This window comes from Mesorhizobium sp. B2-5-13 (genome assembly GCF_006440535.1).
Classification (GTDB): Bacteria; Pseudomonadota; Alphaproteobacteria; order Rhizobiales; family Rhizobiaceae; genus Mesorhizobium; species Mesorhizobium salmacidum.
The window spans coordinates 1-110,257 of the sequence record NZ_VFUI01000001.1 but is presented as its reverse complement, the minus strand read 5'-3'; the positions used below and the strand labels follow the sequence as shown (position 1 = coordinate 110,257).

The window sequence follows — 110,257 nt, the reverse complement described above, 5'->3', positions numbered from 1 at the left end:
CTATCCTGATGCCGTCCAATATGATTTCGGCCTCTCCGAGGAAGCTGCCGTCACCGCGATCCAGAACGGGGAAGCCGACTGGATGTTCGACGCGCTGCCCAGCGATCGCCTCGGCGAACTCGGCAGCAAGGCCATGGACCAGTTGCACATCTCGCCGCTTTCGGCCTGGTGGTATGCGCCGCTCAACAACCGGCTGGCGCCGTTCGACAATGAAAAGGCCCGTCAGGCCGTTGCCTACGCGATCGACCGCAATACGCTGGTCAAGCTGTTTGGCGGCAAGGTGCTGGCCTCGCCGGTCTGCCAGGTCCTGCCTCCGGATTTCCCCGGCCACGAGGACTATTGCCCCTTCACCAAGAACCCCGGCGCCAAATGGTCGGCGCCTGACCTCGACAAGGCGAAGCAGCTCGTCGAGGAATCGGGCACCAAGGGCCAGAAGGTGACCATCATCGTCGAGGACACGGCCATTTCACGGTCCATCGGCGTCTATCTGCAGAGCGTGCTGACCACCATCGGCTATGTCGCCGACGTCAAGCCGATCTCGTCCAACATACAGTTCACCTACATTCAGAACACCAACAACAAAGTGCAGATGTCCGTCACCCAATGGTACAAGGACTATCCCGCGGCTTCGGACTTCCTGAACATCCTGTTCAGCTGCGCCTCCTTCCGCGAAGGTTCGGACGCTTCGATCAACATCGCCGGCTTCTGCGACAAGGATATCGACGCCAAGATGCAGAAGGCATTGGACCTCGGCGTGACCGACCAGAAAGCCGCCGACAAATTGTGGGCCGAGATCGACAGGCAAGTCACGGACAAGGCGCCGGCTGTCGGCCTCTTCACGCCGAAGCGGCTTGACTTCGTCAGCAAGCGCGTGGGCAATTTCAAGTTCAACCGGCAGTTCAACTGGATGATCACCCAGTCCTGGGTGCAGTAACGAACCGCGGAGGGGCACGTCCGTGTCGAACGAAGCTGTCGCCATGCCGCGCAAGACGCGAGGGCCCTGGGCCGTCGCGTTTGCGAGGCTGGCAACGGACAGGGCCGCCATGGCATCCCTGGCCGTGTTCCTCCTCATCGTCTTCGCCTGCCTTAGTGCGCCTTTCTACGCGAAATGGGCTGCCGTGGACCCATTCGCCTCGACGCTCGACGCCGTCATCCAGATCGACGGCGTCGACGTTCCGGTGATGGAACAATCGACAGAGGGGCTCGGGCTTGGCTACACGCCGCTCGGGCCGACCTGGCGGCTCGGCATTTATTTCCTTGGCGCCGACAGCCAGGGGCGCGATGTCATGGCCCGGATGCTCTATGGCGGGCTGATCTCGCTGCTGATCTCCGGGGCAGCCACCATCTTCACCCTGATTCTGGGCACGGCGGCGGGATTGATCGCGGGATATTTCGGCGGCGTCACCGACACGGTGCTGTCGCGCTTGCTGGATGTCCTGTGGGCGTTTCCAATCTATCTCTTGGCGATTTCGCTTTCGATCGTCACCATCGCGCAAGGCATTTCGATCGGGCCGATCGAGATCGAGTCCGGCAGTCTGTGGCTGCCGGTCATCATCATCGGCATCGTCTACATACCCTATGTGGCGCGTCCGATACGCGGGCAGGTTCTGTCGCTGCGCCATAGCGAGTTCGTGCTCGCCGCGATCAATCTGGGGTGCCGGGGCCGCGGATCCTGTGGCGCGACATCCTGCCCAACATCACCACAACGCTGATCGTCTTCGTGCCGCTGATGATGGCGCTGAACATGCTGACGGAATCGGCACTCTCCTTCCTGTCGATCGGCGTGCAGCCGCCCGCCGCGAGTTGGGGCACCATCATCCAGGACGGCCAGGCGCTGCTTTACACCAGGCCATTGGTGGCGCTGGTGCCGGGCCTGGCGATCGCGGTTTCCGTGATGGCGCTTAATGTCTTCGGCGACGGCCTGCGCGATGCGCTCGACCCGCGCTCCAAGATTCGACTGGGGCGCGACTGATGATTTACGCGATCCTGCGCCGTTTCGGTCAGATGCTGTTCGTGATGTTCGGCATCTCGGTTATCGTGTTTTTGATCTTCTTTGCCACGCCAGGGGCCGACCCGGCGGCGCGCATCGCCGGCCGCAATGCATCGCCCGAGGTGCTGGAGGCGGTACGCCACAGCTTCGGCTTCGACCGGCCGCTCTATGTGCAATATGTGAAGATGATGGAGAAGATCTTCGTCACGGGCGATCTGACCTCGTTCGTCAATCGTGGTTGGAAGGTGGTGCCGGCGGTCATGGATTCGATCCCCGTCACACTCTCGCTGGTGTTCGGAGCGGCGATCCTGTGGGTCGTTGTCTCGATCGTGATCGGCATCGTGGCCGCCGCTACCCGCGACAGCTGGCTGGACAAGCTGCTGATGGCGTTGGGGCTGCTCGGCATTTCCATGCCGGTCTACTGGCTGGGCGAGGTGATGAACCTGATCACCCAGAGCCGCTATCACGAGAGCTGGGCATTCTCCTGGGTGCCGCCGCTCGGCTACAAAAATTTTTCCGACGATCCGAAAGGCTGGTTCCTGACGCTGGTCATACCGTGGATCACGCTGGCCATTCTCTACATCGGCATTTACGGGCGGGTCTTGCGCGCCGCCATCATCGAATCCCTGCAGGAAGACTATATCCGCACGGCCCGGGCCAAGGGCCTGTCGGAGACGCGCATCCTGCTGCGCCACGCCTTGCGCACGTCGCTCATCGCCTTCGTCACTCTGTTCGGCCTCGATTTCGGCGCGCTGGTGGGCGGCTCGGCCCTGCTGACCGAAGTCGTATTCGGCCTGCACGGCATCGGCAAGCTAACCTATGACGCGCTGCAGAATCTCGATCTGCCGATGATCATGGCGACGGTGATGTATGCGTCCATGTTCGTGGTGGTCGCCAACGCGGTTGTCGATTTCGTCTATATCCTTCTCGATCCGCGGCTGAGGACATCATGATACTGTCGGTGCGTGATCTCCGGGTATCCTTCCGGACCGATGACGGCCCCGTGAGGGCCATCGATGGCGTTTCCTTCGATCTCGCGGAAAGCGAAATTCTCGGTGTCGTCGGCGAGTCCGGCTCCGGCAAGACCGTGTCGCTGCTGGCGGTGATGGGGCTCATCACCGACCCCAACGCCATCATCGAAGGCTCGATCCGCTACAAGGGCCGCGAGTTGGTCGGACTGCCGCCGCGCGAACTCAGGCGCCTGCGGGGCAACGAGATCGCAATGATCTTCCAGGATCCGATGACGGCGCTGACGCCGGTCTACACCATCGGCTGGCAGATCGCCGAACAGATCCGCGCCCATCGCAACATCAGCAAATCCAAGGCCATGGAGCGAGTGGAAGAACTTCTGGCCGAGGTGAACTTCCCCAACCCGCACGAGGCGATGTCGCGCTACCCGCACCAGCTCTCCGGCGGCATGCGCCAACGGGCGGTGATCGCGATGGCGTTGTCCTGCAACCCGGCGCTGCTGGTGGCGGACGAGCCGACCACGGCGCTCGACGTCACCGTGCAGGCCGGAATTCTCGATCTCGTGCGCAAGCTGCGCGCCACGCACAAATCGGCGGTCGTCTTCATCACGCATGACATGGGCGTGGTCTCCGAACTCGCCGATCGGGTCATGGTCATGTATGCGGGCCGCATCGTGGAACGCGGCAGTCGCACGGAGCTGTTTTCTGACCCGCGACACCCCTATACGCGTGCATTGCTTGGTTCGATCCCACCGCTGACCGGTGCGAAACCGCGCCGCCTGCCTGCCATTCCCGGGTCACCGCCATCGCTGCTGCGATTGCCGCAAGGCTGTGCCTTCGGTCCGCGTTGCCGGGTCCGCTACGAGCCGTGTCTAACCGGCAAGCCCGAGCTTGGCGCCGCCACGCACGCGGCGGCCTGCTTTCGAGTGGCGCAGACATGAGCGGACCGATGATCGACAACGACCGTCCAATCCTCGAAACGCGCTCGCTCGGCAAGCGTTTCTCGATCGGCACCCGTTTTTCCGCCGAAGGCAGGCGAACCGTCCACGCGGTCGACAATGTCTCCCTGACCGTGCGGCGCGGCGAAACCGTAGGGTTGGTCGGCGAGTCCGGATGTGGCAAGTCCACGCTGGCGCGCTGTCTGGTCAGGCTCTACGACATTTCAGACGGTGAGCTGCTGTTCGAAGGCGACGACATCACGTCGAAGTCGCTGTCTGAACTGAGGCCGCTGCGGCGGCGCCTGCAAATGGTGTTCCAGGACCCGTCGGCCTCGCTCAATCCGCGCCGGCGTGTCGGCGACCTCGTGGCGGAACCGCTGCGCATCCATGGCAAGCTTTCATCGCGCGAGATCACCAACCGCGTCGCGGAGCTCTTCGAGCTCGTCGGACTGTTACCGGACCATGTCATGCGCTTCCCCCATGAATTCTCGGGCGGGCAGCGCCAGCGTGTCGGCATAGCACGCGCCATAGCCCTCAATCCCGATCTCGTCGTTCTCGACGAACCGGTCTCAGCGCTCGACGTGTCCGTACAGGCGCAGATCGTCAACCTGCTTGCCGACCTTCAGGAGAAGCTGGACCTCACCTATGTCTTCATCGCCCACGACCTGTCCGTGGTGCGTCAGGTCTCGACCCGCATCGCGGTCATGTATCTCGGCTCGATCGTCGAGGAAGGACCAGCGGAAGAGGTGTTTTCAGCCCCGGCTCATCCTTACAGCCAGGCGCTGATCTCGGCCGTTCCCGTCGTGGAGACGACACCCAGCGGGACGCGAAGGCGCATTATCCTTACGGGCGATGTGCCGAGCCCGCTCAATCCGCCATCCGGGTGTCGGTTCCACCCCCGATGCCCGATAGCGGTTGGGCGCTGCCGTTCGGAGCGGCCGGAACTGAGGGAGTACCGACCCAGCCGCAAAGCGGCCTGCCACTTCCCGACGACATAGCCGATATCGCTCATCATCCGACCGCCAGATTTTTCAAAATTCTGTGTTCCGCGTGGAACCAACCACCGGACGGCGCGTTTCATGGGGTTCGATCGAGCGCATCTCGATCGACCGGAGGAAACAATGGACTACCTGCATTTCTTTTCGCCCGTGCGGATATCGCGCGGGCAGGGACACCCTGTAGAAGAAGTGGATAGTGTCGCCGAGGCGATGGTTTTCTTGCGTAAATGGCCGAAGGGACGGCGTGGGCCTGTGTATCAGTGTGCACTGAATTGCTGCTCGGCCGCCCTGTCGGGACAGATGTCGGCGGAGGAAGCAAGAAAGGCGTTCACCGGCTTTGCCCGGATCACGCGGCTTCTGGACGATGACATGGCTCTGCCGATAGGCAACGACAGCAAGGCGAGCATACACGCGCTGCGGCGGTAGCGTCCACGGCCTTTACTGCTGGCGGATCGCGCCCGTTGCGGGCGCGATGTCGCTGTTTGCGCTTCGGGGCAAACCGTCCCACCATCCGGTCACCAATCGACACCGCATCGATCGATCACCCAGAGCCATGATCCATCCGTTTGCCGGCGGGCGACCTAGCTTGTCACATCACCGTCCGGAAAGCGGGTCGACGTCAGCGCCGGATCACCGCTGACCAGCGCCGCACGCTGCTCGCCGACGGCAAACTTACGACCGAAGGCGGTGACGTCGGCATAGTAGCTGCGAATGGCTTCGTAGCCGCGCGGAAACCGTCCACCGCCACAGTCGATCACCGCATCCGGTTCGAACAGCGAGGCCCGATCTCGCTGAATCTGCAGGAATTGGAGTCGCTGATTGCACGGCAACATGCGGGCGACGCGTCGACCGGAGTCCCGTCTCCCTAAGCAGGTATCAGGATGGCGATGCGATGTATGCCGACCACCTTGCTTGTGCTTTCCTCCCATATGTTGGTCGCACAACAATGTGAGCGACAGCTAATATTACCCTTTCCCGTATGATTTAAATGACCGTGATGGCGCCATGGCATTTCTGCCGCCTCATGATCGACCAATGCAGCTTGTGCGGGCAGGGGGCGTGTGCACTATCTGTGCACAGAAAAGACTGATGCCTCACGTCACAGTGAGCACAGTCGCAGAAGATGGTTTTTGGAACGGCTGCGGGACCAAGTTCCGCAGTTCTTCTCCTTGGGTATTGGACGGACTGAGATCGAAAAAGCTAATGAAATGAATAGTATATATCACAAAACTTGCCATTGCGCCCATGATGGACCGAACAAAATCAGATGGTTATGAGAGCACGTGTGCAAAAATCGCACACGAAACTTCTGCTTCTCTTCTTTTTTCGTTCCCACGACGGAGCCGCCGACGTTCCTTTTTTGACGCTCTTCTGCCGAGGATATTGACCGCTTCATGCGGATGTTCGCTGCGATATCCGTGGGCCTCGTTGTCCTCTGCGGCGTCCAGTTTGCCTGGGGACTTTCGGACCCGAGTGCGCTGAGAAACGCGGAAATTGTGGTCGTCATGATTTTCTCCAAGGCAAGCAGCGACGAGGGCTGCAACATTGCCGCGATAACCTTTGCGGCGTTGTGGTTTCTGGGTCTTGGGAAAGATTGCTGTGTTGCCGCTATCGATGCCGATCATCGTCCCACACCGCGTCCTTGATGCAGCGGATTCATTCCCTAGTTAATTCCGTGGGCACCGTATTCGCGAGTTTCTGCCTTGGGGCAGCGGCGGTTTAGACGTTCTGACCGCATGCCGCGCAAGGACGGCTGGGCTGAGGCACATTTGGAGACTGCCGTGCGTCGATCCCTTGGATTCAGCTTGGCTTATTTTGCATTCGCGTGCTCGATCGCGGCAGCTTGCGCTGGAACTGCAGCCGCCGGCCCGCACGGCGGAGGGCATGACGGTGGCGGCCATCAGGGTGATAACGGGGGTCATGGCAGCCATGACAACGGCGGCAACGGCAAAGGCAAGGGCAAAGGACCTGCCGGCGATCCCGGCGATCCTGTGGGCAACAGCGGCAGTCCGCCGTCGACCAATGACGGGATCAGCACCACTCCAACGGCCTCAATACCGTCAACTCCAGCTGACATTGTCGACCGGTCCACAGACGGCGGACATTCGCTCGACCTCCCGCCCGCCCTGCAGCCTCTCGAAGACAACACTGTTCTATCAGCGGTCCACCCGATCGAAGCGCTGCCCGGTGTCCCGGATAAGGTCGTTCGCGCCTGTCAGGACGCAATCGAGCAGGCCGCCGCCAAGTTTGGCGCGGCCAGTGTGCGCGTCAGCAGCGCAGGTTCCATACGTCGGCTGAGCCAACGTAAGATCTCGGCCCCTGTTCAGGTCAGCATCGACTATATGCATCAGGGACGGGTGGAGACGCGTCAGGCGCCGGTCGGGTGCGAATTGAACGCGAAAGGCAGCGTGATCGGTCTGACATAGCGCAGAGCGCGGAACTCCTTGCGAATTCATTCCGCTTTTCCCGGCCTCCGTGTGTTGCGAATGGTGCAGGCCAATGAATGGACCCTTCATCGTCGTCGCAATCGTTTGGAATTCAATCCGACGTCGGGTGTATTGGCCGGAGGGCAAAGGGAAGCGCGACAGTACGCACGCGGATCACCCGCGAGGAGTTGCGAAGCTTGCTGCGCGTAGTCGTCTTCTGGCTGACAGCTTTCACCTGACCGGTGCCGTCCGATGCGCGGCCAGAGCGCGGCTGCAGCGGCGGCTCAATTTGCGCGCTGCGGCGCTCAGCCCTGAGCTTGTCATTGTCCGCGCGTTTGGCAGCCAGGTCGCGGGCCAGAGAAACAGTGGCTTCGCGTTGGTTGTCCAGAGCTTCGTTCAGCCTGGTGACCTGTCCTGAAAGTGTTGGAGACGTGCCGCGCTCCAGGCGGGCTTTATTAAGGTCCTCACGGGTCGATACTGCGGCAGCGCGTTCTCGTGTCAGAGCCTGCGCGGTCTCGGCTGCGGTCTGCTCGGCACGCTCTCTTGCTGACACAGCCTTGGCTCGTTCCTGCTCAGCCGCATCGCGCTCGAGGCGGGCTTTATCGAGATCCTCATGGGCCGATGCTGCGGAAGCGCGTTCTCGTGTCAGAGCCTGCGTCGCTTCGGCTGCAGTCTGCTCCGCACGCTCTCTTGCTGAGACAGCCCTGGCTCGTTCCTGTTCAGCCGCGTCGCGCTCGAGGCGGGCTTTATCGAGGTCTTCCTTGGTCGATGCTACGGAAGCGCGCGCCAGGGCGAGAGCTTGCGCCGTCACGGCTGCGGTCTGCTCCGCACGCTCTTTTGCTGAGACAGCCTTGACTCGTTCCTGTTCAGCCGCGTCGCGCTCGAGGCGGGCTTTATCGAGGTCCTCACGGATCGATGCTGCGGAAGCGCGTTCTCGTGTCAGAGCCTGCGCCGTCTGGGCTGCGGTCTGCTCCGCACGCTCTTTTGCTGAGACAGCCTTGGCTCGTTCCTGTTCAGCCGCGTCGCGCTCGAGGCGGGCTTTGTCGAGATCCTCACGAGTCGATGCTGCGGAAGCGCGTTCCCGGGCGAGGGCCTGCGCAGTCTGGGTTGCGGTCTGCTCCACCCGTCCTCTCGCTGTGGCTGCACCGGTTCGTTCCCGCTCAGCCGTATCCGCGATCGCGGCCTTGGACAGTTCCATTGCCGCGAGGTCGCCACGAAGGTCCTTCGACTTCCGGCGCTCGTCGTCAAGCACTCCGTTCACTTGCGCAAGCGAGGCCTTGGCACTGGCGCGGTCCTCGGCGGCCGTGGCCTCAAGCTGGGAAATTTGCGCCCGCGCTTGGGATAGGTCGCGCGCCATCAGTTCGGTTCGCTGACGCTCCAGATGAGCAGCCGGCATCTGCGTAACGACATAGTTGATGCTCTCGCCCAGCAGCCTGCGAGCGTCTCCCGCAATGCGCTGCAATGCGCCATACGTGCGGGCTGCCGCGAGTTCGTTGCGCAGACGCTCCCCGTATGCGTTGTCGGCTGCTGCCATGCTTGTCCTCAGGACGTCGACCTGCTTGCGCGATTCCAAGAGCTCACTCTGCAGAGAGGCGCTTCTGGCGCGCTCTTCTTCCACAGCTCGGTGCTCCTGGCCGGCCTGATCCCTCGCAGCGGATGCCTGAGCACGAGCAGCCTCGACTTCAGCGTTGGCAGCCGCGAGATCCGGGCCAGGCGCTTCAGTATTCGTACGCCCGCCGCCCTGGGCTGGTCCCTCCATATCCAATGCAGCACTCGCCGGAACCGCGAAGGATCGCGAAAGATCGGGCGGGGAGGGATTCTGGGCTTGCGAAATGGCGGGGGCGCTTTCGACCCAATTTGGTCTCGTCATCGTATAGCCAAGCGGCACGGCCAGGCAGACTGTGGCGATGCCCAGGCGTGATACAAGACCGATAGGCCAGCGAACACGAGGAGGAGGGGGCGTAGCGATGTTGGTCGGGGAAGCGAAAGCATCGGGCAGGTCGCCTGGCGAACTCTCATAAGCTTCGGAGATCATCTCGAAATGCTCGATTCGCACCCCCAACTGACGGTAGTTTGCATCCTGAGGCCGGGCATCCGCATCTGAGGGCACGACAGCCTGAGAAGAACCAGATCCGGTTGCAAGATCAATCGGGCGTTCCCAGACCCAAGAAACCTCATCGAGAGGGACAGGCTTGCATTCTTTCAGGTAGGCATTTGGATTCGGGCGACCCCGCAGCAATGCGATAAGGGCATGCCGGAGCACAAGAAAGGCGCCCGCCAATACGAGCATCGCGATCCCGCCCAGGATGGCGAGATCTGTGTCACTTGTGTAAATTCCACCAAGATGATTTGGCATCGCCGTGCCCGTGTGGTTTTTGGGTGCAATTTTAAGCTCGCGAAGCGGTTTTCGGGTCCTCTCCCTGGTGCTGGCTAAAGCCTCTGCCTGCTCTCGAAGCTGTCACTGCTTCGGGTCCTCCAGTGCCGTGCGAATACAATTGTTGCGTTGCGGAGCGCCGGTCGTGCGCTGGCAGAAGATCCCGGCGCAGAAGATTTGCGCTCGAACCGAAACTCGAAGATGCCATGGCCGCCGGTTGTCGCCCGCCGCCAGCGCCCCGAAAAGCCGACTCGCACCTCTCCATCGTCAATATCCCAAAAGTTCTCCCACGGTGCGTTCCAATCCGCATTTTCGGGGTCCGGACGGTCCATCCTGAACTCTAGCTAGGCCACAGACCTCCACGGTCAACCATCTCGGCCAGTACTTTGGCCATGCAGAACGGCCATTGTGGTGCCTGCTCTTCGCGGGTCTGAGTCTCCAGCAGCGATCATGGACGCCGTAGCGAACCCAATTTCGGTGACGCCGATGGCGAATGGCACTACAAGATTTACCGGAGCCGGCGCAGTCGTGGTCCTTAACCCCCTTGGCCAAGTCGTTACCCTCTGGCCGAAATGACGAACCAATGGCAAACGATGATGAGTATTAAATCAATGGGAGCGGCAATCCGCACAATCCTACTATCGGATTGGGACCCGTTACTGGTCAGAGATGTGTCGGTGGCGCAAGACGGCCTTGGAGCGGCGAGGGGACTTGCCTACATCGCACATGTCGTCGATATGAAGGTCTATCAGTTCGCCGAAGGTCTTCAGGCGCGCTATACGGGACTTTGTCGGCGTCTCGCCACGATCGACTTGCCGTTCGGCATCAGTTGCCCAACGTCGTGCGTCGTCTCGGCGCAGGAAGGTTTCGCTGACGTAGCGTCCTTTGCGACGGACTTGGACACGCCAGGAACCGGACGGGAGCTTTGTGTAGGTGGCCATTTTTTCGTGTGCGCTTCGTGTGCACTGAGAGATCGAAACGTGGCGAAAAGGGTCGTATTCTGGCGTAAATTCGGGTTGGGCCGCTAGGACCTAAGAATTTGATGTTAAAGGAAAAATGCTGAAAAATCAAGATCATAGGCTGGCCATTGCACCCATGATGGATTGGACGGATCGGCATTGCCGGTTCTTCCATCGCCGGCTGACGATACATGCGATGCTGTACACCGAAATGGTTGTCGCCGACGCAGTGATCCATGGCGCACGCGAGCGGCTGCTTGGCTTCGATGAGGTGGAACATCCCGTCGCCCTGCAACTTGGCGGCTCGGATCCCGCAAAACTTGCCGAAGCGGCGCGTATTGGCGAGGCCTTCGGTTATGATGAGATCAATCTCAATGTCGGCTGCCCGTCCGACCGCGTCCAGTCGGGCACCTTCGGCGCTTGCCTGATGAAAGTGCCCGACCTTGTCGCCGACTGCATCGCCGCGATGAAAGCGGCAGTGACGGTGCCGGTCACGGTCAAATGCCGCATCGGCGTCGACGAACAGGATCCGGAGCCGGCGCTCGATGCGCTGGCGAATGGGGTTTTCGATGCCGGCGCCGATACCTTGTGGGTGCATGCTCGCAAGGCGTGGCTGGAAGGGCTGAGCCCCAAGGAAAACCGCGACATCCCGCCGCTTGACTATGACAGGGTCTATCGGCTGAAGGAAAAAAAGACGAACAAATTCATTGGCATCAATGGCGGTATTCAGTCGCTTGAAGAGGCTCGGACGCATCTCGATCATGTCGATGGCGCCATGCTCGGCCGCGCCGCCTACCACACACCAGGCATTCTGGCCGGTGTTGACGCCGCCTTCTACGGAGCGCTGCCGGAAGCGTTCGATTTCGCGGCGCTGGTCGATGCGATGGCGGATTATGCGGCGCGCCATATCGAACAAGGCGGACGGCTCGGCCATGTCACCCGCCATATGGTCGGGCTGTTTCACGGGCTGCCCGGCGCGCGCCGCTACCGCCAGATCCTATCCACCGACGCGACCCGGCCCGGAGCCGGACCGGACGTGCTGAAGACGGCTTTCGCGGCTGTCGAATTTGGTGGAGCGGCCGCCGAAGCGGCCTGAACTTACAGCATGTCGCGGCGAATAGGATTCGCCTGACCGGCTGTAAGCTTCTGATTTTATGCATGTCGTTGTCCCGGAACCGAGGGCACTTCCGGGCGACATGCATTAGTCCCTGAGGATCATACGGTCGCCGCGCACGTCGAAGCCCGAGAGCGAACCGATGAAGTTCATGCCGAGCAGGCTTTGGCTCAGCATGCCGGGAGCGGCGATCATTACCGACATATCCTTGCGTACGATGCCGCCGATCGCCAGCTCGTGGGTCTTGACCGCTGCGGCGCGTGCCATGCCGTTGGCTGTCGAAACCTGTATTGTGTAGTTGAGCGCCGCCGGATTGAAGCCGGCGGCTTGCGCGTCTTCCGAAGTCAGGACCGTGCTGGTCGCGCCGGTGTCGACGACCGTGCGAACCGGGTTGCCGTTGACCAGGATGCGCGCTTCGAAATGACCATTGTCGGCCTTGTCCAGGGTCACGGTGGCGTGGCCGTCTTCGACGCCGAGCGCCAGCGGACTGCCGGGAACGAGGCCCGCGGTCACGCGGCTGGCGACGTCCTGCAGCTCGTAACGATATTGGTAGCCGGCGATCAGCGCGAGCACGATAGCGGCCCAGGCGCCGAGATTGCGGGCCATCACTCCGAGCGGAGCCGACCGCAGCAAGCCGGCACCGATAAGGGCGCCGAAAGCTCCAAGCCAGATCAGCCGTCCAAAATCGTAATTCTCGACGCCGAGCGTGCTGCCGGCGGAATCGTTGAGCATGAGAAGCGCTGCCCCCACGCCGATCACCGCCATCACAGTCCAGAACAGCCGGCTGCTCATCCGTCCCTCGCTAGAGTGCGTCGCGTTCGCGCGCCATGCGGGTGCGGCGTGTTTCCCGGCGCGGCCGGCGCTCGACGGTTGCCAGCCGGGCCGGCAGTTCGGCCATCACGCTGCGGCGCGCCTCGGGCGTCATCGCCATCCAGGCGCCGATCTCGTCGCGCGTGCGGCCGCAACCGAAGCAGAAGCCGGTTTTCATATCGATCGAACAGACCAGGATGCAGGGAGTTTCGATGGCCGTCATGACTTTCTCTCGAGGGACCGGGTCCGGAATCCGCTCTTCCATCTCCACATGGTGCAACGGCAAAGCCAATGCAAGCCCTCGCGATAGCGCCTTCCGTGACCGCCTTTGCGGCAAACCAGCAAGGACGATCGAGGAGGTTGTGCCGATCACGCAAGGCAGCTATGCCGCTCCCTGGATCCAGGAACGATTGTTCGCGACATGACCAGTGCACTGCCTTTCGATGATTTCCGCAACCTGCTCGACAATTTGCCGGCAGCCGACCTCAAAGCCGAAGCGCGCGTGCGCACGCTGTTTGCCAAGGCCGACAAGCCGGTGAATTCGCTTGGCCGCGTCGAGGACATCGCCGCGTGGCTCGCGGCCTGGAGCGGTCGCGCTCCGCCCGCCGTGACCAGGCCCTTGATGGCTGTCTTTGCCGGTAATCACGGCGTTGTCAGGCATGGCATTTCGACGAGGCCCGTGGCGGCGACCGCCAACGCGGTCGAGCTTTGCGCGGCCGGCGGTGCGGCGATCAACCAGATCTGCATTGCCAACGACCTCGGTCTGAAGGTGTTCGATCTTGCCCTGCACATCCCGACCGGCGACATCGCCGAGGATGCCGCGCTCGATGAACGCGGTTGCGCGGCCACCATGGCCTTCGGAATGGAGGCGATTGCCGGCGGCACCGACCTGCTTTGCCTGGGCGATCTCGGCGTCGGTAACTCCACCGTCGCCGCCGCCCTGTTGGCCGCGTTGCTGGGGGGCAGGGGTGCCGACTGGATTGGTCCGGGATCCGGCGCCGATGCGGCGATGCAGGCCCGCAAGGCGGAGGTGATCAATGCGGCGCTGGCCTTTCACGGGAACCATCTGGAAGACCCGCTGGAGGCGCTGCGCCGGGTCGGCGGCCGCGAGTTCGCGGCGATAGCGGGCGCAATCCTTGCCGCACGGATGCAGCAGATACCGGTACTGCTCGATGGCTTCGCGGCAACGGCAGCCGCGGCGGTGTTGCATGCGGCGAACCCCGCAGCGCTTGATCATTGTCTTCTCGCCAGCCTGTCGCCGGAGCCCGCGCATGCAAGGGCCGCCGAGCACCTCGGGCTGCGTCCGCTGCTCGATCTGGGCATCGGTCATGGCGAAGGGGCAGGAGCAGCCCTGGCGGCCGGGCTGGTCAAGGCAGCGGCATTGACAAGTTCAGGCATGGCGGCGGCTGTGCGGGGCTAACGTCCCCGGTCCTCGCGCGTCAACGCCGGCTATTGGGAATGCGATAGACGACCGAGGTATATTTGGAATTCGAGCGTGTCTCGACTATTGAACCGCCAAGGCCTTCCGCGATCCTTCTGCTCGCCACGTTCTCTTCTGCGGCTGGATACTCGAAGCAATCCGGATTGAATGCGTCGGACGCCCAAGCCGCCACGGCGGCAACGGCCTCACGGCCGATGCCGTTTCCATGTACGTCCTCCCTTAGCCAAATTCCGATCTCGGGACAGGCAGTCCTGCCGCATGAAGGCCGACAAGCCCCAGGCAGCGACCGCCCCCCAACGAACGCACGACGAAATGCAAATCCGATCCGTCAAGGATCGGGGCCAGCCAGGATCGCCATACCTCGCCAAAAGCCGCTGGTGATCGAGGTGGTTCCCACTGCATGAAGCGGGTGATCGCGGGAGTGATGACGGCAAAGACTTCTGCGGCATCGTCGGCCGCAAACAGCTTCAGGCGAAGCCGCTGCGATTTGATTTCGATGCTGCTGGCATCCCACTCCGCCGTCATTATGGTCCGTTCCTTTTCTCGGCTGTGTCGACGCAGGCGCCCAAGGCGCTACCGCCGTCGCGCGGCGACCGCGGCGGTCGGCAGCGCCGGCAGTTCTTCCATCACCCTGCTCAGCGGGAAGATGGCGATCGCCTCGGTGCCCTCGCGCAGCTTGGAATGAAGCTCGAACTCGCCGCCATGCATGGCGAGCAGCCCTTGCACGATCGGCAGGCCAAGCCCGGTGCCTTGCTCGGCGCTCTTGATGGCGATCGACCCCTGGCCGAAGGCTGAAAGCACGATCGGGATCTCGTCCTCGGGAATGCCGGGGCCGTTGTCCTTGATCGAAATGTACTGTCCTCCACCCGCCGTCCAGCCGACCCGGACGCGGATTTCGCCGCCGGTGGCGGTGAATTTGATGGCGTTGGACAGAAGGTTGAGCGCGATCTGGCGCACGGCGCGCTCGTCGGCGAACAGCCGCGGCAATGTCTGTTCGAAATCCTGAACGACGCGGATATCCTTATTGCGTGCCTTCAGCTCCATCATGTGGCAGCAATCCTCGACGATGTTGAGCAGCATCACCGGCTCCTCGTTGAGCTGGTATCGGCCGGCCTCGATGCGCGACAGGTCGAGGATCTCGTTGATCAGGTCGAGCAGGTGCTGGCCTGAATCATGCACGTCATGGGCATAGTCGCGATAGGTGGGATTGCTCATCGGCCCCAGCACCTCGTTCGCCATCACCTCGGAAAAGCCGAGAATGGCGTTGAGCGGGGTGCGCAATTCATGACTCATCGAGGCGAGGAAACGCGATTTTGCAAGGTTGGCGTCCTCGGCCCGCCGCCGCGCCTCGTCCGACATCGATTTCGCCGTCTCCACTTCGGCGATCAGCGCATCCTTTTCGGAGCGGAACGACAAGAGCAGCAGGGAGAAGCGATTGAGGTGACTGGCGATATAGACGAAGAAAGGCAGCGACAGGACGAGCAGCCCGGCCATGATCGCCTCGACCGGCATCCACGACCTGGTCGCGGCATAGGCGTAGAGCGCCACTGGAAACGCGAAGGTCGCCAGCAGGGCGCCGCTCAGGGACGAGGCCATGAGCGCGGTCCCTGCCATGGCGAACAGGAGCACCACCGCCTTGATCACCTGGAACTGGTCGATCTCGCAGGCGCCGCAGCCCAGCCAGACGAACCAGGCCCAGCCTAGGCCGCAAAGGAAATGCCCGACCAGGAATTCCCTTCGCGTTTGCAATGAGTTGAGTTCAGAAGCTTCCGTGCGCTCGATGCGCCGCGCCATGAAGACGACTGTTGTATAGCAGGTGAGCGTAAACAAAGCCCAGAGCCCGATCTCATTGCCGACACCGGCCAAACGGCCGGCCGCGGCGATCACCAGGACGAGCAGCGGGATGACGACGGCACCGCTTGTCATGGTCCGGGCGTGGAGCTTCAGCAGTTCGCGATCGAAATCGGGATTGCCGGCCTGCTGCGAAAGACGGTCGCGCGTCTTGCGCACCGCGCGCGCGACATCGCTGTTGCGATGCCGTTTCCTGCGGTCCACAATGAACTTGTCCGCTGTGTTCGAGCGTTGCAAGGGCATCAAAAGCTTCAATTTATGCGCGCAGCGATTTCAAGGTGTTAAGCTACGTTCGAATGATTAACCAACCGTTTGCCATATGAGCCGTTCCTGGTCGCCAAGGTCGCGCCCGCGGTACGCGGCACCTCGCCGCAGAAGCCTGTGGCGCAAGCTGCTGGACTACGGGCTGACCGTCATCATTCTGGGGCTGTTGATCCTGCTTGCGGTGCGTCTTGACCGCGTGGAGACACGCAAGACGCAAGGTACGGCCATCATCAATGACGGCGATTCGATCACGCTCGGCGCCGAGCGCATCCGTATGCGCGGCATCGACGCTCCGGAGTATACCCAGACCTGCCGCAAGAGCGGCGCCGACTATGCCTGTGGTACTCAGGCGCGCCAATCGCTGGTGCGGCTGATCGCCGGCAGGCCGGTCACTTGCAGCGGCTGGCAGCGCGATCGCTATGGCCGGTTGCTTGGCGACTGCAAGGCCGGCGGCACCGACCTCAACCGCGCCCAGGTCGAGGCGGGCTGGGCCGTCGCCTATGGCGACTTCGAAGGCGAGGAAGCCACCGCGCGCGCCGCAAGGATTGGCATCTGGGCGGGCACGTTCGACCAGCCGCAGGATTGGCGCGCCAGCCACCACGGCGATGTCGTGGAGCGAAAACATGGCATGCTGGCGTCGATCGGCGATGCCGTGCGCGAGATATTTCGGTTCAGGTGAAGCATGTCTGGCGAAAGGAAAAGGAGGATCGAAATGAAGCTGTTCGACGGCGGTCGTGCGCCCAACCCACGGCGGGTTCGCGTTTTCCTCGCTGAAAAGGCGATCACGGTTCCGTTGGTGCCCATCGACATGGGCGCACTGGAACACAAGCAGCAGCCGGTCAGCTCGCGCAATCCGCTGCGGCGCCTGCCGGTTCTGGAGCTCGATGACGGCACCATCCTCACCGAATCCGTCGCTATCTGCCGCTATTTCGAGGAGCTTTATCCCGAGCCGGCATTGTTCGGGCGCGGCGCACTTGGCAAGGCGCAGGTCGAGATGTGGCAGAGGCGGATGGAGTTCAACCTGCTCAGCAGCGTCACGCAAGCTTTCCGCCACATCCATCCGGCCATGAAGGAATGGGAAATCCCGCAGAATCCCGAATGGGGCGAGGCCAACAAGCCGAAGGCGGTGGATTTTCTCAGGCTGCTGGACGCTGAACTGGGCAGCCGCGAATTCGCCGCCGGCGACAACTATTCGGTTGCCGACATCACCGGCCTGATCGCGATCGACTTCATGAAGCCGGCACGCATCAAGGTGCCGGAGGAATGCACCAATGTGCTACGTTGGCATCAGGCCGTCTCCAGCCGCCCGAGTGCCGCCGCTTGAGCGTCCAACTGGACAGGCTCGCCGCGACGGTCCGCGCCTGCCGCATCTGCGTCGACACCCCCGTCGGCAAGCCGCTGCCCCACAAGCCGCGTCCGGTGCTGCGACCTTCGTCCAGCGCCCGCATCCTGATCGCCAGCCAGGCCCCGGGAACCAAGGTGCATCTGTCGGGCATGCCATTCACCGACGCTTCCGGCGACCGCCTGCGCAACTGGCTCGGTGTGACCAGCGACGAATTCTATGACATCGAGAAATTCGCCATTGTGCCGATGGGCTTCTGCTTTCCCGGACAGGACGCCAAGGGCGGCGACCTGCCGCCGAGGCGTGAGTGCGCCCCGGCCTGGCGCGCGCCCTTGATGGCGTCGATGCCGCGGATCGACCTGGTGCTGGCGATCGGCATCTATGCGCAGACCTGGCACATGGGCGCGGCGCGCCGCCCCTCGCTGACGGAAACGGTGATGAACTGGCGCGCCATCTGGGACAGTTCCGTCGGCCCCAAAGTGCTGCCACTGCCACATCCATCCTGGCGCAACACTGGCTGGTTGAAGCAGAATCCTTGGTTTGAAATGGATTTGCTGCCTTTCCTGCGGTCGGAAATCCGCTATCGCCTCGGTTAGGCATTCAGCAAGAAATCACTCGCTTTCGGCGCAGGCAGCAGAATTTCTTTCTTGTGAACGGCCCAAATAAAAGGGAATATAGCGAAACTATTCCACCAGGAGCCTCCGATGGATCGCCTTGACCGAAAAATTCTCCGCCTCCTGCAGGAGGACGCGACGCTCGCGGTCGCCGACGTTGCCAAGAAAGTCGGCCTGTCGACCACGCCGTGCTGGCGGCGCATCCAGAAGCTCGAAGAGGAGGGCGTCATCAAGCGGCGCGTCGCCATTCTCGACCACGAAAAGGTCAATGTGCGGGTCACCGTCTTCGTGTCGATCCGCACCAATTCGCACAGCCATGAATGGCTGCGCCGGTTCTCCGAGGTCATCCAGGAATTTCCCGAGGTGGTCGAATTCTATCGCATGAGCGGCGACGTCGATTACCTGTTGCGTGTCGTGGTGCCCGATATCGCCGCCTATGACGCCTTCTACAAGCGGCTGATCGCCAAGATCGAGATCCGGGACGTGTCGTCGTCCTTCGCCATGGAGCAGATCAAGTACACGACCGAAATCCCGCTCGACTACATGGTGCTGGACAAGGAGTCGGGCGCCAACGCGGCCTGATCCCGCAACTCAATTCTTCTTCTTGTTGAGGAAACTCCAGGGCGAGTTCACCGGCAATACGATGGAATCCGGCACCGTGTCGACGGCCATGACATCTGCCTTGCGCACGGCGTAACCGGATTGGATGACGCTGACGCCGTCGAGAATGAACAATTGGCTTTTCTCCATCTCCGGCTTCAGGGCACCAGTAACGGCGACCGGCTGGTAGGCTTTCGACATCTTGTAGGGACGGGCAGGCGTGACCAGCATGATCTGATTGGGCGGCGGCGTCGGCATGTGGCTGCACGCGCCGGTCCAAGGCACCAGCAGGAACTGATAGACGAGATCGCCGTCGCGATCGACCGGCAATGCATAGCCGGCTAATTGTATCGTTTTGCCCTGCAGGGCAACCGACAGCGTCTCGCCGTGATCCGGCAGTTTCGCCGCGATCATCGGCAGGCCGGCGTCTTCGGCAACCGCCTGGGTTACCGGGCGCAAATCCTTCCAAAAGATGTGCGTGGTTTCGGCCGAAGCGCCGGCGGTGGAGAGAGCAAGCGCGGCAGCAAGCGCCAGGATTGATTTGAAATGGGTCATGGCCGCATCCTTTGCGGGCGAGTAAAGACGCCGCCGTCGGTGGCGTCAATGCTCGAGCCGCATCATATGTCGGGCGAGAACCGGCCGCAGCACTCCTCAACCTGTCAGGTCTTTCTGGCGGCGAGGCGCTCGATTGTCCTGGCATCCGATAGTTCCTTCACAGCATCCTTGCCGATCCAGCGCGCGGTCTTGTCGGTCGATTGCGCGAGCCTTTCGGCGACAGCAAGGGCAGCACCGTGCATAACCATGGACCGTTTGCCGAGCGAACGAAGGGCCCAATTCACACCCTTCTTCACGAAATTGCGGGCGTCGGTGGCCTGCACTTCGATGATGGGCAAGAAGGCGAGAAAGGTCGCCTCCGGCTCTTTCTTCCGGTGGACGACAGACCAGGCCATCATGGCAAAAGCCGTGCGTCGAACAAATTCCCGTTCATCGGCCGCAAATTCTCTGATCAGTTCTATCCAGGCATCCGTGTCGACGAACAGATCAGAGACGCCATCGACGATATCCCAGGAGTCGAAGCTCGACGCCCATTGCCTTGCATCCGCGGCGGAAAACCGCTTTGGGTCGGCCGTGACGGAAGCGATGAATTGCGCCTCCACGATACCTGTCTGCCACAGCGCGAACGCGCGCTCGTGGTTGCGCTTGATTTTCTTGGCAATCTGCCGCTGCACACCGTGCGAGATGCCGAGCGCACGTTCGATCTTGATGCCGTAGCGCAGCATGCCAAGACGATTTTCCGCCGAGGCGATCGAGCGCAGATACGCGACGATTTCTTCTGCACTGGATTGGGGCGAAAGCTCGGCCATCGCGATCCTATTTTTCCAGCCGGGCCAGCAACGAGGATGTATCCCAGCGTTTGCCGCCCATCGCCTGCACGTCCTTGTAGAACTGATCGACAAGCGCGGTCACCGGCAGCCGGGCGCCGTTGCGGTCGGCTTCCGCCAGGCAGATGCCGAGGTCCTTGCGCATCCAGTCGACGGCGAAACCGAAATCATATTTGCCGGCGTTCATGGTCTTATGTCGGTTTTCCATCTGCCACGAACCGGCCGCACCCTTGGAAATCACCTCAATGACTTTTTCGATGTCGAGGCCGGCCTTCTTGCCGAAGTGGATGCCTTCCGACAGTCCCTGCACCAATCCGGCGATGCAGATCTGGTTGATCATCTTGGTGAGCTGGCCGGCGCCCGCCGACCCCATCAGTCCAACCATGCGGGCAAAGGCGTCGATGACGGGCCTGGCCCTGTCGAACGCCGCCTCCTCGCCACCGACCATGACGGTCAGCACGCCGTTCTCGGCGCCGGCCTGACCGCCGGAGACCGGTGCGTCGAGAAATGAGAATCCGCCCGATTGCGCGGATTGCGCCAGTTCGCGCGCGACTTCAGCCGACGCCGTGGTGTTGTCGATGAAGACCGAGCCTTTCTCCATCGCCTTGAAGGCGCCTTCCGACCCCGTGGTCACCGAGCGCAAATCATCGTCGTTGCCGACGCAGGAAAAGACGAAATCCTTGCCCTCGGCGGCCTGGGCCGGCGTCGCGGCAAGGCTGCCGCCATGTTGGGCGATCCATTGTTCGGCTTTGGCTTGGGTGCGGTTGTAGACGGTGACGTCGTGGCCGCCCTTGTTCTTCAGGTGTCCGGCCATGGGATAGCCCATGACGCCAAGACCGAGAAATGCCACCGATGCCATGCCTTGTCCTTCCGGCGAAACAGAGATTTCAGCTGCGGAAGCTCTAGGCCATGCGACGAATTCGTCAAGGCGCGCACCGCCGCATCGACTGGCACAGGCCGATCAGGAACGGTTCAGCGCTTTAGGTGGATCGTGATCCGGCGCTCGATCCATTCGACGCCGTGGCGCAGGATTTCGACCATCACAAGATAGACGATGGCGACCCAGACATAGGCCTGGAAATCGAAGGATTTGGCGTAGGCGAGCTTCGCGTTGCCCATCAGGTCGTAGACGGTGATGATGGCGACGATCGCCGAAGCCTTGATCATCAGAACCAGCTCGTTGCCGTAGGGCCGCAATGCCACGATAAACGCCTGCGGCAGGACAACCTTGCGCAGCGTCTGCAGCTTGTGAAGGCCGAGCGAGGCGGCTCCTTCCCATTGGCCCCTGGGCACGCTTTCGATGGCGCCGCGCAGGATCTCGGCCTGATAAGCCGCGGTGTTGAGCGCAAAGGCGAAGACGCCGCAGTTGAAGGCCTCGCGGAAGAACCACCACAGCCCGATGGATTCGAGCTGCAGCCGGAAAGAACCCAAGCCATAGTAGACGAGGTAGACCTGGACCAGCAGTGGCGTGCCGCGGAAGAAATAGACATAGCAATAGGCAAGGCCGGACAGGAAACGGCTCTTCGACATGCGGCCATAGGTGACGGGCAGCGAAAAGATCGCGCCGACCACCATCGAGATCGCAACGAGCGACAGCGTGGTCCACAGCCCCTGCAGATACGCAGGCGCATATCTGGCAAAGAACTCGCCATTCCAGGCATAGATGAGATAGGCGAGGATACCGAGGCCGAAGAGAATCCAGAGGCCGACGAGCGCGTACCCGACGATACGGGTGCGTGGCCAGCCGCGTGCCTGCGGCGGCGGCCGGTCAACGGAGATAGCTTGGCTGACGCTCATCGTGCCTCCCTCCGTCCCAGCGAACGCAAGATGAACCCGGTCGCGATCGATGACAGGATCGTCAGGACGAGGAAAACCAGGGCCGCGACGCTGTAGAACAGGAACGCGTGTTTCGTGACACGCGCCGCCACCCCCGCGTTGCGCAGGGTTTCGGCGAGGTTGACGACCGAGACCAGGGCGGTGTCCTTGAGCAGGCTGAGCCAGCAATTCTCGAGGCCGGGGAAGGCGATGCGCAGCAGCTGAGGCAGGATCACCTTGCGCATGGTCAGCCATGTCGACAGGCCGATCGCGTAGCCGCCCTCATACTGGCCCTTGGGAATGGCGCGAAAGGCGGAGAGGAATACCTCGCTGGCGTAGGAGGAAAAGATCAGCGACAGCACAATCATGCCGGCGATGAAGCTGTCGACGTCGACCGTCGCCTCGGGCTTGAACAGGCGGATGACATATTGGAGCAGGATGGGCATGCCGAAGAAGAACAGGAACAGCGTCACCAGTTCCGGCAGGCCGCGAAATACGGTGGTGTAGATGTTGGCGGCCACCCGCAGCGACGGTTCTTCGGACTGCTTGGCCCAGGCGACGAAAAAGCCGATCGTCAGGCCGATCGGCAGCGTTGCAAGGGCAAGCGCGATGGTGACCAGCGCGCCATACGCAATATCGTCACTCCAGCCCTCGGGTCCCCAACTCAGCAGTGTCCATATGCTTTGGGCTGGCATTGACTGGTCTTATCCCCACGGCGCTCCTGAGATGAAAGGCGGCAGGGGTTCCCTGCCGCCTTGGCAATGATGATCAGGACTCGGCGCCGTAGACGTCGAACTTGAAGTACTTGTCGTTGATTTCCTTATATTTTCCGTTGGCACGGATGGCGTCGATGGCGGAATTCAGCTTGTTGACCAGGTCGGTCTCGCCTTTGCGAACGGCTATGCCGGCGCCAGGACCGAAAATTTCGACAGGTTGCGGCGAGGGCTGGCCGAGGATCTTGCAGCAGGCGCCGTCAGGCGAATCAAGCCACTGCTGCAGCACGACGATATCGTCCTCGATAGCGTCGAGACGGCCATTGGCAAGATCTGCCTGCTCCTCGGGACTGCTCGGATAACCTTTGACGGTGCTGTCGGTGTAGGTCTTCGAGGCATAGTTGAAATGGGTGGTCGTGGTGGCGACACCGATGCTCTTGCCGGCGAGGTCTTCCTTGGTCACGCCCTTCAGCGGCGAATCCTTCGGCACGGCGAGCGCCGACGGCGTGTTGTAGTATTTGTGCGAGAAGTCGACCTTCTCCTTCCTCTCCGGCGTGATCGACATCGAGGCGACGATGGCATCGAACTTGCCGGCCTGAAGTGCGGGAATGATGCCGTCCCAATCCTGGGCGACGAAGGTGCACTTGACCTTCATCTCATCGCAAAGCGCCTTGGCGATGTCGATGTCGAAGCCGACAAGCTGGCCATCGGCGGTGAGGTTGTTGAATGGGGGGTAGGCGCCTTCGGTGCCGATCCGCAGGGTCTTTTCCTGGGCCTGGGCTACGCCGAGCGTCAGCAGCGCAGCCGATGCGGCGAGCGCGATACGCAATGCAATACGCATGATAGTCCTCTCTTTATGGTCCCGGCCGTCGTTCCGAAACGGCTCTGTGGGGCGGTGCTTTTTGACCGCCCGCTGGGCCGATACTCCCACTCTTTCCAAGAAAAAAGCAACTGCAAAACCGCCAAAATCGGTAAAGGGAATCTGCCCTTACGTTACATCTCAAGCAACGAGGCCGGTCGTGCGCTCGATGAAGTCGGCTATGGATTCTACGTCGTCGAGGTCGAACACTGGCAGGCTCTTGTCGGTGATGGCGAAATCCGCGGCGACGGCGACAATATTGGGATCACCCGCCGCAAGCGGCGTCCGGTCCCTCGCTTCCAGCCGCCTCGTTTCGATCTTGCGGTGGGATTCGCGCTTGTAGCCTTCGACCAGCACGATGTCGCACGGGGCGAGCCGCGAGAGGATCGCGTCCAACGGCGGCTCTTGCTCGCCACGCAACTCGTGCATCAGCGCCCAGCGATTGCCCGACACGATCGCAACCTCGGTTGCGCCGGCCTGCCGATGGCGGAAGCTGTCCGCGCCTGGCTTGTCGATGTCGAAATCATGATGGGCGTGTTTGACCGTCGAGACCTTCCAGCCGCGCCGCACAAGCTCGGCGACCAGCTTCTCGGTGAGTGTGGTCTTGCCGGAGTTTTTCCAGCCGGTAATGCCGAAGATGCGTCTGTTCATGGCGTCATGCTCTGCAACAGGTGTTCGGCCAGGGCAAGATCGTCCGGCACGTTGATGTTGAAGAAAGGATCGATTGGTTGTCCGGCGGATTGCAGGAATGGGAATTCCACTTCGACATAGTCGTGCCGCTCGATGAAGGCCGAAACCCGCTTGTTGTCCTCGTCGACCAGGAAATGCCGCAAGGCTTCGCGGCATCCGGTCGGCCATAGCGCGAAGGTTGGATGCCGCCTGCCTGACGAGAAAGCGACGGCGATCGAACCGGGACGCTCATCGACTGCCGCCGCCAGACGATCGACGAGATCCAGCGGCAGGAAAGGCGCGTCGCCGGCAGCAGTGACGACCGCCTTGCAAGGCCTGCCGGCAGCGGCCCATTCCAGGCCGGTGAGGATACCGGCAAGGGGCCCGGCAAAGCCTTCGATGGTATCGGCCAGCACCGGCAGCCCGAAACGGGCAAACCGTGCCGGGTCGCCGTTGGCACTAAGCGCCAGGGTCTCGAACTGCGGGCCAAACCGCGACAGGACCTGGTCAAGCAAGCAGCCGCCGCCCAGCGGCAACAACGCCTTGTCACCACCGCCCATTCGTCTCGACTGGCCACCGGCCAGAATGATCCCCGCGACATCGCGCTTCATGCCATCCAGCCTGTACGCCAGCCGCGGGAAAGCGCAAGCGGCTTCAAGGGAGTACTAGAGTCCTTCCGGCGCCATGGCCGGGCCGGTGCTTTCGGCGACGATCCTTCGGCGGCCGACGATGCGCTCGCGATAAAGCGCATAGAGGCCCGAGCCGACGACTATTGCCGCGCCGGCGATCATCGGCATGTCCGGTATGTCACCGAAGATGATCAGGCCAAGTAGTATCGACCAGAGGAGCGCGGTATAGCGGAACGGCGCGATGAAGGAGATCTCGCCCGAACGCATCGCCATGATGATGAATTGATAGCCGATCAGCACCAGCACTGCCGCCAGCGCCAGCAGCGCCGTGCTTTTGCCTGTCATCGGTGTCCAACCGCCCAGCGGCGTTAACAGAAACGCGCCGACGACGGTCATGGCAAGCGCGGTGGCGGTTGATACCAGCATCGTCGGGATGGCCTGGGGGATGCGCTTGGTGGCGAGGTCCCGCACCGTGCAGCACGCGACGCTGGCCAGCGCCACCAGCGAATAGACGCTGAAGCCCTCGAAACCCGGCCGCACGATGATCATTACCCCGGCAAAACCGATAGCGATCGCCAACCAGCGCCGCCAGCCGACCGCTTCGGCGAAAAACAGCGCCGCGCCCATCGTCACCGCCAGCGGCAGTGCTTGCAAGACGGCCGAAACGCTGCCGATCGGCAAATGGGCGAGGGCGACCAGGAAGGACACAGTGGCGCCCGCTTCACTCAGCACACGGATCGCCACCAGCGGCTGCAGCATCAGGCGAGGCTGGACAAGCGCTCCGCGTTGCCAGGCCAGCAGGCCGACGAAGAGCGAGGCGAACGCCCCTCTGATCAGCATGACCTGCGCCATGTTCATCGACTGGGAAGAGTATTTTGTAATGGCGTCGTTGAGCGTGAAGCCAACCATCGCCACCACCATGAACAACGCGCCGCGAAGATTTGGGGAAAGGGGCAAGACATCTACCGGTTGCTTTGGCATGCAAGCCTGTAACAGCCCGCAACGAAACAGCAACAGCAAAGGGCTGGGCCAGGACCGGATACCCATCGTCGCCGGCGTGAAATCATCCTGGATCAGGCACGAATTCTGTCGGAAGGCGGCTTTGCCTCCCGACACTTGTACAGCCGAGGCGATCCCTATTTCTTCGGCGTCAGCACCTCGGTGCCATTCCCCTCCTTGCCGGCGATGGTCCACAGGCCATGCAGCGACCCGTCATCCTCAACCTTGTAGACGACAAGGCCGATATCCTTGCCCATTGCGTAGCCGGCGGAGAATGCGTTGTCGTTGCGCATGCAGATGCCATCGGAGGATGAGCCGCCCGTCTCCCAATGGATCGCGCAGGTGGTCCCGCTGGTCAGCGTGATGGTGGCCTCGCCGTCATAGGACGAACCGTCGAAATTGGTGCCGGCGACGGTGTAAGTGCCGCCGATCGACTGGGCAGCCGCGGGCAGGGTGGCCAAGCCGAGCAAGGCGAAAGAAAGAAGAAGTTGGCGCATGATGTTATCCCCCGAGAAAGCGATGAGCCGCTAGGGAACGGAGGCTAGGCGGGAAACCGTCACCAGTAAATCGGACCGGCATTTGCGGACAAAGATTTGCTTGCGGTGTGGCTAAAATGCTCGTGACCAGCTATGGCTCATGGACCCTTTAGGCTGCCGGCGATGACGCCGACCATCGGGTCATATTTCGATTCCAGCGCCGGTGGGTAATCGATCCAGACCGTGCGGACGACGCCATCCCTGCCAAACAGCCGCCGCTCGTAAAAGATCTTTCCATCCTTCACGCCCGACAGCACCGCCCAGTCCTTGCCGGCCTTGCTATAGGTGACCTCGTAGCCCGGCTCGTTGCTCGCTCTTTCGCCGGCAATGAATCCCTTCGGCGTGTCGTCATCGACATTGAATATGCCGGAGCATGTCAGGCTGGCGCTGTCCGCACTCAGCCACACCTGCCCGTCGCCATTCTCAGGCTCGGGCTGGCGATCGGTAAAGACATCGTCGGGAAAAGTGCAGACGGTGCCGAAGCGCTCGTTCACGTAGGTGGATTGCGCGGCAAACGCAGTGCTCGCCGAGCCCGCGGCGAGAGATGTCACGATCGAAAAGAGCCACCGCATGTCTGCCCCGAAGCCGAAATTGCAGGGCAATTCTCGCACAAAAAGACGAGAAGGTCAGCCGCCCGTGACACTCATATGCCGTGACACCGACGGACGGCTGGTGCGGCGGTCGATGATGAAGTCATGGCCTTTCGGCTTGCGGCCGATTGCTTCGTCTATAGCGTCGGCGACAAGTTCGTTGCCTTCGGACGCGCGCAGCGGCGCGCGCAAATCGGCCGCATCCTCCTGGCCAAGGCACATGTAAAGCGTGCCCGTGCAGGTCAGCCTGACCCGATTGCAGCTTTCGCAGAAATTATGCGTCATCGGCGTGATGAAGCCGAGTTTCCCGCCGGTCTCGCTGACATGGACATAGCGTGCCGGGCCACCGGTCTTGAACGGGATGTCGGTCAGCGTGAACTGGCGCTCGAGCGAAGCGCGCAGCAGCGACAGTGGCAAATACTGGTCGGTGCGGTCGGCATCGATCTCACCCATAGGCATGGTTTCGATGACGGTCAGGTCCATTCCCCGGCCATGCGCCCAGCGCATCATCTCGGGCAGCTCGGCGTCGTTGAAATCCTTCAACGCCACCGCGTTGAGCTTGACTCTGAGTCCCGCCGCCTGAGCCGCGTCGATGCCAGCCATGACCTTGTCGAGATGACCCCAGCGTGTGATGGCGTGGAATTTGTCGGCATCGAGCGTATCGAGCGAAACGTTGATGCGCTTGACACCACAATCGGCGAGTTCGGCGGCGAAGCGCGAAAGCTGCGAGCCGTTGGTGGTCAACGTCAGTTCTTCCAGTGCGCCGCTTTCGAGGTGCCGCGAAAGCTGGCGCACCAGATGCATGATGTTCTTGCGCACCAGCGGCTCACCGCCGGTGAGGCGTAACCGTCTGACACCCTTTTCGATGAAGACGGAGCAGAGCCGGTCAAGTTCTTCCAGCGACAGCAGGTCCTTCTTGGGCAAGAAGGCCATGTCCTCCGCCATGCAATAGGTGCAGCGGAAATCGCAACGGTCGGTGACCGACACTCTGAGATAGCTGATCGTGCGACCGAAGGGGTCGATCATGTTCATGTTCGAACGTTTCCGTGGCCGTTATCGGCATCGTTATATATAGCTATGTGATACGATCCAGCCCGCCATTCAAGATAGCGTGCCTCGATCCTTGGTAACATTCCGCGACCGACATTGCGTGTCGGACACCGTTGACGCCTTTGCGTACGGGGCGAAGCAGCGTAGGGAAGGGCATTCAGGCAGGATCGACCATGACAGCGCCAAAAGAACTGAGGGTCTCCAGGGACCGCAAGCTGCTCACCGTGACGTTTCCCAGCCATCAGCCGTTCGAGTTGCCTGCGGAATTGCTGCGCGTGGCATCGCCTTCCGCGGAAGTGCAGGGCCATTCGCCGGAACAGAGAGTGACGGTTCCCGGCAAACGCGATGTGGCCATCCTAAAGATCGAACCGGTGGGCAATTACGCCGTGCGTATCACCTTCGACGATTTCCATGACACCGGCATCTTCACCTGGAATTACCTGCACACGCTCGGCCACGAGAAGGACGCACGATGGAACGCCTATCTCGCGGAGCTTGCCGAGAAGGGCTTGAGCCGCGATCGTTAGCCGCCGTTGCGTCGTCAAAACGTCATGTGCCGGGAGTAGGGGCGGCAGATCGGGAGACGGAAAAATGTCGGTGATTATCACAGTCGAACAACTCGAAGCGCTCTACGGATTGCCCGGCGAAGCCTCCGTGGTCAAGGAACTCGACCATGTCATTCCCGAATACGCCGCCTTTATCGAAGCCTCGCCCTTCGTCGCGCTCGCGACCAGCGGTCCGGAGGGGCTGGACTGTTCGCCGCGCGGCGATCTCGCGGGCTTCGTCCGCATCGTCGATGCGAAAACGCTGATGATGCCGGACCGGCGCGGCAACAACCGTGCCGATTCGCTAAAGAACATCATCCGCGACCCGCGCGTCGGCCTGCTGTTCCTGGTGCCGGGCTCCGGCACGACGCTGCGCATCAACGGCCGGGCGCATATCACCACGGATGCAGCGCTGTGCGCGTCGTTCATGGTCGACGGCAAGCCGGCGCGTTCGGTCACCGTGATCGATGTCGATTCGGTTTATTTCCAGTGCGCCCGGGCGATCGTGCGGTCGGAGCTGTGGAATCCGGAGAGACATGTCGACCCGAAGTCGCTGCCGACACCCGGAAAGATCCTGGAAATCACCAGCCGCAAGAATATCGACGGCGAAACCTACGACAGGGAATGGCCGGAACGAGCGAAAAAGTCGATGTGGTGATCTACTGAAAGGGCGGTCACGCCTCGTTCAGCACGTCATAGATCTTGCGCATCTGGTCGCCGATCATGTCGCATTGCTCCGGCGTCGACTGGCTCATCGCCTTCTCGATCAGCGCCATGTGCACTTTCAGCGCCTGCATCAGCAGCGCCTCGCCGGCTTCGGTCAGCGTAAGCCGCAAAACGCGCTTGTCCTTCTCGTCGCCTTCGCGCCGCAGCAGGCCACGTGTCTCGAGCTGCGGCAACAACATGGTGATGTTGGAGCGGCCCACGAGCAGCTTGCGGGCAAGGTCGTGCTGCGACATGCCGGGATGGCGGTAGAGATTCATCAGCACGTCGAGCTGCGCCGGCTTCAGATCGAGCGGCGCGAGTTTCACCGCCAGTGTGCGCTCCAGCACATGGCAGGCGCGCGCCACCGCGACCCAGTTGCGAAAACGCGGGTTGTCCCAGGGTAGCTCTTGTTTATTGTTCATCTTTGAACTATTATGTTCATGCTTGAACGTATGGATGGATTCCGACTATGGCATCATTCGGGCTGAAGGTCATCCGAGGTGTGTTTGGTGCGGCCGAACATGTCGCGCCGCGCATCACCGGACGCGCGGCTTTCGAATTGTTCTGCCGTACGCCAAGCACCAGGACGCTGACCGACGGCGAGCGCCGCGCTATCGACCGCGCCGCGGAGTTCATGGCCGAGGCGCGGCATCACCGGCTGAAGACCGCGACCGGCTGCGTCATGGTGCATGAATTCCGCCCCGAGCAGGGCCGCGAGCCTGCCGGCACCGTTCTCGTCATCCATGGCTGGCGCTCGCGTACCGAGTATATGCGCGTGCTGATCGAAGGGTTTCGCGCTGCCGGCCATAAGGTCGTCTCGCTCGATCTTCCCGGTCATGGCCATTCGCAGGGCAGGCACCTCAACATGGTCAACGCCGTCGAAGCCGCAAGAGTGGCCGGCGAATGGTTCGGGCCATTCGTGGCCGCCGTCGGCCATTCCTTCGGAGGCGCTGTTGCTGCCAATGCCATCGCCGGCTCCGTCAAGGACATCCTACCACTGGCGGCCGCACGTCTTGTGCTGATCGCGGCGCCAAGCTCACTGCCGGCAATTTTCGACGACTTCAGCCGCATGCTCAATGTCGGTCCGCGCTCGCAAGTCGCGATGGCTGACCGCGTCGAATATCTCTCCGGCCGGCCGCTGCATGAATTCACCGGTGACCGCCAGCTTGCCCAGGCGCTCGTGCCGACGCTGGTCATCCACGCGCCTGACGACCGGGAGGTACCGGCTGAACACGCACGACGCTATGCCGCCGCCGGTGACCATGTGCGGCTGCACTGGGCCGACGGGCTTGGCCATCGCCGCATTCTGGCCGACAATGGTGTGGTTGAACGCGCCGTCGGCTTCGTGACCACGCAGCGCGGGTCGTCTCTGCTCCACTGAGCGGCATTCAGGCTATTTCTTCTTTTCCCCAGGCTCTACGGGCAACCCGGCCGCTTTCCAGGCCGTGTAGCCGCCGAGAATGTGCTTGACCGGCGAAAGCCCCATGTCCTGTGCGGTCTTGGTGGCCAGCGCCGAACGCCAGCCGCCGGCGCAGAAGAAGACGAAGCTTTTTCCGGAAGCAAAGAACGGCTTGTGGTAGGGACTTTCGGGATCGATCCAGAATTCAAGCATGCCACGGGTGACATGCTTGGCGCCGGGAATTCTGCCGTCACGCTCGATCTCTCGAGGATCGCGCAGATCGACGAAAATGGTGTCTTCGTCTTCAAGCAGTCCTGCCGCTTCCTCGGGCGAGACCACTTCGATCTCGGCGTTGGCCTCATCCAGCAGTTCGCGATACCCTTTTTTCACTGTCGTCCCTCCCGGCCGCAGGTTTGCTGGCAAGGCGGATTTCGAGCACAATGAACGATGTTTGTCACGCCTCGACGGTGCCGGCCATGGTCTTCCAGGCAGCCATTGCCCAGGCCACCGTCGCCAGCAGGGCGGCCCGGGAGGCGCCGTCGCGCGCCTGGATGGACATGCCGTGCTGGACCGTTGCGAAAAAGGTCGCCGCGGCACGGCAATCGAAGCCGGCGGGCAGTTCACCCTCGGCCACGCCGCGCTCGAGACGCTTCTTCAAGGCGGCAAGATTCTCGGCGCGGCGGCGCCGCAAATCCGTGCAGATCGCGCCTTGGCTCGAGTCTTCATGCAGCGCACCCAGGGCAATCAGGCAGCCCCGCGGGCGACCCGTCTGCGAATAGGCATTTGCAGTGCGGCGCAGAAACCGCTTAATCGCAAGGCGCGCCGTTGGCGCCTCTTCCAGCGCGAGCCAGATGTCGGCGCCCTCCACGCGGGAATAGAGATCGGTCGCCTCGAGGAACAGGGCCTCCTTGCTACCGTAGGCGGCATAGAGGCTCGGCGAATTGATGCCCATCGCGGCGGCGAGATCGCTGATCGACGCGCCTTCATAGCCCTTGGCCCAAAACACATCCATCGCGCGCCGCAGGGCCGCGGTTCGGTCGAACGTGCGGGGACGGCCTCTTTCCGACATGACGCCCTTTTCTGTGTTGATCGATACATAAATGAGTTGACGCGACTGGGCAAGGTTGGCAGATATTTATGTATCAATCGCTACATAAATGGAGAAATCGATGTCATCAGGAAGTTTGAACGGCAAGGCGGCACTCGTCACCGGAGGCAGCCGCGGTATCGGCGCGGCAATCGCGCGAAGGCTCGCGGCAGACGGGGCCGATGTCGCGCTGACCTACGTGCATGGAGAGGAACTGGCTCGGTCCGTCGTCGCCGAGATAGAGACCAAGGGCGGTCGCGCCATCGCGATCAAGGCCGACAACCGTGATGCCGACGCCATAGACCAAGCGGTTGCCGATGCGGTGACCGCCTTCGGCCGGCTCGACATCCTGGTCAACAGTGCCGGCATCTGGCGCGCAGCGCCGATCGATACGCTGTCGCTTGCCGAATTCGACGAAACCATGTCGGTCAATCTGAGGGCGCCGTTCATCGCCTCGAAAGCGGCGGCAAGACACATGGGCGAGGGCGGCAGGATCATCTCGATCGGCAGCAATCTGGCCGAGCGGGTCACCGACACCAGCCTCGGAGCCTACTCGGCCAGCAAGGCGGCGCTGGTCGGCCTGACCAAGGCATTGGCCCGCGACCTCGGGGCACGCGGCATCACCGCCAATGTCGTCCATCCCGGCTCGACGGATACCGACATGAACCCGGCCGACGGCCCGCATGCCGACCATCAGCGCCAGAAGATGGCGACCCCGCGATTCGGCAAGGCGGAGGATATCGCCGGCATGGTTGCCTGGCTCGCCGGACCGGAGGGCCGTTTCGTCACCGGAGCCGCGCTGACCATCGACGGCGGCGCAAACGCTTGAGGCGCGAGGCTTCCCGTGGCCGGGGCGACGGTTCGGTCGCGCCGGCCGTCACGACGTTGTGAAACCGTTCTGCAACAGCCCTGCCGAAATTTATGAAAGCTTAACGAAATCGGTATGAATCGGTATAGTCGCGCCTTACATCCGCCATGCGGTGAGCGGGACGGTTTATCGTGCGGAACGGGAACCGGTTGCGACCGGAGCGGGTGATCCATGAAATTCCTCGGTAAAAAAGCAACCGTGATGCCGCTGGTGGCGATTACGGCGACGCTGGCCTTCGGCATGCCACAGGCAGGGGCCCAAGGGCTTTTCGACATGCTGTTCGGCGGCGGGATCAGGCATGAGCCGAAGGGCGAATTTCCGCCTCCTCCGCCAAAGCACAAGCCGAAGGCGCCGGCCGGCAGCGGCGACGGTAGCGTGAGGATCAGCGGTCCGTCATACTATACTTACAAGGCCGACAGGCTGGTGCGTGTCGACTTCTCGAAGCTAGCGACCGCGCCGCAGCCGGCGACACCGCAGGATGCCGCTTTCGTTCCTTCGGCCACCGGTGCTGCCTTCCACGATGCCATTGCCGGCCTCAGCGACTATGAACTCTACGCAGAGCCCGACATCGCCAAGGCGCTGATCGCCTATTACTCGGCCAACCCGGATTTCATCTGGGTGAGCGGAACCAGCCCCAACAGCCGTGCGCAAGATGCCGTGCGGGTGCTCGGCGAGGCTGCCAGCTACGGCCTCGCGCCTGCCGACTACACCGTCGACGTGCCGGCCACCAGTTCGACCTCGACAGACGACGCAGCCAAGCTAAAGGAACTCGTCCGTTTCGAGATGGCGCTGTCGGCACGCGTCCTGCGTTACGCCCATGACGCCCAGAGCGGCCGTGTCGAGCCCAATCGTATGACCGGCTACTACGATTTCCCGGCCAAGCCGCTCGATATGACAGGCGTGCTGAAGACACTGGCGCATACACAGGAAGTTCGCACATATCTGGAATCGCGCCATCCGCAGAATGCGGAGTATCAGGCGCTGCGCGTCGAACTGGAATCGCTACAGGCGAGTGCCGAGAACGAGATCGTCGTCGATCCCAAGCTGCTGCTGAAGCCAGGCGAAACCAGCCCCGAACTGCCAAAGCTCCTGTCGCTGATCGCGCGTAATCTCGACGACGAGATGGGCGGCAGCTATGGCGAGGTCCTGTCGCGTTTGGCGACCAGCGAAGTCTATGTTCCCGAACTGGTCCCGCTCATCAAGGCGGTGCAGCAGAAGGAAGGCATGAAGGGTGACGGCGTCATCGGACCGCGTACCGTCGCCACACTGGCTGGGACGTCGAAGGCCGACAGGCTGCTGAAGGTCGAGGTGGCGCTGGAAGAACTGCGCTGGCTGCCTTCCGATCTCGGCAGTCCGCGCGTTTTCATCAACCAGCCCGCCTTCACCGCAAGTTACATTGACGACGGCCAGGAAAAGCTGAAGACGCGTGCCGTCGTCGGTCGGGTTACCAACCAGACGGCCTTCTTCTACGATCAGATCAAGCAGGTCGATTTCCACCCCTACTGGGGCGTGCCGCAGTCGATAATCGTCAACGAAATGCTGCCGAGGTTGCGCGGCGATCCCGGCTATCTCGACCGTGCCGGCTACGAGGTGACGGATTCACGCGGCAAGCGCATTCCTTCGTCGGCAGTGGACTGGGGCGCTTATGGCGCCAACATTCCCTACAATGTGCGCCAGCAGCCGAGCGAGGCCAATGCGTTGGGCGAACTGAAGATCCTGTTCCCCAATAAGCATGCGATCTACATGCATGACACGCCGCAGAAATCGTTCTTCAAGCAGGATATGCGCGCGCTCAGCCATGGCTGTGTACGCCTGCAAGATCCGCGCGGCATGGCGGCGGCGGTGCTCGGCACCTCGGTCGATTATATCGCGGAGAAGCTGAAGCACGGACACTCGACCGAGGATGTAACGCGCAAAATCCCGGTCTATGTCGCCTATTTCACCGCCTGGCCAGACATGTCCGGCAAGGTCGAGTATTTCAGCGACGTCTATGACCGCGATTCCCGGCTAAAGCAGGCCCTGGATGCGACCGAGGTGGCGCGCTCACCCTCGAGCTAATCGCTAACTCTCTGACAGCGGGCGCCGGAAGCCGGCGTCGCGCCCGGCGATCAGCCAATAGACCAGCCCGGCCACAAGACCGGCGACGGCGATGATGCCTATATCGACCCAGCGCTCCGGATCAACGTCCTCCGCCGCGCTCGGCCAGATCAGGAAGAAGCCGCCGGCCGCTGCGGCGGCGCCGAAGAGCATGTGCAGCAGCGCGCTGCGCAGGGAGAAAAACTCGGCGATCAGCGCGAAAATCAGCGTCTGTGGCGCGGTCAGCACAACCGTCAGGAAATAGATGAACATGCCGAGCGGCGGCACCACCAAGGCAGCGATCGGTGAGACGCCCATGAGGTCGAAATAGGCGGGCGCGTTGGGCAGGGAACTCAGCGCCGCATAAATCGCCACTACGGCGATCAGCCCAACCAGTATGGCGACAAGATAACCGGCCAGCATCATCAGGACGCGCTTCATCAAGTGCTTCGCAGTCGACATGCCCACCCCCGTGAAGCCCGTTCATCCTACAGTCAGCCATCAATGGCGAATTGACGCAAGGGGAGACGGAAGACCTGGCCAGCGTCGAGGCCCGACGCAGGCGGACCAGCCACTCAGGCGCCGCCGCACATATGCTGCGAATCCGGCAGAGCCCAGGAGCCTTTCGCGACGAGGTCGACGGAATAATAGACCCGGCCACGGTCGTCGTCCTTGGGGCAGTCCCTGGGAATCGCGATCAAGCACATGATGACCGGTTCTCCAACTTTCGAGGCGGCCAATCCAGGCTCGCGATCATAGGAGACAGCCCCGCCACCATTGGTGAACGTGGCCGCGCTGCCCGCGTCGGGACTGGCCGTTTCCAGCGGATCGTCGCCGAGGCGCGTGGTAAGCGTCTTGATGTGCGTCGATGCGCATTGGCCGATTGCTAAGGGCAAGGGCTGATCGTTACGCCCGGGGTTTCGCCCGGCGGCTTCGAGCGCCTTCTTGCCAATCAGCGCGACGTTGTAGTCCTGCACCCAGGATGGCGCATTCCCATAGGTCTGCAAGGCGTTGTTGAGCGCGCTGACGACACAGGCCGTATCGCTCTTGCAGGCATTGCGGTCGGCGATCAGCCCGCGGGCAATCTTGCGCTTGTCGCCGCCGAACGCCGGCTCGAAACCCTTGTACGCCTTCGAAACCAGTAGATCGATCGCCGACAGTTGCGGGTCGGCGCAGATCGCCTTTTCCGCCGGCAGGCTTGCCTTGGCGCAGTCGAAGGACGGCCCATCGGCCCGCGCCGGAGAAACGGCAAGGAAACTGCCGGCTGGGACGATGGCGAGCACAGACAGCAAATAAGTTCTAACGAAACATCGCATCACGGTCCCCAAGCCAACAGGTTTGCCCAAGGCGCGGCCCGCGCCGGCGCATAACATACCCCAAGGATGGACAATTTGGGCTCCCGTTTCGTCGTTGAGAATGCTCGTAGGCAGCGCATTCGCGACGAGGATATCCCTACGAATCCTATTTTGGTTCGGCCGTCACAGGATCGAAGTCGATTTCGACCTTTGCCTTGTCCGAGGTGTAGTAGGTGACGGTGTAGCCGTCCTTGTCCCAGTCGACCTCTTTCACGTAGCGAAACCCGTCACGCTGCTCGACCTTGGCGATGATCTCCGACAGCTTCTTGGCATTGGGTGGCGGCAGCGGAGTTTCATCCGCGGCAAAGGCAGGCCCGGCGGCGAGAAGAACGGCGACGGAGGTCGCAAGCAGAAATCTGGACATGGTTTTCCCTCAAGTTCGACGGAGGGAAACTCGCTGCCATGCAGGTTTGTTCCGCATGTGGGCATGCCGGGTCATCCGATCCAAGGATTTGCAGTTGCGGCAAGACAAGCGTCCTATGCCAAAAACCACGATGGCCGCTTCAATACTCATGGCCATACAACGTTGGCGTCACGTCGTCGTGCCTGCATCCCGACGTTTCAATGCCTGCGCAAAAAGGCAGAACGCTGAAGGGGCGGACTGTAGCTGCCGATGTGATGCCAGCAAATAGATGGTGGGCGATGCAGGGATTGAACCTGCGACCCCACCCGTGTGAAGGGTGTGCTCTCCCGCTGAGCTAATCGCCCGCTCGTTCCCGAAGGCCAAGCGAGCCGCGATATAAGGGAGGCCGGCCCGTTAAGTCAAGGCAGTGTCTGGTATTCTCACACAGATCGGATTTGCGGTCCCGCCAGGGGCCGTTCCGGAGACATTTTCATCGCCGGCGCTCAGTGTGCGGCGGCGCCGATCAGCCCTTGCGCCAGATCGAGCGTCAATGCATCAAAATGCGATATCACCGCCGAGGGCTCGAACTCGCGCACATGACGGTCGGTGTAGCCGAAGTCGACGGCGACGACAGGAATGCCGGCGGCCTTGGCGGTGTCGATATCTGTTTGCGAATCGCCCACCATCAAGGCGCAGTGCGGATCGCCGCCGGCCCGTTTGATGGTTTCGATCAGGTGACGCGGATCGGGCTTGCGGAACGCGAACGTGTCCTGCCCGGCAATTGCCGCGAAATGCCTGGTAAAGCCAAGCGCTTCGATCAGCGCCAGCGAGTTGGCTTCGTATTTGTTCGTGCAGATGGCCAGCAGATAGCCGGCCTTCTCAAAGCGGGCAATCGCCTCGATCACGCCGGGGTAGGGGCGGGATTTGCCAGGAATATTGTCAGTGTAGTGATCGAGGAATAGTTTCAGCAGCCGGTCGTGCTCCTCAACCTTGAGAGATCGTTGCTGCGCGGCATGCGCCCGTTCGATCATCACCCGGCCGCCATGGCCGACGAAGCGTCTGAAGCCGGCTTCTTCGACGGCCGCCAGTTGGCTGGCCGCCAGGCTGTGGTTGAGGCTGTCGAGCAGGTCCGGCGCCGTGTCAATCAGCGTTCCATCGAGGTCGAACACGATGATCGGGCGACTCATGATCCATCCTGCGCAGGTTTGTGCATCGGCACGCGATAGCGGCTGCGACGCTTTAAGGCAAGCAGACTGGTGAGGCCGCCGCCAAAGGCTTTGACCCGGCCGGCAAAAGTGCTAGGAGCCCGAAACGCTAAAGCGCGCTGCGTCGAAACGGACTCCCTGCGGCGCGCTTTGGGTCTTTGTTTCATGCATGTCGTTTCCCAAAACCAAGGTCACTTTTGGGCGCCATGCATTAGGTTTCGGGGCAGCAAACGGCATGGATGCGAGGCAATTGAAGGTCGAGGCCGCGCGGGCCGCCCTTGCCCATGTCACCGACGGCATGCGGCTCGGCATCGGTACCGGCACCACTGCCGACGAGTTCGTGCGGCTGCTCGCCGACAAAGTTGCCTCCGGCATGATCATAACAGGGGTGCCAACCTCGGAACGCACCGCTGCGCTGTGCCGCGAACTCGGCGTGCCGCTGTCGACGCTGGAGGAAACGCCCGAACTCGATCTCACCGTTGACGGCGCCGACGAAGTCGACCCAGAGCTGACATTGATCAAGGGCGGCGGCGGTGCGCTGCTGCGTGAGAAGATCGTGGCCGCGGCCTCGCAGCGCATGATCGTCATCGCCGACCGTTCGAAGATGGTCGAGACGCTCGGCCGGTTTCCTCTTCCCGTCGAAGTCAACCGGTTCGGCCTGCGCGCGACCGAGATCGCCGTGGCCGTGGCGGCTGAAAATCTCGGCCTTTCCGGTCCGGTGACATTGAGGATGACGGGAGGCCAGCCTTTTGTTACAGACGGCGGCCATTTTATCCTCGATGCATCTTTTGGCCGCATTCCGGATACAAGAGCGCTTTCGAATGCTCTCCACGCCATTCCTGGCGTGGTCGAGCACGGTCTTTTCATCGGGCTGGCGTCAGCGGCCATAATCGCCGGCGGCGACGGTATCCAAACTGTCCATGCCGCCCGAAAACCAGGGAGTTCTACCGATCATGATGTTGCATAACCGGGTTCGCCGTCTTTCCGTCCTTGTGGCGGCTTCGGCCGTCTTCGCGTTCTCCTCGCCTGTCTTCGCGCAGGATGTCACGGAATCGCATCTGAAGGCCGCACGCGCCGCGGTTGCCGCGATCCACGCGACCGACCCGTTCGACAACATCCTGCCGCAGGCCGCCGCGGCGCTCGAATCGCAGCTCATCCAGAAGAACCCTGACATGCAGGAGCTGATCGGCAAGACGATCAACGAGAAGGCACTAGCGATGGCCTCGCGCCGCGCGGATCTCGAGAAGGAAGCGGCTCTTGCCTATGCGAAAGTGTTTTCCGAAAAGGAACTCACCGACATCGCGGCCTTCTACAGCTCCGAGTCCGGCAAGAAGCTGCTCGACAGCGGCCCGACCGTGACACGCGACCTCGTCAAGGCCGCCGACATCTGGCAGAACGGCGTAGCTCGCGATCTTGCCCAGCAGGTCGGCGAAACGCTGGCGGCGGCGGCAAAAGCGAAGGCGCCGGCTGCGCCTGCGCCCGCCGATGGCGCCGCTCCGGCCGACAATGCGGCCCCGGCGGATGGCGCCGCACCCGCCGACGGTTCGGCTCCTGCCGACGACACGCAGAACTGATCCGCATTTCAAACGCGGCCTTTGCGGCCATCTGTAAAGCCCGGCCTGTCCGGGCTTTTCTTTTGGTGGTTTGCGGCCTACCTGTCACTCACATTTTGGCGTTCAAGGAGCCGCTTCATGGCCGGTTATGATTACGACCTCTTCGTCATCGGCGGAGGCTCCGGCGGGGTGAGGGCGGCACGGGTCACGGCAGCGCTCGGCAAGCGCGTCGGCATCGCCGAAGAATACCGTTTTGGCGGCACCTGCGTCATCAGGGGCTGCGTGCCGAAAAAGCTCTATGTCTATGCCTCGCAATTTCCCGAGCATTTCGCCGACGCCGCCGGTTACGGCTGGACGGTCCCGGAAGCCAGTTTCGACTGGCAGACGCTGGTCGCCAACAAGGACCGCGAGATCAGCCGCCTGGAGTCGATCTACAAGAAAAACGTCGAGGGTCCGGGCGGCGAGACCTTTCATTCGCGGGCGATGATCGTCGACCCGCACGTGATCCATCTCCTGAGCGAGGACCGCACCGTCACCGCCGATCAGATCCTGATCGCCACCGGCGGCCGTCCGGCGGCGCATCCGGCACTGCCCGGCCACGAACACTGCATCTTTTCCAATGAGGCTTTCGACCTCAAGGAACTGCCGAAGGCGATCATGATCGAGGGCGGCGGCTATATCGCGGTCGAGTTCGCCAACATCTTTCACGGGCTCGGCGTCGACACCACGCTGGTCTATCGCGGCAAGGAAATTCTTGGCCGCTTCGACATGGACCTGCGGCGCACGCTGCATGAGACGATGGAAAAGAAGGGGATCAAAATCCTTTGCCATTCCGTCTCCGAATCGGTCAGCAAGCGGCCGGACGGGCGGCTCGACGCGCAGCTCATCAGCGGGCAGGTGCTGACGGTCGACCAGGTGATGCTGGCCATCGGCCGCATCCCCAACAGCGAGAATATGGGCCTGGAAGGTATAGGCATCGAGATGGCCACCGCGACCGGTGCGATCAAAGTCGATGATTATTCCCGCACCAACATCGACAATATCTGGGCAATCGGCGATGTCACCAACCGCGTGCAGCTGACGCCGGTGGCGATCCACGAAGCGATGTGCTTCGTCGAGACGGCGTTCAAGGATAATCCGACGGCGCCCGACCACGATACAATCGCGACCGCCGTCTTCTCGCAACCGGAAATCGGCACGGTCGGCCTATCGGAGGACGAAGCCGTCAAACGCTTCGCCGACATCGAGATCTACCGCACCAGCTTCCGGCCGATGCGGCACACGTTGTCGGGCCGTGAGGAAAAGATGCTGATCAAGCTGGTCGTCGACGGCGCTTCGCGCAAGGTTCTCGGCGCCCACATACTAGGGCCGGACGCCGGCGAAATGGCACAGCTGCTCGGCATCCCCCTGAAGGCGGGGCTGACCAAGGATGATTTCGACCGCACAATGGCCGTTCATCCGACCGCGGCAGAAGAGCTCGTCACCATGTACAAGCCGACCTACCGCGTGAAGGACGGCGAGCGCATCTGACGCCTCGGCTATCGCGCCGCCGTCAGCCTTGGCCGGCGGCGGCGGTCAAACCGCTACAGCAACGTGCCGCGCAGGATGACCAGCGCCACCGAGAAATAGATTACCAGTCCGGTGACATCGACCAGCGTGGCGACAAACGGCGCGGATGCGCTGGCGGGGTCGAAACCGACCCGTTTCAGGGCGAAAGGCAGCATCGACCCCGACAGCGAACCGAAGGTGACGATGCCGACCAGTGCGGCGCCGACAGTCGTGGCGATCAGCGGCCAGTGCGGGCCATAGTCGTAAAAGCCCATATATTGCCAGAGCGCGATGCGGCAGACGCCGACCACGCCGAGCATGGCGCCAAGCACGAGACCGGTGGGCAATTCGCGCAATGCCACCCGCCACCAGTCGCGAAGGCCGATCTCGCGCAGCGCCAGCGCACGGATGACCAGCGATGTCGCCTGCGAGCCGGAATTGCCGCCCGAGCTCATGATCAGCGGAATGAACAGCGTCAGCACGATCGCTTTCTCCAGCTCGCCCTCATAGCTTTGCATCGCATTGGCCGTCAGCATCTCGCTGATGAACAGCGCGCAGAGCCAGCCGCCACGCTTCTTGATCATGGCGAGGAAGCTCATCTTCATATACGGCTCGTCCAGAGCCTCCATGCCGCCGAAGCGATGTACGTCCTCCGTGGTCTCCTCGATCATCGTGTCGATGATGTCGTCGATGGTGACGATGCCGAGGATCTTGCCGTGGTCCACCACCGGAACGGCGAGCAGATCGTATTTGGAGATCGTCTGCGCCAGGTTTTCGCGATCGGTCAGCGGGCTGACCGTCACCGGCATGCGATCGGGCGCCACCGACAGGATCGAGTCGTCCGGCTCACCGGTGATGAGCCGACGCAAGCCGGTCGACCGCACCAGGAGGTGTGTTTGCGGATCGACGATGTAGATTGCATAGACGGTCTCGCGCGTCCGCTCGACCTTGCGGATGTAATCGAGCGTGCGCCCGACGGTCCAGTCGGAGGGAACGCTGACGAACTCCGTCGTCATGATCGAGGCGGCACTGCCTTCGGGATAGCCCAGAATGGAAAGCAGGGTCGCGCGCAGCGGCGGCGCCAATGCGCCGAGCAGTTCGGAGCGTGCCGGCTCTTCGAGCTCGCGCAGAATGTCGGCCGCGCGGTCGACGGACATGGCGGTGAGCAGCTTGCTCGCCTTGGGACGGGGCAGGGCCTCCGCCAGTTCGGGCGCGCCCTCAAGCTCCGGCTGATCGAAAATCTCGACCAGCCGTTCGAAGGGTACGGCGCAAAGCAGCTCCGTCGCGGTTTCGCGCGATTCATGATTGAGCGCCTCGACGACGTCGGCGACGTGGTCATTGGCAAGGATGCGGGCGATGGCGACGGCCTCGTCGTCCGCTACGGGGGAAAAATCGTTCATGGTTCACTCCTTGCCGTCCGGCAGGACATGAACCATTCAGGTCACGTCGAGGCGGACGGCGGTTGCGTTCGACTGTGACTGTCGCCAGGCATGGCGCGGTGACCTTTCCGCTTGCGGGTTCGCTTTTGACTGTCTGCAAGCCGGCGCAACATAGGAGCGCGCCTTGCCGAGTCAATCGCAGTGAGGAAGTAAAACAGTGCCGAGCGGCGCCGATCGCGAGACTGTGATCACCGTCCGCCGTTTGACGCGGCAAGTCCCGGTGACGTCATCGTTATTTCTGCTTCAGCCGGCGCGAGAACCGCGTCCATTTGTCCTCGACCGGCCTTGGCTGGGCCAGGATCGTGGTGAGTTCGAGGGGCAGGCTCGGGGCGAGCGGTTTCTTCGTGGCGACACCGTCGGCAATCAGGACCATCGAGTGGTAGAACTCGGTGCCGGCAGCCGATCTCGGCGCCACGGCTTCGTGCATGACACTGATCACCGTCACATCGGGGCAGTTGTCCTTGATGGCCTGGTGGAAGGCGATCTTGCCGTCAGGGTCGAGAGCACCGGTCGCTTCGTCGAGGAACAACAGTCCCGGCTGCTGCAGTATGATACGAGCCACCACCAGCTTCTGTTTCTGGCCGCCCGACAGGACCTGATCCCAGCTTTTGCCCTCGCGACTTTCATTGGCCATGTGTTCGATGAAATCGCCAAGGCCAGCCTTGTGCAGCGCCGACGCGACCTGGGCATCGCCATGATCGCGTTCGGAGCCGGGCAGGCAGACAAGCTGCTTCAGCGACACCTGCGGCAGCTTGACCTCCTGGGCGGCATAAAAACTCTTCACGCCCTCGGGGAAGACGATGGTGCCGCGGCCGTAGGGCCACAAGCCGTTGATCGCCTTGATCAGCGAGGTCTTACCGCAACCGGATTCGCCTTTCAGGAAGGTCCATTCACCGCGCCGGAAGCGCAGGTTGGCGGAACTGAGGAATGGCGTCGCGTCCTCGCCCTGGTGCGCCAGCTCCAGCTTCTGGATGGTCAGGCCGAAAACCGGATTTTGGCTGGCGTAGTGGAAGTCGGAACGGCCGCTCTGGCTGTAGAATTCCTGTGGGTGCTGGACATTCTCGATCGCGTTGGCGAGCTCCGTCACACGCTGGCTATTGGCGCGAAGCGTGGCGATGGCGGGCATGACATGGATGAACCACGAACACTGGCTGATGAGTTGGCCCACCATTTCGGAGCCGGTGATGTAGCCTTTATAGTCCAGGCGGCTGTGGATGAACGGCACCAGGCCAGGAGCATAGGCCACAATACGGGCGCCGATGAAATTGTAGATCAACTCGAACGACATATAGCTCGTGTTGACGACATTCAGCCGTCCCCAGGTGCGATCGATGTCGACATAGAGCCGGTCGTGCATCATTTTCTGCACGCCCTCGCCATGTGAGGCGGCGACATGGAAGCTGCGGCGCAGGAATGTCGTCAGTTCGCTACGATAGCTTCCCTCGGCCTTCTGCATGCGAATATTGAGACGTTCGAGCAGGCTGCCGAGCTTGACCGCGATCCAGGTGTTGAGGGGCACGTAAGTGGCGACCGCGAGAAGGGCAAGAACGGCGCTGCCATAGCTGCCAAGGAACTCCAGACCTTTGACCTCCACTGACGACTGCAGCAGGTTCTGGCCGATAAAGTAGAGCGAAGTCGCCAGCCCCAGCACGCCCATGGCGAGGCCGATCGCACCGCCGGTCATGTCCTTGATCGATTCCTGGATGCGCTGGTCGACATTGTCGGGCGCAACGATGCCGCCGTCCGCGGAACCATGTTGAGCATGGAAATGGGTATGGTTGCCGTCGAGCAAGGCCTGGTTGAATTTGTCATTCAGCCAGCCACGCCATTTGCGGTGCAAGGTTGCCGAGACGAGATTGCGAATACCAGTGAAGCCGGCATCCTTGAGCAGGACGAGCAGCACCAGCACGCCGCCGTTGGTCAGGATTGTCTCCAGCGGACGGGTGTTGGCGGCGTCGTGCAGGAAGGCAATTGAGTTCACCAATTCGCCCGAAGCCATGGCGAACCATACGCTGGCCTTGCTGGACAGCGCGGTGAGCAGCGCGATCACCAGAGTCAGCGTCCAGGCTTCCTTCCAGCGGTCCGAGACCCAGTAGGCTCGCATGAGCCCCCAGAAATTGCGCATCGAGGATACCGGCGTCAAATGCGACTGCCCTGCGGCGCCGCGGTGTAGTCCATCCGGTACTGACTCTTGCGATCGTCTGCCGATCCGAATCACGATCCCGCCCAAACCTTTTTTGTTTTGTTACGGATGGTAACACCAATTGATCATTTTCCATTAATTTTAAACCGGGCCGACCAGAAAACCGCCGCGGCCGTTGCCCTGAGGCAACAGATTGAAGATCGAATTGCCATAAAAACGGTGGATGATGACCAGAAAATTTCCGCGGATTTCAGGCATTTAGGCGCCACGGCCGTGGCCGTGGCCGATCTTCCCTTAGGGAAGCTTCGTACACGGCTTTGTGACTCAAAAGCCGTGTGGGGCGGGGGATTTTCTTACTGGGCCTGGCCAGAATTCCCGAAGTACGCCGCCCTCAATGTCTGATTCCTTGCCGCAGCGACGTCGCCAAACTCGCCTGTCCCGTCATCAACCAAGGGGTTGATCCGTACCAGCGCGCCAACGATGGCTGATTCTCTCATCAGCAAGGCCAAAATGGCGGCGAAGTGACGTCTGCTGGCCTCAGTCGGCCTTTTCCAATTCACCACGCGCCTTGGCCGCCGCGACCTGACGGATCGCATCAGCCAACGTGTCCGCGTCCTGCGCGCCCATCACGGCATATTTACCCTCGAGCAGGAAGCACGGGACGCCTGTGATGCCCATGCGCGACGCGGTCGCGATTTCCGTGCGGACTGCTTCGACATCGGCGTCGCTCGGCAAGAGCGTTTCAACAACCGAGGCGTCCATGCCGGCCTCGCGGGCAGCTTCGACCAGTACCATATGGTCGCCGACGTTGACGCCCTCCTCGAAATTCAGCTGGAACAGGCGGCGCACCAGCCTGTTTTGAACGTCCTCGCCGGCGGCACCGGCCCAGCGGATCAACCGATGCGCGTCGAGCGTGTTCGGTGTCACCTTTATGGCATCGAAGGCAAAGGAGATGCCCTCGGCCTCGCCAAGCGGCTCGATGCGGGCATGAATTTCGCGAATGCGCTCCTCGCTGCCGAACTTGGCCAGCATGTAGTCGCGGCGATCCTTGCCTTGCGGCGGGATGGTGGGATCGAGCTGGAACGGCCGCCAGCGTATATGAACTTCGACATCTCCGGCCGCGGCGATCGCCTTGTCCAGCCGCTTCTGACCGATGAAGCACCACGGGCAGACGACGTCCGACACCACATCGACGGTTATGGTGTTCGCTTCGTTCATCTCTATCTCCGGATTTTCAGTTCGGTTTGCGCCACCAGGTCGGCAACTGGTAACCGAATATGGGCGTCTTTCGCGGATGTTCCAGATAATTCCAGTAAGCAAGCCACTGCTGCGTGTTGTATTGCATCGGCACCATGTAATTGCCGGAGATCAGCAGCCGGTCGAGAACGCGAACCGCCGCGACATAATCCTCCTTCGAACGGGCTCGCAGCATTGCGTCGATGGCCGCATCGATCGCCGGATCGGCGACGCCGGCGAGATTGAACGATCCTTCCGTCCTGGCCGCGGCGGACGACCAGCGCCCGATCTGTTCGATGCCAGGGGACAACGAATTGTTGAAGCCGCTGGAGCCGATCAGGACTTCGAAATCGAAACGCTGCTTGCGCGACTGGATCTGGTCGCCGTCGAGGCTGCGGATGCTGACGTTGATGCCAATCTTCTCCAATGTGCGCTGGTAGATGCCGGCCAGACGCTCTTCGTCCTGCGAGGCGGTCAGGATCTCGAAGCCAAAAGGTTTGCCATCGGGATCGATCATCGTGCCGTTGTTCACTTGGTAGCCGATGCTTTTCAGAAGGTCGAAAGCGGTCTTCAGCACCTTGCGGTCCTGGCCCGAACCGTCCGTCACCGGCGGTTTCCAGGTGCCGTCCATTACGTCGGCCGGCACGCGGCCGGGGTAGGGCGCCAGAAGCGCCTTTTCCCTGTCGTCAGCCGGATGGCCGAGCGCGGAAAGTTCCGAATTTTGCCAATAGCTCATCGTGCGGGTGTACTTGCCGCCGAACAGATTTTTGTTGGCCCATTCGAAATCATAAAGCATGCCGAGCGCACGCCGAACCACCGGGTTGGAAAACTTCGGTAGCCTCGTGTTGAACAGAAAACCGGTCACGACGGGCGGAATGCCGGTGTCGAAGGTTTCAGAAACCACGTCACCCCTATGAAAGGCGGGAAAGTCGAGATCGCGCTCGCGTTTCACCGGATCGCCGTCGTCATCGATGGCGCAAAGTCCCTTCTTGAAGGCTTCGAGCTTGGCGTTGGCGTTGAGAAAATACTCGATGGTGATCTGGTCGTAATTGTCGAAACCGCGCTTGGCGGGAATGTCCTTGCCCCAGTAGTCGGGGTTGCGCTTGAAGATGATGCGTTGGCCGGGCGTCACCTGCGCGATCCCGTAGGGACCGCTTCCGATCAACGGCTTCAGCGTCGTTCTGTCGAAAGTATCGATGTCGAACGCGTGCTTGGGGATGATCGGCGTCAGCGCGATGATCAGGGGAAACTCACGATCGGCCTTGTCGTTGAAGGTGAAGCGCACGCTATGGTCGCCGGTCTTTTCGAGCTTGGCGATCCTGGCCATGCGGTCGCTATAGGGCGGGCGGCCTTTCTGCGTATAGGCATCGTAAGTGAACAGCACGTCTTCCGGCGTCACCGGCTGACCATCCGACCATTTGGCGTTCGGGTTGAGATGGAACTCGATGCTCTTGCGCTCGGGGTCCATGTCAGCTGTGTCGGCCAAAAGCCCATAGAGGGTAAAAGCCTCGTCTGCACTGCGCTGCATCAGCGGCTCGAACACCAGATTGCCGAAAATCGTGTCCATCATGCCGCGCGCCGTCGTGCGCAGGCTTTTCAGGATGAAAGGGTTTAGATTGTCGAAGCTGCCGACGACGCAATAAGTGATGCTGCCACCCTTCGGCGCGTCGGGATTGACGTAGCTGAAATGGGTGTAGTCCGGCGGCAGGGCCGGTTCGCCCTGCATCGCAATCGCGTATTTCGGTTCCGACAGCGCCGGTGGCGACGACAGGGTGAAAAACGACAGTGCGGTGACCAGCCAAACAAGAACGCGGCCCATGACCGTCTCCTTAACAGGTCGGCTTGATGATTCGGTCCGCACCCTAGCATGGGGCAACTGCGTGGCGGCCAATGGCGTCGTCAAGAATTACAAGTGGGCGGGCTGGATTCGACGCCGCTTGCAGTGTAACACGCCGTCCGAAGTCATTCTGTTGCCTCATTTTGGCAACAGGTAGCTGGACCACACGGCACGAAGAAGCCGGTCCCGGGATCATTGAGAGGAAGTACACGACATGACGAGCCTGAACAGCAACGCGTACCGCCTGTCGGTCATGGCCGCAGGCGTGGTTGGCTTTCTCGGCGCAGGACTTCCCTCTGCTTCCGCGCAGCAGCAGCCGCAGATTCCGCAGGGCTGGTTCAAGGCCTGCACCAAGCAGGAAGATGTCGACATCTGCAATGTCCAGAACATCGTCACCGCTGGCAATGGCCAGCTCGTCACCGGCGTCAGCCTGATCGAGCTCAAGGGCAAGGTGAACCGCAAGGTGTTCCAGGTGACGGTCCCGACCGGTCGCCTCGTGCCTCCCGGCATCGGCCTGCAGATCGACACCGGCAAGGCGCAGAAGCTCGACTATGTCATCTGCTTCCCGGATCGTTGCGTGGCCGAAGTGCCGCTGACCGACCAGCTCGTCGCCTCGTTCAAGAAGGGTCAGGGGATCACGCTGACCTCGATCAATTTCCAGAACCAGGCCAACCCGATCAAGATCGCGTTGCAGGGCTTCAGCGGTGCCTATGACGGCCCCCCGCTGCAGCAGTCGGACATCGAGGACCGGCAGAAGAAGCTCCAGGACTTCGTCGCCAAGAACAACCAGGACTTCGCCAAGAAGCTCAAGGACGAGCAGGATAAGGCGAAGACCGCGAACTGATCCACCATCGGGTCATGATCGAGTCAAAAAAGCGGGGTCATGCCCGCTTTTTCATTTCTGTCCCTCTCAGCATGCCGGAAGTCAGTGCCTGGACTGCCGTTTCGGCGCGTAGCGCCCATCCGGCTTCTTGTCGAACATTTCCTTGATCTGCGGATGGCGGACAGGTTCTCCCGACTGATCCTCGAGCAGATTCTGCTCTGAGACATAGGCGATGTATTCGGTTTCCGAATTCTCGGCGAGCAGGTGGTAGAACGGCTGGTCCTTGCGCGGCCGCACGTCGGCGGGGATGGCTTCGTACCATTCGTCGGTGTTGGCGAATTGCGGATCGACGTCGAAAATAATGCCTCGGAACGGGAACAGCCGGTGGCGAACCACCTGTCCGATCGCGAATTTGGCCGTTTTCATCGTACTCACCATTGAATTCCTTGACTTTATTTGGCGCAGACTCCGCATCAATTCAATCCCGAGCGTCCGAGCGCCTTCAAAATACGCGGAATGCGCAACAAAGGTTTTGGATGAACGTCGCGATGCCGCGGCAAAGCCCGCAAAATCGCTACCGCTGCCGCATCGGCTTCCGCAGGCCGCCCGCAAGGGCCGCAAAGCCGCTGCCGGGACGCAGCCCTTCGCGCATGAAAAAGGCGCGAAGCGGTGCAAAACCACCAAGCACGCCGAGACCGACGCCACGCGCCATTTGCGCCGGCAACATATCGGAAAGAAGCGACACGTTGAGCAGATTGACCGCGCTACTCCGCGCGAGGATGTCAGGCCGACGTTTGAAATCGTAGGCTGCAAGGGCCTCGGCAGCGCCGGGATCTCCGCGATTTTCCGTTGCGATTCCAATTAGATCGTCGATATCCCTGATGCCTAGGTTGAGGCCTTGCGCACCGATCGGCGGGAAGACGTGCGCGGCTTCACCGACAAGCGCCACCCGTCGCGCCGCGAAACGCAGAGGGGTCACCGTCGATAATGGATAAATCTGGCGGCCCGGCTCCACGATTACTCGGCCGAGCATCGACTGCATCTTTCGTTCGATCCGCAGCGAGAGCGTTGCGCCGTCCAACGCGGCAAGCTCCCTGGCGGTCTCGGGCTTGACCACCCAGACAAGGCTGGAGCGATTGCCCGGCAGCGGAACCTGCGTGAACGGGCCAGTCTCGGTATGGAACTCCGTCGAGGTGAAGCCATGTTCGCGGCTGTGGCCAAAATTGAGGACGAGCGCCGCCTGAGGGTAGGCGCGCGCCGCCGTCGAGATGCCGGCGGCCTCGCGGGCCGGCGACAGGCGACCATCGGCAGCGACCGCAAGCGATGCATCGATCTCGCTGCCGTCAGCCAGCGCGGCATGAGCTTTGTCGCCGCCAAGATGCCAGGCCTTCACCATCGATCTGCGCCATTCGATCCCGGAATGCGCGGCCACCTTGCCGGCAAGCGCGGGTCCAAGGACGCTGTTGGGCATATTCAGGCCGAACTGTTCCTCGTCGATCTCGCTGGCGCGGAAAGTGACGACGGGACTGCGGATCAGCCGGCCGGTCGCATCGACAATGCGCATCACCTTCAAGGGTGCGGCCTCGGGCTCGATGTCCTGGAGCACGCCCAGCCGTTCGAGCACTTTCAGCGCAGGCGTCATGAGCGCCGTGGTGCGGCCGTCGGGAGCCGAAACCTCGGGCCCGGCAATCGTCACCGGAAAGCCGGCATCGGCGAAGGCAAGTGCAGCGATCAATCCCGCCGGCCCCGTGCCTGCGATCAGTATCCGCGCTGTTTCCTGATGCTCCAAGATCGGTTTCCGGCTTGCTGTGCGAGGTGGCCTTCAGACCTACCCGTCAAGAGACGCATATAGGGCAGATCATGCGGCTTGATCAACGCGGCGATTCGGCCCATTCGAGTGGAATGACCGGCCAACAGGATGATTTCAGCCACCTCGATCGTGCCGGCCGCGCCACGGCAAACGTCGCGCGCAGCCCGCGCTTGACGGTCAACGTCGTCGTCGGTGTAAGCATCGCACTGGCCTGGCTGCTGCTTGCCGCGATGGCGATTCGCAGCGCCGAAGCCCAGATCAGCGCGCCAGGCGATGCTTTGTTGCGTAATTTGCCGCAACTGCCGTTACCGGCCGTCTTCGAACGGTTCTTCGCGCTCTGCCTTTCACCAGCGCCGCTCGACGCAAGCATCGGCCCGCATACCCTGGCGCTCATCCTCATGTGGTTTCTCATGGCGATCGCCGCGATGCTGCCATCCGCGGCACCAATGATCCGCATTTATTGCGAGATCGCCGATACGGCGCGGATCAAAGGGGAGTCAGTCGTCCATCCGCTGGTGCTGGTTGCCGGCTATCTCTACGTCTGGCTTGCCGCCTCGATGTTGTTTGCGGCACTGACACTTGCCGTCCACGCATTCGCCGCCTCCGGAGAGATATTCGATCCGGTGCTTGGCGTTGCTGGTGGGCTCGCCTTGCTGGTTGCCGGCCTCTACCAGTTCAGCGGCCTCAAGGAGGCCTGCCTGACGAAATGCCGGAACCCGTTCTCGATCCTGTTTTCGAACTGGAGTGCCGAGACGGTCCGCGTGTTTCGGCTCGGCGCCGCGCAAGGCATCTGGTGCCTGGGATGTTGCTGGGCATTGATGCTGGTGATGTTCGCCGTGGGCGTGATGAATGTCTTCTGGATGGCGCTGATCGGTGTGTTCACTCTGATTGAAAAACAGACGACGGGCAGTCTTCCAACCCGGCTGGCCGGTGCGATACTGCTTGTCTGGGCAGCCGCGCTGCTAGTAGTCTCGCTATGACGGGGGGAAATTCGATGGCAGATCAAAGCTGGGCAATGAAAGGAGAGCTCGTACTCTCCTGCAATTGCACGGTTTTTTGTCCTTGCGTGCTGTCGCTTGGCAGTCATCCTCCGACCGAGGGCTATTGCCAGACCTGGGCGGGTTTTCGTATCGACGCCGGCCATTTCGGCGAGGTCGACCTTTCCGGCCTCAATCTTGGGCTGATCATGGAAATCCCCGGTTACATGAGCCGCGGCAACTGGACCGCGGGCCTGTTCATCGACATCAGAGCCTCGGTCTACGTGGTCAAGGCATTGACCAAGATCTTCACCGGCAAGGCCGGCGGGACGACGTCGCTGCTCTCAATCCTTGTCGGCAAATTCCTGGGCGTCGAACAGGTGCCGATTACCTACGAGACGCGGGACAAGACGCGTATTTTCCAGATACCGAAGATCATCGACGGGGCGGTCACGCCAATCGCGGGCAAGGACCGCGAGAAGGATACGGTGATCACGAATTCCGAATACTGGATCGCGCCGGAGATCATCGTGGCGAGGTCCGACAAGAGCAAGATGCGCGCCTTTGGCCGCAACTGGAATTTCGCCGGCCGCTCGGCCGAAATCTGCAAGCTGGATTGGCGGGGCCCGTGAGAAAGAACACAAAGGCCCGGAAAATCGCCGAGAAGATCACCGAGCGGATTCCGCGACCGAAGAAGAAGGTCACCTGGCCGCAGGCGCGCGCGTTTTCGGTGCATCTGCTGACCGCCTCCGGTTCGTTCCTGGCTTTCCTGTCGCTGGTCGCGGCGAGCGAGGAGCGCTGGACGGCAATGTTCTGGTGGCTCGGACTGGCGCTGTTCGTCGATGGCATCGATGGGCCGATCGCCCGAAAGCTGGAGGTCAAGGAAATCCTGCCGACCTGGTCCGGCGAACTCCTCGACAACATTATCGACTATGTGACCTACGTGCTGATCCCGGCCTTCGCGCTCTACCAACGGGGCTTCATGGGCGAAGGCCTCTCGTTCCTTTCGGCCGCCATCATCGTCGTGTCGAGCGCGATCTATTATGCCGACACCGGCATGAAGACGAAGGAGAACTTCTTCAAGGGATTCCCCGTGGTCTGGAACATGGTGGTGTTCACTCTATTCGTCATCGAACCGGGACAATGGGTTTCGTTCGCGGTGGTCGTGGTGGCCGGTATTCTGACTTTTGTCCCGATAAACTTTATCCATCCGGTGCGGGTGGAGCGGCTGCGGCCGATCAATCTCGGCATGACACTGTTGTGGTGCGCCTTTGGCGCGCTTGCGCTTGCGCAGGCGGCGCTCGCCGCTTTCTACGATCAGATCGGCGTGCTGGGCGAGCAGGTCGGCACCTTCACCAAGATCGGCATTACCGTTACCGGGCTCTACCTTGCAACCATTGGTGGCCTCATGCAGTTCTTTCCAAACCTCGGCGCCAAAAAGGCCTGACCAGCCGCTTTTCAAGGAATCCCGTCCATGTCCAAAGCGATCCGCATCCATGCCAATGGCGGCCCGGAAGTCCTGACCTATGAAGACGCCGATCCCGGCCAGCCGGGTTCGGGCCATATCCTGATCAGGCATACCGCGATCGGTCTCAACTTCATCGATGTCTATCATCGCTCGGGCCTCTATCCGCCGCCCGGCGGGTTTCCGCTCATTCCGGGCAGCGAAGCCGCCGGCATGGTGCTGGAAGTCGGCCAGGGCGTCGACTGGCTGAAGCCCGGCGACCGGATTGCCTATGCCGTGACGACGGGCGCTTATGCGCAAGAGCGCGTCATCGATGCCAGCAAGGTCGTCAAGGTGCCGGACGGCATCAGCGACGAACAGGCGGCCGCCATGATGCTGAAGGGCATGACCGCGGAATATCTGCTGCGCCGGACCTTCAAGGTGAAGGCAGGCGACACGATCCTGTTTCATGCAGCGGCCGGCGGCGTCGGGCTCATTCTGGGCCAGTGGGCGAAGCATCTCGGGGCGACGGTCATCGGCACCGCCAGCTCTGCCGACAAGATCGAACTGGCCAAGGCACACGGTTTCGATCACGTCATCAACTACAAGGAGCAGGATTTCGTCGCCGGCGTCGCCGCCATCACCGGCGGCAGGAAATGCGACGTTGTCTATGATTCCGTGGGCAACGACACATTTCCGGCCTCGCTCGACTGCCTCAAGCCGCTCGGTATGTTCGTCAGCTTCGGGCAGTCTTCCGGACCCATCCCGCCGTTTTCGATGTCGCTGCTGGCGCAGAAAGGCTCGCTGTTCGCCACGAGGCCGACTCTGTTCGTCTACAATGCTAAACGCGAGGACCTCGACGCCTCCGCCGCCGCACTGTTCGAGGTTGTGCTCAGTGGTGCTGTCGAGATTAAGATCAATCAGCGCTATGCGCTGAAGGACGCGGGCAAGGCACATCAGGATCTTGAAGGACGTAGAACGACAGGTACGACCGTCCTAGTTCCCTGACGACAGTCTGCCTGGGTTTTCAGCGTCCTGCCGCAGCGGCGGGCATGGTTTGCACGAAAAGCCGGCCAGCCGTATCCTTGTGCGAGAAGGGCTAATCTTTACCCTTGAGTTTCCGCTGAAATTCTTGAAGCTCTTTCAAGTCGGGTGCTGCTTTCGCACGAGAGCCGGCCGCGCATACGATGCTTGCGGGAACACAGAACATGTCCGGTAATCCGGATGGGAGGCACTGTGAGTGCAAATCATGATGGGGCGAACCTGCTTGAAGTTCGTGGCCTGACCAAGATATTCGGCACGTTGACAGCGTGCGACCATATCGACCTCAACATCGCCAAAGGTGAAATCCACGCTTTGCTCGGCGAAAACGGCGCCGGCAAGTCGACGCTGGTCAAGATGCTGTTCGGCTCGCTGGAGCCCAATTCGGGCGAGATTTTCTGGAATGGCCAGGCGGTGCGGATCACCGACCCTGGCGCCGCCAAGAAGCTCGGCATCGGCATGGTGTTCCAGCATTTTTCGCTGTTCGAGGCGCTGACGGCTGCCGAGAACATCGCGCTGTCGCTGGATGACGGCTCGCCGATCAGCAGCATCGCGGCCAAGGCGAGGGCGCTTTCCTACAGTTACGGCTTGCCGCTCGATCCGGAATCGCTGGTCGGCGATCTTTCGGTCGGTGAGCGCCAGCGCATCGAGATCATCCGCTGCCTGCTGCAGACGCCACAACTCATCATCCTGGACGAGCCGACATCGGTACTGACGCCACAGGAGGCCGACAAGCTGTTCGAGACGTTGGAACGGTTGCGCTCGGAAGGCAAATCGATCCTCTACATTTCGCACCGGCTCGAAGAGGTCAAACGCATCTGCGACCGCGCCACGGTGCTGCGGCATGGTAAGGTGGTCGGTCACTGCAATCCGCGCGAGCAGACAGCCTCATCGCTCGCCCGCATGATGGTCGGCAGCGAGGTGCAGGCCGTGGTGCGCGCGCCGGTCGAGGGTATCGAAACCGCGCAGCCGCTGCTCGAAATCCGCGGCCTCAACCGCAAGCCGGCAACGCCGTTTTCCATTCCGCTCAAGAACATCAGCCTCAATGTCCGCGCCGGCGAGGTGATCGGCATTGCTGGCGTCGCCGGTAATGGCCAGGGCGAGCTCTTCGAATCCGTCTCCGGTGAGGTTTTGCAGCAGGATACCGCCTCAGTGCGCATTCGTGGCAAGGACGCCGGCGGCCTCACCATTACCGGGCGGCGCTTGCTGGGGGGTGCCTTCGTGCCGGAGGAGCGTCTCGGCCATGGTGCCGCACCGCGCATGAAACTCTCGGAAAACCTCCTGCTGTCGCGCCACGCCACGGACGGCAAGGCCTTTGTCGGCGCCGGTGGCATGGTCAGGAGCGGCGCCGTCTACGCCGCTTCGCAACGCATCATCGAGGCGATGGATGTGCGCAAAAGCGCGCCGGATCCCGAAGCAGCGGCACTTTCGGGCGGCAATCTGCAGAAATTCATCGTCGGCCGCGAACTCGACCGCCGGCCAAGCGTCATGGTGGTGAACCAGCCGACATGGGGCGTCGACGCCGGTGCCGCCGCCCACATCCGCCAGGCCCTGATCGAGCTCTCTCGCAGCGGATCGGCCGTACTGGTGATCAGCCAGGATCTGGACGAGCTGTTCGAGATATCGGACGCGATCGCGGTCATGCACAATGGCGAATTGTCCAAGCCGATGCCGATCGCCGAGGCGACTTTCGAGAAGGTCGGCCTGTTGATGGGCGGCGCCGAACCCGGCCACGCCGAACACACGCTGGAGACGGCATGATGCGCCTCGAACTCGTCAAACGCCCGCAGCGCTCGGCGCTGTTTTCGATGCTGTCGCCGTTCATCGCCTTCGCGCTGACCATCATCACCGGAGCCATCATGTTCGCGCTGCTCGGCGTCAACCCGCTCAACGCATTCAAGATCTATTTCATCGAGCCGATCAGCCAGGTCTGGCAATTGCATGAGCTGGCAATCAAGGCCGCTCCGCTGATCCTGATCGCTGTAGGCTTGTCGGTCTGCTACAAGGCCAACATCTGGAACATCGGCGCCGAAGGCCAGTTCATCTTCGGCGCAATCTTCGGCTCCATCATTCCCGTGCTGTTTCCGCAATTCGAGGGCCCGCTGGTGCTGCCGCTGATGCTTCTGCTGGGCATGGTCGGCGGTGCGGCCTACGCGGCGATCCCGGCCTTGCTGAAGACCCGGTTCAATACCAACGAGATCCTGACCAGCCTGATGCTGGTCTATGTCGCGCAGCTGTTCCTCGACTGGCTGGTGCGCGGTCCCTGGCGCGATCCGCAGGGACACGGCTTTCCGCAGACGATCCAGTTCGGCGACTCGGCCGTGCTGCCGGAGCTGATGCCCGATGCCGGGCGAGCCAATTGGGGCTTCGTCTTCGCCCTGGTTGCGGCGGTGCTGATCTGGATCCTGATGGGCCGCATGCTCAAGGGTTTCGAGGTCCGCGTGCTGGGCTCCAGTCCGAGGGCAGGGCGGTTCGCCGGTTTCGGCCTGAACCGCATGGTGTTCTTCGCCTTCCTGCTGTCGGGCGCGCTGGCCGGGCTTGCCGGCATCTCGGAAGTCTCCGGTGCCATTGGGCAACTGCAGCCCGTGATTTCGCCCGGCTATGGCTTCACCGCCATCATCGTGGCCTTCCTTGGCCGCCTCAATCCGCTCGGCATCGTCGCCGCGGGCCTGGTTCTGGCGCTGACCTATCTCGGCGGCGAGGCGGTGCAAAGCGCGCTCGGCATTTCCGACAAGGTGGCGAGGGTGTTCCAGGGCATGCTGCTGTTCTTCGTGCTCGGTTGCGACACGCTCATTCATTACCGCATCCGATTGATCGGCCTGGCGCTGACCAAACAGGAAGCCCCCGCGAAGCTCGAGGCCGCGCCAAAGTTGAAGGAAGCCCGCTGATGGACATTACCGTCAACATCCTCCTGACCATCGCAACGGCGGCGACGCCGCTTTTGATCGCGGCGATCGGCGAATTGGTGGTCGAGCGCTCCGGCGTGCTCAATCTCGGTGTCGAAGGCATGATGGTCATGGGCGCCGTCGGCGGCTTCGGAGCCGGCTATCTGACCGGATCGCCCTGGATCGGCCTCCTGGCGGCGATCGCCGTGGGAGCGCTTTTCTCCCTGCTGTTTGCGGTCATGACGCTGTCGCTGGCCACCAACCAGGTGGCGACCGGCCTGTCACTGACACTGCTTGGTCTCGGGCTCTCCGGCATGATGGGAACGCGCTTCGTCGGCCAGCCTGGTGTCAGGCTGCCCAATCTCGACATTCCCGGCCTTAGTTCGATTCCAATCGTGGGCAGGCTGCTCTTTGGCCAGGACCCTGTGTTCTACATTTCGATCGCGCTGACGGCCGCGGTAATGTGGTTTCTGTTCAAGACGCGTACCGGGCTGACGCTGCGTTCGATCGGCGACAGCCACACATCGGCGCATGCGCTCGGCATCAAGGTCATCCGCTTCCGCTACCTGGCGGTCATCTTCGGCGGCGCTTGCGCCGGTCTTGCCGGCGGGCATCTGTCGCTGGTCTATACGCCGCAGTGGGTCGAGAACATGTCCGCTGGTCGCGGCTGGATCGCGCTCGCACTGGTGGTGTTCGCATCCTGGCGGCCATGGCGGGTGCTGGCCGGCGCCTACATCTTCGGCGCGGTCTGGATCGGCCAGCTTCATGCACAGGCTTTTGGCATTCCGGTGCCCTCGCAGATGCTTTCTTCTCTGCCCTATCTGGCAACCGTCGTGGTTCTCGTTCTAATCTCGCGCAACAAGCGTCTGACGATGATGAACACGCCGGCCTCCCTCGGGCAGCCATTCGTTCCGGATCGTTGACAACAACAAAAAGACGGGAAGCTCCAAGGCTTAACACAGAGAGGTAACACAATGAAAAAACTGCTTATTGCCCTGATGACGACGACAGCGGCTTTGTCGCTGGCGGCGTCCGCAGAGGCCGCCGACAAGTTGAAGGCCTGCTGGGTCTATACCGGCCCGATCGGCGATTTCGGCTATTCCTACCAGCACGACCAGGGCCGCCTCGAGGTCGAGAAAGCGCTCGGCGACAAGGTCGAAACCGCCTATCTGGAGAACGTCTCCGAAGGCCCCGACGCCGACCGGGCTTTCGAGCGTCTGGCGCGCGAAGGCTGCAAGATCATCTTCGGCACCTCGTTCGGTTTCATGGACGCCGAAGTGAAGGTCGCCAAGAAGTTTCCCAAGGTGATGTTCGAGCACGCCACCGGATACAAGACCGGGGACAATCTCGGCATCTACAATGCGCGCTTCTATGAAGGCCGCTACGTGCTCGGCCAGATCGCCGCAAAGGAATCGAAGTCCGGCGTCGCCGGGTACATCGTCTCCTTCCCGATCCCCGAAGTGGTGATGGGCATCAACTCCTTCATGCTCGGCGCGCAATCGATCAATCCGAACTTCAAGGCCAAGATCGTCTGGGTGAACTCTTGGTTCGATCCGGGCAAGGAAGCCGACGCCGCCAAGGCACTGTTCGACCAGGGCGCCGACATCATTGTCCAGCACACCGACTCGACCGCTGCCCTGCAGGTGGCCGAAGAGCGCAAGCTGCACGGCTTCGGCCAGTCGTCCGACATGATCAAGTTCGCGCCGAACGCGCAGCTGACCTCGCTGACCGACGAGTGGGGTCCTTATTACATCAGCCGCGTGCAGGCAGCCATCGACGGCTCCTGGAAGCCGGACAATGTCTGGCTCGGCATCAAGGACGGCGCGGTCAAGCTCGCGCCCTACACCAACATGCCCGACGACGTGAAGGCGATGGCCGAAGCGACCGAAAAGAAGATCGCCGGCGGCTGGAACCCCTTCACCGGGCCGATCGCCAAGCAGGACGGCTCGGCTTGGCTGAAGGACGGCGAGGTCGCCGACGACGGCACGCTGCTCGGCATGAATTTCTACGTCAAGGGCGTCGACGACAAGCTGCCGCAATAAGCAGCGGATCACCTCGGATACTGAGAGGGCGCCGCGAGGCGCCCTTTTCATTTGTCGGGAAAGCGAGGAAGGGTCAGACGGCCGAACCGTAGAGATCATAGGCATCGGCGCGCTCGACCTTGACGGTGACGATATCACCGGCGCGCAACGGCCGGCGCGACTGGATGTGGACCGAGCCGTCGATCTCAGGCGCGTCATATTTGGTGCGGCCCTTTGCCGAGTTCCCGTGCGCTTCGTCGATCAGCACCGGCAGCCGTTTGCCGACCTTCCTGGCCAGCTGCGTCGCTGAGATCTTCTGCTGGCGCTGCATGAAGCGATGCCAGCGCGCCTCCTTGATCTCCTGAGGCACCTGCTCGAGCCCAAGGTCGTTGGAACGGGCGCCCCTGACCGGCTCGTATTTGAAGCAGCCGGCGCGATCGATCTTCGCTTCATCCAGCCAATCGAGCAGCATCTCGAAATCGTCGTCAGTTTCGCCGGGGAAGCCGACGATGAAGGTCGAGCGGATGGCGAGATCCGGGCACACGTCGCGCCAGCCGCGAATGCGCTCAAGCGTCTTTTCGCCATGGGCGGGCCGGCGCATGTTCTTCAGCACCTGCGGCGAGGCATGCTGGAAGGGGATATCCAGATAGGGAAGGATTTTTCCCTCGGCCATCAGCGGAATGACGTCGGCGACATGCGGATAAGGGTAGACATAGTGCATGCGCACCCAGATGCCGAGCTTGCCCAACTCCTCCGAGAGATCGAGGAATTTCGCCCGCACTTCGCGGTCGCCGAACATGGACGTCTGGTACTTGATGTCGATGCCGTAGGCGCTGGTATCCTGCGAGATGACGAGGAGTTCCTTGACGCCGGCCTTGGCCAATTTTTCGGCTTCGCGCAGCACATCGGCCGCAGGCCGCGAAACGAGGTCTCCGCGAAGTGCCGGGATGATGCAGAAGGTGCAACGGTTGTTGCAGCCTTCCGAAATCTTCAAATAGGCATAGTGGCGCGGCGTCAGCTTGACGCCCTGCGGCGGCAGGAGGTCGATGTAGGGATCGTGCGAGGGAGGGGCAGCCTCATGGACGGCGGCCATCACGCTCTCATAGGCCTGCGGCCCCGTGATCGCCAGCACGTTGGGGTGCTTCTCGCGGATCACGTCCGGCTCGGCGCCCAGACAGCCGGTGACGATGACCCTGCCGTTTTCCGAAAGCGCGGAGCCGATGGCGTTGAGCGACTCGTCGCGAGCGGAATCAAGGAAACCACAGGTATTGACGACAACGAGATCGGCGCCGTCATGCTTGCGGGCGATCTCGTAGCCCTCGGCCCGCAGACGCGTGATGATGCGCTCGGAATCCACGAGCGCCTTCGGGCATCCAAGGCTGACGAAACTGACGCGAGGGGCGGACATAGGCAAGTTTCCAATGGGGGCACGGGCCGAAGCGGTGCCCCGGCCTCAAGTCGCTGTAAATGTCGGTCTGTGGCGCATGGCCGGAGCCAATACGCGCGGCGCAATAGCACGGGTTCAGCAATCAAGCAAACCTGTCGATGGGCTGGTCCACGCCATCAGGGTGGCTCAGTGGCCTCCTGATCCGAACCAGGGTGCCAAAAAAGCGAAATGATCGGGGAATTGCTGCACGGCCCCATCAAGCAGCATCTTGACCGCGACATAGAGGATGATGACCAGGCCGACATAGGCAATCCAGCGGTATTTGTGCAGCAGACGCGCGACGAACGACGCGGCAAAGCCCATCAACGCGATCGACAGCGCCAGTCCGACAATCAGCACAGTCGGATGGTTCATGGCCGCTCCCGCCACGGCAAGGACATTGTCGAGCGACATCGACACGTCGGCAATGACGATCTGCCAGGCGGCTTGCGAGAAGGTCTTGCTTGGCCCCTTGCCGCCGACGACGCCATCCTTGTCGAAGTCGCCGTTCGACAGCGCTTCGGTGGCGTCGCGCTCGTCGTCGTGGCTGACACGCAATTCGCGCCACATCTTCCAGCAAACCCACAGCAGAAGCAGGCCGCCACCGATAAGCAGCATGGGACCAATGGTCAGCAGCCATTGCGTGATCAAGGCGAAGAAAATGCGAAGAACGGTTGCAGCCGCGATGCCGACAAGAATGGCTCGCTTGCGTTGGCTGACCGGCAGGCCGGCCGCCGCGAGGCCGATGACAATGGCATTGTCTCCCGCGAGGGCAAGATCGATAGCGATGACCTGAAGAAGAGCCGAAAAGCCCGCGGTGGTAAAAATTTCCATCGACCTGGAAGCCCTTCGTCGAGTGTTCGTCGTCGATCGTCGCAACGGGCCTAAAGGCATGGTCCGCTGGCGTCAAGTCGCAGCACCGGACAACGCTGGAAAACCATTTTCGTGGCGGTGAAACCACGCGAGATTCTCAACAGCCGCCGACTGCAGCCAGATGCCGGCGCGAGCCCGCGAGAACCTAATCGTAGAGATTGTACTTCGCCCAGTCGGCTTCCGGGATCTCATCCCCGATCCGATAGCGGAGCTGGAGAACGTCCATATGGTCCGGCCCCGTCTGGCATTTGAATTTCAGCCGGTACCATTGTCCCTTGCTGCGGAACGCCGCACCAGGGCTCCGGATCGCGTCGGCGCTCATCTCTGGCGTCGCGAAGGCGTATGCGACGACGCGGTCGGCCTTGAACTTGCGGTCGTCATGAGAGATGCGGTCGAGGATTTCGGCGTCGCAACGCTGTTCGAGGCGAGTTTGCGGATCGAGTTTCAGGAGGCCGGCGCGCAGGGCGCTGTCCATGGCGCTGGCCGGAAAAGCCAGGGCCAAGGACGCCACGGCCGTCATACATAGTGTCTTCATGGGCGGGACTAGCAGCATGTTTTGTCTGAAAAATCAACCAACAGGCCTGGCAGGTTCCCGTGTTCAGGCGGTCGGCGCGTTCAAAATCCCGTGTCGTGTTTCATCGTCGGACGACCGCGGCCAACGGATCAGCGAGGCGTGCGTAACGCCGTCCCCAAGACTTGGCCGGCGCCAACCTGTTGTCGGAGAAACACCTTGGTGTCCTGATCGAGATTCCGCCAATCGCAGTCGCACAATGCAGCTTCCATGGCATAGAGCGCGAGGATCGTCACATGCCGGCCAAATCGAAACTTCAGGCGACGATAGGCTTCGACCGAGCCGAGATTGCGCAAATCGTCGTCGGAGACAATGTCGATTTCCGCCAACATCCGCGCCGTCGCCGGGCCAAGGTTTCGCATGTCCTGGATGCGCACCATCACCATGCATCCCCTGGTTCGATCGGCAAATCCCGCTCAAAATGACCGACGGCATAGAGGCACGTTCACGATCATCCTGGCGAACTGTCCGGGGCCTGCGGCCAACGGATCAGCGAGGCACGGCCAGCGTCGGTGAGATCGTAGACGCCGCGGTCGACGCGCGCGAACCAGCCATAGACATTATGCAGCAGGATCTTTGGCGCAAGCGGCGTCAGCGCCTTCAGGTCGCGTGGGCGCTTGGGCCCGTCCGCCAACGCCGCGGCGCAGGCGAGGGCGCTCTGCCGGTAGGCGGTCATGATCGGAATGCGCGATCCTCCGCCGGCGACAGGATCGCCGCGGCGGCGCTGGTGCTCGTCGACAAGGCGAGAACGCCGTCGCGCATTCTTGCGCGGCGCCACGGCGATCGGACTGAGAAGCACTTCGACCCGATCATTGGCGGTTACGCCAATCAGGCCGAAGCCGAGCCGACGGCAAAGGTTGCGGAACCTGGCATCGCTTTCGCGCCCCTTGCCACGCGCCGACATGCGCGCCGCCAGCCACACTTCATCGCAAGCAGCCGCGCGGTCGACGCCCTGCAGAACCAACTCGAGATTGAACTGCAGTTTCAACTCGCAGATGACGACGATCGGGGGCTCTCCCTCGCGCAGCGCGACGATATCGCAGCCGGCAATTTCGCCTTTCACGACGAAGTCGAGGTTTTCGAGGAAACGCTTCACCGGCGCATAAAGTGAGGTCTCGTTCATGCCGCAAGGCTTAGCCGATTCGACGTGAAAAGCCTCGCAGGCGAAATGATGTCTCGCGTGCATGGCCCGGAGCTGGGACTCCGGAAGCGGTGCGGCAGGGCTCAAGGATGAATTTTTTTGAGGAAAGCCAGCAGCACGTGGTTGAACTGGTCGGGACGCTGCAAGGGCGCGAAATGACTGACGTCGGACAGCATGACCAATTCCGATCCCGGTATGCTGTGGGCCAGATAGATCGCGTGCTCGTCCTTGATAAACTCGTCGTGCTCGCTTTGGACGATCGCCACGGGCACGCCGATGTCTCCCAGTTCGGCGGCGCCGTAATTGGGTTCGCTCTTCATCATCAGGCCGACAGCTTTGACAAACGCATCGAATTGACCTGGCGTGGTCGACAGCTCGGCATAGTCCTTTTTGTGCCGGCTGAAACACCGCTCGATGACCGGAGTGGCCTCGAACTCCTTCGTGCCGCTGGGATCCATATTGCAGCCGAAGAAGAACACACCCGCGATGCGATCGGCGGCCTTCATCCCAAGGATCAGGGCAACGCAGGCGCCATCGCTCCAACCCACTGCGATAGCCTTGTTCAATTGCAGGCGGTCCATCACCGCCAGGACATCCGAGGCCATCAGTTCGTATTTGTACGGCCGTTCGTCGCGGGTGCTGCGTCCATGGCCGCGGCTGTCGATGGTGACGACCTGATAGCCGTGCTTGACCAATGACGGGACCTGAAATCCCCAATTGCCGCTATGGCCAAGGCCGCCATGCAACAGGATCACGGGATAACCCGTCCCAAACGTCGCGTACCAGATCTTTGCGCCCTCGTGCTCCACCTGACCTTCGTCCGCCGCGGCCGGCAAAGGAGCGGCGCCATGCGCTTCGAATTTCGTGAGGTCGTCGTCGCGATAATCCATGCCGAAACCAGCCTCGTGGCAAATTGCGCAGGACTTACATTAATCGCCGGCACCCGCCGACACCAACCCACGAAGGAATTTCTGCTGCCATCAGGCGACACGACAAGTGGGGTTGTGTTGCCGCCCTGAACGCCGTTCGGCGCGAAGCAGCCAGCATCGGGCGGCAACAGCCGCGGTCAATATCTGCCGTCAGGTGTTGCTCTCCGGCATTGCCCGATTCGATCGTTTCCTGCGGCGCAGCAGTGGATAGCCAATCTGTCCGAAGTAGCTGGAGGGGACCGGATCATCGACGCCATACTTCTCAGGCACTTTGTTGCCAGTCGCATTGTAGGTGCCGAACACCACGTCGAGGAAGGGCAACTGTCCGGCGAAGTTCTTGTCATAGGCTTCGCGTTGGTTGGCATGGTGCCAGCGATGGAACTGCGGGCTGGCGATAAGCCACTTCAAGGGGCCGAACGGAATTCGCAAGTTCGAATGAACGAGCAGCGTGTGCCAGAAGTAGATGACGGAAAAGACCGCGATCGAAGCTTCGGAAAATCCGAGAAAAAAGATCGGAGTCAGCGAAATTGCCTTCGTGATTATGGAGTCGACGGGGTGAGAGTGGAATGCACCGAGCCAGTCCAGTTCCTCGATGCCGTGATGGACCGCATGGAACTTCCAAAGCGCGGGGATTTCGTGAAACGCACGGTGCGCCCAGTAGACACCTGTATCGGTAATCACGATGATTTCGGCGACCTGCAGCCAGATTGGCTGGCCGCCGATCGCGTGCGTTACCGATTGCGGAACCAGTATTGCAGCGGCTTCGAGCGTGTTCGCCGCGATCAGGACTACTACTGCCTTTATTACGAGGCCGTTGAACAGCATATAGATCAGGTCGACACCCAAGCCGTCGCGCAGGATCTTCTGCGGTCGCTCTGCAAACAGATGCTCGAACGGAATGAAGATCAGCGCGCAGATCAACAGCCCCTTGATGCCAAAGATATCCATTCGACCGCTATCGCCTTGCCTTGGCCAGCGCCACCCGCGCTTCAGTTTCCGACAGAACCACATTTCTCCTTTCGAAAGGCTTGATGCCGGCCGCCTGTGTCATGCTCACGGCTTGTCACGCACTCGCCGTGTGTCACATCCGCGTCGCAAGCTGGCGCTACTTGGTCGGCGCGCGCTTGTCGAACGCAGCGCAACGCGCGTCCTCCTAGGACTAACCCCTCCGGTCCCTGCCGGCGGGGTTTTTCATTTTCCAGAACCATATTGTCGGTCGCGAGTTGTCCTTGCTATTGTGGCATTGCGGTCAGCACAGGGACGCCCATCATGGATGCAAGCGAAATGAGTGCGATCGGCGACACCCTCATGAGGATCGTCACGCCCGACATGTCTCCCAAGCAGCTTGTCAAAGCTGCCCGGAAAGCGCACCCCAAGGCCTCCAAGAAGGACATTGCGAGAGCAGCCTTCTTCTCGATCATCGCGAACGCGGACCAGGACATCGGCAAGGCCAGGAACCTGCAGGCATTTGCCATCGCGGAGCGCACACAGCAATCAGACTGAGCAAGTCGGCGCCTTGGCGTTGGACTTACTATCGCTGCGCGATCACACTTCATCGCCGGGGATAAGCCGCCCGGCAAACCGACATGACGGTATCGCGCAGCCAACGATGCGCCGGGTCGGCATCCATGCGAGGATGCCACATCGCCGATATCTTGAACTCCGGAATGGGAAGCGGGAGCTCGAAGCTCTCGAGACCCGCCGTGACGGCATGGTCGCTTGTGCCGGCGTTGCCGAAACACGAGCGCGGCACGGTCGCGACCAGATCCGATTGGCGCACGATCCGCATTGCATCGGGGTAGCCGGGCACGATAACCACGACGGTGCGTCCAAGGCCAAGCTTCACCAAGGTTCCATCGATCGGCTCGACGACATTTCCTTCCCGTGATGCCACCACATGCTTGCAGGCGGCGTAGCGTTCGGGCGTCACACAGGCGCCCGTCAGAAGCGGGTGTCCGGCCCGGGCCACGCCGACATATTTGTCGTGGAACAGGAACTGGGTGCGTATCTCGGGCGCGGACGTTCCAAGCAAACCGATCTCCAGATCGATGAGACCTTCCCGAAGCGGACGCGCGTCCTTGTCGGGCTTGGGTGTGAAGCGCAGGCGAACACGGGGCGCCGCACGGGTGACCGCAATCACGACCGGGCCGGAAAGGAATTCCAGGAATGCTTCGCTGGCGCGAATGGTGAATGTCAATTCGAGCTTGGCCAGGTCCAGGCGCATGTTTTGCGGCCGTAGAACAGCTCGCACATCCCGGCTGAGCTCATGGACGCGATCGCGCAATTCCGTGGCGCGGGGCGTGGGCACAAGCCCGCGTCCGGCCCGGACGAGCAGCGGGTCGCCGGTGGCAGCGCGAAGTCGCGTGAGCGTCCGGCTCATCGCCGAGGTGCTCAAGCCGAGCCGGCGGGCCGCCCCCGTCACGCTGCCTTCGGCAAGCAAGACGTCCAGCGCCACGAGAAGGTTCAAGTCCACATTGTCCATGGCACAGCCTTATCGCAGCTGTTCTGGCAGACATAGCGCCGGATGCAATCATAGTTTGAATTTGGCGCGTCTGGCGCGTGGCTTCCGCTTGCCCATATCTGCGGTCACCCAGCAAACGAAAGAGATTGCCCATGTCCGCAGACGTTCTGAACACCCCATCAGGTACAGCCCTTCTTATCGGCGCATCGCGCGGCCTCGGCCACGCAATGGCGGCCGAGTTCCTCAGGAAAGGCTGGCACGTCGTTGGCACGATCCGGGAAAGCGGCGGCCGGACCAAGCTGCACGATCTCGCGGATGAGTTCGACGGCCGGCTCGAAATCGAGACGGTCGACATCTGCGAGCCCGATCAGGTCGCGGCCTTGCGCGACCGGCTGTCGGGCAGGGCATTCGACATAGTGTTCGTCAATGCCGGCGTGACAAACAACCCGGCTGAAACGATCGCTGATGTGACGACCGACGAGTTCGTTCGCGTGATGGTCACAAATGCACTCAGCCCGATGCGTGTCCTCGAGAGCCTGGAGCCATTTGTCCCGGCGACCGGTCTGATCGGCGTGATGTCGTCCGGGCAGGGCAGCATTTCCAACAACGAAACAGGTCAACGTGAGGTCTACCGCGGCAGCAAGGCGGCGCTGAACATGCTCATGCGAAGCTTCGCGGCCCGCCATGCCGCAACATCGCGTGCCATGGTGCTGATGGCGCCTGGATGGGTCCGTACTGAGTTGGGCGGACCAGATGCACGGCTCAGCATCGAGGAAAGCGTGCCCAGCCTTGTGAACGTCCTGCTTGCCAGGCGGGGAACCTCGGGGTTGACCTATGTCGACTATCTCGGCCGCACCGTCCCCTGGTGATATGGCCCGCCAAGCGGAACGTCGCAAACGTCACCGGCACCGCACGATGGTTCTGGAGAAAGAGGGAGAAAGGATCGAGCGTCGGCGCTCAATCCTTAAGCGTCGGTCCTGTGCGGAAAGTGCAGGCGTCTGAAAGCCTACATGTTGCTGGCGGCGTGATGCTGCGGCGGAGCCGGTCTGTTCTTGGCGGGCCGGGGTTTGATGTGAACCGGCCGATCGGCGAGTGTTTTCACTATCGGCGGCATCACGCGCTGCTTGGCAGCTACGCGCTCGCGTTTCACCATCTTGGCGACAAAGCTCCGCACTTCAAACATAAAGGGCTCCTCCCAGATGCCCTCCCGCGAGTCCATCGTACGCCTGCTGAAGGCCAACCGCATCTAGATTCGGCATGGTTAACCCGCCTCCCTGCCTTTGCTGCTGCTCCTGGGCCTCACCGCAGCGCTGGCCGTCGTCGGCGCCCCGCTGCTGCACTGAAAGGAAACACGATCCCCCCACATCAAAACTGCATATTTGCAAGTTTAGCTCGGCTGCTCAGGTGCCCGGGCTGTGGCGGAAAAGTCACGCAACCCGGATAATGCGGTGCTTCAACTGGTGCGCGCTTATTATGCAACCAGGCGAGGCGTATCGTCATCGAGGGTAAAAGGGGGCCACCCTTGACCGCACGCGTTTCATTTCCTCCCATGAACTAGCGCCCGCTACGCAAAACGTGGCGGGCGTTTTCTTGATTCAGGGCGTCAAGGCGCGGCGGGTTCGGCTTCCACATTGTCAGGCTCGACAGCCGTCAAGAGGCAGTGCTTCAAGCCACCGCCGACAAATTTATAGCGCTCCACAAGGGTGATCCCGTGAAGGCGCTAAAGGAAATGATCGTGCTCAATGGGCATCTGCAACAGCGGCTCGATACGTTGTCCGAATCGCGGAAGCGCCAATGACAAGGCCTAAAGACTTTCCGCCACTTTGGTTTGGTGCATCTGATGTGCACCAAGCAGCGCATAAGCTGATGCACCTCATGTCGGGAGAAATCCTCCGGCTGGATATAACGTCTTCGGCGTATCAGGTTATTTTGGCGACCTATGAAATGCTGATCGAAGGGCTATAACCATTGCAGCCTATTTTTCGCCCCTGAAATCCTGCAATGCCTTTGCCGCCTGGGGGAATTCGGACCCAGAACCGAATCGATCTGGCTGGTAGGTTGGTTAGTTGGTCACTAACCAAAAATCGCCAAACCCTATGGTTTCCGGGCTTTTCAGGGCGTGACTTGGCGGAGGGAGTGGGATTCGAACCCACGGTGAACTTGCGCCCACGCCGGTTTTCAAGACCGGTGCCTTAAACCGCTCGGCCATCCCTCCAAGTAGTTACAAACGCTGCGCTTTTTAGATTCTGCGTCCGGTCGAAAAATGCCGGCTGCTACGCACTTTGCAACTATTTGCGTTTTCGATCGCTGCTTATAGCCGCCTGCAACGCGACGTCAACTTGCTCCGCTACGTCGGCCTGCATTCCCGGCATCACATGGGAATAAACGTCCAGCGTGATTCCGATGTTCGAATACCCCAGGCGCTCACAGCCGCGCCGCCAAACAGAGACCAACATTGGAACCAATCCACTGTGGTCTGTTGTCTCCGCAGCGCGGAGATGTCCCCTCAACTCCTGGCGAAAGTCCGCTGCCCGAGGCAACGGGCTTTCTTGTTTTTGGAACCCGAACCTCCCGTCCTTGTTTCTGGAGAGAACTAAAGGAGGCGCATATGGAACCGAAGTCATCACGCGACGTGCCAGGTCCAAAGCCCCGCAAGGACAAAGACAGAGACACCCGAGAGGCTGTCGTCAAAACGCCCGAGAAGACGAACAATTGGGACCATGACGCCGTGCATGGAGATGGCGATATGATAGACATGCGGCCTGAGCTGGGCGTGGAGTCGAAATAGCCGACCCCGCCGCTCATCGTTGACCTATGCTGGCCTCGAACAGCCCGCTACCGTTCCTCACGCCTTGAAACCACTTCTCACGTGTTAAGATAGCTTGGATTTCCAACGCTCCGGCAATGTCCCTTGATTCATCCCTAGGGACGCCCGGCGGGCTTTTTTGCATCTGGTGGCGGGACGGCGGCCGACGCAGCTCGCTCTATTTGCAACAACTGCAGTAACAGTTGATTCAACCATTGCTGGTATCTTCAGGCTAGTATGGTGGCGGCTCCGACAGTGCGGCGGGGGCTGTGTTGCCGGAGCCGCCTGCGCAGTCCGGATGGGACTAGACCGCGCTGTCTCAGAATAGGACAGCGCGGTCAACGATCCGTTAATTTTTGCGATCTCGCAGGCCAGGCGGGCATCAGCCGTTATCCCTCAGCTTCTCGACCGTGGCGACGATTGATACCGCCAGCGCTTAGGCTTTATCCAGAGGGCTTGGTTGCTAGTTAGGATCGCCTGACCTCGATCCTCCGTGGGATCCGCCGCCGGCGTTGTCAGAGTGGCCTCGCTCGATCAGGAACTGAGTATGGACCTGACCGGGAGGGCCGGCTTGAGGATGACCGGGAGGGCCGGCGTGGGGGTGGTTCTTGTCCCCCCCTCCGTTGCCGGGGCGTGATCCGCCTGATTTGGCAATCGCCTTGGAATTCAAGCTGGTGCCGAGCAGGAGAGTTACAGCCGGCGGCGTAACCGCGGCGAAACGCCCCGCCTTCTTAAGAAAGTCCCGGCGCGCTTGAGATTCCGATACAAGGCCCTGGTCGAGTTTCGAGCCGTTTGTGTTCTGGGTCGACATGTATAAAGCCTCCAATTCAACACTATCGTACCATTCGCGGCATCGGCCGCCAGCAAGCTAATGGGCTTAGATGGGTGTATGAAAGAAGTAGAATTCTTAGAAGAGGATTCCGCCCGCGCCGGTCCCGCCGGTGCCATGCATGAAGAAGGTTGGTTTTTTCTACTTTTTAGCCATAGCTAACGGAACCAAAACGTTCAAAATCTATTGAATTGGCAGTTGCGTAAGCGTTGCGTTGTTGAGTTCTGGATTGAGCCTATCATTCGGTAAGCCGTCGTTGCCCGCCCTCGAGAGAAGCCTCCCGAGGGCGGCGACTGAACAGCCCTTCCTGATGAGAACTACCAAATGCATATGCAGAAACGCGACGCTCCGCGCTCGCGGGCGCGATCACCGTTGTTCCTGGCCTTGAGCGGCTTTCCGACGCCGGCAACTTGCCGACGAAGCGGAGATCAACCGCCTGATCGCTTCCTGCAAGCAGGCTCCGCAAAGGCATACCTCTCCCTAGCCAACGACAGGACGGGCAGTGTCACAATCTTGCCCGGTTCCGGCCACAATCGGTTAATACCGTGATAAACAATTCCTGCGCACAAAGGATCGGGGTCCGAGGCGTCGTTGGCATTGTCGAGTGAGTGCTTGGCTCCTCTGATGGTCGGATACGACGTCTTTGGTTTAGACTTTAGGGGACAATCAAGAATGCAGGCTGTGACGCACCCGCGTCTTCGTCGCGTTGCCACGGTTGCGTTGCTTGCAGCGTCTGCTGCATTGCTTGCCGCTTGCGCATCGCAGCCTGAGCCGAAAGGCATGGTCTACAAGAAGACCCGCTCCAAGGAATATTTCGCCGAGACCGAATATGGCGTGAAGGCCAGTCCGCGCGCTGCCTTCATGCGGCGCGGCGGCGGCCGCGACCAGCTCGGCAAGCCCTATCAGGTGCGCGGCAAGTGGTATTATCCCAAAGAAGACAAGAAGTACGCCAAGGTGGGTCTGGCCTCGTGGTATGGCGACGCCTTCCATGGCCGGCTGACCGCCAACGGCGAAGTCTACGACACGGCGCATCTGACGGCGGCGCATCCGACCATGCCGCTGCCCAGCTATGCCCGCGTCACCAACCTCGAAACCGGCAGTTCGGTGATCGTGCGCGTCAATGACCGCGGCCCATACCATGAGGGCCGCATCATCGACGTCTCTGAGCGAGCCGCGCAGATGCTGGACTACGACAAGATCGGCACCGCGAAGGTGAAGGTCGAATATGTCGGCCGCGCGCCGCTCGACGGCAATGACGACCAGTACCTGATGGCCTCTTACCATCCAGGCAACCGCATACCGGATCCGTCGGATGGCCTGCCGACCGGCGTCATGGTGGCCATGAACGGACCTTCGCCGAGCCTTCCGGTCGGCGCGGCCGCAGTGCCGTTTCCAGGTCAGCTGACCGATGCCGCAACCCCGGTGCAGGGGCAGATGTCCGCGCAGTCAGCGGCCTTCGGCGATCTGGCGCTGCCCGATTTCGGACCGATCGTGCCGGAACGGCCGGAGATCAGCCTGCCGCCGCAATCGCCGTTCGCCATGGCCTCGCTGTCCTATGCGAATGAACGCGTCCATCACGCAGATGTCTTTGCCGCTCTGGATGACAGCGGCATGTCGCCCGCCGATATCCTGCGGTCGTGGAAAAAGAACGGCCGCCAAGCGGCACCGTCCAGCCCAGATTATGTCGCCGCCGGCACGTTCGACGATGCTACCGAAGCCAAACGCGTGGCCTCGGCACTAAAGCCCTTCGGCAGAATAGAAATCCAGCGCTCCGATCTCGACGGCAATGACTGGTATGCGGTTAACCTCTATCCGGACGGCCATGGCGGCCTGGACGAGTTGCTGAAGGCGGCATGGTCCCACGGTGCGCCCGATGCGCTGGTCGTGCGCGACTGATCCAGCAGCCGGCTTTCCGCCCGGCTGTTGATCCCTCAGCGAAAAAGCCCGATAGTTTCGGCACGCCGGAGGGGCCGGCCAACGGGTCGAATTTCATGCAGTTTCGCTTGCTACAGCCTTTTGCCGGGTTCTTTCTCCTCGGCCTCCTGCTCACGCTTTCGCCGGCCCAAGCGCAGCTTTTCGAGACCAAGGCCGCACAAGCCTTCATGATCGATGCCGACACCGGCACGGTGCTGTTTTCGAAAGATGTCGACAAACCCATTCCGCCGGCCTCGATGGCCAAGCTGATGACGATGGAGGTGGTTTTCAACGCCCTCAAGTCCGGGCGCCTCAAACTCGACGATACGTTCGTGGTCAGCGAGAACGCCTGGCGCAAAGGCGGCGCGCCGTCGGGAACCTCTACGATGTTCGCCAAGCTCAAATCGGCGATCCGGATCGAGGACCTGATCCAGGGAGTGACCGTGCAGGCCGCGAATGACGGCTGCATCGTTATCGCCGAAGGCATGGCCGGATCCGAGGACAATTTTGCCGCAGAGATGACCGAACGCGCGCGCCAGATCGGCCTCAAGACATCGACGTTCGTCAATTCGACCGGCCTGCCGGCCGATGGCCAGCAGACAAGCGTGCGCGAGCTGGCGCAGCTCGCCCTGCATCTGTGGCGCGAATACCCGGAGTTCTATCGCTACTATGGCCTGAAGGATTTCACCTGGAACAAGATCTCGCAGAGGAACCGCAACCCGTTGCTGGCGATGGACATCGGCGCTGACGGCCTGGCTGTCGGTGCAAGCGAGACATCCGGCTTCGGCATCGTCGCTTCGGTCAGCCACGGCGGCACGCGGGTGATCGCGGCAATGAGCGGGCTGGCCAGTGACAAGGAGCGTGCCGAAGAAGCGCGCAAACTGCTCGATTGGGGCGTTCGTTCGTTCGCGAAGACCGAGATCTTCGCCAAGGACGAGGTGGTCGGGGAGGCCCAGGTCTTTGGCGGTGCGAAATCCGGCGTGACGCTGAAGGCAAAAGGTCCGATCGACATTTTCCTGCCGATCACCAACCGCGACAAGCTGACGGCCAGGATCATCTACTTCGGCCCGGTCGCCGCACCGGTGGAGGAGGGGCAACCGGTGGGCGCACTGCGGGTCTGGATCGGCGACACGCTGAGCCAGGAGACACCGTTGTTCGCCGCCGAGTCGATCGGCGTCGGCACGTTGCCGCAACGCGCGCTCGACGCCGTCAAGGAACTGGCGGTCGGCTGGCTTCGATAGTACCGACGGCATGGACGTTTTCCCTGTCGCGGACTATCTAGAGCGCAACAACCCACTCGAACACGAACAAGGGCCTTTCGGTTGGCGCGCGGATTTTTCATCACCTTCGAAGGCGGCGAAGGCGCAGGCAAGTCGACACAGATCGAGCGGCTGGCCACAAAGATGCGCGCAAAGAAGTATGATGTCCTGCGCACGCGTGAACCGGGCGGCTCGCCGGGCGCCGAAGCGGTCCGGCATGTGCTGCTTTCGGGTGCCGCCGAACCGTTCGGGCCGAAGATGGAAGCGCTGCTCTTCGCTGCCGCGCGTTCCGACCATGTCGAGCAGGTCATCCGGCCGGCGGTCGAGCGCGGCTCCATCGTGCTTTGTGACCGCTTCCTGGATTCCTCGCGTGTCTATCAGGGCGTTACAGGCGGGATCGATCCGGCATTCATGGCCATGCTGGAACAGGTCGCCATCAACGGCATGATGCCCGACATGACGCTGATCTTCGATATCGACCCGGCCGAGGGCTTGAAGCGGGCGACATTGCGGCGTGGCAGCGATGCCGTCGCCGACCGCTTCGAAAAGGAGACGCTGGCTATCCACCAGGCCCGCCGCGAAGCGTTCCTGGCGATCGCGGCGGCAGAGCCGGAACGCTGCATCGTCGTCGATGCCTCCGCCGATCCGGACACGGTGGAGGATGTCGTCACGGCGACCGTGTTCGCGGCACTGGAGGCAAGGGCGCCCGAGCGCAACAGGCAGGTCGCACCGGTATGATCTTCGAACGCATCGCGCCGGAACAGCATGACACGCTGGACGGTGTGCCGGAACCTTCCGAAACCCCACGTCTGGTCGGGCACGGGCAGGCCGCCACCATGCTTGCCGCCGCCTATCGCGCGGGAAAGCTGCCGCACGCGCTGATCTTCGCTGGACCGGTCGGCATCGGCAAGGCGACGCTCGCCTTCCATCTTGCCCACCACCTTTTGAAGCATCCGGCCTTCGAGCAGGCGCCCGGCAACCTTGCGGTCCCCGATCCGGCCTCACCGCTGTTTCGCCAAATCGCCACCGGTGCGCATCCGGGGGTGCTGCATCTTACCCGCCCCTTGAACGACAAGACCAAGAGCTTCAAAACCGTCGTCACCGTCGACGAAATCCGCAAGATCAGCCGCTTTCTGTCGCTGACTTCGCATGACGGCAGCTACCGGGTGGTGATCGTCGACCCGGCCGACGACATGAATGCCAATGCGGCCAATGCCCTGCTGAAGAATCTCGAGGAGCCACCGGCACGGACCCTGTTCATTCTCATCGTCCATGCGCCGGGCAGTCTGCTGCCGACGATCCGTTCGCGCTGCCAGGTGGTGCGGCTGACACCGCTCGACGCCAACGAACTGATGGAGGTGCTGAAGACAGCGGAGCCGCCACCACCGGACGATCCGGTCGCGAGGGCCGCACTGGTCGAGCGGGCAGGGGGGAGCGCCCGCAGCGCAATCCTGTTGACGCAGTATGGCGGGCTGGAGATCGCGCAGACGCTCGATGGCCTGGTGGCGACGGGAAAGAGCGATATTGCCGGTGCCTACCGCCTGGCCGAGGCCCTCGCGGGCAAAGACCAGGCGATCCAATTCGACATCTTCAACCGCCAGGCGTTGGACCTTCTGTCGGACGCGGCAAGCCAGGCGGCGCGGGCTGGCGATCTCAAGCGGGCCAAAACGCTCTCCGATACTTGGCACGAGGCCTCGGACGCTATATCTGAAACGGACACCTACAATCTCGACAAGAAGCAGCACGTCCTGACCATGATCGACCGCCTGAATTCTGCAATGCGAATGTGACGGCTTTTTTGGTGCATACCGTTGGCCCCCCAAACAGGAGCCACTTTTGGGCGGTATGCATTGGTCTCGGGATGGCAATCGCCATTCCGATGCGATATCCACCGCCGCAGCTTCCATTCAGACATTCATGACGGTTCATTCATGTCACGCGACACATTCTACATCACCACCGCCATTTCCTATCCGAACGGCAAGCCACATATCGGCCATGCCTATGAGCTGATCGCCACCGACGCGCTTGCCCGTTTTCAGCGGCTCGACGGCAAGCAGGTATTCTTCCTCACCGGCACCGACGAGCACGGCATCAAGATGCTGCAGACGGCAAAGAAGGAAGGCATTTCGGCGCGCGACCTGGCCGACCGCAACTCGGCCGAATTCAAGCGCATGGCGACCGCGCTCAACGCCTCGAACGACGATTTCATCCGCACCACCGAGGAGCGGCATTACGCGGCTTCGCAGGCGATCTGGAAGGCGATGGCCGCTAATGGCGACGTCTACAAGGGCGGCTATGCCGGCTGGTATTCGGTGCGCGACGAAGCCTATTATGGCGAGGAAGAGACCGAGGTCCGTCCCGACAATATTCGCTACGGGCCACAGGGAACGCCGGTCGAATGGGTCGAGGAAGAGAGCTATTTCTTTCGGTTGTCGGCCTATCAGGACAAGCTCGTCGCGCTTTATGAAAACCAACCCGACTTCATCGGTCCGGCCGAGCGCCGCAACGAGGTGATGAGCTTCGTCAAGTCGGGACTGAAGGACCTGTCGATCTCGCGCACCACATTCGACTGGGGCGTGCCGGTACCTGGCGATGAAAAGCACGTCATGTATGTCTGGGTCGACGCGCTGACCAACTACATTACCGGCGTCGGGTATCCCGATGAAAAGGCCGACAATTGGCGGTTTTGGCCGGCTGATGCACACATCATCGGCAAGGACATTGTACGCTTCCACGCGGTCTATTGGCCCGCTTTCCTGATGTCGGCCGGCATCCCGCTGCCGAAGCGCGTCTTCGGCCACGGCTTCCTGTTCAACCGCGGCGAGAAGATGTCGAAATCGGTCGGCAACGTCATCGACCCGTTCACCATGATCGAGCATTACGGCCTCGACCAGGTGCGGTACTTCTTCCTGCGCGAGGTGCCGTTCGGGCAGGACGGCAGCTACAGCCATGAAGCGATCGTCAACCGTACCAATGCGGATCTGGCCAATGGTCTCGGCAATCTGGCACAGCGCTCGCTGTCAATGATCGCCAAGAATTGCGGCGGCGTGGTGCCGAAGCGCGGCGATCTGGCGGAATCCGACAAGGTGATCCTGGATCAGGCGGTCGACGCTCTCGCCACCGCGCGCAAGGCAATGGCCGAACAGGGCATCCATCTGGCACTGGCGGCGATCTTCGGCGTGGTTGCGGAAGCCGACCGGTATTTCGCCGGACAGGAACCCTGGGCGCTCAAGAAAACCAATCCCGAGCGCATGGAAACGGTGCTGTGGACGACGGCCGAAGTGGTGCGGCGCGTGGCGGTCATGTGCCAGCCCTTCGTTCCGGGCTCGGCCGCCAAGCTGCTCGACCTCCTGGCTGTGCCCGCGGACAATCGCGATTTCGTGCATGTCCACGCTGACCATGCACTTGTGTCCGGCACGGCGCTGCCAGCGCCAGAGGGCGTGTTTCCGCGTTATGTCGAACAGACGGACGCGAACGCCTGATGCTCGTCGACAGCCATTGTCATCTGGACTTTCCGGACTTCGCCGAGGAGCGGGCGGCCATTGTCGCCCGCGCCAAGGCGGCCGGTATCGGCCGAATGGTGACGATCTCCACGCGCGTGAAGCGGTTTCAGCAAGTCGTTGAGATAGCAGAGACTTTCGACGAAGTCTATTGCTCGGTCGGCACCCATCCGCACAATGCTGCCGAGGAGCTCGACGTCACCACCGCCGACCTTGTCCGCCTCTCCACTCATCCGAAAGTGGTGGCGATCGGTGAAGCGGGGCTCGATTTCTTCTACGACAAGGCGCCACGCGATGCGCAGGCGCAGGGCTTTCGCGCCCATATCGCCGCCGCCCGCGAGACCGGGCTGCCTCTCGTCATTCATTCGCGCGATGCCGACGACGATATGGCCGCCATCCTCGAGGACGAGACAGGGAAGGGCGCCTTCCCGTTCATCCTGCATTGTTTTTCGTCGGGACGGCGGCTCGCAGAGGTCGGCGTGTCGTTAGGCGGCTATGTGTCGTTCTCGGGCATCCTGACTTTCAAGAACTCGGTCGAATTGCGCGCCATCGCCGCCGATGTGCCGCACGACCGGCTGCTGGTCGAAACCGACGCGCCCTATCTGGCCCCGGTGCCGTTTCGCGGCAAGCGCAACGAGCCGGCCTATGTAGCGCAAACCGCCAAGGTGCTGGCCGAGACGATCGGCGTCAGCGAGGCTGAAATCGCAGCGTTGACCACCGACAATTTCTTTCGGCTGTTTGGAAAAATGCCACACCCGGACCAGCGGGCGCCCGAAGTATGAGCGACCGGCTGCGCCTCACCATTCTCGGCTGCGGGTCGTCGCCAGGCACGCCGCGCATCACCGGCGACTGGGGCAATTGCGACCCCGCCAATCCCAGGAACCGGCGCATGCGCACGGCCGCGCTTGTCGAGCGCATCGCCGCCAATGGCAGCCGCACCACGGTCGTCATCGACACCGGTCCGGATTTCCGCGAGCAGATGCTGATGGCTTCAGTCAGGCGCATCCATGGTGTGCTCTACACGCACCCGCATGCCGACCACATCCACGGCATCGACGATTTGCGCGGCTATGTGCAGGAGCAAGGGCATCGCATCGACATCCATGCCGACGAGCCGACCATGCTACGGCTGCGCCAGGCGTTCGGCTATTGCTTCGAGACGCCGCCAGGCAGTTCCTATCCGCCGATCGTCAACGCCCACCTCATCAACCATGCCAAGCCGGTTGTGATCGAAGGAGAGGGGGGTGCCCTCACCTTCGAGCCGCTGCCCCAGATCCATGGCGACATCATTTCGCTGGGTTTCCGTATCGGCGGGCTCGCCTACTGTCCCGATATCAGCGACTTTCCCAAGACCACCATCGAGCGGCTGCGAGACCTCGACATGCTGGTCATCGATGCGCTGCAGTACAACACGCATCCAAGCCATCTTTCGCTTGGCCAGGCGCTGGACTGGATCGAGGCGCTTTCGCCTTGCAACGCCGTGCTGACGCACATGCACGTGCCGCTCGATTACACCGCCGTGATGACTGAGACGCCCGACAATGTCGAACCGGCCTACGATGGCATGGTGATCGAAATCCTTTACGAGTCAGAACGATAGATACAGCAGCTCAGTCGGCTTTCAACCCGCCGTTCGAATGTTCGATCATGAGTTCGAGGTCGTAAAGTGCCGGCGTGGTGCTGTTCACGATGTTGCTCGTCAATGGCCGAAACCGCACCAATTCCCGGGCTGCGCCCCTATGCGCTGGTTCCATAATCTATCTTATGCGACTTTCGTGTATCCGGTTGGCGCGCCCGCACCCAACATATCATTGTAGATGACGCGGCGGTGCCGCGCGACGCTCACTGTGTGTTCCGATATCCGCGGCCGGATGGATCAGCGGAGCCTCCGCCGGTCGAGCAGGATGCGATGAATCTGGATGCGCTCCGGCAGCTCGATCAGGAACTCCGGATCGCGGTCGAGATGATGGACCTTGGTTGGCTCGCCCTTGGTGAAAGCCGTCATCGATTCGTGGTCGGGCCAGTACGAGATGGTGGTGAACCAGCTTTCCCCTTCGCGATCCTCGCGAAACAGCTGGACGCCCAGCGCGGTCTTCTCAAGCGGCGGAATGCCCTCGGCTCTCAAATAGACTTCGTAAGCGTCGCCCACATCAGGCCGGGTGCGGCCGCGCCAAATGCGCGCGACTGTCGGCGTTGTCGCCATCGATCTTTCTCCTTTGCACCTCTTCACAAACCTTGTGCTGAGCGATGGACGCGCGCGAGGAAGTCACGCACCAGCGGAAGCACGTCATCGAAATGGGTTTCCAGAAGCCAGTGGCCGGCGCCCTCCACGAGATGGAGTTCTGCTCCCGGCAGGTCGCGTTTGTAGGCTCGGGCCGATGCGGCCGGCATGTAGCCATCTTCCGGCCCCCAGACGATGAGCGCGTATCCATGAGCGGCCAGTGGAGTTTCCATAGATCCGGTGGCATTCGCTCGGCCACGGCGTCAGCCACCTCACCGATAAACTCGTGCCGGAAACCCTCCTCGCTCACCGCCTCTTCCAGCGGACGATGCTTCTCAGGTGTTTTCTCGGTCCAATAGGCCTTGATAGCCGCATATTTCGGGCCGAGCACGTCTTCGTAGACGTCGCCGTTCTGAATGATCAACGCGGTGATGCGTTGCGGATGTGCGATGGCGTGGCGCAATCCGATCTGCGACCCGTAGTCGTGCAACCAGAGCACATAGCGGGACAGACCGAGCGTATCCGCGAAAGCCGTCAGAAATCCTGCATAGGCATCGAAATCATAGCCGAATGCCGAGAAGTCGGGCGTCGCGCTGTAGCCAAAGCCCGGGAAATCCGGCGCAAAGGTACGCCAGCGATCGGCCAATGCCGGCATTAGCCTCCGAAATTGATAGGACGAGCAGGGATAGCCGTGCGGCAGCAGAAGCACTGGTGCGTCGGTCGGACCATCCTCGCGATAGAAAATGGCATTTCCGTCAACTTTCACTTGGCGGTGTCGCAACTTTGCCTCCTCGATAGAGCGTTCGAAGACGAGCGCATTGGGCTTCCAATACCTCTCGTCGTTTACGATGCTCGCGCTGGAAGGTTCCGTGGCAAACGGCGGTCAAGGAAAGATCGAAAGGGTCACCCGGCGCGGAACGCCGGGAATGAACCCAATGCAGGCCCAGCATGGGATCAAGATTTCGACGATGGAATCCGGCATACAAAGCAACTACCCTGCCCCAATCCGCTCATCATGCGTCGGCGGGACTGAAGGCGATCAGAAATGGCCACTCGCTCTTCCTTTCTGGGCTTGCCCGATCGCCTCGCCGATGGCACGGCGCCCCGCGCAGTGATCTTCGGAGCTGGTCACGGCAGCACCTATCCCGACAAAGACAGTGGCAGCCATGCCTTGGCCGCCGATGCCATCCGTGTTGCAAGCCAGGGTGATGCCGCGCTCATTGAGCATTGGGATTTCGATCTCGGCGGCCCGCTGTTCGACGGCGGGCCGATCTGCTGCGTCGACGCCGGCGACATCCTGACCACCATGCATGACAATGCCGGCAACCGCGCCCGGATCGAGGCGAAGGCGCGCGAGGTCCTGTCAGTGCCGGCCGTCCCCATCCTGCTCGGCGGAGACGATTCCGTGGTCATTCCCTTCCTCGCCGGCTTCGTGGATCACGGGCCTGTCTGGATCCTGCAGATCGATGCCCATATCGACTGGCGCGACGAGGTGCATGGCGAACGCTACGGCTACTCCAGCCCGATGCGCCGGGCGAGCGAGATGGCGCATGTCGCCGGCATGGTGCAGGTCGGACTGCGCAGCGTCGGCAGCGCACGCCTCACGGAGATCGAAGCGGCGCGGCACTATGGCAGCCGTTTCGTCACCGCGCGCGAGGTCCACACCCTGGGTGTCGAAGCGGCGCTCAGGCACATCCCGGAGGGAGCGCGGGTGGTCGTCACCCTGGACCTTGACAGCCTCGATCCCAGCATCATGCCGGGCGTAGCAGCGCGTACTCCCGGCGGCCTCACCTACAGCCAGCTCATCGATCTCATTGCCGGCTTGGGCAAGTGGGCGAGGATCGCCGGATTCGATCTTGTGGAGTTCTATCCGCCAGCCGACATTGACGGCCTGTCGGCGCTGACCGCCGCGCGCCTCCTCGTCAATGTGATCGGCGCCGTGGTCCGGCAGGTTTGAAACTCGACCTGAGATCGAATACGGCCCCTGTCCGGCCTGCAGGTAACTTTACCGAGGCCCCTGCTCCAGCCTGATCCGGTAATTCAGCGAACGCTTCGCGCCCGGCGCGATCAGCATCAGGCCGGGTTTGTCGGTGAACTCTCCGTCGAAATCCAGCGGGCTGGCCATGCCGTGCCAAGGCTCGATGCACAGGAACGGTGCGCCGCCTGGTTTGGACCAGATGCCCAGTTCCTGAAATCCCTGCCATGAGACCTCGATCGCCGGACCAGTCTCGGCGCCGTAGCGAACGCTGTTGCTGGCCGGCCGGTCCAGGATCACTGCGTCTTCGTCGAACAGCCGTTCGGAGAGCTCGACGATATTGCCTCTGACAGGCGTCGGCTGCGGTGTTGCTGTGAGCAGGCCATCCTTCAGCCGGCGGATCGGTGTTGGCTCGTCATCGGAAAAGATCAGCCGATAATCCGTTTTGGCCAGATCCGGCAGCAGCGGCCAATTGAATGCCGGATGCGCCCCGATCGAGGTCGGCATCGGCTCGTCGCCGGAGTTGGTGACCTCCAATCCTATGTCGAGTTGCCCCTCGTCCAGTGTATAGGTCACGGCCAGGCGAAATGCGAACGGGTAATGGGTTCGGGTTTCCGCGTCATCGGTGAGCACCAGCGTACAGGATCGAGGCCCCCTCTCCGCCCACATAAACGGCTTGTCGCGGGCGAAGCCGTGCTGCGTCATCGGATAGGTCTGACCGCGATGGCGCAGTTGATCGCCCTTCAGCCGGCCGACGATCGGAAACAGCACTGGTGAATGGCGCCGCCAGGCCGGTCCGGCCTGCCACAGGAACTCAAATCCTTGCGTATCCCTTAGCGAAACCAGTTCGGCGCCTTGCCCGGCAATGGTCGCCGATATGCCGTCGCCATGAAGCGTCAGGCTGACCTGTTCCATATGTCCTCGCGGTCCGTCTGGTGTGGCCGGCAGGCTAGCAAATGGCCAGGAGTGAACTCAAGGCGGCGGACGCAGCATTTCACACAGTCGCGATGAACTTCGATGGCGCCACGGGCCGGGCGCGGTCTCAGATGAAAAAGTGGCCGGAGGTTTCCCTCCGGCCACGGCAAGATGCCAGCTGTTTCCTGCTACGGTTCGGATTATTCCCGCTCGCCGGTGAAATTCAGCAGCAACTGGAAGATGTTGATGAAGTTCAGATAGAGCGAGAACGCGCCGAAGACGGCGAGCTTCTGCCGCGACTCCGCATCGAAATTCTCCGCATACTGCTCCTTGATCGTCTGCGTGTCCCAGGCGGTCAGGCCGATGAACACGGCGATGCCGATCACCGAGATTGCGAACTGCAGCGCGGTCGAGCCGAGGAAGATGTTGACGATGCTGGCGATCACCACGCCGATCAGGCCCATGATCAGGAAGGACGAGAACTGGGTCAGGTCGCGCTTTGTCGTGTAGCCATAGAGGCTGGTGGCACCGAACATGGTCGCGGCGATGAAGAAGGTGCGCGCGATGCTGGTTCCGGTGAAGACCAGGAACACCGAGGCCAGCGACAGGCCCATGACGGCACAGAAGGCCCAGAACATTGCCTGCGCGCTTGCCGCCGACATGGTCTGCATCTTGAACGAGAACAGGAGCACGAAGGCGAGCGGCGCCAGCATCACCACCCATTTCAGCGGGCTGGAAAAGATCGGCACATAGAGAGCCGGCGTCGACGACACCAGCAAGGCGATAAGGCCCGTAACCACCAGGCCGAGGCCCATATAATTGTAGACGCGCAGCATGTGCTGGCGCAGGCCCTCGTCATAGACGGCTCCGGTCCGGACGCCCGTGCCCACGCGGTATCCAAGATTGGGCGTATTCATTTTGAGGTCTCCTTTGTGGATGGGTCAGTAAAGCGTTCTGGCGAGCGTTTCGGCGGCGCGGTCGAGATCATGAACCCCGCTCTTCGCGACAACCGCATAGGCGACATCGCCGACCTGGAAATAGGCCGAGGAGATATCGCCCGAGGGCGCGAAGGTCGGTTTGACCACATCGAAAGTGCCCGGCCGGATCGCGAACAGCGACACCAGGCCCATCTCCTTCGTTTCAACCGCGATCTCGACGCTCGGGCCGAAGCGCGACGGATAGATCTGCACGTCGCGGACCTTCCAGTCCTTCGGCAGCGACGGCATGACGATGGCGGTGGCGGCGCGGATTTCGCCGGCGTTGTAATTGGGCGCCTCGGCTTGCGAGGGCATGTTTTCGCGCAGCAACGTCGTCCTGTGTGCCTGGACAGCCTCGTCGACATAGGCGGGCGGCTGCGGCGAAGCGACGACCTTTGTCACCGACATCGGCCCGACGATACCGTTGGCGAGCCAGCCGGCGGCAACGAAGGCGGCGACGGCCGCGGCGCGTTGCAGCACGCCGAAGATGCGACCCCGGCCAAGTCCCCTCTCTAGCCGCCGCGCCGCATCGGCCGTCGCCGGCCGCGCCATGCCCTCGGAGCCGGCCAGCGCCACGCGCAGTTCGTCGCGGGTGCGCAGATCAGACATCACGCGCGCGGCCGCCTCCGGACGCGCGGACAGGAAAGCCTCGACCTCGATGCGGCGGGCGACATCAAGCTGGTCGTCGACATAGGCGTCGAGATCGGCGTCCGTAACCGGGTCGACAAGAGCGGTCATGAGTCACCTCCAACGATCCTGAGATGATTTTGGCCCCGCGCTGGCACTTCTTCCATCTGGCGCAAGGCCGCGCGCGCCCGGCCGATACGCGACATCAGCGTGCCCAGCGGCACGCCACTGGCGTTGGCGGCCTGCTGGTAGGAGAGCCCCTCGATGGCGACCAGATGCAGCGCCGAGCGCTGCTCTTCCGGCAGGCTGAAAAAGGCTTCGCGCACCTGCGCCAGGCGCACGGAATGTTCCTGCGGCGCCGGCGTGCTGCCGTCGGCCAGATATCCGGCTTGTTCGAGACGTGCCGCTTCCGAGCGGCGCGAACGCATGCGGTCGATGAAGGTGTTGTGGACGATCGACAGCAGCCATGCCCGCAGGTTTCCGCCGGAGCGGAAGGTGCCGCGCCGCTCATAGGCGCGCACCAGCGCGTCATGCACGAGATCCTCGGCCTCGGCGCCGTCGCGCGTCAGCGAGCGCGCGTAGCGCCGCAGCGACCCGAGCTGTCCTATGATGTCAAAGCGTGGCATCGACGGTTTCATGTCCTGTTTACGGAGCATGTGGGGGTTTTAATCCCGGGGGCCGCTTTTCTTTGCTGGAGGATATCGCCGCGGCTCGCGTCTCAGCTCCCAACCGGTTTTGCCGGTTTGAGAGCTGTTACGCCGCAGGCGCGCAGCATCCACCTGCGGCCATCGCTGCGAAAATCGGTGATGCTCAGCGGCTCGACGTCGATCTTCCAACTGGCGGCAAGCGGCGCGCTGAGAACATGCAGGATCGCGGTGCGGATGACGCTGGCGTGCGTCACAGCGATCGTGTGACCACGTTCGGCGATCAATCGATCCATCAATCCAGCGGCCCGTTGGGCAACGTCGGCCAGCGATTCACCACCGTAGGGGGCCGCATTCGGATCCGTGCGCCAGGCGGCGGTCTCGTCCGGCTGTTGCGCCTGCACCTCGTCGAAGCTCTTGCCTGCCCATCGACCGTAGTTCTGGTCTGCCAGCATCGGATCGACAGACGCATCCAGCGATAGCGCCTCCGCGGTCTGACAGGCGCGAAGCGCCGGCGCTGTCCACACACGGTCGGCCCGACGCAGCGTCCCGCGCACCGCCTTTGCCAATGTCAGCGATCGTGGCTCCAGCGGTTCATCCGAAGGAAACGATCCTTTCCGGGTCGCCGCCGTGGCGCCGGCGCAGATCATGGTCAGACGGACGAGCATGGAGCATGCTTTCTCTGAAGTTTGTGGAAGCTGCAACAGGTGCCGCCTTTCGCGTCGGCGCACCGAAACCTCTGGTGAAACCTGGCCAATTTGCGTATCACTCCGCCGCGCCAATGGAACCATAATGATGTTCGAAGACCTGCAGCCAGCTCCCGCCGACAAAATTCTTGCGCTGATCGGCCTCTATCGCGCCGATCCACGCCCTGGCAAGGTCGACCTCGGCGTCGGCGTCTACAAGGATCGCGACGGCAAGACGCCGGTCATGCGCGCCGTGCGCGAAGCCGAGAAGCGGCTGCTGGAGGGACAGGATAGCAAGACCTATCTCGGCCTTGCCGGCGATACCGCTTTCAACACTGTGATGGCCAAGCTCGCCTTCGGTCCGGGTGCGGACCTGTCGCGCATCCGTGCGGCACAGGCGCCCGGCGGGTCCGGCGCGCTGCGGCTGGTAGCGGAATTGCTCAAGCGCACACGGTCGGACGCGACAGTCTGGGTCTCCGACCCGACCTGGCCGAACCATATGCCGGTGATGCGTGCCGCCGGCTTGCGGATTCGCGAATACCCCTATTTCGATGCGGCCTCGGGTGCGGTTCGTTTCGACGACATGCTGGCGGCATTGCGGACGGCCGACAGCGGCGACGTGGTGCTGCTGCATGGCTGTTGCCACAACCCGACCGGCGCCAATCTGGATGCGGCTCAGTGGGAGGCCGTCACGGATCTGATGGTCGAGCGTGGCTTGCTGCCGTTTGTCGACATCGCCTATCAGGGCTTTGGTGACGGCCTCGAGGCCGACGCCCTCGGCTTGCGGCTACTGGCCGCGAAAGTCCCGGAAATGGTCGTTGCGTCGAGCTGCTCGAAGAATTTCGCCGTCTACCGCGACCGTGTCGGCGCGGCGATGGTCCTGGCCAGGGACGGCGCGCAGGCAGACGTCGCGATGAGCCAGATGCTGTCGGCGGCGCGCGCTATGTATTCGATGCCGCCGGACCATGGCGCGGCCGCGGTGCGCATCGTGCTGGAGGACGCCACGCTGCGTGCCGACTGGGAAGCAGAGCTCGAAGAGATGCGCCTGCGTATGCTGAGGCTTAGGGTCGCGTTCGCCGAGGCGCTGCGCCGGCAATCCAATTCCGACCGCTTCGACTTCGTTGCCAGTCATCGCGGCATGTTCTCCCGGCTTGGCCTCACGGAAGCGCAGGTCGAACGGCTGCGCGCCGAGCACGCTGTCTACATGGTCGGCGACAGCCGCATCAACGTGGCCGGCCTGCCCGAGGACGGCATGGATGACCTCGCCAAGGCGATCATTTCCGTGCTCGACTGACGAAGCGGATGCAGTGCAATTGTGGACAAGGTCCCCTCGCCGGCTGACAGCGTTGGCAGTGCGGTGGTTCGCGCTGTAGCATCCGCTACATGACGCCATCGAAAGACATTTCACGCCTGATCGAGATCATGGCGGCGTTGCGCGCGCCGAAGACCGGCTGCCCGTGGGACATCGAGCAGAATTTCTCCACCATCGCCCCCTATACGATCGAAGAGGCCTATGAAGTGGCGGACGCCATCGCGCGCGGCGATCTCGACGACCTGCGCGACGAGCTTGGCGACCTCCTGCTGCAGGTCGTCTACCATGCCCAGATGGCGCAGGAGGCCGGTGAATTCGCGTTCCCTGACGTGGTCCAGGCCATCACCACCAAGATGATCCGCCGCCATCCGCACGTCTTTGGCGACGAGAAGGCTCGCAGCGCCGGCATGGCCAAGGGCATGTGGGAGAAGATCAAGGCGCAGGAGAAGGCCGAGAAGCGGCAAGCCCGCCTCGCGCGCGGCCTCGACCCGGAGGACAATGGCAAGGGATTCCTGGACAGTGTTCCGGTCGCGCTGCCCGCCTTGACGCGAGCCTTGAAGCTTCAGGAAAAGGCCGCCCGTGTCGGCTTCGACTGGAGCGAGGCTGCTCCTATCCTGGATAAAATCGAAGAAGAGATCGGGGAGCTGCGCGAGGCTCTGGCCAAGGGCGAAACGGCTGAGATCAAGGACGAGTTCGGCGACATGTTGTTTGCCGTCGTCAATCTCGGTCGTCACCTCAAGATCGATTCGGAGGCGGCGCTGAGCGGAACGAACGAAAAATTCCGCTCGCGCTTTCACCATGTCGAGCAGGCCCTGGAAAAATCAGGCGGCTCGCTAGAGGAAGCTACCCTGGAGGAAATGGAAGCGCTCTGGCAGGATGCAAAAACCGCGAAGTAAGCCTATAGCTCGGCAATCCCAGACAAAAGCCGCGATACACTTTCCCTGGAATTGCCGCGCCTTAGCCGTTGTTTTTGCGGCGCAACCGGCTTTCGATCTCTTCACGGGCGCTTTGCGTGGCCTGGAGCGAGATAGTGGCGCTGCCGTCGTCATTGTCGGTTCGCGAAACGACATCACCATTGCGGTAGAGCCAGTCGAGAAGCCCGAACTGGGCCGGCTCGATCGTCACCGTCAGATCTTGCAGCTCGCCGGCCATCCGCGTTTCGATGATCGCTTTCAGCGCATCGATGCCCTCGCCTGATGCCGCCGATATTGCGATTGGCGGCTCCTTGCTGCCGTCGGCGCCGTCGGCGAGCAGCCGCTGCCTGTTGCCTTCGTCCAGCAGGTCGATCTTGTTCCAGACTTCGATCACGCGCTTGGTGTCGCTGGCGTCGACGCCGAGGTCGGCGAGGATGCGCTCGACATCCTCGGCCTGCGCCGCCGTGTCGGGATCGGAAATGTCGCGCAGATGGAGGACGAGATCGGCCTCGACCACCTCTTCCAAGGTCGCCCGGAAAGCCGCGATCAGATGCGTCGGCAGGTCCGAGATGAAGCCCACCGTGTCGGAAAGGATAATCGGCGTTCCATGCGGCAGGCGCACGCGGCGCAGTGTCGGATCAAGCGTGGCAAACAGCATGTCCTGCGCCAGCACCCCTGCTCCGGTCAGCTTGTTGAACAACGTCGACTTCCCGGCGTTGGTGTAGCCGACGATCGCCACCACTGGAAACGGCACCTTCTTGCGCTTGGCGCGATGCAGGTCGCGAGTGCGGCGCACGGTTTCCAGCTCATGCTTCAGCTTTATGATCTTTTCCTGCAACTGACGCCGATCGGATTCGATCTGCGTTTCACCGGGGCCGCCGAGGAAGCCGGCACCACCACGCTGACGCTCCAGGTGGGTCCAACTGCGCACTAGGCGGCCCTTCTGGTAGTTGAGATGGGCAAGCTCGACCTGCAGCGTGCCTTCCTTGGTGCGCGCCCGCTCGCCGAAGATCTCCAGGATCAACCCCGTGCGATCCAGCACCTTGGCGTTGAATTCCTTCTCGAGATTGCGCTGCTGCACCGGGGTCAGGGGATGGTCGACAATGACCACTTCCGCGTGACCCTCGTTCACGATTTGGCCGAACTCCTCGACCTTGCCGCTGCCGAGCAACGTCGCCGGACGTGGATCGTTGACGGTTACGACCGCCGTATGGATCAGATCGAGGTTGATGGCTCGGGCAAGGCCGACTGCTTCGTCATGGCGCGCCTCGGCCGAGCGCGTCAGCCGGGGACGGCTCGTGTCATCGTCATTACGCGGCTGGCGGGTAAGCACAGGCACAATGACAACGGCCCTGGTCGGACCTTTGGCTTCCGTCCCGGGATGATGCGCTGGTTTTCCGCGAACCGTGCCGTCCGCGTCCTTCTCACGTGCCAATCAGGCGCCCTGGCTTTCCTCGCCATCGAACATCTGAACCGGCTGGCTCGGCATGATCGTGGAAATGGCGTGCTTGTAGACGAGCTGGGAGTGGCCGTCGCGGCGCAACAGGACGCAGAAGTTGTCGAAGGAAGTGACCACGCCGGTCAGCTTCACGCCGTTGATAAGGAAGATGGTGAGCGGGTTCTTGCTCTTGCGAACTGAATTCAGGAACAGGTCCTGAAGGTTTTGCGATCGTTCCGCCATTGTTTTTGTCTTTCGCCGATCCCCTTCGGTTTGCAGCCAATGCGCCAAATTAACGGGCACATGTCAAGCGCGCAAACACCCTCTTGCCGTCAGTAACGACAAGCAGAACGAGATATATTGATGTTCATTCCACCTGTGCGGTTATCAGGCTGGACTTTTTTCCGCAATGTCAAAAAAGGCCTGCCGCAACGAAAGTGTTATTGAGCCGGGGTGCCCATTGGCTATGGGATCACCGTCGATGGTCACGATTGGCATGGCAATAGTCGTCGCCGAACTGATGAATGCTTCGCGAGCCGTCTTGGCCTCGGCAACGGAAAATCCACGCTCCTCGATCTTCAGGCCAAGTTTCGCCGCGACTTCGAACATGGTGGTGCGCGTGATTCCGCGCAGAATGCCATGTTCGGCCGGCCTGGTGACCAGAACCCCATCCCTGGTAACGATCCAGGCGTTCGACGAGCCACCTTCCTTGACGTTGCCATCCGTGTCCACGAACCAGGCTTCCTGAGCGCCGGCCTCCTTGGCCTTCTGCTTGGCCAATACATTGGGCAGCAGCCCGGTGCTCTTGATGTCGACACGGTCCCAGCGGTTCTCGGGTACGGTGATGACGGCGATACCAGTCTCAGCCCGTTTCGTGCCGGCGGCAGGATCCGCCTTCCTGGCGGTCACCACCAAGGCCGGCTTCGTGTCCGCCGCCGGAAAGACGAAATCGCGGCTGGCGACACCGCGCGTCACCTGAACATAGACCAGACCGTTGACGACACGATTACGGTTGACCACCTCGCGCAGGATCAGCGGCAACACATTGCGTGTCACCGGCCAGGTGATCGACAGTTCGGTCAGTGAGCGGTTCAGCCGGGCAAGGTGCCGCGGCATGTCGACGATGAAGCCGCGCGCCACCTCGCAGACCTCATAGACGCCATCGGCGAATTGATAGCCGCGATCCTCGATATGCACGGAAGCGTCGGCATGAGCGACGTAGCGCCCGTTGACATAGGCAATGCGCGGCATTGGCGACCCCTGGAAAATTCTCGGGCTTTCTTATGCGATTCCGCCGCCGCCGTAACCGGCAAATGCTTGGCCCAGGCGCGTCTGACGGACGCCGCGCGTCAGACGCCCAGCGACTTCAGCTTGCGATGCAAGGCGGAGCGCTCCATGCCGATGAACTCGGCCGTCTTCGAGATGTTGCCGCCGAACCGGTTGATCTGGGCGATCAAGTAGTCCTTTTCGAACTGCTCTCGTGCCTCGCGCAGGGGAAGCGCCATAATGTGCTGGTCCGACTGGTTGGGCGTGCGCGGCATGACATCGCCGATTTCGGACGGCAGCAGATCCGCGGTGATCGGCGCGTCGACGTCCTCGCCGCGCGCCAGGATCATCAGCCGCTCGACATTGTTGCGCAGCTGACGCACGTTGCCCGGCCAGTTGTGCGCCTGCAGCACGGCCAGCGCGTCGTCGCCGATACGCCGCGGCTTGATGCCGGCCTGGCGGGCGATCTGCTTCATGAAATTGTCGACGAGATAGGGAATGTCCTCGCGCCGCTCGGCCAGCCCCGGCACCATGACCGGAACCACGGCGAGACGGTGGTAAAGATCCTCGCGGAAGCGCCCGTCGGCGATCATCGCCTCCAAGTTCTGCGAGGTCGAGGAAATGATGCGGACATCGACCTTGACCCGCTTTGTGCCGCCCACCCGCTCGAACTGCTGTTCGACCAGAACGCGCAAAATCTTGTTCTGCGTCTCGCGCGGCATGTCGGCCACTTCGTCGATGTAAAGAATGCCGCGATGGGCTTCCTCCAGCGCTCCCACCTTGCGTTCGACCCCGTTCGATTCGGTGCCGAACAGTTCGATCTCCATGCGTTCGGGCGTGATGTTGGCGGCGCTCAGCGTCACGAAGGGCGCGCCCTTGCGGGTCGACAGCGTATGGATGGCGCGGGCCGCCAGTTCCTTGCCCGAGCCGGAGGGACCAATAATCATCACGCGGCTGTTGGTCGGCGCGACGCGCTCGATGGTCTGGCGCAACTGGCTCATCGCCGACGACATGCCGATCAGGTCGAAGGTCTCGCCGCTGCGCAGCTTGAGGTCGGAAACCTCGCGGCGCAATTTCGAGGTCTCGAGCGCACGTTCGGCAATGAGGATCAGCCTGTCGGCCTTGAATGGCTTCTCGATGAAGTCATACGCGCCGCGACGGATGGCGGAAACCGCAGTTTCGATGTTGCCGTGGCCTGAAATCATCACCACGGGTAGGTTCGGGTGCATGGTCTTGATCTCGTCCAGCAACGCCAATCCGTCCAGGCGCGAGCCTTGCAGCCAGATGTCCAGGAAGATCAGCCTCGGCGCTCGATCGGCGATGGCCGCCAGTGCGCTGTCGGCATCGAATGCCGTGCGGGTTTCGTGACCCTCGTCGCTCAGGATGCCTGCGACGAGTTCCCGGATGTCTTCCTCGTCATCGACGATGAGAATATCAGACGCCATTATCGACCTTTTCAGTTTCTCTTTCGTGGTCCGCCCTGCTTTCGCCGCGCGGCAGCGCGGCGGCCGCGGGCGGCAGGATGACGCTGATCATCGCGCCGCGCCCGCCGTGAAAATCCGCAGGTGCATCATGGAGCTCCAGCCTGCCGCCATGGTCCTCCACGATCTTCTTGACGATAGCGAGACCAAGCCCGGTGCCCTTTTCACGTGTGGTCATATAAGGCTCCAGCAACCGTTGGCGATTCTCGCGCGGCAGGCCTTTGCCGTTGTCGATGACGTCGATGCGAATCGCGCCATTCTGACGCCCGGCTTGAATCCGGATTATGCCGTGCGAACCGTCCTTCTGTTCCAGTCCGTCGATCGCTTCAGCCGCATTCTTGATCACATTGCCGAAGGCCTGGGCCATCAACCGGCTGTCGAAAGTGCCCTTGAGCGGCTCATTGCCGAATATCCGCTCGAACGTGATATCGGCGCGGCTGACTTCGACCAGGAAGGAAGCTTCGCGCAGTGATTCGCGCAGGTCGATGGCCTTCATCTCGGGCTTTGGCATGCGCGCGAAAGCCGAGAACTCGTCGACCATGCGGCCGATGTCCTCCACCTGCCGGATGATGGTGTCGGTACACTGGTCGAAAACTTCGCGGTCTTCGGTGATGACCTTGCCATAGCGGCGCTTGATACGCTCTGCGGAAAGCTGGATCGGGGTCAGTGGATTCTTGATCTCGTGGGCAATGCGTCGCGCCACGTCGGCCCAGGCGGATGAACGCTGGGCCTGAACCAGATCAGTGATGTCATCCACCGTCACGACATAGGATTTTTCTTCAGAGCCGTCGTCGCCGGCCTCGATGGTGACTTGCACATTGAAGGTCCGCTCGGCGCCGGCGCGATAGAAAGTCACCTGCTCGCGGTAGACCGGCTTGCCGGACTTGCGTCCGATCTCGAAGACACGGCCGACATGCGGCAGGATCGCGGAAAGGTTTTGCCCAAGTGCCGCGCTGGCGGAAATGGCCAGCATCGATTCGGCAGACCGATTGACGATGGTGATGATGCCGTAAGGGTCGACGCCGATGACGCCGGCGGTGACACCGGCAAGCACGGCTTCCGAAAAACGCCGCCTCTCGTCGATCAGGTCCTTCGCCGACAGGATCTCGTTGCGCTGTGATTTGAGCTCCAGCAGCATCTTGTTGAAGGTATCGCCGAGCGAGGCGACATCGCCATCGGACGGCCGCACCGGCACCGCGACATCGAGATTGCCGGTCGCGACTTCATCGGCGGCGCCGATCAGCTGACGGATTGGCCGCACCAGTCGGTCGGCGACGGCTATGCCGGTCCAGATCGCCGACAGGATAATGATCAGGGTCAACGACAGGTAGGGCAGCGCAAATGCCACTTGCGAGGTGCGCCTGTTGTCCTCGAGATTGCGATACTCGTCGGTGTTGGACCTGACGATCTGCCGCGCCTTGATCACCTCTGGGTCGACCAGACGGATGGTGTAGAGATAGAGGCCCTCGATCTCACGCAACTTGACGATGGCGCCCATGATGTTGCGCGTGCGCGGCTCGATCAGGACCGGCTTGCCGTCGGTGGCAGTGGCAACCGCGCCTTCCGGCGGTTCCGGCATGGCGAAATCGGCATCGGTCTTGGCGCTCATGACGAAGGAGCCGTCGGGCTTGATCAGCGCGGCGTGCGCCAGCGAGCGGCCTACGGCTTCCTTGTTCATGAGATCGAGAAAGCCGGTGCGATCGAGGCCATAAAGCGAGCGGGAGGCATCGAGATCGTAGGCCATCGACAATGTCGTGCCCTGCAGGTTGCGCGCGTTCTCCTGCACATAGGCGTCGGCGATCGAGAGTGAAGAATTGACGATTGTCTTGGTGCGAATCTCAAACCAGCGATCAAGGCCGATATCGAGTGTGATCGAGGCGATGATCGCCACCATGATGGCGGGAATGGCGGCAACCAGCGCGAACATGGCAACGATGCGCACATGCAGGCGCGAAGCCGCCTTGCCATGGCGGCGGGCCATGACGATGCGATGCACCTCGCGCCCGACCAGCGCAATCAGGAAGACCACGAAGGCGGCGTTGAGTGCGATCAGCGCCCATGTTGCCTTGGCGTCCGGCGCAATCGGCGTCGCTCCGACCAGTATGGCGAACGAAATGGCCGCCATGGCCAGGGCGCCGACGACCGCGATCACGCCGGGCAGCGCCAGCAGCCGGCGTCCGTCGCGCGCGCCGGGTTCGCTGAAAAGCGGTTGGTTGAGTACAGGTGTCTGCGGAGCCATGTCGCCGTGTAGAGCCAGTGATTGCATCCGATCTATGCAACGCATTGTGGCGATTATGCAACAAGTGTGACGGCGACGGGACTCTTTCCCCGTTCGGTCCCCTGAAAAGATCGTGTGCCCGGCGCCGGCTCAGGTCTGGCGGGATGACTTGTAGACGTTGACGCCCAATTCGCGAATCTTCTTGCGCAAGGTGTTGCGGTTGAGGCCCAAGAGCTCCGCGGCCTTGATCTGGTTGCCGCGGGTTGCCGTCATCGAAGCCAGCACCAACGGATATTCGACTTCGGACAGAATGCGCTCGTAGAGACCGGCGGGCGGCAATTCGCCCGCGAAGGAGGAGAAATAGCGCTGCAGGAAGTGCTCCACTGCCTGGCCAATGGAAAGATCGTCGGGAATGAGGTTGCCGGCGCCTGGTACCACCGGGCGCTCACCTGTCTTGAGCTCCGCCTCGATGATCTCGGCGGAAATCTCGTCCTGCGAATAAAGCGCGGCAAGCCTGCGAACGAGATTTTCCAGTTCGCGCACATTGCCTGGCCATGGATAGCGCTTCATCAGTTCGATGCCGCCGGAAGAGATACGCTTGGTCTGCAGCCCCTCCATTTCGCCAAGCTTAAAGAAATGGCGCACCAGATCGGGCACATCCTCGGAGCGCTCGCGCAGCGCCGGCAACCTGAGCGGCACGACGTTGAGGCGATAGAAAAGGTCTTCGCGGAAGAGGCCCTGGTTGATCAGCGTGCGCAGGTCCTTGTTGGTGGCAGCGACGATGCGCACATCGGTCTTGATCGGCGTGCGGCCGCCGACCGTCGTGTACTCGCCCTGCTGCAGGACGCGCAGCAGGCGCGTCTGCGCCTCCATCGGCATGTCGCCTATCTCGTCGAGGAACAGCGTGCCGCCCTCTGCCTGCTCGAAGCGGCCGGTCGAGCGGTTCTGCGCTCCGGTGAACGCGCCCTTCTCGTGGCCGAACAATTCCGATTCGATCAGGTCGCGCGGGATCGCCGCCATGTTGATGGCAACGAATGGACCGCCACGGCGGCGTCCATACTCATGCAGCGCGCGCGCCACCAGTTCCTTGCCGGTGCCCGATTCGCCCGAGATCATGACCGTCAGGTCGGTCTGCATCATGCGCGCCAGCATGCGGTAGATGTCCTGCATGGCGGCCGAACGGCCGACCAGCGGCATTGTCTCGGGCTGCTCTTCTTGCCGGGCATCGATCTTCGGCCGCCGGGGCTCGGATAGCGCGCGATTGACGATGTTGAGGAGTTCGGTCAGGTCGAAGGGCTTCGGCAGATATTCGTAGGCGCCCGTCTCGGAAGCGCGGATCGCCGTCATGAAGGTGTTCTGGGCGCTCATGACGATGACGGGCAGTTCCGGCCGCGCCTTCTTGATGCGCGGCAGCATGTCGAAAGCGTTCTCGTCCGGCATCACGACGTCGGTGATGACGAGGTCACCCTCGCCTGCCGCCACCCAACGCCACAGGGTCGAGGCGTTGGAGGTGACGCGCACCTCGTGACCGACACGCGACAGGGCCTGATTGAGTACGGTGCGGATCGCCGCATCGTCGTCGGCGACGAGAATATTGCCGCGAACCGTCATTTGCGGTCTCCTTCGCCGTCTTGATCGGCGCCCAGCGCCGTTTCTTTCCAGGCTGGCATCAGGACCCGGAACGTTGTCGCGCGCGGCGTCGAATCGCATTCGATGATGCCGCCATGTTCGCCGACGATCTTGGCCACCAGCGCCAGCCCCAGCCCCGAGCCGTTCGGCTTGGTGGTGATGAAGGGATCGAACAGGATCGGCAGGATATCTTCCGAGACGCCGGAACCATTGTCGCGCACGCAGAACTCCAGCGGCAGCGATACGCGGTCCTGCGTGCCCGGGACCGAAACCCGAATACCGGGCCGGAAGGCGGTGGACAGCACGATTTCGCCCTGCGGATCGCTGCCGATTGCCTCGGCGGCGTTCTTGATCAGGTTGAGAAACACCTGGATCAGCTGGTCGCGGTTGGCGAATACCGGAGGCAACGAAGGATCATAATCCTCCAATATCTTGATTTTCTTCGCGAAACCATTCTTTGCGATCGCTTTCACGTGATCGAGCACGACGTGGATGTTAACGGGATAGCGATCGATCGGCCGCTCGTCGGAAAACACCTCCATACGGTCGACCAGCGAGACGATGCGGTCCGTCTCGTCGGTGATCAGCCGCGTCAGCGCGCGATCCTCATCGGATGCGGACAGTTCGAGCAGCTGGGCAGCACCCCTGATACCGGAGAGCGGGTTCTTGATCTCATGCGCCAGCATCGCCGCCAGGCCGGTCACCGATCGCGCGGCGCCGCGATGCGTCATCTGCCGGTCGATCTTGTCGGCCATCGACCGCTCCTGGAACATGACGACGACGGAGCCCGGAAATTCCGGCACCGGCGCGACATAGAGATCGACGACCTTTTCGATGCCGAGGCGCGGTGACGAGACGTCGACCCGATACTCGTTGACGGGCGCGCGGCGCTCGCGCACCTGGTCGACCAGCGTCAGCAACGGGCTGCCGAAGGGTATCAGCTTGGACAGGGTGTTGCGCGCCAGCATGGTCGCGCTGGAGCGAAAGAAATCCTCGGCATCGGCGTTGGCGAAGGTGATAAAGCCTTCCTCGCTGAGCATGATCACCGGGCGGCGGATCGTGTTCAGCACGATCTGGGCGGCATCGGCCATTTCGGTGCCCTGGCCAGCGGTGGCGGTCATGCGGCGCTCCGCAGGTTCAAGGTTTGCGGATCGCGCGAAAACACATCGCGCAGCAAGGTAATGACGCGAGCCGGCTCGAGCGCGGTCATTATCGCTTTTCTACTCTCGCCAGCGACACCGCCGGCATGTCGATCGAGATACCAGCCCAGATGCTTGCGCGCCTGCCGCAGGCCGCTCTCGATGCCGTAAAGCGCCAGTATGTCCTCGTAATGGGCGACGACATAGTCGGCGAGCCCTTGCGGGGTCTCGGGAATGCCGGATGAAAATGTCCCGCCGGCAGCCGCAGCGATGCTGCCGGCGACCCACGGCGCGCCATAATGGGCGCGGCCGACCATCACTGCGTCGGCGCCGGACTGTTCGAGAATGACCGAGGCTTCAGCCTGGGAGCAGACATCGCCATTGGCGACGACCGGGATGGAAACGGCCTCCTTGACGCGAGCGATGGCGCGCCAATCCGCCTTGCCCTGGTAGAACTGGCAGCGTGTACGACCGTGAACCGTGACCATCCTGACGCCCGCCTGCTCGGCACGGCGGGCCAGGACGGGAGCGTTAAGTGCGGCGTCGTCCCAACCCAGTCGCATCTTGACCGTCACCGGCACCTTGACGGCGGCGACAACGGCCTCGATCAGCGAGAGCGCGTGGTCGAGGTCCAGCATCAATGCCGAGCCGGCATAGCCACCGGTGACCTTCTTGGCCGGACAGCCCATATTGATGTCGATGATGTCGGCGCCCTCGCCGGCGGCGATCCGTGCGCCTTCAGCCATATGCCTGGCTTCGCGGCCGGCAAGCTGCACCATATGGACGGGCAGGCCGGAATGACGAATGCGCAGGTCGCAGCCGGCCCTGCCCTTGGCGAGTTCGCCGCTGGCCACCATTTCGGACACGACCAGACCGGCGCCATGCGCATGGGCGCGCTGTCTGAACGCCTCGTCCGTAATCCCGGACATCGGCGCGAGGAAGACGCGGTTGCGGATTCTCACGCCGCCGACGTCGAGAGGCGCGGCCAATCTGATCAAGTTAACCATGCACAAAAACCAAGCATGTCCATCCGTTGCACATTCTCTAGCCAGATCGAGAGAAATGTGCAACGCGGAATGACGCCACATTAAGGCGCAATTGGGAAAATGCTGGCCTTCGGCCTTAGCCGCGACTAGGACCAGACTGAATGACTGGCGCAACTGAAAATCAGGCTCCGGATCCGAGTGGCAAAGTCGCGGTGGTTATCGTCGCGGCTGGTCGCGGCGCGCGTGCCGGACAGACTGATGGCCCGAAGCAATATCAACGAATTGGCGGACGTGCCGTCATCGCTCGTGTCATAGATATTTTTCTGGCGCACCCGCTTATCGGCCGGATCGTCGTGGCCATTCATGCCGAGGACCAGGAGCTTTTTCGGCAAGCAGTCGGCACCGATGCCGATCGGGTGACGGCAATCGCCGGAGGCGCAACCAGACAGGATTCGGTTCGGCTCGGGCTGCACGCGCTAAGAAGCTACGCGCCGGACAAGGTCCTCATCCACGACGCCGCGCGCCCCTTTGTCGACATGGATCTGATCGACCGCACCATCGCGGCCATCGGCGAGGGCGAAGGCGCGCTTCCCGCCTTGCCCGTTGCCGACACGCTGAAACGCGAATCGGCCACCGGCATGGTCGGCGAAACAGTCCCCAGGAGCGGGCTGCACGCGGCGCAAACGCCGCAAGGCTTTCCCTTCCTCGCGATCATGACGATGCATGAGGAAGCCTATAACAGAGGCAAAACCGACTTTACCGACGACGCGTCGATCGCTGAATGGATGCAAATGCCGGTGAAGCTCGTTCCCGGCTCGCCGGACAATGTCAAACTCACATGGGCACGGGACATCGCCATGGCGCATCAGCGACTTTCCAGCGAGCGGGCACACTTTCCCGACATCCGCACCGGCAATGGCTATGACGTCCATGCCTTCGAGCCCGGCAACCATGTCACGCTCTGCGGCGTCGCCATTCCGCACGACAGAAAATTGTCGGGCCATTCCGACGCCGATGTCGGCCTGCATGCCCTGACCGACGCGCTGCTGGCGACTTGCGGGGCCGGCGACATCGGCACGCACTTCCCGCCTTCCGATCCGCAGTGGAAAGGTGCTGCGTCGCGGTTATTCGTCGAACATGCGGCAAGGCTGGTGCGCGAGCGCGGCGGGCGCATCGCCAATGCCGACATCACGCTGATCTGCGAGGCACCGCGTGTCGGCCCGCACCGCGAGGCGATGACGGCGGTCCTTTCCCAGATGCTAGGCATTTCCGCCGACCGCATCTCGATCAAGGCGACAACCAACGAGAAGCTCGGCTTCGTCGGCCGCGAGGAAGGCATCGCGGCGATCGCAACCGCCAGCGTGGTGTTTCCCGGCGAGGTTCCGGAATGACCAACAGCGACCTGGCAATCGCCCTGTTTGAGGCCTGCCGGGAGCGCGGCATCATGCTGGCGACCGCGGAAAGCTGCACCGGCGGCATGATCATTGCCGCGCTGACCGAAATTGCCGGCTCTTCGGCCGTGGTCGATCGCGGCTTCATCACCTATTCCAATGAAGCCAAGATGGACATGCTCGGCGTGCGCGCCGCCACGCTTGACGCGCATGGCGCGGTTTCTCGCGAGACAGCGATCGAAATGGCAGCCGGCGCGCTCGCCCGTTCACACGCCGGGCTGACCCTGGCCGTCACCGGCATTGCCGGTCCGGGTGGCGGTTCTAGGGAAAAGCCGGTCGGGCTGGTCTGGTTCGGCGTTGCGGTGAACGGCCAGCCGGTGACGGCTGAATACAAGCTGTTTGCCGACAATGGCCGAAACTTCATCCGCCGGGAAACGGTCAACCATGCACTCGAGCTCGGCTTGCAGGCGCTTGGCGCGAGTCAGGACGCCGGTGTCTTGCCGTAGATGACGTCGGCGCGTTTTTCGAAAGCCTCGGCGAACATGCGGAAGGCACGGTCGAACATCGTGCCCATCAGCGCACCCAGGATGCGGCTCTTGAATTCATAGTCGATGAAGAAGCGCACGGTACAACCGGCACCGTCTGGCTCGAAACGCCAGACATTGCTCAGATATTTGAACGGGCCATCAATGTATTTCACATCGATTGCGTTGTCTTCGGGCTTGAGCAGCACCTGCGTCGTGAAGGTCTCCCGGATCGCCTTGTAGCCGATGCTCATATCGGCCACGAGGATGGTGCGTCCGTCACGCTCCTTGCGCGAGCGGACCGTCAGCGCTTCGCAAAGCGGCAGGAATTGCGGGTACGTCTCGATGTCGGCGACCAGCGCGAACATCTGCTCAGGCGTGTGGGCGACGCGGCGGGTGGCTTCGAATTTCGGCATGAAACCGGCCCTAAAGCACGTCGCGTCGAAACGGAGTCATGCGACGCGCTTCAGAGTCTTTGTCGTTATGCACGTCGTTCTCCCAAAACCGAGGTCACTTTTGGGCGACATGCATTAGAGCGCTTTCATGAGCTGCGCTTCGCGCGCCGCGCGCAGCCGGGCGAAATCGTCGCCGGCGTGATGCGACGAGCGCGTCAGCGGGCTCGATGCCACCAGCAGGAAACCCTTGGTCCTGCCGATCGTCTCGAAGGACTTGAATTCCTCGGGCGTGACGAAGCGGATCACCGGATGGTGCTTTTTCGACGGTTGCAGGTATTGGCCGATAGTCATGAAGTCGACATTGGCCGAGCGCAGATCATCCATCAACTGCAGGATTTCATTCCGCTCCTCGCCCAGACCCACCATGATGCCGGACTTGGTGAAAATCGACGGATCGAGTTCCTTGACCCGCTGCAGCAGCCGGATCGAGTGGAAATAGCGGGCGCCTGGCCGGACCTTCAGATAATTCGACGGCACAGTTTCGAGATTATGGTTGAAGACGTCGGGCCTGGCCGCCACGACGATCTCCAGCGCCCCGTCCTTGCGCAGGAAATCCGGCGTCAGGATTTCGATCGTCGTCAGAGGCGTTGCCGCCCGAATCTCACGGATGACATCGGCGAAGTGCTGCGCACCGCCATCGGCGAGGTCGTCCCGGTCAACCGAGGTGATGACGACATGGGTAAGGCCCATCTGCTTGACGGCATGCGCGACCCGGGCCGGCTCGTCGGGATCGAGCGCGGTCGGGATGCCGGTGGCGACATTGCAGAAGGCGCAGGCGCGCGTACAGATCTCGCCCATGATCATGAAGGTGGCGTGCTTCTTTTCCCAGCACTCACCGATATTCGGGCAACCGGCCTCTTCGCATACGGTCACCAGCTTGTGCGATTTCACGATCTCGCGTGTCTCGGCATAACCTTTCGAAACCGGCGCCTTGACGCGGATCCAGTCCGGCTTGCGCAACACCTCCTGGTCGGGCTTGTGCGCTTTCTCGGGATGCCGCAGCCGCGGCGCGTTGGCGATCGTGTCGAGGACAGTGACCATCTGAACCCTGGCTTTTCTCGCGACCGCTCGTCGGCGATCGTCACTTTCACGTCATCTAGGACTTTTCAACACAAAGAAAAAGGCTGCGGCGGCGCATGCCGCCACAGCCGTTTTCGCATAGCCGGAGCGATATCGATTAACGGCGCACCAGACGACCGACCCAGATCAACAGGCAGGCACCGATAAAGCCGGTGATCAGATAGGCGGTCCAGCCGACGCCGAACACGCCGATGTTGAGCGCCTGCAGGATGGCATTCAGCACCACAGCGCCAACGATGCCCATGATAATATTCATGAATATGCCGGTGTTGCTCTTCATAACCATTTCGGCCAACCAGCCTGCCAGGCCGCCGATGATGATGGCTGCGATCCAGCCCACGCCGTTCAAGTGCATATGCCTTCTCCTTGCGCGAGTAAAAATGCATCCGGAAACGAACTGCCTCGCCGTCGCAATCTCGCGACTTTCGAAGCTGAGTCTCCTGCGGCGAATCTATCATGCGTTCAAGGCGCGGCCATAGGCGTCGAGCACGCTTTCCTTCATCATCTCCGACAGCGTCGGATGAGGGAAGATCGTGTGCATCAGCTCTTCCTCGGTCGTTTCGAGGTTCATCGCCACGACAAAGCCCTGGATCAATTCGGTGACTTCGGCGCCGACCATATGCGCTCCGAGCAGCTGACCGGTCTTCTTGTCGAAGATGGTCTTGATGAAGCCTTGGTCCTCGCCAAGCGCGATCGCCTTGCCGTTGGCGGCGAACTGGAAGCGGCCGACGCGGATGTCCTTGCCTTCGGCCTTGGCCTTGGCTTCCGTCAGGCCAACCGAGGCGACCTGCGGATTGCAGTAGGTGCAACCGGGGATCTTGAGCTTGTCTATGGCGTGAACACCGGGGAAATTCGCGATCTTCTCGACGCACACGACGCCCTCGTGCTCGGCCTTGTGGGCAAGCATCGGCGGGCCGGCGACATCGCCGATGGCGTAAATGCCAGGCACATTAGTCTTGCCGTAACCGTCGATGACGACGCAACCGCGATCGGTTTTCACGCCGAGTGCTTCAAGGCCGAGGCCCTCGATATTGCCCTGGACGCCGACGGCGGAGATCATGCGGTCGGCTGATATCTTCTCGACCTTGCCGTCCTTCATCTCGACATGCGCGGTGACCGAGTTAGCCCCCTTCTCGACCTTGGTCACCTTGGCTTCGAGGATAATCTTCATGCCTTGCTTCTCGAACTGCTTTTGCGCGAACTTCGAGACTTCTGCGTCCTCGACAGGCATCACGGCCGGCAGCAGCTCGACGACTGTCACATCCGCGCCCATGGTGCGGTAGAAGGAGGCGAATTCGATGCCGATGGCGCCCGAACCCATCACCAGCAGCGACTTCGGCATCTCCTTGGGCACCATGGCTTCGAAATAGGTCCAGATCAGCTTGCCATCCGGCTCGATGCCGGGCAGTGCGCGCGGCCGGGCGCCGGTCGCCAGGATGATGTGCTTGGCGGCGTAGGTGCCCTCGCCCTTGACGCCTTTCGGCACCGGCGGCTGCGGTTCCATCGGCTTCTTGGCCGTCTTGGAAACAACGATCTCACCCAATTTATCACCGGAAGGAGGCCTCGATAGCTTGGCCTCACCCCAGATAACGTCGACCTTGTTCTTCTTCATCAGGAAGGCAACGCCGCCATTGAGCCGCAGTGACACTTTCCGCGACCGATCGACCACTGCCGCCGTGTCGGCGCTGACCTTGCCGTCCAGCTTCAGGCCATAGTCCTTCAGGTGATCCGAATAGTGCATGATCTCGGCCGAACGCAGCAGCGCCTTGGTCGGGATGCAACCCCAGTTCAGGCAGATGCCGCCGAGATGCTCGCGCTCGACGATCGCCGTCCTGAAGCCGAGCTGGGCGGAACGCACCGCCGTGACATAGCCGCCGGGACCGGAGCCGATGATGATGACGTCGTAGTTCTCAGCCACGGTTTTTCTCCTTCAATCACAATTCCAGCATGACGCGCACGACCGAAGTCAGCGCCTCGCCGATGTTTCGCGTGTTTTCGGCGTCGAGGTGGACACCGTCGAGAGGTGTGGTTTGCGCCACGGTGGCTGCATCGAAGAAGCCGCAGCCGGCTTCGTCGGCAAGCGTCGAATACTGCCCTGCGAGCTGCGCCGAGGCGTCATCGCCGCCGGCAAACATCTCCTTGAAATCGGCATTCTCGGTGCGGCTTACAACAGGTGGCGAAACGATCAGTATCTGCGGCGCCGGCCAGTCGAACGGATAGTCGTGGCCACGCACGATGTCGATCAGCCGCTGGATGCCTTGCTTGGCCGCAACCGGGTTGCCATGGATCCATGGCTTCATGTCGTTGGCACCGAGCATGATGACAATCAGGTCGATCGGCGCATGCGTCGTCAGCACCGTCGGCAGCAGCCGCGCACCGTTGCGTTCGGCTCCGGCCAGATGATCGTCGAAGGCGGTGGTGCGGCCGTTGAGGCCGTCGGCGATAACCTGAACGCCTTCGCCGAGGCCAGCTTGCAGCACGCTTGGCCAGCGATCCTCGAGCGCATGACGCCCGCCTTCGGCATTGTAACCCCATGTCAGCGAGTCGCCGTAACAAAGAACCGTCTTCATCCGTTCAACCCGCCTCTATGTCGGCCACACCGCGCTTCACGCGCCAGCGCACGAACAACCAATGGATGATGATCGTCACCAGGCCCGGCAGACCGAGACCGGCAACCACCGGCATGTCTTTCCTGACCACCGCGGCGCTGCTGTCGCTGTAGAGGATCAGCGCGACCAAGAGGAGGAGCAGCGCCACAAATACAATCAGCGTCCACTTTCCCGCCGTCGCCACGGCCGCGACCGGATCGTTCGTCAATTGCGCGACGAAGAAGACGAAGGTGACGACAAAAGTCACCAGCACCGAGAACATGAAGACGATGATGTATTCTTCCTCGGCGCCGGTGGCGAGGGCCAACCATTGCGCGATCAGCCCCCCGGCCAACCCGGAAATGAGAAAGGCAAAAAGGCTGGTGAAGAATATTCGCACAGCCTTTTCCTTCCTAGACCAGCATGCCCATCGGATTTTCGATCAGCTTCTTGAAGGCGACCAGCAGTTCGGCCCCCAGGGCTCCGTCGACGGCGCGATGATCGGTCGACAGCGTCACCGACATCACCGTGGCTATTTTGATCTCGCCGTTCTTGACCACCGCCCGCTCCTCGCCGGCGCCGACCGCCAGGATCGTCGCATGCGGCGGGTTGATCACCGCGGCAAAATCCTTGATGCCGAACATGCCGAGATTGGAGACCGCCGTCGTACCACCCTGATACTCCTCGGGCTTCAGCTTGCGGCTGCGGGCGCGGCTGGCCAAATCCTTCATCTCGTTGGAGATGACGGACAGCGTCTTTTCGTCCGCATGCCGGATGATCGGCGTGATCAGGCCACCGGGGATCGACACGGCAACGCCGACATCGGCATGCTTGTGCTTGACCATGGCGCTCTCGGTCCAGGAGGCATTGGCATCCGGCACCGCCTTTAGCGCCATGGCCATCGCCTTGATCACCATGTCGTTGACCGACAGCTTGTAGGCAGGCGCCTCACCCTTGTCGGTCTTCTTCACCGGCGCGGCGGCATTGAGTTGCGTGCGCAGGGCCAGCAGCGCATCGAGTTCGCAGTCGAGCGTCAGGTAGAAATGCGGGATGGTGGTTTTGGCTTCGACCAGGCGCCGCGCGATGGTCTTGCGCATGTTGTCATGCGCAATGAGTTCGTAGGAGCCTTCCTCGAACAGCTTCAGCACCTGGTCGTCCGACATTGGCTTCACCGCCGGCGCGGCGGCTGGTGCGCCAGCCGGAGCCTTGGCGGCGGGCGCTGCCTCGGCACCACCGCCGGCGATCGCGGCATCCACGTCTGCTTTCACCACCCGGCCATGCGGGCCGGTGCCGGATATGGCTGAAAGGGTGAGGCCCGCCTCCTTGGCGATGCGGCGTGCGAGCGGCGATGCAAAGGTGCGGTCGCCAGCCGCCTGACCATCGGCAGTGGCTGGAGCTGCCGAGGCAGGCTCGAGCTTCGACGCCTCGGTCTTTGGTGTCTCGGCCTTTGATGCCTCGGGCTGCGGCGCTTCAGCCTTGGCGGCTTCCTTCGCCGGTGCGGCATCGCCACCGCTTTTGGCGGCAGCCCCCGCATCCTCGCCTTCGGCGGCAAGCACGGCGATCAGCGCGTTGACCTTGACGCCTTCGGTTCCGGCCGGCACGACGAGCTTGGCAACCGTACCCTCATCGACAGCCTCGACCTCCATCGTCGCCTTGTCGGTCTCGATCTCGGCGATGACATCGCCCGGCGAAACCTTGTCGCCTTCCTTGACCAGCCATTTTGACAGATTGCCTTCTTCCATCGTGGGCGACAGGGCCGGCATGGTGATGTTGATAGGCATCGCTCACTCCTGGATGAATTTGAAAAGGCCACGCATGACGGTCAGCGTGGCGACAATGAACACGGGTGGCAAGACACCGAAATGGTAGCTGCCCTTGCCCATCTCGAGGACCATCATGCTGCCGGTCTGGTCGACCTTTGCGGAAGCAGTTGCCACAATAGCAAGAACCAGCGACGCGGCACCGCTGAGCATCAACAAAACCGCATCGAACTTCCCGGTCATCGATCGCACGAAAAATGCGACCACGACAGTGGGAACAATGATGGCTGCCAACGTCCAGAAAGACAGCATCCGCATTGCTCCCTAGCGATATGTGACCGCCTTAACCGCCTCGATGACCTCGCCGACATTCGGCAATGCCAGCTTTTCGAGGTTGGCCGCATAGGGCATCGGCACGTCCTTGCCGGCAATGGTGATGACCGGCGCGTCGAGGAAATCGAAGGCGCGTTGCGAGACCTGGTTGGCGATATGGTCGCCGACCGAATTCTGCGGGTAGCCTTCTTCGACCACGACCAGCCGGTTGGTTTTCTTGACCGAGGCGATGACGGTGTCGAGATCGAGTGGACGGATGGTCCTGAGGTCGATGATCTCGGCATCGATGCCCATGCCGCGCAGCTCGGCTTCAGCCTTGACGGCATAGGTCATGCCGATGCCGAAGGAGACGATGGTGACATCCTTGCCTGCCTTGTGGATGCGCGCCTTGCCGATCGGCAGCACGAAATCATCCAGCTTCGGCACGTCGAAGGATTGGCCGTAGAGGATCTCATTCTCGAGGAAGATAATCGGGTTCGGATCGCGGATCGCCGCCTTGAGCAAGCCCTTGGCGTCGGCCGCCGTATATGGCATCACGACCTTCAAGCCCGGAATGTGGCTGTACCAGGCGGCATAGCACTGCGAGTGCTGCGCGGCGACACGGGCCGCCGCGCCGTTCGGCCCCCGGAACACGATCGGCGCGCCCATCTGGCCGCCCGACATATAGAGCGTCTTGGCAGCCGAATTGATGATCTGGTCGATCGCCTGCATGGCGAAGTTGAAGGTCATGAACTCGACGATCGGCTTCAGCCCAGCCATCGCCGCACCGACGCCAACGCCGGCAAAACCATGTTCGGTAATCGGCGTGTCGACGACGCGACGCGGCCCGAATTCCTGCAGCAGGCCTTGCGTGATCTTGTAGGCGCCCTGGTATTCGGCGACTTCCTCGCCCATCACGAAGACATCGCCGTCGCGGCGCATTTCCTCCGCCATGGCATCGCGCAACGCCTCGCGCACCGTGGTCGAGACCATCTCGGTGCCGGCAGGAATATCGGGATCGGCGGCGATTTCCATTTTCGGTGCGGCCGCGACGGGTGCGGCGGCTGGCTTTGCCACCTCCGCCTTGTCCTCGGCCGGCGCTTCCGCCATTGCCGGTGCTTCCGCCTTGGCGGGAGCCGCGGACTTGCCGACATCGGCCGCGCTCTCGCCGTCCTGCAGCAGAACGGCGATCGGCGTGTTGACCTTGACGCCTTCGGTGCCGGCGGCGATCAGGATCTTGCCCAACGTGCCTTCATCGACGGCTTCGACTTCCATCGTCGCCTTGTCGGTTTCGATTTCGGCGAGCACGTCACCGGCGACGACCTTGTCGCCCTCATTCTTCAACCATTTGGAAAGATTGCCCTCTTCCATGGTCGGCGAGAGCGCGGGCATGAGAATTTCGATCGGCATGTCCTGGCCCTCCCTTACAATACGATATCGGTCCAGAGCTCGGACGGATCCGGCTCGGCGTCGTGCTGGGCAAATTCGGCGGCGTCGGCGACGATGTCGCGAACCTCCTTGTCGACGGTCTTGAGTTCGTCCTCGGTTGCCCACTTTTTCTCGATGAGCCGCGCCTTGACCTGCTCGATCGGATCATGATCGGAGCGCATCTTCTGGACTTCTTCCTTGGAGCGGTATTTCGCCGGGTCGGACATCGAGTGGCCGCGATAGCGGTAGGTCTGCATTTCGAGAATGATGGGTCCGTTGCCGGCACGGCACCACTCGGTAGCCAAATCGCCGGCCGCCTTCACCGCACGCACGTCCATGCCGTCGACCTGGATGCCCGGAATCTTGAACGAGGCGCCGCGATGCGAAAAATTGGTTTCCGCCGACGAGCGCGAAACCGATGTGCCCATGGCGTAGCGGTTGTTCTCGATGATGTAGATCACCGGCAGCTTCCACAGCGAGGCCATGTTGAAGCTCTCATAGACCTGACCTTGGTTGGCGGCGCCGTCGCCGAAATAGGTCAGCGAGACATTGTTGTTGTCGCGGTAGCGGTTGGCGAAGGCCAGGCCGGTGCCGAGCGACACCTGCGCGCCGACAATGCCGTGACCGCCATAGAAATGCTTTTCCTTGGAGAACATGTGCATGGAGCCACCCTTGCCCCTTGAAAGGCCGCCGCGGCGTCCGGTCAGCTCGGCCATCACGCCCCGCGGCGACAGCTCCATCGCCAGCATGTGGCCGTGGTCGCGATAGGCTGTGATCATCTGGTCGCCGTCGATCAGCGCCATCTTCATGCCGGTGACCACGGCTTCCTGGCCGATATAGAGATGGCAGAAGCCGCCAATGAAGCCCATGCCGTAGAGCTGGCCGGCCTTTTCCTCGAAGCGGCGAATGAGCAGCATGTGCCGGTAGGCGGCAAGCTCTTCGTCCTTGGTGAAGTCAGCAGGCTTGGGTGCCGACAGACCGGATTTGCCGTCGGATTTCGATTTGGCAGGCGCTTTTCTGGCTGCGTTGGCCATGCATCACTCCCTGTTGGCGTCTCTTTGCGGACACTGGAGCAAGGTCAACCTGCTCCGGGGAGATCGCCCCTCCCCTTCGATTTATGGGAGGCTAACACGTAGAAAGGCGTTCCGCCATGTCGAAATTGCATAGCTGGCATGCGCCTAAGCGGTTAAAATCATTGAAATATTGGCGATTAACCGAAAATTGGTTACTTCGCCGAAACCGGCAGCATGATGGTGATCTCATCAGGTTGGGATAGATTGAGCGCTTTGCGCGCCTGCTCGTCGAGCATGTCCTTCTCCAGCGTGCCATCATGCATGAGCTTGACGCGCCGTTCGAGCTCCGTCCTGCGCGCCTTGATCGCAACGAGCTGACCCTGCAGCGCGACCGTCTCGGCCTCCAGCTTGTATTTGGAATTGATGCCGAATTCGCCATGATAGGCATGAAAGCCGAAATAGGCCAGGAACGCCACGCAGAGCGAGGGAATGATCAGCCGGCCGGTGTTTCTCTGCTTGTGCTGACGCGTCCACATGACCGATTCCCCGTGGCCGCGAACTCAGACGGCTCGAAGCCTTTTTCGCCTGATTGTGCTTAACGGACGGTTACGGGAGGCCGCCCAGTCGGGCCTGAAATGAAAAAGGGCGGGATGTCCCGCCCTCTCCATATCGACAATGTGCGGCCGGATCAGCTCTTGATCACCGACTTGCCGGCGTAACGCGCCTGCTTGCCGAGTTCTTCCTCGATGCGGATCAACTGGTTGTATTTGGCCATGCGGTCGGAGCGCGACAGCGAGCCGGTCTTGATCTGTCCGCAATTGGTGGCGACGGCAAGATCGGCGATGGTCGAATCCTCGGTCTCGCCCGAACGATGCGACATGACGGCCGTGTAGGCTGCCTTGTGCGCGGTCTCGACCGCGTCGAGTGTCTCGGTCAGCGAGCCAATCTGGTTGACCTTGACCAGTATCGAATTGGCGACACCCATGCGGATGCCATCGCGCAGGCGCGCCGTGTTGGTGACGAAGAGATCGTCGCCGACAAGCTGCGTCTTCTTGCCGGTCAGGTCGGTCAGGTATTTCCAGCCTTCCCAGTCATCCTCGGCGAGGCCGTCCTCGATCGAGATGATCGGATAATCGGCGGCGAGCTTGGCGAGGTACTTGGCCTGCGCCTTGGGGTCGCGCGTCTTCTTCTCGCCCTCATAGACATAGTTGCCGTCCTTGAAGAACTCGGTCGCGGCGCAATCGAGGCCGAGCGCGATCTCTTCGCCCGGCTTGAATCCGGCCTTTTCGATCGATTCCATGATGAAGTCGAGCGCCACCGGCGCGCTCTTCAGGTTCGGCGCGAAGCCGCCCTCGTCACCGACATTGGTGTTGTGGCCGGCATCTTTCAGCTTCTTGCGCAGTGTGTGGAAGATTTCCGAACCCCAGCGTACGCCTTCGCGCAGCGTCGGCGCGCCGACCGGCAGGATCATGAATTCCTGGAAGTCGATCGGATTGTCGGCATGCGCGCCGCCATTGATGATGTTCATCATCGGCACCGGCAGGACATGCGCCTTGGTGCCGCCGACATAGCGATAGAGCGGCAGGCCGGCGGCATCGGCCGCGGCTTTCGCGACCGCCAGCGAAACGCCCAGAATGGCGTTGGCGCCGAGTCGGCTCTTGTTGGGCGTGCCGTCAAGCTCGATCATCGTCTGATCGATATGGATCTGGTTTTCGGCTTCCATGCCGCCGATCGCCTCGAACAGTTCGCCATTGACCGCCTCGACGGCCTTCAGCACACCCTTGCCGAGATAGCGGGCGCCGCCGTCGCGAAGTTCGACGGCTTCGTGGGCGCCGGTCGACGCGCCCGACGGCACAGCGGCGCGGCCCATCGAACCGTCTTCGAGAACGACATCGACCTCGACGGTCGGGTTTCCACGGCTGTCCAGGATTTCACGCCCGACAATATCGATGATGGCGGTCATTACGATGTCCTCGATTGATCTGGAGAAAGGGGTCGCGCCCGTCTTAGCCAAAGCGACGCAAAAGGCAATCGGGCCCTGGCCGAATATTGCCGTTCGCTCGATTCACGAAGCGCAAGTTTCTGTCATCATAAGTCATGCCACCACACGCGCATTCCAGGTTATGGATGTTGTCGCGCGGGGCGAAACAGGAGGAGTTTCGCCATGTCTGAGTTGAGCGGTATCGTCAGTCTGTTCCTGATCGCCGCGGCGTTCCTGACGTCATGCGACAATCAGCAGTCACCGCCAAAAGCCTTTGCGCCTTTGGCGGCTTCGCACATCAGCGAGTAGCGTTGCCTTGAATCGAAAAGGGGGCCGTCGAAACGACCCCCTTTTTCGATCGTGGCGTCAATGCCAATAGGGCCTGACTTTGTAATACCGATAGGACTCGTCGCGCGCGCTCTCGCCATCCGCGCCGGCCAGTTCGTTGATCGAATGGGCAGGCGCTGCCTTCAGCTGTTCCTTGGTGAAGGGTACGACATAGCCGCCTCTTGCCTCATCATAGTCGAGGCTTGCCCAAGGAATGGCGTGGTACTTCTCGCTAATGCCGAGAAAGCCACCGAAACCGATCACCGCGAACATGATGCCATTCGACGTCTTGTCGAGCATGACATCCTCGATGCTGCCGATGCTGTCGCCTTGGGTGTTGTAGACGGTAGTGCCGATGACTCGCGAAGCGGCAATGGCTTCGGTGTGGCCTGTCTGGGTAGTCATTATCGTACTCCTCGTTGTCGTTGATCTCTGCCTGACAATGAGGGGCGCGGGCGAAAGTTCCCGACTTTTTGGTGGCTGCCTGATCACTCAGCGAGGATGAAAGTCACCTTCATGTTGACGCGATAGGCCGTGATCTTGCCGTCCTCGACAACGATCTTCTGGTCCTGGATCCAGGCGCCCTCGACGTTCTTCAGGGTCTTCGAGGCGCGCGCAATTCCCTGCTCGATGGCGTCCTGAAAGCTCTTGCTGGACGACGAGGTGATTTCGGTGACGCGGGCGACAGACATTGGCTTCCTCCTGCCAAAACGCTCATTTGCAGGACAAAGCGTATAACCGGGGCTTGTTCGCTACAAGGCGGCGGCTTTTCAGCCCTTTGCGATCCTGTCGAAGGCCATCAGCCTTTCCAGCAGTGCCGGCATGTCTTTCAGCGGCACCATGTTGGGACCATCGGAAGAGGTCGAATTGTCGGGGTCCTGATGGGTCTCGATAAAGACGCCGGCAACGCCGACGGCAACGGCCGCGCGGGCCAGCGTCTCGACAAAGCGGCGCTCCCCGCCAGACGACCCGCCCTGCCCGCCCGGC

117 protein-coding genes, 2 tRNA genes and 2 pseudogenes (1 of these 121 cut by a window edge) are annotated in these 110,257 nt (G+C 61.9%); 47 read left to right on the top strand and 74 right to left on the bottom strand.

Features of this window, described 5'->3' with window-relative positions:
* From FJ434_RS00610 to FJ434_RS00585, 7 genes are all read left to right on the top strand, one after another.
* Positions 1-934, top strand: the 3' portion of a protein-coding gene (locus tag FJ434_RS00610) for an ABC transporter substrate-binding protein (RefSeq protein ID WP_140750302.1). It extends 728 nt beyond the left edge of the window; the window shows 934 of its 1,662 coding nt (coding positions 729-1,662); its start codon lies off the left edge, out of view; the stop codon is at positions 932-934.
* Between the two features lie 109 nt (positions 935-1,043).
* The gene (locus tag FJ434_RS00605; protein WP_246679046.1) at positions 1,044-1,712 is read left to right on the top strand and encodes an ABC transporter permease subunit; all 669 of its coding nucleotides are present in this window, start codon (positions 1,044-1,046) and stop codon (positions 1,710-1,712) included.
* Positions 1,655-1,972 (top strand): ABC transporter permease subunit, encoded by a 318-nt coding sequence (locus FJ434_RS30035; protein ID WP_246679045.1) that lies wholly within the window; start codon positions 1,655-1,657, stop codon positions 1,970-1,972. The genes FJ434_RS00605 and FJ434_RS30035 overlap by 58 nt, the downstream gene beginning before the upstream one ends.
* The gene (locus FJ434_RS00600) at positions 1,972-2,943 is read left to right on the top strand and encodes an ABC transporter permease (protein WP_140750304.1); all 972 of its coding nucleotides are present in this window, start codon (positions 1,972-1,974) and stop codon (positions 2,941-2,943) included. Before FJ434_RS30035 ends, FJ434_RS00600 begins: the two co-directional genes overlap by 1 nt.
* Positions 2,940-3,899 (top strand): ABC transporter ATP-binding protein, encoded by a 960-nt coding sequence (locus FJ434_RS00595; RefSeq protein ID WP_140750306.1) that lies wholly within the window; start codon positions 2,940-2,942, stop codon positions 3,897-3,899. Before FJ434_RS00600 ends, FJ434_RS00595 begins: the two co-directional genes overlap by 4 nt.
* 8 nt (positions 3,900-3,907) lie before the next feature.
* Positions 3,908-4,894 carry an oligopeptide/dipeptide ABC transporter ATP-binding protein gene (locus FJ434_RS00590; RefSeq protein ID WP_140750422.1) on the top strand — a complete coding sequence of 329 codons (987 nt, stop codon included), beginning with the start codon at positions 3,908-3,910 and terminating at the stop codon, positions 4,892-4,894.
* Between the two features lie 123 nt (positions 4,895-5,017).
* A complete protein-coding gene (locus FJ434_RS00585) occupies positions 5,018-5,320 on the top strand; it encodes a DUF982 domain-containing protein (RefSeq protein WP_140505424.1) in 303 nt (100 codons plus the stop codon).
* Between the two features lie 155 nt (positions 5,321-5,475).
* Here the strand turns inward: FJ434_RS00585 and FJ434_RS00580 are convergent, their stop codons facing one another.
* Together FJ434_RS00580 and FJ434_RS00575 are read right to left on the bottom strand one after the other, a co-directional pair.
* Positions 5,476-5,727 carry a hypothetical protein gene (locus tag FJ434_RS00580; RefSeq protein WP_181166009.1) on the bottom strand — a complete coding sequence of 84 codons (252 nt, stop codon included), beginning with the start codon at positions 5,725-5,727 and terminating at the stop codon, positions 5,476-5,478.
* 438 nt (positions 5,728-6,165) lie between these two features.
* Positions 6,166-6,519: a hypothetical protein gene (locus tag FJ434_RS00575; protein WP_140750308.1), complete on the bottom strand. Its 354-nt coding sequence runs from the start codon at positions 6,517-6,519 to the stop codon at positions 6,166-6,168.
* A gap of 156 nt (positions 6,520-6,675) precedes the next feature.
* On the opposite strand from FJ434_RS00575, the gene FJ434_RS00570 reads away from it, so the two are divergent.
* A complete protein-coding gene (locus tag FJ434_RS00570) occupies positions 6,676-7,320 on the top strand; it encodes a hypothetical protein (RefSeq protein WP_181166010.1) in 645 nt (214 codons plus the stop codon).
* Between the two features lie 112 nt (positions 7,321-7,432).
* Here the strand turns inward: FJ434_RS00570 and FJ434_RS30030 are convergent, their stop codons facing one another.
* Positions 7,433-9,676: a hypothetical protein gene (locus FJ434_RS30030; protein ID WP_246678325.1), complete on the bottom strand. Its 2,244-nt coding sequence runs from the start codon at positions 9,674-9,676 to the stop codon at positions 7,433-7,435.
* Between the two features lie 1,074 nt (positions 9,677-10,750).
* Here FJ434_RS30030 and dusA point away from each other — a divergent pair.
* Positions 10,751-11,749, top strand: a complete 999-nt coding sequence (gene dusA / locus FJ434_RS00555; protein ID WP_140750310.1) for a tRNA dihydrouridine(20/20a) synthase DusA — start codon at positions 10,751-10,753, stop codon at positions 11,747-11,749.
* Between the two features lie 105 nt (positions 11,750-11,854).
* Here the strand turns inward: dusA and FJ434_RS00550 are convergent, their stop codons facing one another.
* Both FJ434_RS00550 and FJ434_RS00545 read right to left on the bottom strand, forming a co-directional pair.
* Positions 11,855-12,559: a TIGR02281 family clan AA aspartic protease gene (locus FJ434_RS00550; protein WP_140505417.1), complete on the bottom strand. Its 705-nt coding sequence runs from the start codon at positions 12,557-12,559 to the stop codon at positions 11,855-11,857.
* 10 nt (positions 12,560-12,569) lie between these two features.
* Positions 12,570-12,800 (bottom strand): DUF1289 domain-containing protein, encoded by a 231-nt coding sequence (locus FJ434_RS00545; RefSeq protein ID WP_140750312.1) that lies wholly within the window; start codon positions 12,798-12,800, stop codon positions 12,570-12,572.
* A gap of 198 nt (positions 12,801-12,998) precedes the next feature.
* Between FJ434_RS00545 and FJ434_RS00540 the strand changes: the two genes are divergently transcribed.
* Positions 12,999-13,997 carry a nicotinate-nucleotide--dimethylbenzimidazole phosphoribosyltransferase gene (locus FJ434_RS00540; RefSeq protein ID WP_140750314.1) on the top strand — a complete coding sequence of 333 codons (999 nt, stop codon included), beginning with the start codon at positions 12,999-13,001 and terminating at the stop codon, positions 13,995-13,997.
* Between the two features lie 19 nt (positions 13,998-14,016).
* On the opposite strand, the gene FJ434_RS30025 is transcribed toward FJ434_RS00540, so the two are convergent.
* Genes FJ434_RS30025 through FJ434_RS00530 form a run of 3 tightly spaced genes read right to left on the bottom strand, consistent with a single transcriptional unit; the run spans position 14,017 to position 16,112 of the window.
* Positions 14,017-14,214: a hypothetical protein gene (locus tag FJ434_RS30025; protein WP_246678328.1), complete on the bottom strand. Its 198-nt coding sequence runs from the start codon at positions 14,212-14,214 to the stop codon at positions 14,017-14,019.
* Between the two features lie 23 nt (positions 14,215-14,237).
* Positions 14,238-14,543 (bottom strand): GNAT family N-acetyltransferase, encoded by a 306-nt coding sequence (locus tag FJ434_RS30020; protein ID WP_246678326.1) that lies wholly within the window; start codon positions 14,541-14,543, stop codon positions 14,238-14,240.
* A gap of 48 nt (positions 14,544-14,591) precedes the next feature.
* Positions 14,592-16,112: a HAMP domain-containing sensor histidine kinase gene (locus FJ434_RS00530; RefSeq protein ID WP_140750316.1), complete on the bottom strand. Its 1,521-nt coding sequence runs from the start codon at positions 16,110-16,112 to the stop codon at positions 14,592-14,594.
* A 76-nt stretch (positions 16,113-16,188) separates the two neighbouring features.
* On the opposite strand from FJ434_RS00530, the gene FJ434_RS00525 reads away from it, so the two are divergent.
* The 4 genes from FJ434_RS00525 (at position 16,189) to FJ434_RS00510 (ending at position 18,671) form a co-directional block, all read left to right on the top strand.
* A complete protein-coding gene (locus FJ434_RS00525) occupies positions 16,189-16,812 on the top strand; it encodes a thermonuclease family protein (RefSeq protein WP_140750318.1) in 624 nt (207 codons plus the stop codon).
* 33 nt (positions 16,813-16,845) lie between these two features.
* Positions 16,846-17,457: a glutathione S-transferase gene (locus FJ434_RS00520; protein WP_140750320.1), complete on the top strand. Its 612-nt coding sequence runs from the start codon at positions 16,846-16,848 to the stop codon at positions 17,455-17,457.
* Positions 17,397-18,071: a uracil-DNA glycosylase family protein gene (locus FJ434_RS00515; RefSeq protein ID WP_140750322.1), complete on the top strand. Its 675-nt coding sequence runs from the start codon at positions 17,397-17,399 to the stop codon at positions 18,069-18,071. Before FJ434_RS00520 ends, FJ434_RS00515 begins: the two co-directional genes overlap by 61 nt.
* Before the next feature lie 108 nt (positions 18,072-18,179).
* Positions 18,180-18,671: an Lrp/AsnC family transcriptional regulator gene (locus FJ434_RS00510; RefSeq protein ID WP_006205209.1), complete on the top strand. Its 492-nt coding sequence runs from the start codon at positions 18,180-18,182 to the stop codon at positions 18,669-18,671.
* 9 nt (positions 18,672-18,680) lie between these two features.
* Here FJ434_RS00510 and FJ434_RS00505 read toward each other — a convergent pair whose 3' ends face one another.
* From FJ434_RS00505 to moaA, 12 genes are all read right to left on the bottom strand, one after another.
* Entirely contained in the window at positions 18,681-19,244 is a 564-nt protein-coding gene (locus FJ434_RS00505) for a DUF3299 domain-containing protein (RefSeq protein WP_140505403.1), read from the bottom strand.
* A gap of 104 nt (positions 19,245-19,348) precedes the next feature.
* Positions 19,349-20,053, bottom strand: a complete 705-nt coding sequence (locus FJ434_RS00500) for a DNA alkylation repair protein (RefSeq protein WP_140750324.1) — start codon at positions 20,051-20,053, stop codon at positions 19,349-19,351.
* Between the two features lie 7 nt (positions 20,054-20,060).
* On the bottom strand, positions 20,061-20,930 hold the full coding sequence (locus FJ434_RS00495) for an NAD(P)-dependent oxidoreductase (protein WP_140750326.1): 870 nt from the start codon (positions 20,928-20,930) through the stop codon (positions 20,061-20,063).
* Positions 20,931-21,043: 113 nt separating this feature from the next.
* The gene (locus FJ434_RS00490) at positions 21,044-21,868 is read right to left on the bottom strand and encodes an ABC transporter permease (RefSeq protein WP_140505397.1); all 825 of its coding nucleotides are present in this window, start codon (positions 21,866-21,868) and stop codon (positions 21,044-21,046) included.
* Positions 21,865-22,581 carry an ABC transporter permease gene (locus FJ434_RS00485; protein ID WP_140505395.1) on the bottom strand — a complete coding sequence of 239 codons (717 nt, stop codon included), beginning with the start codon at positions 22,579-22,581 and terminating at the stop codon, positions 21,865-21,867. Before FJ434_RS00485 ends, FJ434_RS00490 begins: the two co-directional genes overlap by 4 nt.
* A gap of 73 nt (positions 22,582-22,654) precedes the next feature.
* The gene (locus FJ434_RS00480; protein WP_027142669.1) at positions 22,655-23,440 is read right to left on the bottom strand and encodes an ABC transporter substrate-binding protein; all 786 of its coding nucleotides are present in this window, start codon (positions 23,438-23,440) and stop codon (positions 22,655-22,657) included.
* A gap of 159 nt (positions 23,441-23,599) precedes the next feature.
* Entirely contained in the window at positions 23,600-24,109 is a 510-nt protein-coding gene (gene mobB / locus FJ434_RS00475) for a molybdopterin-guanine dinucleotide biosynthesis protein B (protein ID WP_140711606.1), read from the bottom strand.
* Positions 24,106-24,738, bottom strand: coding sequence for a molybdenum cofactor guanylyltransferase MobA (gene mobA / locus FJ434_RS00470; protein ID WP_140750328.1), 633 nt, complete (start codon positions 24,736-24,738; stop codon positions 24,106-24,108). The genes mobB and mobA overlap by 4 nt, the downstream gene beginning before the upstream one ends.
* 54 nt (positions 24,739-24,792) lie before the next feature.
* Entirely contained in the window at positions 24,793-25,713 is a 921-nt protein-coding gene (locus FJ434_RS00465) for a DMT family transporter (RefSeq protein ID WP_140711604.1), read from the bottom strand.
* A 179-nt stretch (positions 25,714-25,892) separates the two neighbouring features.
* Complete coding sequence (locus FJ434_RS00460) at positions 25,893-26,252, bottom strand: hypothetical protein (protein WP_140505387.1); 360 nt, start codon at positions 26,250-26,252, stop codon at positions 25,893-25,895.
* 137 nt (positions 26,253-26,389) lie between these two features.
* Positions 26,390-26,863, bottom strand: a complete 474-nt coding sequence (locus tag FJ434_RS00455; protein ID WP_140750330.1) for a hypothetical protein — start codon at positions 26,861-26,863, stop codon at positions 26,390-26,392.
* 54 nt (positions 26,864-26,917) lie between these two features.
* On the bottom strand, positions 26,918-27,913 hold the full coding sequence (gene moaA / locus FJ434_RS00450) for a GTP 3',8-cyclase MoaA (RefSeq protein ID WP_140750332.1): 996 nt from the start codon (positions 27,911-27,913) through the stop codon (positions 26,918-26,920).
* 191 nt (positions 27,914-28,104) lie between these two features.
* Between moaA and FJ434_RS00445 the strand changes: the two genes are divergently transcribed.
* A complete protein-coding gene (locus FJ434_RS00445; protein ID WP_140750334.1) occupies positions 28,105-28,458 on the top strand; it encodes a DUF971 domain-containing protein in 354 nt (117 codons plus the stop codon).
* Positions 28,459-28,522: 64 nt separating this feature from the next.
* Positions 28,523-29,134, top strand: a complete 612-nt coding sequence (locus tag FJ434_RS00440; RefSeq protein ID WP_140750336.1) for a pyridoxamine 5'-phosphate oxidase family protein — start codon at positions 28,523-28,525, stop codon at positions 29,132-29,134.
* A 16-nt stretch (positions 29,135-29,150) separates the two neighbouring features.
* Here the strand turns inward: FJ434_RS00440 and FJ434_RS00435 are convergent, their stop codons facing one another.
* Positions 29,151-29,603, bottom strand: coding sequence for a MarR family transcriptional regulator (locus FJ434_RS00435; protein ID WP_027142678.1), 453 nt, complete (start codon positions 29,601-29,603; stop codon positions 29,151-29,153).
* Between the two features lie 47 nt (positions 29,604-29,650).
* Here FJ434_RS00435 and FJ434_RS00430 point away from each other — a divergent pair, with 47 nt between their 5' ends.
* Complete coding sequence (locus FJ434_RS00430; protein WP_140750338.1) at positions 29,651-30,562, top strand: alpha/beta fold hydrolase; 912 nt, start codon at positions 29,651-29,653, stop codon at positions 30,560-30,562.
* A 12-nt stretch (positions 30,563-30,574) separates the two neighbouring features.
* Here FJ434_RS00430 and FJ434_RS00425 read toward each other — a convergent pair whose 3' ends face one another.
* Together FJ434_RS00425 and FJ434_RS00420 are read right to left on the bottom strand one after the other, a co-directional pair.
* On the bottom strand, positions 30,575-30,970 hold the full coding sequence (locus tag FJ434_RS00425) for a rhodanese-like domain-containing protein (RefSeq protein WP_027142680.1): 396 nt from the start codon (positions 30,968-30,970) through the stop codon (positions 30,575-30,577).
* Positions 30,971-31,034: 64 nt separating this feature from the next.
* Positions 31,035-31,649: a TetR/AcrR family transcriptional regulator gene (locus tag FJ434_RS00420; RefSeq protein WP_140750340.1), complete on the bottom strand. Its 615-nt coding sequence runs from the start codon at positions 31,647-31,649 to the stop codon at positions 31,035-31,037.
* A gap of 100 nt (positions 31,650-31,749) precedes the next feature.
* On the opposite strand from FJ434_RS00420, the gene FJ434_RS00415 reads away from it, so the two are divergent.
* Both FJ434_RS00415 and FJ434_RS00410 read left to right on the top strand, forming a co-directional pair.
* Positions 31,750-32,496 carry a 3-oxoacyl-ACP reductase family protein gene (locus FJ434_RS00415; RefSeq protein ID WP_140505373.1) on the top strand — a complete coding sequence of 249 codons (747 nt, stop codon included), beginning with the start codon at positions 31,750-31,752 and terminating at the stop codon, positions 32,494-32,496.
* A gap of 210 nt (positions 32,497-32,706) precedes the next feature.
* Entirely contained in the window at positions 32,707-34,593 is a 1,887-nt protein-coding gene (locus FJ434_RS00410; RefSeq protein WP_140750342.1) for a murein L,D-transpeptidase, read from the top strand.
* A 3-nt stretch (positions 34,594-34,596) separates the two neighbouring features.
* On the opposite strand, the gene FJ434_RS00405 is transcribed toward FJ434_RS00410, so the two are convergent.
* From FJ434_RS00405 to FJ434_RS00385, 5 genes are all read right to left on the bottom strand, one after another.
* Positions 34,597-35,073 (bottom strand): hypothetical protein, encoded by a 477-nt coding sequence (locus tag FJ434_RS00405; protein WP_140505369.1) that lies wholly within the window; start codon positions 35,071-35,073, stop codon positions 34,597-34,599.
* A 113-nt stretch (positions 35,074-35,186) separates the two neighbouring features.
* On the bottom strand, positions 35,187-35,927 hold the full coding sequence (locus tag FJ434_RS00400) for a lysozyme inhibitor LprI family protein (RefSeq protein ID WP_140711596.1): 741 nt from the start codon (positions 35,925-35,927) through the stop codon (positions 35,187-35,189).
* Between the two features lie 145 nt (positions 35,928-36,072).
* Positions 36,073-36,330 carry a PepSY domain-containing protein gene (locus FJ434_RS00395; protein WP_027142686.1) on the bottom strand — a complete coding sequence of 86 codons (258 nt, stop codon included), beginning with the start codon at positions 36,328-36,330 and terminating at the stop codon, positions 36,073-36,075.
* 269 nt (positions 36,331-36,599) lie between these two features.
* Positions 36,600-36,674: transfer RNA gene (locus FJ434_RS00390), tRNA-Val, on the bottom strand.
* Positions 36,675-36,812: 138 nt separating this feature from the next.
* Positions 36,813-37,496 (bottom strand): phosphoglycolate phosphatase, encoded by a 684-nt coding sequence (locus FJ434_RS00385; protein ID WP_140750344.1) that lies wholly within the window; start codon positions 37,494-37,496, stop codon positions 36,813-36,815.
* Between the two features lie 253 nt (positions 37,497-37,749).
* Here FJ434_RS00385 and rpiA point away from each other — a divergent pair, with 253 nt between their 5' ends.
* The 3 genes from rpiA (at position 37,750) to gor (ending at position 40,597) form a co-directional block, all read left to right on the top strand.
* Positions 37,750-38,481, top strand: coding sequence for a ribose-5-phosphate isomerase RpiA (rpiA, locus tag FJ434_RS00380; RefSeq protein WP_140750346.1), 732 nt, complete (start codon positions 37,750-37,752; stop codon positions 38,479-38,481).
* Positions 38,468-39,088: a DUF2059 domain-containing protein gene (locus FJ434_RS00375; protein WP_140505361.1), complete on the top strand. Its 621-nt coding sequence runs from the start codon at positions 38,468-38,470 to the stop codon at positions 39,086-39,088. The genes rpiA and FJ434_RS00375 overlap by 14 nt, the downstream gene beginning before the upstream one ends.
* Positions 39,089-39,205: 117 nt before the next feature.
* The gene (gene gor, locus FJ434_RS00370; protein WP_140750347.1) at positions 39,206-40,597 is read left to right on the top strand and encodes a glutathione-disulfide reductase; all 1,392 of its coding nucleotides are present in this window, start codon (positions 39,206-39,208) and stop codon (positions 40,595-40,597) included.
* Between the two features lie 53 nt (positions 40,598-40,650).
* Here the strand turns inward: gor and mgtE are convergent, their stop codons facing one another.
* Positions 40,651-42,015 (bottom strand): magnesium transporter, encoded by a 1,365-nt coding sequence (gene mgtE / locus FJ434_RS00365; RefSeq protein ID WP_140505357.1) that lies wholly within the window; start codon positions 42,013-42,015, stop codon positions 40,651-40,653.
* 271 nt (positions 42,016-42,286) lie between these two features.
* Positions 42,287-44,179 (bottom strand): ABC transporter ATP-binding protein/permease, encoded by a 1,893-nt coding sequence (locus FJ434_RS00360; RefSeq protein ID WP_181166014.1) that lies wholly within the window; start codon positions 44,177-44,179, stop codon positions 42,287-42,289.
* Between the two features lie 66 nt (positions 44,180-44,245).
* Here FJ434_RS00360 and FJ434_RS00355 point away from each other — a divergent pair, with 66 nt between their 5' ends.
* A complete protein-coding gene (locus tag FJ434_RS00355; protein WP_140750349.1) occupies positions 44,246-44,599 on the top strand; it encodes a hypothetical protein in 354 nt (117 codons plus the stop codon).
* Positions 44,600-44,734: 135 nt separating this feature from the next.
* Here the strand turns inward: FJ434_RS00355 and FJ434_RS00350 are convergent, their stop codons facing one another.
* Positions 44,735-45,415, bottom strand: coding sequence for a DsbA family protein (locus FJ434_RS00350; RefSeq protein WP_140505351.1), 681 nt, complete (start codon positions 45,413-45,415; stop codon positions 44,735-44,737).
* 16 nt (positions 45,416-45,431) lie between these two features.
* Positions 45,432-47,252: an extracellular solute-binding protein gene (locus tag FJ434_RS00345; RefSeq protein WP_140750351.1), complete on the bottom strand. Its 1,821-nt coding sequence runs from the start codon at positions 47,250-47,252 to the stop codon at positions 45,432-45,434.
* A 232-nt stretch (positions 47,253-47,484) separates the two neighbouring features.
* Here FJ434_RS00345 and FJ434_RS00340 point away from each other — a divergent pair, with 232 nt between their 5' ends.
* Complete coding sequence (locus FJ434_RS00340) at positions 47,485-48,114, top strand: invasion associated locus B family protein (protein ID WP_015317881.1); 630 nt, start codon at positions 47,485-47,487, stop codon at positions 48,112-48,114.
* Between the two features lie 81 nt (positions 48,115-48,195).
* Here FJ434_RS00340 and hspQ read toward each other — a convergent pair whose 3' ends face one another.
* Both hspQ and FJ434_RS00330 read right to left on the bottom strand, forming a co-directional pair.
* Positions 48,196-48,519, bottom strand: coding sequence for a heat shock protein HspQ (hspQ, locus tag FJ434_RS00335; RefSeq protein ID WP_027142695.1), 324 nt, complete (start codon positions 48,517-48,519; stop codon positions 48,196-48,198).
* A 148-nt stretch (positions 48,520-48,667) separates the two neighbouring features.
* Complete coding sequence (locus tag FJ434_RS00330) at positions 48,668-49,882, bottom strand: UbiH/UbiF family hydroxylase (protein WP_140750353.1); 1,215 nt, start codon at positions 49,880-49,882, stop codon at positions 48,668-48,670.
* A 71-nt stretch (positions 49,883-49,953) separates the two neighbouring features.
* Between FJ434_RS00330 and FJ434_RS00325 the strand changes: the two genes are divergently transcribed.
* The 8 genes from FJ434_RS00325 (at position 49,954) to FJ434_RS00290 (ending at position 58,292) form a co-directional block, all read left to right on the top strand.
* Positions 49,954-50,883 (top strand): DUF2182 domain-containing protein, encoded by a 930-nt coding sequence (locus tag FJ434_RS00325; protein ID WP_140750355.1) that lies wholly within the window; start codon positions 49,954-49,956, stop codon positions 50,881-50,883.
* Between the two features lie 14 nt (positions 50,884-50,897).
* Complete coding sequence (locus tag FJ434_RS00320; RefSeq protein ID WP_140505343.1) at positions 50,898-51,512, top strand: DUF1326 domain-containing protein; 615 nt, start codon at positions 50,898-50,900, stop codon at positions 51,510-51,512.
* A complete protein-coding gene (gene pcsA, locus FJ434_RS00315; protein ID WP_027142699.1) occupies positions 51,509-52,327 on the top strand; it encodes a phosphatidylcholine synthase in 819 nt (272 codons plus the stop codon). Before FJ434_RS00320 ends, pcsA begins: the two co-directional genes overlap by 4 nt.
* A gap of 27 nt (positions 52,328-52,354) precedes the next feature.
* Entirely contained in the window at positions 52,355-53,332 is a 978-nt protein-coding gene (locus tag FJ434_RS00310; protein WP_140711583.1) for a quinone oxidoreductase, read from the top strand.
* Between the two features lie 216 nt (positions 53,333-53,548).
* Entirely contained in the window at positions 53,549-55,126 is a 1,578-nt protein-coding gene (locus FJ434_RS00305) for an ABC transporter ATP-binding protein (protein WP_181166011.1), read from the top strand.
* Positions 55,123-56,253, top strand: a complete 1,131-nt coding sequence (locus FJ434_RS00300; protein ID WP_140750359.1) for an ABC transporter permease — start codon at positions 55,123-55,125, stop codon at positions 56,251-56,253. The genes FJ434_RS00305 and FJ434_RS00300 overlap by 4 nt, the downstream gene beginning before the upstream one ends.
* Positions 56,253-57,173 carry an ABC transporter permease gene (locus FJ434_RS00295; RefSeq protein ID WP_140505335.1) on the top strand — a complete coding sequence of 307 codons (921 nt, stop codon included), beginning with the start codon at positions 56,253-56,255 and terminating at the stop codon, positions 57,171-57,173. Before FJ434_RS00300 ends, FJ434_RS00295 begins: the two co-directional genes overlap by 1 nt.
* Positions 57,174-57,224: 51 nt before the next feature.
* Positions 57,225-58,292 (top strand): BMP family ABC transporter substrate-binding protein, encoded by a 1,068-nt coding sequence (locus FJ434_RS00290; protein ID WP_027142704.1) that lies wholly within the window; start codon positions 57,225-57,227, stop codon positions 58,290-58,292.
* 73 nt (positions 58,293-58,365) lie between these two features.
* On the opposite strand, the gene rimO is transcribed toward FJ434_RS00290, so the two are convergent.
* From rimO to FJ434_RS00255, 7 genes are all read right to left on the bottom strand, one after another.
* A complete protein-coding gene (gene rimO, locus FJ434_RS00285) occupies positions 58,366-59,679 on the bottom strand; it encodes a 30S ribosomal protein S12 methylthiotransferase RimO (RefSeq protein ID WP_027142705.1) in 1,314 nt (437 codons plus the stop codon).
* Positions 59,680-59,844: 165 nt separating this feature from the next.
* The gene (locus tag FJ434_RS00280; RefSeq protein ID WP_140505329.1) at positions 59,845-60,531 is read right to left on the bottom strand and encodes a TerC family protein; all 687 of its coding nucleotides are present in this window, start codon (positions 60,529-60,531) and stop codon (positions 59,845-59,847) included.
* A 184-nt stretch (positions 60,532-60,715) separates the two neighbouring features.
* Positions 60,716-61,123, bottom strand: coding sequence for a DUF930 domain-containing protein (locus FJ434_RS00275; RefSeq protein ID WP_032935075.1), 408 nt, complete (start codon positions 61,121-61,123; stop codon positions 60,716-60,718).
* 110 nt (positions 61,124-61,233) lie between these two features.
* Complete coding sequence (locus tag FJ434_RS00270) at positions 61,234-61,521, bottom strand: TfoX/Sxy family protein (RefSeq protein ID WP_181166012.1); 288 nt, start codon at positions 61,519-61,521, stop codon at positions 61,234-61,236.
* 71 nt (positions 61,522-61,592) lie between these two features.
* Positions 61,593-62,264: a DUF2161 family putative PD-(D/E)XK-type phosphodiesterase gene (locus FJ434_RS00265; RefSeq protein WP_140750361.1), complete on the bottom strand. Its 672-nt coding sequence runs from the start codon at positions 62,262-62,264 to the stop codon at positions 61,593-61,595.
* A gap of 101 nt (positions 62,265-62,365) precedes the next feature.
* A complete protein-coding gene (locus FJ434_RS00260) occupies positions 62,366-63,172 on the bottom strand; it encodes an alpha/beta hydrolase (protein WP_140750363.1) in 807 nt (268 codons plus the stop codon).
* Between the two features lie 189 nt (positions 63,173-63,361).
* Positions 63,362-64,159 carry a sterol desaturase family protein gene (locus tag FJ434_RS00255; RefSeq protein ID WP_140750365.1) on the bottom strand — a complete coding sequence of 266 codons (798 nt, stop codon included), beginning with the start codon at positions 64,157-64,159 and terminating at the stop codon, positions 63,362-63,364.
* 321 nt (positions 64,160-64,480) lie between these two features.
* Between FJ434_RS00255 and FJ434_RS00250 the strand changes: the two genes are divergently transcribed.
* Positions 64,481-64,714, top strand: coding sequence for a hypothetical protein (locus FJ434_RS00250; RefSeq protein ID WP_135880345.1), 234 nt, complete (start codon positions 64,481-64,483; stop codon positions 64,712-64,714).
* A 49-nt stretch (positions 64,715-64,763) separates the two neighbouring features.
* On the opposite strand, the gene FJ434_RS00245 is transcribed toward FJ434_RS00250, so the two are convergent.
* The gene (locus FJ434_RS00245) at positions 64,764-65,693 is read right to left on the bottom strand and encodes a LysR family transcriptional regulator (RefSeq protein WP_140750367.1); all 930 of its coding nucleotides are present in this window, start codon (positions 65,691-65,693) and stop codon (positions 64,764-64,766) included.
* A gap of 131 nt (positions 65,694-65,824) precedes the next feature.
* Between FJ434_RS00245 and FJ434_RS00240 the strand changes: the two genes are divergently transcribed.
* Complete coding sequence (locus tag FJ434_RS00240) at positions 65,825-66,541, top strand: SDR family oxidoreductase (protein WP_140750369.1); 717 nt, start codon at positions 65,825-65,827, stop codon at positions 66,539-66,541.
* Between the two features lie 137 nt (positions 66,542-66,678).
* On the opposite strand, the gene FJ434_RS00235 is transcribed toward FJ434_RS00240, so the two are convergent.
* Positions 66,679-66,891 carry a hypothetical protein gene (locus tag FJ434_RS00235; protein WP_140711572.1) on the bottom strand — a complete coding sequence of 71 codons (213 nt, stop codon included), beginning with the start codon at positions 66,889-66,891 and terminating at the stop codon, positions 66,679-66,681.
* A 906-nt stretch (positions 66,892-67,797) separates the two neighbouring features.
* A tRNA-Ser gene (locus tag FJ434_RS00230) sits at positions 67,798-67,887 on the bottom strand.
* 2,092 nt (positions 67,888-69,979) lie between these two features.
* Here FJ434_RS00230 and FJ434_RS00215 point away from each other — a divergent pair.
* The 7 genes from FJ434_RS00215 to FJ434_RS00185 all read left to right on the top strand — a co-directional run bounded on the left by FJ434_RS00215 (position 69,980) and on the right by FJ434_RS00185 (position 77,583).
* The gene (locus FJ434_RS00215; protein ID WP_140750373.1) at positions 69,980-71,203 is read left to right on the top strand and encodes a septal ring lytic transglycosylase RlpA family protein; all 1,224 of its coding nucleotides are present in this window, start codon (positions 69,980-69,982) and stop codon (positions 71,201-71,203) included.
* Positions 71,204-71,298: 95 nt separating this feature from the next.
* The gene (locus FJ434_RS00210) at positions 71,299-72,462 is read left to right on the top strand and encodes a D-alanyl-D-alanine carboxypeptidase family protein (RefSeq protein ID WP_140750375.1); all 1,164 of its coding nucleotides are present in this window, start codon (positions 71,299-71,301) and stop codon (positions 72,460-72,462) included.
* An 81-nt stretch (positions 72,463-72,543) separates the two neighbouring features.
* On the top strand, positions 72,544-73,218 hold the full coding sequence (tmk, locus tag FJ434_RS00205) for a dTMP kinase (RefSeq protein WP_027142727.1): 675 nt from the start codon (positions 72,544-72,546) through the stop codon (positions 73,216-73,218).
* Entirely contained in the window at positions 73,215-74,270 is a 1,056-nt protein-coding gene (locus FJ434_RS00200) for a DNA polymerase III subunit delta' (RefSeq protein ID WP_140750377.1), read from the top strand. Before tmk ends, FJ434_RS00200 begins: the two co-directional genes overlap by 4 nt.
* A 141-nt stretch (positions 74,271-74,411) precedes the next feature.
* Entirely contained in the window at positions 74,412-75,965 is a 1,554-nt protein-coding gene (gene metG, locus FJ434_RS00195; RefSeq protein ID WP_140750379.1) for a methionine--tRNA ligase, read from the top strand.
* Positions 75,965-76,765 (top strand): TatD family hydrolase, encoded by an 801-nt coding sequence (locus tag FJ434_RS00190; protein ID WP_140750381.1) that lies wholly within the window; start codon positions 75,965-75,967, stop codon positions 76,763-76,765. Before metG ends, FJ434_RS00190 begins: the two co-directional genes overlap by 1 nt.
* Positions 76,762-77,583 carry an MBL fold metallo-hydrolase gene (locus FJ434_RS00185; RefSeq protein WP_140750383.1) on the top strand — a complete coding sequence of 274 codons (822 nt, stop codon included), beginning with the start codon at positions 76,762-76,764 and terminating at the stop codon, positions 77,581-77,583. The genes FJ434_RS00190 and FJ434_RS00185 overlap by 4 nt, the downstream gene beginning before the upstream one ends.
* 276 nt (positions 77,584-77,859) lie before the next feature.
* Here FJ434_RS00185 and FJ434_RS00180 read toward each other — a convergent pair whose 3' ends face one another.
* A complete protein-coding gene (locus FJ434_RS00180) occupies positions 77,860-78,186 on the bottom strand; it encodes a hypothetical protein (RefSeq protein ID WP_140750385.1) in 327 nt (108 codons plus the stop codon).
* Positions 78,187-78,209: 23 nt separating this feature from the next.
* Positions 78,210-79,000 (bottom strand): annotated as a pseudogene (locus tag FJ434_RS00175) (alpha/beta hydrolase).
* Between the two features lie 249 nt (positions 79,001-79,249).
* Here FJ434_RS00175 and FJ434_RS00170 point away from each other — a divergent pair.
* Positions 79,250-80,161, top strand: coding sequence for an agmatinase (locus FJ434_RS00170; RefSeq protein ID WP_140750387.1), 912 nt, complete (start codon positions 79,250-79,252; stop codon positions 80,159-80,161).
* 48 nt (positions 80,162-80,209) lie between these two features.
* On the opposite strand, the gene FJ434_RS00165 is transcribed toward FJ434_RS00170, so the two are convergent.
* The 5 genes from FJ434_RS00165 to FJ434_RS00145 form a co-directional block, all read right to left on the bottom strand.
* Positions 80,210-81,094, bottom strand: a complete 885-nt coding sequence (locus tag FJ434_RS00165; RefSeq protein ID WP_140505287.1) for an aldose 1-epimerase family protein — start codon at positions 81,092-81,094, stop codon at positions 80,210-80,212.
* Positions 81,095-81,294: 200 nt separating this feature from the next.
* Positions 81,295-82,011: a Bax inhibitor-1/YccA family protein gene (locus tag FJ434_RS00160; RefSeq protein WP_140505285.1), complete on the bottom strand. Its 717-nt coding sequence runs from the start codon at positions 82,009-82,011 to the stop codon at positions 81,295-81,297.
* A 24-nt stretch (positions 82,012-82,035) separates the two neighbouring features.
* Entirely contained in the window at positions 82,036-82,809 is a 774-nt protein-coding gene (locus FJ434_RS00155) for an anti-sigma factor (RefSeq protein WP_140750389.1), read from the bottom strand.
* Positions 82,806-83,324 carry a sigma-70 family RNA polymerase sigma factor gene (locus FJ434_RS00150; protein ID WP_246678327.1) on the bottom strand — a complete coding sequence of 173 codons (519 nt, stop codon included), beginning with the start codon at positions 83,322-83,324 and terminating at the stop codon, positions 82,806-82,808. The genes FJ434_RS00155 and FJ434_RS00150 overlap by 4 nt, the downstream gene beginning before the upstream one ends.
* A gap of 92 nt (positions 83,325-83,416) precedes the next feature.
* Positions 83,417-84,010, bottom strand: coding sequence for a histidine phosphatase family protein (locus FJ434_RS00145; protein ID WP_140750424.1), 594 nt, complete (start codon positions 84,008-84,010; stop codon positions 83,417-83,419).
* Between the two features lie 127 nt (positions 84,011-84,137).
* On the opposite strand from FJ434_RS00145, the gene FJ434_RS00140 reads away from it, so the two are divergent.
* Positions 84,138-85,322 carry an amino acid aminotransferase gene (locus tag FJ434_RS00140; RefSeq protein WP_140750426.1) on the top strand — a complete coding sequence of 395 codons (1,185 nt, stop codon included), beginning with the start codon at positions 84,138-84,140 and terminating at the stop codon, positions 85,320-85,322.
* An 89-nt stretch (positions 85,323-85,411) separates the two neighbouring features.
* Complete coding sequence (gene mazG / locus FJ434_RS00135) at positions 85,412-86,236, top strand: nucleoside triphosphate pyrophosphohydrolase (RefSeq protein WP_140750393.1); 825 nt, start codon at positions 85,412-85,414, stop codon at positions 86,234-86,236.
* A gap of 61 nt (positions 86,237-86,297) precedes the next feature.
* On the opposite strand, the gene hflX is transcribed toward mazG, so the two are convergent.
* From hflX to dusB, 8 genes are all read right to left on the bottom strand, one after another.
* Positions 86,298-87,689 carry a GTPase HflX gene (gene hflX, locus FJ434_RS00130; RefSeq protein WP_140750395.1) on the bottom strand — a complete coding sequence of 464 codons (1,392 nt, stop codon included), beginning with the start codon at positions 87,687-87,689 and terminating at the stop codon, positions 86,298-86,300.
* The gene (hfq, locus tag FJ434_RS00125) at positions 87,690-87,935 is read right to left on the bottom strand and encodes an RNA chaperone Hfq (RefSeq protein WP_006202172.1); all 246 of its coding nucleotides are present in this window, start codon (positions 87,933-87,935) and stop codon (positions 87,690-87,692) included.
* Positions 87,936-88,079: 144 nt separating this feature from the next.
* Positions 88,080-88,943 (bottom strand): D-amino-acid transaminase, encoded by an 864-nt coding sequence (locus tag FJ434_RS00120; protein WP_140505276.1) that lies wholly within the window; start codon positions 88,941-88,943, stop codon positions 88,080-88,082.
* Positions 88,944-89,041: 98 nt separating this feature from the next.
* Positions 89,042-90,403 carry a sigma-54 dependent transcriptional regulator gene (locus FJ434_RS00115; protein ID WP_027142744.1) on the bottom strand — a complete coding sequence of 454 codons (1,362 nt, stop codon included), beginning with the start codon at positions 90,401-90,403 and terminating at the stop codon, positions 89,042-89,044.
* On the bottom strand, positions 90,393-92,678 hold the full coding sequence (locus tag FJ434_RS00110) for a PAS domain-containing sensor histidine kinase (RefSeq protein WP_181166015.1): 2,286 nt from the start codon (positions 92,676-92,678) through the stop codon (positions 90,393-90,395). The genes FJ434_RS00115 and FJ434_RS00110 overlap by 11 nt, the downstream gene beginning before the upstream one ends.
* Positions 92,679-92,807: 129 nt before the next feature.
* A complete protein-coding gene (gene ntrC, locus FJ434_RS00105; protein ID WP_140750397.1) occupies positions 92,808-94,268 on the bottom strand; it encodes a nitrogen regulation protein NR(I) in 1,461 nt (486 codons plus the stop codon).
* Positions 94,265-95,407, bottom strand: coding sequence for a nitrogen regulation protein NR(II) (locus FJ434_RS00100; RefSeq protein WP_027142747.1), 1,143 nt, complete (start codon positions 95,405-95,407; stop codon positions 94,265-94,267). The genes ntrC and FJ434_RS00100 overlap by 4 nt, the downstream gene beginning before the upstream one ends.
* Positions 95,404-96,432, bottom strand: a complete 1,029-nt coding sequence (dusB, locus tag FJ434_RS00095) for a tRNA dihydrouridine synthase DusB (protein ID WP_140750399.1) — start codon at positions 96,430-96,432, stop codon at positions 95,404-95,406. Before dusB ends, FJ434_RS00100 begins: the two co-directional genes overlap by 4 nt.
* Positions 96,433-96,572: 140 nt before the next feature.
* Here dusB and FJ434_RS00090 point away from each other — a divergent pair, with 140 nt between their 5' ends.
* Positions 96,573-97,802 (top strand): bifunctional 2-C-methyl-D-erythritol 4-phosphate cytidylyltransferase/2-C-methyl-D-erythritol 2,4-cyclodiphosphate synthase, encoded by a 1,230-nt coding sequence (locus FJ434_RS00090; protein ID WP_140750401.1) that lies wholly within the window; start codon positions 96,573-96,575, stop codon positions 97,800-97,802.
* On the top strand, positions 97,799-98,308 hold the full coding sequence (locus tag FJ434_RS00085) for a CinA family protein (RefSeq protein WP_140750403.1): 510 nt from the start codon (positions 97,799-97,801) through the stop codon (positions 98,306-98,308). The genes FJ434_RS00090 and FJ434_RS00085 overlap by 4 nt, the downstream gene beginning before the upstream one ends.
* Here the strand turns inward: FJ434_RS00085 and FJ434_RS00080 are convergent.
* From FJ434_RS00080 to eno, 12 genes are all read right to left on the bottom strand, one after another.
* A complete protein-coding gene (locus tag FJ434_RS00080) occupies positions 98,284-98,742 on the bottom strand; it encodes a type II toxin-antitoxin system RatA family toxin (RefSeq protein WP_140750405.1) in 459 nt (152 codons plus the stop codon). The genes FJ434_RS00085 and FJ434_RS00080 overlap by 25 nt on opposite strands.
* 114 nt (positions 98,743-98,856) lie before the next feature.
* Positions 98,857-99,822, bottom strand: coding sequence for a lipoyl synthase (lipA, locus tag FJ434_RS00075; RefSeq protein ID WP_140750407.1), 966 nt, complete (start codon positions 99,820-99,822; stop codon positions 98,857-98,859).
* Between the two features lie 136 nt (positions 99,823-99,958).
* The gene (locus FJ434_RS00070) at positions 99,959-100,216 is read right to left on the bottom strand and encodes a GlsB/YeaQ/YmgE family stress response membrane protein (protein WP_027142753.1); all 258 of its coding nucleotides are present in this window, start codon (positions 100,214-100,216) and stop codon (positions 99,959-99,961) included.
* Between the two features lie 99 nt (positions 100,217-100,315).
* Entirely contained in the window at positions 100,316-101,779 is a 1,464-nt protein-coding gene (gene lpdA, locus FJ434_RS00065) for a dihydrolipoyl dehydrogenase (RefSeq protein WP_140750409.1), read from the bottom strand.
* A gap of 16 nt (positions 101,780-101,795) precedes the next feature.
* Positions 101,796-102,431 (bottom strand): SGNH/GDSL hydrolase family protein, encoded by a 636-nt coding sequence (locus FJ434_RS00060; protein WP_140750412.1) that lies wholly within the window; start codon positions 102,429-102,431, stop codon positions 101,796-101,798.
* 4 nt (positions 102,432-102,435) lie between these two features.
* A complete protein-coding gene (locus FJ434_RS00055) occupies positions 102,436-102,849 on the bottom strand; it encodes a hypothetical protein (protein WP_140750414.1) in 414 nt (137 codons plus the stop codon).
* A gap of 13 nt (positions 102,850-102,862) precedes the next feature.
* Complete coding sequence (locus FJ434_RS00050) at positions 102,863-104,230, bottom strand: pyruvate dehydrogenase complex dihydrolipoamide acetyltransferase (RefSeq protein WP_140505260.1); 1,368 nt, start codon at positions 104,228-104,230, stop codon at positions 102,863-102,865.
* Positions 104,231-104,233: 3 nt separating this feature from the next.
* The gene (locus FJ434_RS00045; RefSeq protein ID WP_140505258.1) at positions 104,234-104,521 is read right to left on the bottom strand and encodes a hypothetical protein; all 288 of its coding nucleotides are present in this window, start codon (positions 104,519-104,521) and stop codon (positions 104,234-104,236) included.
* Between the two features lie 12 nt (positions 104,522-104,533).
* A complete protein-coding gene (locus tag FJ434_RS00040; protein WP_140750416.1) occupies positions 104,534-105,931 on the bottom strand; it encodes a pyruvate dehydrogenase complex E1 component subunit beta in 1,398 nt (465 codons plus the stop codon).
* A 14-nt stretch (positions 105,932-105,945) separates the two neighbouring features.
* Complete coding sequence (pdhA, locus tag FJ434_RS00035) at positions 105,946-106,983, bottom strand: pyruvate dehydrogenase (acetyl-transferring) E1 component subunit alpha (RefSeq protein WP_027146759.1); 1,038 nt, start codon at positions 106,981-106,983, stop codon at positions 105,946-105,948.
* A 191-nt stretch (positions 106,984-107,174) separates the two neighbouring features.
* Complete coding sequence (locus tag FJ434_RS00030; RefSeq protein ID WP_140711520.1) at positions 107,175-107,498, bottom strand: septum formation initiator family protein; 324 nt, start codon at positions 107,496-107,498, stop codon at positions 107,175-107,177.
* Positions 107,499-107,650: 152 nt separating this feature from the next.
* Positions 107,651-108,925 (bottom strand): phosphopyruvate hydratase, encoded by a 1,275-nt coding sequence (eno, locus tag FJ434_RS00025; protein WP_140505252.1) that lies wholly within the window; start codon positions 108,923-108,925, stop codon positions 107,651-107,653.
* Positions 108,926-109,126: 201 nt separating this feature from the next.
* On the opposite strand from eno, the gene FJ434_RS30430 reads away from it, so the two are divergent.
* Positions 109,127-109,252: a hypothetical protein gene (locus tag FJ434_RS30430; protein WP_084636826.1), complete on the top strand. Its 126-nt coding sequence runs from the start codon at positions 109,127-109,129 to the stop codon at positions 109,250-109,252.
* 57 nt (positions 109,253-109,309) lie between these two features.
* Here FJ434_RS30430 and FJ434_RS00015 read toward each other — a convergent pair whose 3' ends face one another.
* The 3 genes and pseudogenes from FJ434_RS00015 to FJ434_RS00005 all read right to left on the bottom strand — a co-directional run.
* Positions 109,310-109,675, bottom strand: a complete 366-nt coding sequence (locus tag FJ434_RS00015; protein WP_140711519.1) for a PRC-barrel domain-containing protein — start codon at positions 109,673-109,675, stop codon at positions 109,310-109,312.
* 83 nt (positions 109,676-109,758) lie between these two features.
* The gene (locus FJ434_RS00010; RefSeq protein ID WP_027145611.1) at positions 109,759-109,962 is read right to left on the bottom strand and encodes a dodecin family protein; all 204 of its coding nucleotides are present in this window, start codon (positions 109,960-109,962) and stop codon (positions 109,759-109,761) included.
* A 78-nt stretch (positions 109,963-110,040) separates the two neighbouring features.
* Positions 110,041-110,257, bottom strand: a pseudogene (locus FJ434_RS00005) (3-deoxy-8-phosphooctulonate synthase); the annotation flags it as partial.

Excerpts from the sequence above, each read along its gene's own strand:
- FJ434_RS00605 (WP_246679046.1), top strand. The coding sequence starts at position 1,044 with ATGGCATCCCTGGCCGTGTTCCTCCTCATCGTCTTCGCCTGCCTTAGT.
- FJ434_RS00600 (WP_140750304.1), top strand. The coding sequence starts at position 1,972 with ATGATTTACGCGATCCTGCGCCGTTTCGGTCAGATGCTGTTCGTGATG.
- FJ434_RS00595 (WP_140750306.1), top strand. The coding sequence starts at position 2,940 with ATGATACTGTCGGTGCGTGATCTCCGGGTATCCTTCCGGACCGATGAC.
- FJ434_RS00590 (WP_140750422.1), top strand. The coding sequence starts at position 3,908 with ATGATCGACAACGACCGTCCAATCCTCGAAACGCGCTCGCTCGGCAAG.
- FJ434_RS00585 (WP_140505424.1), top strand. The coding sequence starts at position 5,018 with ATGGACTACCTGCATTTCTTTTCGCCCGTGCGGATATCGCGCGGGCAG.
- FJ434_RS00580 (WP_181166009.1), bottom strand. The coding sequence starts at position 5,727 with ATGTTGCCGTGCAATCAGCGACTCCAATTCCTGCAGATTCAGCGAGAT.
- FJ434_RS00575 (WP_140750308.1), bottom strand. The coding sequence starts at position 6,519 with ATGATCGGCATCGATAGCGGCAACACAGCAATCTTTCCCAAGACCCAG.
- FJ434_RS30030 (WP_246678325.1), bottom strand. The coding sequence starts at position 9,676 with ATGCCAAATCATCTTGGTGGAATTTACACAAGTGACACAGATCTCGCC.
- dusA (WP_140750310.1), top strand. The coding sequence starts at position 10,751 with ATGCTGAAAAATCAAGATCATAGGCTGGCCATTGCACCCATGATGGAT.
- FJ434_RS00550 (WP_140505417.1), bottom strand. The coding sequence starts at position 12,559 with ATGAGCAGCCGGCTGTTCTGGACTGTGATGGCGGTGATCGGCGTGGGG.
- FJ434_RS00545 (WP_140750312.1), bottom strand. The coding sequence starts at position 12,800 with ATGACGGCCATCGAAACTCCCTGCATCCTGGTCTGTTCGATCGATATG.
- FJ434_RS00540 (WP_140750314.1), top strand. The coding sequence starts at position 12,999 with ATGACCAGTGCACTGCCTTTCGATGATTTCCGCAACCTGCTCGACAAT.
- FJ434_RS30020 (WP_246678326.1), bottom strand. The coding sequence starts at position 14,543 with ATGACGGCGGAGTGGGATGCCAGCAGCATCGAAATCAAATCGCAGCGG.
- FJ434_RS00530 (WP_140750316.1), bottom strand. The coding sequence starts at position 16,112 with ATGCCCTTGCAACGCTCGAACACAGCGGACAAGTTCATTGTGGACCGC.
- FJ434_RS00525 (WP_140750318.1), top strand. The coding sequence starts at position 16,189 with ATGAGCCGTTCCTGGTCGCCAAGGTCGCGCCCGCGGTACGCGGCACCT.
- FJ434_RS00520 (WP_140750320.1), top strand. The coding sequence starts at position 16,846 with ATGAAGCTGTTCGACGGCGGTCGTGCGCCCAACCCACGGCGGGTTCGC.
- FJ434_RS00515 (WP_140750322.1), top strand. The coding sequence starts at position 17,397 with ATGCACCAATGTGCTACGTTGGCATCAGGCCGTCTCCAGCCGCCCGAG.
- FJ434_RS00510 (WP_006205209.1), top strand. The coding sequence starts at position 18,180 with ATGGATCGCCTTGACCGAAAAATTCTCCGCCTCCTGCAGGAGGACGCG.
- FJ434_RS00505 (WP_140505403.1), bottom strand. The coding sequence starts at position 19,244 with ATGACCCATTTCAAATCAATCCTGGCGCTTGCTGCCGCGCTTGCTCTC.
- FJ434_RS00500 (WP_140750324.1), bottom strand. The coding sequence starts at position 20,053 with ATGGCCGAGCTTTCGCCCCAATCCAGTGCAGAAGAAATCGTCGCGTAT.
- FJ434_RS00495 (WP_140750326.1), bottom strand. The coding sequence starts at position 20,930 with ATGGCATCGGTGGCATTTCTCGGTCTTGGCGTCATGGGCTATCCCATG.
- FJ434_RS00490 (WP_140505397.1), bottom strand. The coding sequence starts at position 21,868 with ATGAGCGTCAGCCAAGCTATCTCCGTTGACCGGCCGCCGCCGCAGGCA.
- FJ434_RS00485 (WP_140505395.1), bottom strand. The coding sequence starts at position 22,581 with ATGCCAGCCCAAAGCATATGGACACTGCTGAGTTGGGGACCCGAGGGC.
- FJ434_RS00480 (WP_027142669.1), bottom strand. The coding sequence starts at position 23,440 with ATGCGTATTGCATTGCGTATCGCGCTCGCCGCATCGGCTGCGCTGCTG.
- mobB (WP_140711606.1), bottom strand. The coding sequence starts at position 24,109 with ATGAACAGACGCATCTTCGGCATTACCGGCTGGAAAAACTCCGGCAAG.
- mobA (WP_140750328.1), bottom strand. The coding sequence starts at position 24,738 with ATGAAGCGCGATGTCGCGGGGATCATTCTGGCCGGTGGCCAGTCGAGA.
- FJ434_RS00460 (WP_140505387.1), bottom strand. The coding sequence starts at position 26,252 with ATGCGCCAACTTCTTCTTTCTTTCGCCTTGCTCGGCTTGGCCACCCTG.
- FJ434_RS00455 (WP_140750330.1), bottom strand. The coding sequence starts at position 26,863 with ATGCGGTGGCTCTTTTCGATCGTGACATCTCTCGCCGCGGGCTCGGCG.
- moaA (WP_140750332.1), bottom strand. The coding sequence starts at position 27,913 with ATGAACATGATCGACCCCTTCGGTCGCACGATCAGCTATCTCAGAGTG.
- FJ434_RS00445 (WP_140750334.1), top strand. The coding sequence starts at position 28,105 with ATGACAGCGCCAAAAGAACTGAGGGTCTCCAGGGACCGCAAGCTGCTC.
- FJ434_RS00440 (WP_140750336.1), top strand. The coding sequence starts at position 28,523 with ATGTCGGTGATTATCACAGTCGAACAACTCGAAGCGCTCTACGGATTG.
- FJ434_RS00435 (WP_027142678.1), bottom strand. The coding sequence starts at position 29,603 with ATGAACAATAAACAAGAGCTACCCTGGGACAACCCGCGTTTTCGCAAC.
- FJ434_RS00430 (WP_140750338.1), top strand. The coding sequence starts at position 29,651 with ATGGCATCATTCGGGCTGAAGGTCATCCGAGGTGTGTTTGGTGCGGCC.
- FJ434_RS00420 (WP_140750340.1), bottom strand. The coding sequence starts at position 31,649 with ATGTCGGAAAGAGGCCGTCCCCGCACGTTCGACCGAACCGCGGCCCTG.
- FJ434_RS00415 (WP_140505373.1), top strand. The coding sequence starts at position 31,750 with ATGTCATCAGGAAGTTTGAACGGCAAGGCGGCACTCGTCACCGGAGGC.
- FJ434_RS00410 (WP_140750342.1), top strand. The coding sequence starts at position 32,707 with ATGAAATTCCTCGGTAAAAAAGCAACCGTGATGCCGCTGGTGGCGATT.
- FJ434_RS00405 (WP_140505369.1), bottom strand. The coding sequence starts at position 35,073 with ATGTCGACTGCGAAGCACTTGATGAAGCGCGTCCTGATGATGCTGGCC.
- FJ434_RS00400 (WP_140711596.1), bottom strand. The coding sequence starts at position 35,927 with ATGCGATGTTTCGTTAGAACTTATTTGCTGTCTGTGCTCGCCATCGTC.
- FJ434_RS00395 (WP_027142686.1), bottom strand. The coding sequence starts at position 36,330 with ATGTCCAGATTTCTGCTTGCGACCTCCGTCGCCGTTCTTCTCGCCGCC.
- FJ434_RS00385 (WP_140750344.1), bottom strand. The coding sequence starts at position 37,496 with ATGAGTCGCCCGATCATCGTGTTCGACCTCGATGGAACGCTGATTGAC.
- rpiA (WP_140750346.1), top strand. The coding sequence starts at position 37,750 with ATGGATGCGAGGCAATTGAAGGTCGAGGCCGCGCGGGCCGCCCTTGCC.
- FJ434_RS00375 (WP_140505361.1), top strand. The coding sequence starts at position 38,468 with ATGATGTTGCATAACCGGGTTCGCCGTCTTTCCGTCCTTGTGGCGGCT.
- gor (WP_140750347.1), top strand. The coding sequence starts at position 39,206 with ATGGCCGGTTATGATTACGACCTCTTCGTCATCGGCGGAGGCTCCGGC.
- mgtE (WP_140505357.1), bottom strand. The coding sequence starts at position 42,015 with ATGAACGATTTTTCCCCCGTAGCGGACGACGAGGCCGTCGCCATCGCC.
- FJ434_RS00360 (WP_181166014.1), bottom strand. The coding sequence starts at position 44,179 with ATGCGCAATTTCTGGGGGCTCATGCGAGCCTACTGGGTCTCGGACCGC.
- FJ434_RS00350 (WP_140505351.1), bottom strand. The coding sequence starts at position 45,415 with ATGAACGAAGCGAACACCATAACCGTCGATGTGGTGTCGGACGTCGTC.
- FJ434_RS00345 (WP_140750351.1), bottom strand. The coding sequence starts at position 47,252 with ATGGGCCGCGTTCTTGTTTGGCTGGTCACCGCACTGTCGTTTTTCACC.
- FJ434_RS00340 (WP_015317881.1), top strand. The coding sequence starts at position 47,485 with ATGACGAGCCTGAACAGCAACGCGTACCGCCTGTCGGTCATGGCCGCA.
- hspQ (WP_027142695.1), bottom strand. The coding sequence starts at position 48,519 with ATGAAAACGGCCAAATTCGCGATCGGACAGGTGGTTCGCCACCGGCTG.
- FJ434_RS00325 (WP_140750355.1), top strand. The coding sequence starts at position 49,954 with ATGCGGCTTGATCAACGCGGCGATTCGGCCCATTCGAGTGGAATGACC.
- FJ434_RS00320 (WP_140505343.1), top strand. The coding sequence starts at position 50,898 with ATGGCAGATCAAAGCTGGGCAATGAAAGGAGAGCTCGTACTCTCCTGC.
- FJ434_RS00310 (WP_140711583.1), top strand. The coding sequence starts at position 52,355 with ATGTCCAAAGCGATCCGCATCCATGCCAATGGCGGCCCGGAAGTCCTG.
- FJ434_RS00305 (WP_181166011.1), top strand. The coding sequence starts at position 53,549 with ATGGGAGGCACTGTGAGTGCAAATCATGATGGGGCGAACCTGCTTGAA.
- FJ434_RS00300 (WP_140750359.1), top strand. The coding sequence starts at position 55,123 with ATGATGCGCCTCGAACTCGTCAAACGCCCGCAGCGCTCGGCGCTGTTT.
- FJ434_RS00295 (WP_140505335.1), top strand. The coding sequence starts at position 56,253 with ATGGACATTACCGTCAACATCCTCCTGACCATCGCAACGGCGGCGACG.
- FJ434_RS00290 (WP_027142704.1), top strand. The coding sequence starts at position 57,225 with ATGAAAAAACTGCTTATTGCCCTGATGACGACGACAGCGGCTTTGTCG.
- rimO (WP_027142705.1), bottom strand. The coding sequence starts at position 59,679 with ATGTCCGCCCCTCGCGTCAGTTTCGTCAGCCTTGGATGCCCGAAGGCG.
- FJ434_RS00280 (WP_140505329.1), bottom strand. The coding sequence starts at position 60,531 with ATGGAAATTTTTACCACCGCGGGCTTTTCGGCTCTTCTTCAGGTCATC.
- FJ434_RS00275 (WP_032935075.1), bottom strand. The coding sequence starts at position 61,123 with ATGCTGCTAGTCCCGCCCATGAAGACACTATGTATGACGGCCGTGGCG.
- FJ434_RS00270 (WP_181166012.1), bottom strand. The coding sequence starts at position 61,521 with ATGGTGCGCATCCAGGACATGCGAAACCTTGGCCCGGCGACGGCGCGG.
- FJ434_RS00265 (WP_140750361.1), bottom strand. The coding sequence starts at position 62,264 with ATGAACGAGACCTCACTTTATGCGCCGGTGAAGCGTTTCCTCGAAAAC.
- FJ434_RS00260 (WP_140750363.1), bottom strand. The coding sequence starts at position 63,172 with ATGGATTATCGCGACGACGACCTCACGAAATTCGAAGCGCATGGCGCC.
- FJ434_RS00255 (WP_140750365.1), bottom strand. The coding sequence starts at position 64,159 with ATGGATATCTTTGGCATCAAGGGGCTGTTGATCTGCGCGCTGATCTTC.
- FJ434_RS00250 (WP_135880345.1), top strand. The coding sequence starts at position 64,481 with ATGGATGCAAGCGAAATGAGTGCGATCGGCGACACCCTCATGAGGATC.
- FJ434_RS00245 (WP_140750367.1), bottom strand. The coding sequence starts at position 65,693 with ATGGACAATGTGGACTTGAACCTTCTCGTGGCGCTGGACGTCTTGCTT.
- FJ434_RS00240 (WP_140750369.1), top strand. The coding sequence starts at position 65,825 with ATGTCCGCAGACGTTCTGAACACCCCATCAGGTACAGCCCTTCTTATC.
- FJ434_RS00235 (WP_140711572.1), bottom strand. The coding sequence starts at position 66,891 with ATGGACTCGCGGGAGGGCATCTGGGAGGAGCCCTTTATGTTTGAAGTG.
- FJ434_RS00215 (WP_140750373.1), top strand. The coding sequence starts at position 69,980 with ATGCAGGCTGTGACGCACCCGCGTCTTCGTCGCGTTGCCACGGTTGCG.
- FJ434_RS00210 (WP_140750375.1), top strand. The coding sequence starts at position 71,299 with ATGCAGTTTCGCTTGCTACAGCCTTTTGCCGGGTTCTTTCTCCTCGGC.
- FJ434_RS00200 (WP_140750377.1), top strand. The coding sequence starts at position 73,215 with ATGATCTTCGAACGCATCGCGCCGGAACAGCATGACACGCTGGACGGT.
- metG (WP_140750379.1), top strand. The coding sequence starts at position 74,412 with ATGTCACGCGACACATTCTACATCACCACCGCCATTTCCTATCCGAAC.
- FJ434_RS00190 (WP_140750381.1), top strand. The coding sequence starts at position 75,965 with ATGCTCGTCGACAGCCATTGTCATCTGGACTTTCCGGACTTCGCCGAG.
- FJ434_RS00185 (WP_140750383.1), top strand. The coding sequence starts at position 76,762 with ATGAGCGACCGGCTGCGCCTCACCATTCTCGGCTGCGGGTCGTCGCCA.
- FJ434_RS00180 (WP_140750385.1), bottom strand. The coding sequence starts at position 78,186 with ATGGCGACAACGCCGACAGTCGCGCGCATTTGGCGCGGCCGCACCCGG.
- FJ434_RS00170 (WP_140750387.1), top strand. The coding sequence starts at position 79,250 with ATGGCCACTCGCTCTTCCTTTCTGGGCTTGCCCGATCGCCTCGCCGAT.
- FJ434_RS00165 (WP_140505287.1), bottom strand. The coding sequence starts at position 81,094 with ATGGAACAGGTCAGCCTGACGCTTCATGGCGACGGCATATCGGCGACC.
- FJ434_RS00160 (WP_140505285.1), bottom strand. The coding sequence starts at position 82,011 with ATGAATACGCCCAATCTTGGATACCGCGTGGGCACGGGCGTCCGGACC.
- FJ434_RS00155 (WP_140750389.1), bottom strand. The coding sequence starts at position 82,809 with ATGACCGCTCTTGTCGACCCGGTTACGGACGCCGATCTCGACGCCTAT.
- FJ434_RS00150 (WP_246678327.1), bottom strand. The coding sequence starts at position 83,324 with ATGCCACGCTTTGACATCATAGGACAGCTCGGGTCGCTGCGGCGCTAC.
- FJ434_RS00145 (WP_140750424.1), bottom strand. The coding sequence starts at position 84,010 with ATGCTCGTCCGTCTGACCATGATCTGCGCCGGCGCCACGGCGGCGACC.
- FJ434_RS00140 (WP_140750426.1), top strand. The coding sequence starts at position 84,138 with ATGTTCGAAGACCTGCAGCCAGCTCCCGCCGACAAAATTCTTGCGCTG.
- mazG (WP_140750393.1), top strand. The coding sequence starts at position 85,412 with ATGACGCCATCGAAAGACATTTCACGCCTGATCGAGATCATGGCGGCG.
- hfq (WP_006202172.1), bottom strand. The coding sequence starts at position 87,935 with ATGGCGGAACGATCGCAAAACCTTCAGGACCTGTTCCTGAATTCAGTT.
- FJ434_RS00120 (WP_140505276.1), bottom strand. The coding sequence starts at position 88,943 with ATGCCGCGCATTGCCTATGTCAACGGGCGCTACGTCGCTCATGCCGAC.
- FJ434_RS00115 (WP_027142744.1), bottom strand. The coding sequence starts at position 90,403 with ATGGCGTCTGATATTCTCATCGTCGATGACGAGGAAGACATCCGGGAA.
- FJ434_RS00110 (WP_181166015.1), bottom strand. The coding sequence starts at position 92,678 with ATGGCTCCGCAGACACCTGTACTCAACCAACCGCTTTTCAGCGAACCC.
- ntrC (WP_140750397.1), bottom strand. The coding sequence starts at position 94,268 with ATGACGGTTCGCGGCAATATTCTCGTCGCCGACGACGATGCGGCGATC.
- FJ434_RS00100 (WP_027142747.1), bottom strand. The coding sequence starts at position 95,407 with ATGACCGCCACCGCTGGCCAGGGCACCGAAATGGCCGATGCCGCCCAG.
- dusB (WP_140750399.1), bottom strand. The coding sequence starts at position 96,432 with ATGGTTAACTTGATCAGATTGGCCGCGCCTCTCGACGTCGGCGGCGTG.
- FJ434_RS00090 (WP_140750401.1), top strand. The coding sequence starts at position 96,573 with ATGACTGGCGCAACTGAAAATCAGGCTCCGGATCCGAGTGGCAAAGTC.
- FJ434_RS00085 (WP_140750403.1), top strand. The coding sequence starts at position 97,799 with ATGACCAACAGCGACCTGGCAATCGCCCTGTTTGAGGCCTGCCGGGAG.
- FJ434_RS00080 (WP_140750405.1), bottom strand. The coding sequence starts at position 98,742 with ATGCCGAAATTCGAAGCCACCCGCCGCGTCGCCCACACGCCTGAGCAG.
- lipA (WP_140750407.1), bottom strand. The coding sequence starts at position 99,822 with ATGGTCACTGTCCTCGACACGATCGCCAACGCGCCGCGGCTGCGGCAT.
- FJ434_RS00070 (WP_027142753.1), bottom strand. The coding sequence starts at position 100,216 with ATGCACTTGAACGGCGTGGGCTGGATCGCAGCCATCATCATCGGCGGC.
- FJ434_RS00060 (WP_140750412.1), bottom strand. The coding sequence starts at position 102,431 with ATGAAGACGGTTCTTTGTTACGGCGACTCGCTGACATGGGGTTACAAT.
- FJ434_RS00050 (WP_140505260.1), bottom strand. The coding sequence starts at position 104,230 with ATGCCTATCAACATCACCATGCCGGCCCTGTCGCCCACGATGGAAGAA.
- FJ434_RS00045 (WP_140505258.1), bottom strand. The coding sequence starts at position 104,521 with ATGCTGTCTTTCTGGACGTTGGCAGCCATCATTGTTCCCACTGTCGTG.
- FJ434_RS00040 (WP_140750416.1), bottom strand. The coding sequence starts at position 105,931 with ATGCCGATCGAAATTCTCATGCCCGCGCTCTCGCCGACCATGGAAGAG.
- pdhA (WP_027146759.1), bottom strand. The coding sequence starts at position 106,983 with ATGGCCAACGCAGCCAGAAAAGCGCCTGCCAAATCGAAATCCGACGGC.
- FJ434_RS00030 (WP_140711520.1), bottom strand. The coding sequence starts at position 107,498 with ATGTGGACGCGTCAGCACAAGCAGAGAAACACCGGCCGGCTGATCATT.
- eno (WP_140505252.1), bottom strand. The coding sequence starts at position 108,925 with ATGACCGCCATCATCGATATTGTCGGGCGTGAAATCCTGGACAGCCGT.
- FJ434_RS30430 (WP_084636826.1), top strand. The coding sequence starts at position 109,127 with ATGTCTGAGTTGAGCGGTATCGTCAGTCTGTTCCTGATCGCCGCGGCG.
- FJ434_RS00015 (WP_140711519.1), bottom strand. The coding sequence starts at position 109,675 with ATGACTACCCAGACAGGCCACACCGAAGCCATTGCCGCTTCGCGAGTC.
- FJ434_RS00010 (WP_027145611.1), bottom strand. The coding sequence starts at position 109,962 with ATGTCTGTCGCCCGCGTCACCGAAATCACCTCGTCGTCCAGCAAGAGC.